We start from the raw sequence: 115,343 nt of genomic DNA, 5'->3' as shown, positions 1-115,343 counted from the left end.
CCCACAGCGCCAGCCCGAAGGTCACCGCAAGGATGCACAGGTTCAGGATGCGCGTTAAGTCCGGCCGCAGCCGGTGCAGGACGTACGCTGCGGCGAGGATGACCGCCAACTGAATGCATGAGGTGACGGTGCGCAGGTCCGGGCTTGTGGCCGGGGCGCGCCCGGCCAGCGGTTCGGCATGCACGGGTAGGAATACGGTGATGATGGCGAGGCCGAGGGCCAACGAAGCGCACAGCCGTGCCATGCGGTCCATGCCGAGTGGGATTGCGGCGAGGCGCATGACCACGAAGGCCACAAGGCTTGCGGCGAGGCCGACGCTGATGATCGTGTCTCGCGTGGCGAGCACGTCGTTCAGGTTGGTGATGTAGACACCAAGGGGAAGCAGCAGGAAGAGGACGCAGCCCGGTGCGGCCAACTCCACCAGATGCCAGACGGGATTCCTGTCCATGCCGATGCTCCGGTTGTCGCGACGTTGGGGCGGGCGCAGGGCATCCCGCCATCATGTCATGTTGGGACAATCGGGGCACGGGGTCAACCGTGGCGATGGGAAAGGCCGGGAGACACGCGCACCCGGATGGTCTGTGGCTGCCGGGTGCGCGTGCGGTGGCCCGCTAGCGGGCGCGGAATTTGGAACTGATGTCGCCGGAGAGTTCGCCGTTCTGGAAGTCGAGGGTCTTGACGGAGCCGCCCTCGGAGAAGTCGAGAGCGTCGAAGCTGATCCAGCTGAGCTTGCGATTGTGAAGGGTGCGGACGTAGACGGTTTTGCCCTTCATGTCGGTGACAATATCCCACAGCGTGCAGCCGTGCTCGAAGACCGGGGGCACTGTAAGCGTCTGGAGTGCGGCGGTGGCGAAGTCCACGGCCTCTGCGCGGGTTTCGGCCTTGGGCAGGTGCTTGGCGTAGTAGGCACCGCGGACGAAGCGGTCCATGGGTTCTTGTCCACCGGGGATGGGCCGCTTGCCGCCGAAGTCCTCGAAGGCCGCCAGATCGCGCACGCTCTGCGCGTAGGGCGTGTTGGTCAGCACCGGGATGTCGGTGGCGGGCGTCACCACGATGTTCCCGTCGAGGAATTCGATGATCGCGCTTGCGCCGGTGGCGTCGTGCACGAAGAGGTGGAGCATGAGTTCGAGCCTGGTGGTGGGCAGCGCGGTGACCCGGTACGCGCCGGAGCGCAGATCGGCGGTCAGTTCGTCGATGGTGGCGAAGCGGTCCAGCGCGTACTGGATGAGCGAGGTGATGCACAGCACGGTGCCGCCGGAGCCTTTCGGCATCACGGATTCGGGCAGGTAGTAGGTGCCGACCTTGAGGCCCGCCTCGTTCATGCCGTCCACGCCGGTCATGGTCTGACGTTCGCCGGGCAGCGGCATGGCCACGTTGAAGACCACGCTGCCGTATGTGCTGGTCCACGCGAGGGCTGTTTCGTCCGGCTTGACGAAGTTGGTGGTGCGCGTCACCCCACGGGGGCTCTTAACGGCCTCGCCCTCGCCGAACATGAAGTCGAAGGTGCGGGCGGAAACGGGGTGCTCTCCGCCGACGAAGATTTCGGAACAGGCCATGGCCGAGGTGGTGCCCGCGATGGCGAGCGCCAGAACGAACGCGAGGATGCCTGCATGGCGCATGCGGTTGCGCATGAATTGTCTCCTTGGTTGCGCGGAGATGCTCCGCGTTGGGTGAAAGACGTGTATCTATATGATTTTGGGATGAAATGTCAGTTGTTTTGCATACGGTTGCCGAGGTTGCAGTCGCGCACGCAAATAACGTTTGGTGGGTTTAGTGCAGCAGCATCAGCGAAAGCTGTGGAAGGTAGGTGATGGCCAGTACCGTGGCAAGCAGGATGAAAAAGAACGGCAGCGTGGCGCGATAGATGGTGAGGATGGGTGAATCGAAGCGGTAGCTGGCTATGAACAGGTTCATGCCTACGGGCGGCGTCATGTAGCCTATCTGCATGTTGGCGAGGAAGATGATGCCCAGATGTATAGGGTCCACGCCGTAGCCTACGGCCACGGGCAGGATGATGGGCACCACGAGGACCAGCGCGGAGAAGATGTCGAGCACCGCTCCGAGCGCCAGTAGGAAGACGTTGAGCAGCACGAGGAAGGTCATCCGGTCCGAGATGTGGGCGCGGATGAAGTCGAAGAGTCGGGTGGGCACGTCGGCGTCGATCATGGTGTTGGTGGAGGCGAGCGACATGCCAACGATGATGAGGATGCCGCCAACGAGGAGCATGGACTTGCGCATCAGACCCCGCAGGGTTGGCAGGTCGATCTCGCGCAGGACGAGGACCTCGGCTACGACAACGTACAGGGCTGTCACCGCCGCGGCTTCGGAGATGGCGAAGATGCCGCCGTAGATGCCGCCGAGCACGATGATGGGCAGCGGAATCTCCCACGCGGCCTCGCGGCAGGCGGCGCGGATTTCAGTCCACGAGAACTGCGCCAGTGGCGTGCGATTGTGGCGGTTTGCCCACAGGCACCACAGCGACAGTGCAACCAGCATCAGAAGCCCCGGCAGAATTCCGGCCAGAAAGATGTCGTCGATGGATATGCCTGCGGCGGATGCGCTCTGCTGGGCCACGATGCCGTAGAGGATGAGCGGGAGCGACGGCGCGAAGAGAAGCCCCAGACTGCCGGACGTCGCGACGAGGCCGAGGCTGAAGCGTTCGGCGTAGCCCGCCTGTTTCAGCGCCGGGTACAGCAGCGCGCCAAGGGCGATGATCGTCACGCCGGAGGCCCCGGTAAAGGCCGTAAATAGGGCGCTTGCCGCCAGCGCCACCACGGCGAGTCCCCCCGGCATCCAGCCGATGAACGCCTGTGTGAGCCGTACCAGCCGCCCGGGTGCGCCGGATTCGCTGAGCACGTAGCCCGCGAAGGTGAAGAGTGGAATGGCGAGAAGCACCGGAGTTTCCGCGATGCGGTAGAACTCGATGGACAGTGCGGCGAGGTCGATGTCGCTGTGATGGTAGCCAAGCATGGCCCCGGCGGCGATGACGGCGAAGAGCGGCGCGCCGAGAAGCGCCAGAAGGGCGAGGGCGAGACCTGTGGCGATCATTCGGGCGCTCCATGCCGTACAAGGCCGGAAATGAGCGCGCGCAGGTGCTGGGCGAAGAACGTTGCATAGCGCCACGCGATACATCCGAAGCCGAGCGGAATGGCCGTCTGGAATATCCACGCGGGCGCGCCGCCGAGGGCGAGGGTGCCGAATTCGGCTTCCATGAGCGTGAAGCGTGCGCCGTGCCATGCGGCCACGGCGCAGACGACGACGGTGAAGAGGTCCGTGATGACGCGCACCGCCAATCGGGCGCGAAGCGGCAGAATCCGGGCCAGCGCGTCGATGGTGATGTGGTTGTCGTCACGGCTGGCGGCTACGGCTCCGGCCATGGTCATGAGTAGAACGAGGATTCGCAGCAGTTCATCCAGCCAGATGGCACCCGTCAGACCGACGTTGCGTAGGGCGATCGGCGCAGCGCTGAGCGCGAGAAGTACCGAAAGCAGTGCGATGATGCATCCGTTTTCAATTGCGCAGCCGATTCGGTGCAGACGGTGGCTCATCACGCTTCGGGCAGTCATGGCGTTGCCGGGGCACGCAGGGCGTCGAGCAGGGACTGGATTTCGAGATAGTGTGTCCTGTCGAACAGTCCTTCGTCGGCCAGCCTGTCGGTGACGGAACGCGCGACACCGCGTGCCCATTCGAGGTCTTCGGCGTTCGGCTCCACGAATGTCAGCCCCTGTGCGACGAGCGCATTAGCCGCATCCTGATTGTCCTTGCGGTTGGAGATGTCGAAGTTTCGCATGACCGTGCCGAACACGTCCTCCAGCGTTTTCTGGTCCGCCTCGTTCAGTTTCGAGAAGATGCGGGCATCGATGGCCATGGTGCCGAAGGTGAAGGTGATGGGCGTGTTGGTGATGGCGCGCACGCGCGTGTGCCATTGCAGGATGATCGCCCCGGAGGGCGGCGCGGCTACGATGTCCAAGAGACCAGCCTGAAGGCCGGTAAGCACGTCCGTGATGGGCAGGGTGACGGGCGCGATGCCGAGGGCTTCCATGACGGCGTAGCCCATGCGGTCGCCTTCAGGAATCCAGACCTTGCGCCCCTTAATGGCCTCGAAGTGCGTGATGGGCGCGTCCCCCATGAGCATGGCCGCGCCGCCGCTGGCGAAGCCGAAGCTCACGAAGCCCGCGTCGGCAAGGGCCTTGAGCAGTACAGCGTCGAACTTCGCGCGGACATGGTCGATTTCGTCGTCCGAGCGGTAGGTCAGCGGCAGGCCGTAGAGGTTCAGGTCCGGGCAGACGTCCGCAAGTTGGCCGAGGGTGAACATCCCGCCCTGCAATTGGCCGATGCGAATTTTGCGCAGCACGCTTTTCTCGTTGCCCATGACTCCGCCGCCGTAGAACTTGAAGGCGACGCGTCCGTCGGTCTGGCGGGTGATCGCCTCGGCTGCCGCGCGCATGGTGTTCATCCATTCGGAGCCTTCGGGCGCGGCCGTGGCGATCTTGATCGTCTGGGCCGCGTGCGTCGCGCTGGCGCAGGCGATCATCACGAAGAGAGCGAGCAGGGCGAGTACAGGACGTGAGCTTCGCATCGGGCATCTCCGTCAGGTTGGCGAGGGATCAGAAATGGCTGTCCGCAGTGGCTGCGAGCTGCCTGGCGCGTCGGATGGCCATCGTGTTCAGGAGCGTGAGGCCTTTTTCGCGCGGGTCGGCTGCGAGCACCTCGGCGATGAGCCGGTCGTGCAGTTCCCTGTCGTACATGAGGCGCGCGTAACCTGCCGCAAAGGCGACCTTTGCGCCGAGGTCCCGCCCCTTCGAGATTTCAATGGCGCGTTCGAAATGCTTGCGCCCGAGTTCTGGATGCCCGCCGAGCGACGGGGGGCGCAGTGTGTGCAGGATGCCGAGATAGACGTGGGGCGAGCCGTTGTCGTAGCGCTCGTTGAGCGCGACGATGCGCTCCAGCGCGCTCTGGAGGCGGGGAAGATCGGCAAGGGCGTTCCAGTCGCCGCGCCGGGCCTGAATCCACGCCAGATTTCCTACGACGAAAGCATTGAGCGCCGGTACGGCGTTCACTTCCGCCTTGGCGAGCTGTCTTTCGAATTCCTCGTGGTGCATCGCCGAAAGGTCGCACAGTGTGGGCAGGCTGGCGCAGAGTGCCCGGTTGCCATACTGGCGGGCGCGCTCGGCAAGGCGCGTGGCCCGGTCCGCCGAGGGAGCGAAGAGGGCCGAGTAGACGGCGTAGAGCTTGGCCCCCGCCGCCAGCATGGACGGATCGCGAGGAGAGGCCTCGATGAAGCTGTCCGCCAGCAGCAGGAAGGCAGGAGCGCCATCTCGAACGGTTTCCGGGTCGTCCTGATTGAGGATGGCGAGGGAGAGCGCGTTGCCCATGCGGGCCGAGGAGTAGGGCACGCACCCGCAGACGATGACGAGTGCCGCGCACAGAAGCGCAAGCGCGCAGCCGGAGGCCGCTTTTGGCTGGGGGCGGGATGTATCGGTCACGGGTATGAACCTTCCGATGCATGGGGTGTCATCCGGTATACGTCATTGATAGAATAGCGGAAAGATGGGCCAGCGGGCAAGGGTGTGCGGCGGCTCGGGAGGACATTCGTCGGCGGGCGCCTGCGGATGAGCCCTGAATGGGCGCGGAGTGGGGAAGCAGGATCGGGCTGGGCACGCGCCTGCATCAAGGGTGGAAGGCTGTTTGGTAAAACAAAGATGCGTTTTTCTGTGTGGTGGCATTTGTGAAAAATGCGATAACATCGGCCATATTGCAGTTGCGGGGCATCGTTTTAGCCCCTGCTGCAATGCCCAATTGCGATTGGTGCAAAAAAACCTGTTGACGGAATTCTTGGGTCGTATATAAAGGGTCAATTCCGACGTGAATGGCGCCCGTTCCATCGTGGCGAACATCGTGCCATTCGCCCCGCAAAACCCTACGTGTTGTTCAGGGATGGCGGGGAAGTCAAACTTCTTTTTTTTGGAGTAATTAACTTGTCCAAGAACATCTATGTCGGCAATCTGACCTGGGGCGCTACTGATGCGGACCTTCGTTCCCTGTTCTCCCAGTACGGCGAAGTGACCTCCGCCCGTGTCATCGAAGATCGCGAGACCGGCCGCTCCCGTGGCTTCGGCTTCGTTGAGATGGAAGACAACGGCGCGCTGCAGGCCATCCAGGAGCTGAACGGAACCAAGTTCCAGGGCCGTGACCTCAAGGTCAACGAAGCCCAGCCCCGCGAGAGCCGTCCCCGCCGCTTCTAGTCGGCGATAGAGCACGACGATCATCAAGCCCTCTGGAGAAATCCGGAGGGCTTTTTGGTTTTGTGGCGTGAGCCGGTCGAGGGCGCGAGGAGCCGAGACGGGGAAGCTCGTATGACATTGGGGCGGGCTGAACTTTGGCCGTTGGCTCCGATGGAAGATCTTTATTCTCGATGGAAGCGCTGGGGCTTGAACAATCCTGCCGTGTCGCAAAACGCTTTTTTCGGGGGGAGACCCGATAGCCTTTGTCTTCATGGCGGACGACTTCTGTCTCGGGCACGACGTGCCCACGGTCAACAAGCATCACAACAAAAAAACGCGGAGGACCCGATCGGGTGCCTCCGCGTTTGCGGTTTTTGGTGGAAGATTGTTATCAGTCCGTGCAGCAGCAGGTGCCCTTGGCGCTGGCGGCGCGGGTGGCGAAGTAGGCGCGGGTTTCCGCGACCACAACACCCGACAGGCCGAGCAGGCCGATGAGGTTCGGGATGGCCATGAGGCCGTTCACGATGTCGGCGAGCAGCCAGATGGCTTCGAGCTTCAGGAACGCGCCCGATGCCACGAGCAGGATGTACACGATTTTGAACGGGCGGATGCCCTTGACGCCCACGAGGTATTCCGTGCAGCGCTCGCCGTAGTAGTTCCAGCCGAGGATGGTGGTGAAGGCGAAGAACATGAGGCCGATGGTGACCACGTACTGGCCGAGCTGCGTGCCGAGGCCGATGTTGAAGGCGGCGTTGGTCATGTCCGCTCCGGCGAGATTCGGGTCGTTCCACGTGCCGGTCATCACGAGCACCACGCCCGTCATCGTGCAGATGACGATGGTGTCGAAGAAGGTGCCGGTCATGGAGATGAGTCCCTGACGCACGCAGGAGTCGGTACGCGCCGCCGCTGCGGCGATGGGTGCGCTGCCGAGGCCGGATTCGTTGGAGAACACGCCTCGGGCAACGCCGTTTCGCATGGCGAGGAGCATGGTCACGCCCACCGCTCCGCCGAAGGCCGCTTCCGGCGCGAAGGCGGATTCGATGATGAGCGCAACGGTCGCGGGCAGCTTGTCGAGGTTCAGCACGAGAATGGTGAGCGAGGCCAGAATGTAGAAGATGGCCATGAACGGCACGATGCGTCTGGCCGTCTCGGAGATGCGGCGGATGCCACCGAGGGTGACCATTGCCACCAGCGTGGTCAGCACTGCGGCGGTGACGAGCTTCGGAATGCCGAAGGCTCCGGCCGAGGCGTCGGTGATGGCGTTCACCTGCGGGAAGGTGCCGATGCCGAGGAAGGCCACGCCGATGCCGAACACCGCGAACATGCGGGCGAGGAAGCGGTTACCGAGTCCTCGCTCCAGATAGTACATGGGGCCGCCGGACATCTGGCCGTTCTCGTCGGTGACGCGGTACTTCACGGCCAGCAAAGCTTCGGCGTACTTGGTGGCCATGCCGAAGAACGCGGCCAGCCACATCCAGAACAGCGCGCCCGGGCCGCCAGCCTTGAGGGCCGTGGCCACGCCGACGATGTTGCCCGTGCCGATGGTCGCGGACAGAGCCGTGCACAGCGCGGCGAAGGGGGATACGTCGCCGGGGTGAGCCGTGTCCTTCTCGCGGGTGAAGACGTACTTGAGCGCCAATGGCAGCTTGAATACCTGCAACAGTCCGAGGCGGACGGTGAGGTAGGCTCCGGTGCCCACGAGCAGGAAGAGAAGCGGGGGGCCCCAGACGAACGAGTCGATGCGGTCAAGTAGCTGCAACAATTCCATTTCTGATGTTACCTCATGTTTTTCATGGTTGAACAATCAGGAAATGAATGATGCGGCCAGTGGAGGAATGGGAAACGTGCGGAAAAATACGCGCAGCCACGCCCGGGCGGGCGCGACTGTTGAATTTTCCCTCTGTCCTTTTGCCTGAGAGTTTCACCGGTTTTCCGGCTTTCTCCTTCGGCGCTCCCGTTGCGGGAGTCTCTCCAGAGGCTCGTCGAACAGCAGTCCTTTTGCCTGAAAGATTTACTTCTTCGGCGCCTCCCGGGGGAGGTCTCTCCTGCTGTCGTCATCCGATTTCCAACGCGGAGGAGGGATATATCGCCTTCGTCGTCGGATTGCAAGCTCCTGCGCAAGCGTCCGCCCGCAGGGCGCGATTCCCTCGTCCACCCGGCGGTTACGGTTCGATAATGCGTCATTTGCCGGGATGTGTCCCGCTGTTTCGTTCCGGGGGTGTTCCATGGGGCGGTTGCGGACCTGGAAACGTGCGTCCGTAACGCGCATTGTGCATTCCTATGCTCGCCCATACATGATGCTCAGGTGAAAATCGGCTGTTCATCGAGATGAAATCCATATCCCGCTGGACATTGCGGACCGGGTTGCACTACTGAAAAAGTTATGAGCGGCAGGCATTTCGCGTGACCGCACAGGGATATCCGTCGGGACCGGCCTCGGCCCTTCTGGTGCCGTCGCAACGGGCGTGGTCCCGTCGTCACGTCAAACAGGGAATGTGGGGGGCCAGATGCGTTTCAATTTCAACAGGAAGCTCCTTGCGGGGGTTCTTGCGGTCATCGTGGTGCTCGCCTGTACGTTGACCGGGGTGAATCTGTACAAGGCGAAATCGGCACTCGGATTCTTCGGTGGAGAGTTCCTCGGCAACACGGGGCAGATGCTCCGGGACGTCGCGCAGATGCAGGACGCGAATCTGCGGCAGGTTCTCGGCAACGAAATCGAACGGTTCCGCAAGGACGTGGACCTGCAGATGGGCTTCTGGCTGAACCGCAATACGTTGCGCAAGGAAGCCGTCATCGATCAGGAAAGCGGAAAGTCCGAGCAGATGGAGTTTCCAGAATTGAACCTTGGCGATCAGGTGCTGTTTGGCAGCACGCGCCTTGTGGACGGCATTCGCGAGTCCTCCGGACTGCACGCCACGGTCTTTCAGGTCCTTCCCGGCAGGCTTCTGCGCGTATCGACCAGCATCCGCAAGGATGACGGCTCGCGTGCGATCGGAACCAGCATTCCCGCCTCCAGTCCCGTCTACACCACAGTCATGAAGGGCGAGACCTTCTTCGGCCGCGCCCGCGTGCTCGGGCGCGACTTCCTGACGGCCTATGCCCCTTCCAAGGATTTCGACGGAAATATCGTCGCCGTCATCTTCGTCGGCGTGGAAGTGCTCAATTCCAATCTCGAAAAGCTGATCGGCGAGGTCAACGTCGCCGGGCGTGGCTATGCCTTCGTCTGCAATTCGCAGGGGAAGCTCCTCGTGCATCCGAAGCATGACGGCGAGGACATGACCTCGCTTGCCCCCGGACTGTGGGACGCTGTGAGGGCCGGGAAGACCGGACTCGTCAAGTACGATGACATGGGGCACGAACGCGTGGCCTACGTCGAATACTTCGAGCCGTGGGACTGGTTCATCGTGGTCAGCATCGGACGGGACGAGATGATGCTCGGCGCGGATCGCGAACTTGTCGTGGCGAGTGCCGTGGTGGTTGTTGTCGGCATGCTGCTGGCCGCGCTGGTGCTCGTGTTCGTGCTGCGGCGGTTGCTGCGGCCGCTGGATGATCTGTCGGCCGTGACGCGGCGCATCGCTGAGGGCGATCTCGACGCCAGCTGTAGCTATGACGGTGCGGACGCCATCGGGCGCACCGTGCAGTCCGTGAACGCCATGGTCGGCGAACTGAAGCATCGGCTTGGCTTCGCCCAGGGCGTGCTGGAGGGCATTACCCTGCCCTGTTCCGTGGTCAGCGCCGATAACCGGATGGTGTTCATCAATAGGCAGAAGATGGAGATCATGGAGCGCCCCGGCGCACCGGAGGACTACTACGGCGCCACGTCTGGAGCCTTCTATTTCCATGACGATGCCAAGGTCACGCTGGCTATGCGGTCCATGCAGGAGGGACGGAAACTGTCGGCCGACGTGCCGCTGACGACCGTCTCCGGCAAGGACTTCCTCATCAATTCAACCTGTACGCCCATTCATGATCTGGACGGCAAGCCCATCGGTGCGCTGGTCATCTGGTTCGACCTTACGGACATGAAGCTCAAGGAGCGCCAGATCGGCGAGCAACGCGACCGCATCGCCGAGGCCGCACGTCTCGCGGACCGCGTGGCGGAGCAGGTTTCGTCCGCATCCGAGGAACTCGCGGCCCAGATTGAGGAGGCCAGCCGAGGTATGGACGAGCAGCGCAAGCGTACGTCCGAGGCCGCCTCGGCCATGGAGCAGATGAATTCCTCTGTGCTGGATGTGGCCCGCAATGCGGGCGGTGCGGCGGAACTCTCCGAGGGTGCCCGAGGTCGGGCGCAGGGCGGAGCCGCAGCCGTGGAGGAGATGGTGACCATCATCGACACGGTTTCCGCGCGGACCGACGAACTGCGCGAGCGCATGGCGGAACTCGTGGGGCAGGCCGACGGTATCGGCGACATCATGGGCGTGATTTCGGACATTGCGGACCAGACCAATCTGCTCGCGCTCAATGCGGCCATCGAGGCGGCTCGCGCTGGAGACGCCGGACGCGGTTTTGCCGTGGTGGCCGACGAGGTGCGCAAGCTGGCCGAGAAGACCATGAACGCTACGCGCGAGGTCGCCTCCCATATCGAGACGATCCAGACGAGCGCCCGCCAGAGTATGCAGAGCACGGAGCAGGCCGCGCAGGCCGTGCGCGAGACCACCGCCCGTGCGGACAAGTCCGGCGAATCGCTGCGCGAGATTGTGCGCATGGTGGAGACCAGCTCCGATCAGGTGCGGGCCATTGCCACCGCTGCGGAGCAGCAGTCCGCGGCGAGTGAGCAGATCAATCGCTCCACGGACGAGATCAACATGATCGCCTCGGAATGTGCCGAATCCATGGCGCAGTCCGCGCAGGCCGTGTCGGATCTGGCGGCGTTGGCCGTGGAGCTTCGCGAGATAACCATGCAGATGCGCGACTGACCGCCTGCGGCGCTTGGCCGCAGCGGGTGCGCAATTCAGGCGGAGGTGCCCCGTGGGGTGCCTCCGCCTTTTTCATGAGATTTCAGGCGGAAGGTGAGCGTCGTCCCGCTGTGGGATGGGAAGCCGGATGCTGAAGGTCGCCCCCTTGCCGGGTGCGCTCTCGACGGTGAATTGACCACCGTGGTTCGTGGTGATGATGAAGTACGAAACGGAAAGCCCGAGGCCCGTTCCGATGCCGACGGCCTTGGTGGTGAAGAAGGGTTTGAAGACCTGCAGTCTGGTGTGCTCGTCCATGCCCGGACCGTTGTCCGTGATGTCCACGCGGGCCATGCCGTTGTGCAGCAGTGTCCGGATGGTGATGGTCGGCGGTCCGGACGAGCCATGGAACGTCATGGCCTGCGCCGCGTTTTTGAGAATGTTCAGGAATACCTGTTCGAGTTCCGAGGCGATGCAGGGAACGGCGGGCACGTCCGGCGAGTAGTCGCGGACGATGGTGACGTGTCTGAAGTCGTAGCTCTTCTTCAGATCGTAGTCCTTGGCGGCGAGATCGAGTGTGCGGTCCAGCAGTTCGCCCATGTCGTGGAAGGTCTTCTTCGATTCGCTACGGCGGCTGAATTCCAGCATGTTGGCGACGATCCTTGCGGCGCGTTCCCCGGATTCGCGGATTCCGTCGAGCATGTCGAGAATCTTGCGTTTGCGCATGTACTCCAGCATGTGGTCGAGCGGACAGGCCACCTCTTCGGCGACGCGTCGGTTCGCCTCCAGTTCCGTTGAGAGGCGGCGGCGTATGTTCTGCGTGGCCTGAAGTATGCCGCCGAGGGGGTTGTTGATCTCGTGGGCCATTCCTGCCGCAAGTCCGCCGACGGACATCATCTTCTCCGTCTGGATCATCATCTCTTCCATGCGCACGCGCTCGGTCACGTCGTCCTCACGGATGACGGCCTCCTTCTTTCCTTCCGCAGACATGGGATAGATCATTATTTCGATGTAGCGCAGCGATTCATCGCGCAGGCGAGGGATTTTCTCCAGCCGCTGTGGCGTGCCCGTCTCCAGCGCGGTGCGTAGGGCAGGCGTCTGCGGTTCGAAGACGGCATACACGTCGCCGATGTAGCGGTTGAGGGCGCTGTCGCTTGCGAGCCCAGTTGCGGATTCAGCGGCGAGATTCCAGTGTGTGACGCGTAGCTCCTCGTCCACGGAGATCATGATTGATGGCATGGAGTCGATGATGCTTTTTACATAGCGGCTGGCGCGCAGGATTTCGGCCTCGGCCTGTTTGCGTTTGGAGATGTCCTTGAGGGTTCCGTCGATGTGGGCTGGTGCGCCGGTTTCGTCGCGCACGAGGCGGGCGTGGATTTCGACCCATCGGCGGCTACCGTCCTTTCTGCGTATCTGATGCTCGTGTCCGGCCACGAAACCGTTTTTTGTGAGTTGGGCAATGAGATCCTGCCGATCAAGTGGCGAGGCGTAGACCTGCGTGCCGATGTCGGTGATTGAGGCGACGAGATCCTCCGGCGTGTCGTAGCCGAGTATGCGCGCCATGGACGGATTGGCGCTCATGAATCTGCCGTCCGGGGTGGACTGGAACATGCCTTCCACGCCATTTTCGAAGATGGAGCGGTATTTTTCCTCGGCGGCGCGCAGTTGCCGGTTGGCCTGTGCGAGTTCGTCCGCGTGGGCCGTGAGTAGAGCCTCGCGTTCCTGATGGAAATTGATGCGCCTGCGCAATTCGTTCGGCGGGACGTGCAGTTCCGTCAGAATGTTTGCATACATCTGCGCGAGTTGCCTTTGCTCCCCTTCGTCGAAGAGCGGTTCGCGGTGCAGGGCGCGCCGGGCCATGGCCGCACCGAGGCTTCCGGTGAGTGTGCGCTCCACATGGTCGCGGATGCGCATGAGTTCCTCGATGGTAATGACGTCCCTTTCATCGTCAATCACGGCGCGTATGCTCGTCTGCGTGTGCGCATGCGCCTGTTCCGGGGAGTAGTAGTCGTGGAACAGGCGTTCGATGCGTTGCGCACGTTCGGCAAGTGGGATGTTGCGTTGGAGGTGTTCCGTCAGCGGCAGGGAGAGTTCGCGAGCTGTACTGTCGTCCATGAACAATTCATGATCGGGCGCATCGCTTCGCACGGGTGTGGAGGCGAGGGAGACGGTGATATAGCAGCTAATGTTGACGAGCATGGACCAGAACACGCCATGGGCGATGGAGTCCATGGCTGTCAGCCCGAGGAGCCGTTCCGGAACGAGTAGGGCGATACCGAAGGGGCCCTCGCTCAGAATGCTGGCGGAAAGCCAGCCGCTGCGAATGAAGGCGGGCAACAGCAGCGTGTGGCACCAGACGGCGAAGCCAGCGCCGAGTCCTGACAGCGCACCTGCGCGGCTTGCCCGTGACCAGTAGAGTCCGCCGATGGCCGCTGGGGCGAATTGCAGCACGGCAGCGAAGGAAATGCTGCCCATGCGCACCAGCATATAGCTTTCGCCGACCATGGCATTGAAGCCGTAGCCGAGAAGGATGAACATGGCGACCACGGCCCATCGACACTGGAGAAGCCTGCGCCGAAGTCCGCCAAGTGGTGGAATGATTTCCACCATGGGCAGCAGGAGATGGTTGGTTATCATGTTCGCCATGGTCATGGTCGTGATCATGACCATGCTCAGCCCGGCGGAGAAGCCGCCGAAGAAGGCCAGCCCGGCCAGCCACGGCATGTTGTTGGCGTGTGGGATGCTTAGGACGAAGGTATCCGCCTGATCGATGGGCATTCCCGCGAGCAGCCCACTGAGCGCCAGCGGGAAGGCGAAGAAGGAAAACAGCAGCATGTAGAGCGGCAATATCCATATGGCGTGGCGGATATGGCGTTCGTCCGAGTTTTCCACCACGGCCACGTGGAATTGCCGGGGCAGGAAGAGGATGGCGTTCATGGCGAGGATCATGCCCGTCATCCACGAGGCATAGGATGATTCTCGTTCCATGGAGAGGCCGGTCAGTTCTGCCCACGGAGAGGCTGCGGCTCGCCGGAAGAGGTCCCCGAAACCGTCGTTCAGGGAATAGGTCACCACAATGCCGACGGTGACGAAGGCCACGAGCTTGACTATGGACTCCGCGGCCACGGCGGCGACCATGCCTTGATGTCGCTCCGTTGGGTCGATTCGCCGTACTCCTGCGAGAATGGTGAATAGGATCATGATCGTGACGAGGATGGGGCCGTGCAGGGCGTGGGCGGTGCCTTCGGCTTCCGTCATGATGGTCAACGAAGCGAGTATCCCTTTGATTTGCAGGGAGACGTAAGGGAGTGAGCCGATCACGGCGATGATGGTGACGAGCATGGCAACGCCCTGTGATCGGCCGTAGCTGATGGACAGGAAGTCAGCCACACTGGTGATGCGCTGGCGCCGCTTGATGCGAATGATGCGGCGGAGCACGGACGGCCACAGGCAGATGCCGAGTGTCGAGCCGATGTGGGTGGTCAGATACGCGAGTCCGGACGTGGCTGCCTGACCCGTGATGCCGTAGAAGCTCCACACGGTGTGGTACACGGCGAGCGATAGCGCGTAGACAAGCGGGCTGTCGGAGACGCGCTTGCGCAGGCTGGGCGAGCGCTCGACGGCGAGAGCGATTGTGAGCAGTGCCGCCAGATAGATGCCGAACACCGCATAGATGATGGTTTGCTTGGGCATGTTCAGTCGCCCTTTCCGGGGTCGTCCGGAGGTTCTTCCTCGGGGAATCCCGCCCAGCCCATGGCGCACAGGAGGATGACGAGTAGCGCCCAGAATCCGTAGAGATAGATGTAGAGATGCGGGCCGCCGGGAACGTCCGCAAGCGTGACGAGCGGCCAACTGAAGACGAGACAGGCGAGCGCGAAGACCAGAATGTGGAATTCCGTTCCAGCCAGTATGCGCCGCAGCTTGTTCACAGAGCATCTCCATGGATTGCGCCGTTTTGATCGACAGACTTCGGTCCACCGTCCTATACTATAACCGTCTGTGCCGAAATGAGGCAACATGTCGATGGCTCAAGGCTCGTCAATTGCGCACCGTCCTGTCGCAACGTCTGTACAGTCCGGAGGTTGGCATGGTCGAGAAGGTTGTCATCATGGGGGCCGCTGGCCGGGATTTCCACAATTTCAACGTCTACTTCCGTGACAATCCGCGTTACGAGGTGGTGGCCTTCACCGCAGCCCAGATCGAGGGCATAGAGGGACGGGCCTATCCCGCCGAGTTGGCCGGTGGCGGCTATCCGCAGGGCATTCCCATCCGGCCCGAAAGCGAACTGCGCGACATCATCCGTAAGCATCGCGTGGACCTCGTGGCGTTTTCCTATTCCGACGTGCCGCACATGCAGGTGATGCATACGGCCTCGCAGGTCATGGCCGAGGGTGCGGATTTCATGCTGATCGGGGCGACGTACACCATGCTCGAAGCGTCGTGCCCTGTTGTCTCGGTGTGCGCGGTGCGCACCGGATGCGGCAAGTCGCCCACCACGCGCAAGGTGTGCGACATATTGCGCGCCCGTGGCCGGCGGGTCGTGGTGGTGCGCCACCCCATGCCCTATGGCGACCTTTCGCGGCAGATTGTCCAGCGCTACGAGACAGTTGATGATTTCGATCAGCATCGCTGCACTATCGAGGAGCGCGAGGAGTACGAGCCGCTGGTGGAATGCGGGCTGGTGGTCTACGCAGGTGTGGACTACGCCGCCATCCTGCGCGAGGCCGAACGCGAGGCCGACGTCATCGTCTGGGACGGTGGCAACAACGATACGCCATTCTTCCGCTCCACGGTACACATCACGGTTTTCGACCCGCACCGCGCCGGGCACGAACTCACCTACTATCCCGGCGAGACGAATATGCTTATGGCCGACATCGCCGTCATCAACAAGGTGGATACCGCGCCCTCAAGCCGCGTGCGGGAGGTCATGGACAACATCGCGGCGGCCAATCCCTCGGCCGAAGTGGTGCTGGCCAAATCTCCGGTGACGGTGGACGACCCTGCGGCCATCGCGGGGCGGCGGGTGCTGGTGGTGGAGGATGGCCCGACGCTGACCCACGGGGGCATGGCCTATGGCGCGGGGACCGTCGCGGCCCGGACCTTCGGCGCGGCGGAGCTGGTGGACCCGCGTCCCTTCGCGTGCGGCTCCATCGCGGGCGTGTTCGAGCGCTACACGCACATCGGACCGGTGCTCCCGGCCATGGGCTACCATGCGCACCAGTTGACGGACCTTGAGCGGACTATCAATGCCGTGGACTGCGATCTTGTGCTCTTCGGCACGCCAGCCCGCCTTGGGCGCTTCCTGCGCATCGAGCATCCGACCATGCGTGTGCGCTACGACTATGCGGACGGCGGTCCGGCGCGTCTGGAGGACGCGCTGCTGCGGCTGCTCGACGAGCGGGGCGCGGGATGAGCGCCGGGCGGGATGCGGCACGGACGCTTCTCGTGGCTCTTGGCGGCAACGCGCTGGTGCGCAAGGGGCAGACCGGCACCATCGCCGAGCAGTTCGAGAATCTTCGGCTCCCGCTGTCGCAGGTGGCGCGGCTTTCGCGTGACTGGCGCATCATCCTCACCCATGGCAATGGTCCGCAGGTGGGGGAGTTGCTGCTGCGGCAGGAGTGCTGCCCGCATTCCGTGCGTCTGCCGCTGGAAATCCTCGTGGCGCAGACGCAGGGACAGATCGGCTACATGATGGAATCCACGCTGGACGCAGAACTCATGCAGCTTGAGGCTGGCGGGCAGAAGCCTTTGGTCAGCCTCATCAGCTACGTGGTGGTCGATGCCGATGATCCGGCCTTTGCCGCCCCCACCAAGCCCATTGGCCCGGTGTTGAGCGAGGAGCAGGCCGCCTCGGCGGGCTATCCCGTGCGCCGGACTGCCAAGGGCCTGCGGCGGGTGGTGGCCTCTCCACGCCCGCTGACTATCGTGGAGAAGCGCGAAATCGCCACGCTGGTGGCGGATGGCTTCATTGTCATCTGCTGCGGTGGCGGCGGCATCCCTGTGGTGCGGGAGGGGCGGCGATTTTGCGGGGTGGACGCGGTCATCGACAAGGACCTCGCCAGCGCTCGGCTGGCGCAGGAGGTGGGCGTGGATGTGTTCGTCATCGTCACGGACGTGGCTGGTGCGTATCTCGATTACGGTACGCCCGCAGAGCGGCTCGTGGAGCGCCTTCGCATCGACGAGGCCATGGAGCACCTGCGTGGCGGGCAGTTTCCGCCCGGTAGCATGGGGCCGAAGATCGAGGCCTGTGCGGAATTCCTGCGCGGTGGCGGTTCGCGGGCCGTCATCTGCGGCATGGACGCCATAGAGGACGCCGTGGCCGGACGCGGCGGCACCGAAATCGTGCGCTGAATGGCCGCTTCGTCATCCGTTCAGTGCTGCCGCTTGCGCAATCCGCGTTCGGTGGTGACGAGGAAGTCCTGCACGTTGGTCAGGATGGAGCGCGCCGAGAGGGAGCCTCGGTTGGCCAGCTTGTCGACGACGAATTCGCTCATATCTACAGAGTAGAAGTAGACCGGGCGGATGCTGCCGCCGGTCACGGTGTAGGACGGCGTCATGTTGCCCGTGGCGATGGAGTGCAGTTGCGTGGCCATGGCCATGACCGTGGTGGCCTGCCGGACCACGTTGCGCATGGCGTCCTGCGCCTTGTAGCAATCGGCCACGACCTCGGGCATGGGACCGTCGTCGCGGATGGACCCGGCCAGCACGAAGGGGATGTTTCGCTCGTGGATGGCGCGCATCACGCCGTTTTTGACCAGCCCGTGCTCCATGGCCGCGCGCATGGAGCCGAGGCGGCGCACCTCGTTCAGGGCATCGAGGTGGTGATAGTGGCCAAGGGCGGCTGTGCGCCGGGTGTAGATTTCCTGCCCGAGAGCAGTGGAATGCATGGCCGCCTCAAGATCGTGCGTGGCCAGCGCGTTTCCGGCTAGCAGCCCGTGTACGTATCCCGCCTCCACCAGCCGGGTGAGCGCCTCACGCGAGTCGTGGTCGAAGATCACCGCCGGGCCGAGCACCCAGACGATAAATCCGTTTTCGCGCTCGAATTCCAGCAGGTCGTAGAGTTCGTCGTAGTCGATGGAGAAGGAGCTTTCGCGCGTCATGCGTGTGCGGAAGGCGAACTTTTCCCGCGCGTTTTCGATGCTTCCGAAGGGATCGGTATGCACGTAGATGCCGTCCTCCCCGTTCTCCCTGCGGCCGACGCAGACCATGTCGCCGGGGGCGAGCCTGCGGAATTCCACCACGTCCAGCTCGTCTCCACGGCGGACGACCACGCAGTCCATGCGCGATTGGGCGGGCATAATCCAGCGCTGCGGGGCCAGTTGGAAGTATTCCGGGAAGATGGTGGTGGCGTGATAGCCGTCCGGGGCGACACCGGGGGTGATGACCGCCTCGAAGCGGGCAAGAGGCGCGCCGGACAGGGCTGCGAAATCGGGTTCGTTGTAGGCGGGCAGCGCAAAGGGCATGGAGAACCTCCTCGTGTCGCCAGATGTTCCGGTGGGTTTGACGGATGATCCCGATTCTTGAGAGTCGGATATTTCCGGTGAAAGAGCAAGGACGCATGCGGGCGCATGTTTGCCTATCTGCGGGATTTGGAGTAGCTCTGCCCTGCCATGACACAGGATAATTTCTGGAAGGAATACGTAGCGGCGGAGCTTTCGCGGATGCGGGAACAGTCGCTTTTGCGCGAGATGCCTCTCGTGGACCGGGGGGTGGACCGCTTCATCGACCATGCCGGTCAGCGGCTCCTGAACCTCGCCTCCAACAACTATCTTGGGCTTGCTGGGCATCCCGCCCTGCGCGAGGCCGCCGCCGACGCCGCGCGGGACCTCGGCGCGGGTAGCGGGGCGTCGCGCATCGTCACGGGCACCTTTGCCCTGTACGACGCCCTTGAGCGGGAACTCGCCGAGTTCAAGGGGACGCAGGCCGCGTTGACGGTCGGTTCCGGCTATGCGGCCAACGTGGCCATCATGACCGCGCTGGCCGACCGCAACACCGTGGTCTTTTCGGACCGGCTGAATCACGCAAGCATTATCGACGGCATCACCCTGTCCCGCGCGGAGCATGTGCGCTATCGCCATGGCGATATGGACCACCTTGCGGTGATGATGGCTCGCCACGCCGACACGCGGCGCAAAATCCTCGTCACGGACACCGTGTTCAGCATGGACGGCGACAGAGCGGACCTGCCCGCCATCGTCCGCCTGTGCCGCGACAACGGTGTGCTCATCGTGGTGGACGAGGCGCATGCCGCGGGCATCCTCGGCAACGGGCGCGGCCTTGCCCACGAGATGGGCCTCGCTGATGAGATCGACGTGCACATGGGCACCTTCAGCAAGGCCTTCGGCTCGTACGGGGCCTATGTCGCCGCGAGCGCGGACCTTGTGGCCCTCGTGCGCAACCGGGGGCGGTCCTTCGTCTTTTCCACGTCCTTGCCGCCGTCGGTCATGGCGGCCAATCTGGCGGCCCTCGGGCTGGTGCGTTCGGATGACGGACGCGCCGAGCGCCTGCTGACCATGGCTGCGGACCTGCGTACCCATCTTGCCGCCCTCGGCTTCGACACCGGCGATTCCACCACGCAGATCGTGCCCGTGATCATCGGCGGCAACGACGAGGCCGTGGCTGCGCGCGAATTTCTCATGGCTCGGGGCCTGTGTGTTCCGGCCATACGTCCGCCGACGGTTCCGGCGGGTACGGCGCGCCTTCGCGTGTCGCTGCGGGCCGATCTTACGGATACCGACATGGCCGGAGTGCGCGAGGCTTTCGCCGCTCTGGCAGGAGAGATGCATTCATGAGCGATTTCACCTTCGTTTCTGGCTGGGCCGGACGCGCGGACCTGTATCCAGAGTTCGCCGAACGCGGCGAGTTCCTCGTGCCCTTTGTGGACCATGCCCCGCAGGACATCGCCGAACGTCTGCTTTGCGGTGGCGGCACCCTCGTTGGCTGGTCCACCGGGGCGCACATTATCCTGCGCGACATCGCGCGCCTTGCTCCGCTATACGAGCAGATCACGCTGGTCGCGCCGTTCTACATTTTCACCCGCTGTCTGCTGACGGGCACGGTGGAGAAGATGATCGCGAACATGGAGCGCTTTCCGGAGCGTACGGTGCGCGGCTTCTATCGCAATTGCGGCATTCGCGACGCTAACGCCTCGTGGGCCGAGGGCGCGGTGGAGCCGCTCCTCGATGGCCTGCGTTTCCTTTTGGAGTCCAGAGCGCAGCTCCCGGCCGAGGGGCATTTCGGCAATGTGTTGGTGATCGGCGGACTGTCCGACAAGATCGTCCCGCTGTCCGAGGCTGTCGGCATTGCTGGCAAGCTGGAGGGCGCGCTTTATCGTTCCGTTTCCGAGGGGCATTTCATGCCTGCGCGGACTATTGCCGGGGTGGTGCATGAAGCGACTGGTCGCCGCATTCTTTAGCCGCGCCGGGGCGAGCTATTGCGAGGCGGCGCGCGTGCAGCGCGAGGCCGCGCGCGACTGCGTGAGCGCCGTGCCCGGCGGTCACCATGGCGTGGTCGTGGAGATCGGCACCGGGCAGGGCATGGCCACGGCCATGCTGCGGGCGTCCATCTCCTTCGAGCGCTATGTTGGCCTCGACATCGCGCCGGGAATGCTGGCGGCAATGACCGAACGCGGCCCGCGCGAACTCCATGTCGTGGCCGACGGCGAATGTCCGCCGCTGACCGAGGGCTGTGCCGATCTGCTCGTCAGTTCCTCGACCATGCAATGGTATCGCGACCCCGCCCGGTCCATTCCCGCCAATCTGCGGTTGCTGCGGCCCGGCGGCGCTTTTTCGTTCTCAATCTTCGTTGAGGGGACGCTGTCGGAATTGGCGCAGGCCAGCCGTTTGAGCGGATTCGGGGATGTGGTCCACTTGCGCAGTGCGCAGGAATACGAGTGGATTGTGGACGGGGTGCCCGGTGTGGAGTGTGAGAGCCGTCTGTGGGAGGTTCGGGAGCGTTACGCCACCGTGCGCGACCTGCTGCGGACCCTCAAGCGCAGCGGCGTGACCGGTGCCGGAGCCGGACGGGCCTTTTCCCGGCGATGCTACGAGAATTTCGAGACGACATACCGACGGCTGCACGGCGATGCGGATGGCGTCGCCGCTACGTGGCGGGTGCTCTATTTGTGGGGCCGCAGGGTGGCCTAGCTCCGTCGCCCCCCGCGACCCCGGAATGTGTCAGCCCTGCGCAAAGACGCGGGCGAAGGTCTCGCGCAGGGTGGCGGGGGAAAGCTGCGGCAGCGGTTCCACCTCGGCCAGCACGCGCACCTTTCCGTACTCTTCCACAGCGTCCCGATTCGCGGGATTGCGGGGACCGTTCAGCACCACGCCGCAGACTTCGATCCCCGCCTGCCGCAGGGCCGCAAGGGAGAGCAGGGTGTGGTTGATGGTTCCCAGCCCTGAGCGGGCCACCAGCACCACCGGCAGACCCAGCCGAGCCATGAGATCGATCATCAGCGCATTTTCGTTTAGCGGGACCATTATGCCCCCCGCGCCTTCGACCACCAGCCGCGCATCGGCCGGGAGGTTGGGCATGCGGATGGCGTCGAGGTCGATGCGCACGCCGTCGATGAGCGCGGCGGCATGGGGCGAAAGCGGTTCCATGAGGCGGTAGGCCTCGGGCAGGAAGCGCTCTGCGGGCAGGCCCGTGAGGCGGCGCACCGTTTCGGTGTCGGTGCCCTCGCGAACGCCGCTCTGCACGGGCTTCCAGTAGTGGGCGTCGAGCCCGGCGGTGAGCAGGGCGCTGATGACGGTCTTTCCGGCGTCGGTGTCCGTGCCGGTGACGAAGAGGCGAGAGGGAAGATTTCCGGTCATGAGAAGAGCCTCGGATCGCGTGCGGCGTCGCGCACCGCGTGGGTGAGAAGGGACAGATCGTCCGGTTCGGTGACGAAGGGCGGCATGATGTACACCAGTCGTCCAAAGGGGCGGACCCACACGCCGCGCTCCACGAAGAAGCGCTGCATGGCGGCCATGTTTACGGGGCGGACGGTTTCGACCACACCGATGGCCCCAAGTGCCCGCACGTCGGCCACGGTATCCGCGTCGGCGCAGGGGGCCAGCTCCTCGCGAAGCTGCGTTTCGATGGCGCTCACGCGCTCGCGCCACGGCGAAGATTCAAGCAGGTCGATGCTGGCGCAGGCCACGGCGCAGGCCAGCGGATTGGCCATGAACGTCGGCCCGTGCATGAGCACGGAGAGTTCCCCGCGCGAGATGCCTTCGGCCACCTCTGCCGTGGCGAGGGTGGCGGCGAGGGTCATCATGCCGCCAGTCAGCGCCTTGCCCACACACATGATGTCCGGGGCGATGCCCGCGTGCTCGCAGGCGAAGAGTGTGCCGGTGCGGCCGAAGCCGGTGGCGATTTCGTCGGCGATGAGCAGGATGCCCGTTTCGTCGCACAGCCCGCGTACGCGGCGCAGGTACTCCGGCGAGTAGAAGCGCATGCCGCCCGCGCCCTGCACCACGGGTTCGAGGATGACGGCGGCGATGTCGCCCTCGTTGGCGCGCAGGAGAGTTTCGAAGGCCTCGAAGTGTGCGTCGTTCCACGCGTCACCGAAGGCGGGCGAGGGAACCGGCGCGAAGAGATGCTGGGGCAGCACGCCGGAGAACATGCCGTGCATGCCGTTTTCCGGGTCGCACACGCTCATGGTCTCGAAGGTGTCGCCATGGTAGCCGCCGCGTACGGTGAGGAGCTTCGTGCGGCGGCGTTCGCCCTTGGACAGCCAGTACTGGAAAGCCATCTTGATGGCGACCTCCACGGCCACGGAGCCGGAGTCGCTGAAGAAGACGCGTTCGAGCGGTGCGGGCGTCATGCGCACGAGGCGGCTTGCCAACTCCACGGCGGGGCGATGGGTGATGCCACCAAACATGACGTGCGACATGGTCTGTGCCTGCCGGGCCAGCGCATCCACGAGTACGGGGTGCGAATAGCCGTGAATGGCGGCCCACCACGAACTCATGCCGTCCACGAGCACGCGGCCGTCGGCCAGATGCAGGCGCACGCCCTCGGCGCGCTCCACCGGGTACACCGGAAGCGGGTCGATCATGGACGTGTAGGGATGCCAGATGTGCGTCCTGTCGAATTCGAGAATATCTTTCGTTTGCATGGTCTTCGAGATTCCTCCCGGGCTGTGCCCGCAACGGTTGTGGGCGATGGCGCGGCGGATGTCAAACCCCGCGGCGCTTGGTCAGCGGGAAGTTCGTGGCGCGAAACGCGGCGCATGGCGCGTTCGTGGAGAGATTCAATGGATATCGTCATCATCGACAACAACGACAGCTTCACGCGTAACCTCGAACATCTGATCGTCGTGACCACTGGGGCGCGGGTGACTGTGCGGCCCGTGGCCGAACTTGCGGGCGTGGACCCCGCGCGGTGGGACATGGTCGTCATTTCACCCGGACCGGGGCACCCCGGCGAGTATCCCGGCTACGGGCGGATTATCGACTCCGGCGTGCCGGTCCTTGGCGTGTGCCTCGGGTTGCAGATTCTCAATGCGCATTTCGGCGGCGAGACGTCCCGCCTGCCGGGCTGCGTGCATGGCAAGGCCGACGTCATCGACTTCGCGGGCCGTCGGTTCGAGGTCGCCCGCTATCACTCGCTGCATCTGTCCCGCGTGGGGCAGGGGCTTTCGGTGCGCGCCGCCAATGCCGACGGCGTGCCCATGATCGTGGTTCATCCCGAGCGGCCGCTCATCGGCCTGCAATTTCATCCCGAATCATTTCTGACCGCCGATGGCGGATTCTTCATCAATCATGCACTCGCACATTGCGGACTTCGCTGATTCCCAATCCCTTGTCGCGCTTGTGGAGGGGCTTGCCGTCCGGCCCGACGCAGACCTCTTCCTGTCCGCCCCGGAGCGTGCCGGGGCCGGTCCCTGCCGCATCGGCCTTGCGCCGTGTGCGGAGATTCTCGTGGAACCGGGCACGCCGCGTGAGGCCATTGCCGAGTTCCTGTTTGCGACGCCCGGCACGTCCCTCGGTTGCCTGACCTACGACTACGGCCTGTCCCTGCGTGGGGTGGTGTCCGACAAGATGCCGTGGTGCCCGCCGGGGCGCTTTCGTCGCTACCGGGCGCTTGTGGTCTTTGATCCGGCCACGGGTGAACTGCGGGCCGAGGGCGACACGGATTATGCCCGTGCTGCGGTGGCAGAGGCCTTGCGCCCCACATTGGCCGCCGCGCCGTCCGCACCCAGCGGGACCGGCGGGACAGGCACGCAACGCGCGTCCCTTGGGCGCGAGGGCTACATGCGCGGCGTGGAGGAGGTGCTGGAACGCATTCGGGGCGGCTATACCTACCAGTTGTGCCTGTCCTCGGAATTCGCGGTTCACGCGCCGGACCTCGACCCCGCGGGGCTTTTCGTGCGGTTGTGGCGGGAGTGCCCCGCGCCGTTCTACGCGCTGTTTCGCCTTGGCCCGGTGACGGTGATCAGCACATCGCCGGAGCGCTTCCTGCGTGTTGCCGATGGAGAGGTGCTCTCCCAGCCCATCAAGGGCACGCTGGCCTTCGACGAGTACCGGCCAGAGCTGGCCGAGCGCGTGACATCCTCGCCCAAGGAGAGCGCGGAACTGTCGATGATCGTGGACCTTATCCGTAACGATATCTCCGCGAACTGCGAGTACGGCTCCGTGCGCGTGGACGGGCACAAGTCCACCTTCGTGGTGGACAATCTTATCCAGATGTACACCAACGTGCGCGGACGCCTGCGTGCGGACCGAACTTGCCTCGACCTGCTGCTGGACGCCTTTCCGGGCGGGTCGGTGACCGGTTGCCCCAAGCTCGCGTCCATGGGCATTATCGAGGAGCTTGAACCGCACACCCGTGGCGTGTACTGCGGAAGCATGGTCGTGGTGGAGGACGCACGCAACATGGAGTCGAGCATCGCCATTCGCACGGCGGTGCATGACTCGCGCGACGGCGTGTTTCGTCATCACGCGGGAAGCGGCATCGTGGTGGACTCCGACCCGGAGTCCGAATATCTCGAAACGCTGGCCAAGGCCGGAAAATTCGCGAGGTTGGCAGGGCTGTGATCCTTCACGACGGCTACGGGTTCCGAGAGGACAGCATCGAGTTGAATGCGGCTGGCCCGGCGTTTCGCTTCGGCTTTTCCTTCTTCGAGACGCTGTTGTGGAACGGCAGTGCGCCGTGTCGGCTGGGGGCGCACCTGCGGCGCATTCATGCGAGCCTCGACGCCTTCGGCTTGCGTCACGAGACCTCGGACCTCGGCCCGGTTATCGCACAGGTCGCGGCGCGAAACGGCCTTATCGGGCGCACGGCGCGCGTGAATATCATCTACCATGTGGACGTTGCTCCAGATGCGGCCTTGGATGCGTCTTCGGATGCGTCTGACGCGCGACCTCTGCACCCGGTGGTACTCATCGCGCCATACGCCGTGCCGTCGCCGGACAGGGCGCTGGCGCTCGGCATCTGTCCCCGCCCCCTGCATTCGTGGCTTGGCGCGCACAAATCGGCGAACCATCTGCCGTACTGGTTGGCCGGACGCGAGGCTGCCGCGCAGGGCCTTGACGGCGCAGTCCTGACCACGCCGGACGGTCATGTCCTTGAGGCCTCGAATGCCGCGCTCATCCTGCGGGAACATGAGCGCGATGGCGGGCGCTATGTCGCCCCCGCCGCGCCGGGCGAGGGTGCGGGGCGGGCGGGAATCCTGCCGTCCACGGCTCTTGCCGCCGCGCGGGAGGTGTTGCCCATCGAGTCCCGTCCTGTGTGCGTTGAGGAACTGTCGCGTTTTGAGGCCATCTACTCACTCAATTCACTTATAGGCATGCTGCCCGTGACGGCGATCGGCGAAGCCCATTTCGCTGCGGACCCCACGCCCTGCGCCATGGTGCGGTCGCGGGTGCATGCGGTGGATGGCGAATAGAATAGTACGTATTTGATGGTTGACATCGCATGCCTTCTATGTAGGTTGTATACAACAAGAAGGGAGGATGCGCAGCCATGTTCAGTTTCATTGCCTTTATAGCCGCCGCCCTCATTCTTCCACTCATCCCTGCGGTGGTCATCTACTATCTGTTTCCCAATACGAAGGTTGGTCTCAAGGGACCATTGGCCGATTTTACGCTGAACGCTACGGGTGCGTTCGCCGCGTATGTCGTCATTCTCATCGTGTTCATGGCTCTTTCGCAGCAATATGCGAAGCACGAGGAAGTGTTTTCCGGACGTCAGCGCGGCTGGAAGGTCGTCGCGAACATCCGGTTGCTTGATCGTCATGCCAGACCGATTACCGACCATAGCGAACTGTGCAGCGTGAGGGAGCGGCTGCGCGTGGCCCTGAATCCCGACGGTATGGTCGCCAGCGACGATCAGGTGTCGTTTTGGATTCCGCCGCTCAAGGTTGTGCGCGTGGATTTCGAAATGGACGGCTATGCCGGTCAGTCCCTGCTTATTCGGCCCGGAGTGGAATCGGCGACATGTACGCAGGACGAGAACAGTAACGAGATTTCCATCAGCGAGGTGCGGCTGGTCAAGGTCGAGCAGCAGTATTCGCCGCTCATGACGCAACCGGTCGTGCCTATTCCCGGTGGACCGCCCGTGCCCGAAGAGGGACGTGTTTTACCACATATGCCGGATGTGCCCGCGCCAGACATGGGTGACGGGAATGCGGGAGCGAATTCTTCGCGGGAGGCCGAATGATGCGTAGTCCATTCCCCATCGGCTTGCGATCGGAGCGTCATGGTGCCGCATGGCGTATCTTTCTGGCTGCTTTGCTGATCGTTTTCGCCATGATGATTTCCGATGCGTCCGCGCAGAATTCCGGAACCAGTATCCGGGGACTCGTTACGAGCAGACACCCGTATACCGGGCAGATGTTTCCTTCGCCCGGTGTGATGATCGAACTGTACAGGCATGACATGATGACCGGGCAGTGGATGCACATGGGCGGAACGCGAACGAACGGGCAGGGATTCTACTTCTTCTGGAATCTCCAGCCGGGGCCGTATGTGCTTCAGGTCAACGGCATGCAGAATTTTCCTGTGCAGGTCGTGCCTGTCGATCCACGGTTCTATCAGTTTCAGGACATACCGCCTCTGATGTTCTAGTCATGTTGCCATTTCCGCCTCGGAGTCGCGCTCCGGCGCTGGCCTTTCCTCTTTCATCCGTGCTAGATTTTTGCGTGCGATTGCGTGACGATGGCGTGGGCCATTTGTCATGGAAACGTGGAATATCAAGGCGGAAGCGATGAACGGAAAAGGGCGGAAGACGGTTTTCGGACGGCTTGGCGCGTGGGCGCTTGCTGTTGTGGCCGTGGCCTATATGTTGGGTGGTTTTTTCGTGGTGCCCCGCGTGGCGCGGGGGCTTGCCGAGGAGGAACTCGGGCGGGCGCTGTCGCGGCCCGTGACCATCGAATCGGTGAGCTTCAATCCGCTGACGCTTCGGGCCGAGATCGACGGAGTGACGGTGATGGAGCCGGACGGCTCGCAGGTCTTCGCGTCCTTCGATGCCCTGAGTGTCGATGTCGCGTGGACGAGCATCCCGCGCCTGTCGCTGGTGGTGGAGGAGGTTCGGCTATCCGGACCATACCTGCGCCTCGTGCTGGCTGGGACCGAAAGTAACTTTGCCGATCTCGCCTCGTCGGACGAAGCCACGCAGGAGACCGAGGCCGTGGCGGAGGATATCGCCAACCCGCTGGCCGCAGGGCTGCCCGTGCCTGTGGTGGTGGAAGGGGTGGAGCTCGATGGCGGCCGGGTCGTCATTGAGGACACCTTACGTGGCAAGACACACACCATTGAGAAGCTGACGGCGTCCGTTCCGCTGCTTTCCAGCCTACCCAAGCACAGGGAGCATTTCGTCCGTCCGCATCTTTCCGCCGTGGTCAACGGCAAGCCCTTCATCATCGACGGCGGAACCCGCCCCTTCGAGGAGCGGCTCAATTCGCGCTTCGTGTTTACCCTGCGCGATGCCGACCTTCCCTTCTATTGGGCCTATTTGCCCGTAAAGACGGACCTTTCGCTCGCCAGTGGACTCCTGGATTGCAGCATTGCGCTCGATTTCGAGCTGGAGGGCGGGCATGCGCCGCGCGTTGCCGTCAGTGGCGACGCGACACTGCGCGAGGTCTCCCTTGTCGCGTCCGGCGGGGCCGAGGTGCTGGGTGTGGACGAGGTGGCTGTCCGGCTTGAAAAGTTGGACCTGGGTGACCGCATGCTGCGGATCGGCCCGTGCCGAATCGTGGGGCCGAGGGTGGGCATCGTGCGCAAGGCCGACGGACGCATCGACGCTGCGGGATGGTTCGCGAGTTCTGCCTCTGCGCCTGCGGATACGCCCACCGTCGCGAAGGGCGCTGGTGATTCCGGGAGCGACGCGGCCTTTCGCGCCGTGCTCGAACGGCTGGACATCACCGGCGGTCGCGTGGCCTTCACCGATGCGGCGGCTGGCGGCTTCCGCAAGACCGTTGGCAATATTTCGGCCACGCTCGAAAAGCTCGACACCGCGCCCGAGCACGAAGGGACATTCGCGTTGTCCTTCGGCTCGGAAGGCGGCGAGCGCGTGGCCCTGTCCGGCAGCGTGGATATCGCCGCGCGGACCCATCGCGGAAAGCTCGACGTGCAGGGTGTGAACGCTGCTGATTATGCCGCGTACCATCGCGAACTGCTGCCGGTGCGGCTCGTTTCCGGCGTGCTGGGGCTGTCCCTTGCGTGGAATGGTGGGGAAGCGCCGGAGAGCGTCGTCGTGGATGGACTGGCCGTGGATGTGCGCGAACTGGGGCTTGAGCGTCCGGACGGGCGGAAGGCCGTCGGCGTGCATGGCATCGCGCTTTCCGGCGGGCATGTCGATGTGGGTGCGCGGTCCGTCGATCTTGCGCGGCTTGATGTGCACGGACTGGACGTGCACGTGGAGCGGACGCGCGAGGGCATCGATCTGCTTCGCCTTGCAGCGCCGCCCGCTCCGACGGAGCATCGGGGGGGCGACGTGGCGGCCCCCGCGCGTGGCGCGGTGAAGCCGAAGGCCGAGGAGCCGCGCTGGACCGTACGTCTTGGCGCGCTGACACTGGATGATGCGTCCTTTGCGCTGGATGACAACGCCCTTGCCGTTCCTGCCGCGCTTCGGCTGGCGGGGCTTGATGTCGAACTGGAGGGACTGTCGAGTGATCTGGCCGCACCGATCAGCCTGCGTTTGTCCGGAACGGCCTTGGGCAGTGGGGCGATTGCCCTTGACGCGCAGGGGGCGCTGGACCCGTTGGCTCTGTCGGGAAGCGTCCGGCTGGATGCGCTCCCGCTGTCGGCCATGCGCGGCTACCTGCGCGAGGGGACGGATGTCGATCTTGCCGACGGGCGCGTGAATCTTGGCGGAACGTGGCGCGTGTCCAAGGGAGATCCCGTGGGTGTGGCGTTCAATGGCTCCCTCGTTGTCGACGGCGTGTCGCTTCGTGATGCCAAGAGCGGGGCGAGTGTCGCTACGCTTGGGCGCTTTGCCGTGCGCAAGGCCGCCGTGGTCAGCGAGCCGCTTTCCGTGAATGTGAAGACCGTGGAGGTCGTTGATCCGAAGCTGCGGCTGGTGGTCGAGCGGGATGGACGCCTGAATCTTGCGCGGCTGATGCGCCGTGCGGCTCCCGATGGGCAGAACGCCACCGCGAGCGAGGCTCCGGCGACCGAGGCACAGACTTCGGCCGAGCAACCGCAGGCCGCAGAGACCGCGCAGGTTGCGCAAGCGGATACAGCGCAATCCCGGCCCGATATCCGTATCGGCGAGTTCGTGATGAGCGGGGGCGATGTGCGTTTCCTGGACGAGACGACTTCGCCGTTTTTCAAGACTTCGGTCGAGGCCGCGCAGTGCCGCATCTCCGGCTTCTCCCTTGATGAGGGCGCACGGGCGGATGTGGCCATGAATGCGACCATAGGCGGGCATGCTCCGCTTCGTGTCGAGGGCAACATCGTTCCCTTCGGCCGCACATTGGACACGAATCTCGATGTGGCACTGAGTAATGCGGAACTGCCGCCCCTGTCGCCTTACACCGTGCGCCACATCGCCTATCCGCTGGCAACGGGCAAGATGCTTGCCGACGTGAAGCTGCACCTGCAGGGCCGTGAATTGGCCGTGGACAACAACTTCCTGCTGAAGAACCTCGCGCTGGGGCAGCGGGTGAACAATCCAGACGCTCCGAATCTGCCCATAGGTCTCGCCATTGCCCTGCTGAGTGATTCGCAGGGCAACATTCAGCTCGACATTCCTGTGCGTGGCAACCTCGACGATCCGAAGTTCCGCGTAGGCAAGGTGGTGATGAAAGCCATCGTCAATCTGCTGGTGAAGATCGTGGCCTCGCCGTTTTCGCTCATTGGGTCGGTCTTCGGCGGTGGCGAGGACGTGAATCTGCTGGTGTTCGACCCCGGTGTTTCCGCGCCGACGGACGAGACGCTCGCGAAGCTGAAGGCCGTGGCCGAGGCCTTGGCCAAGCGCCCTCGGCTGCGGCTGGAGATTGCCGGATTCGCCGATGCCGAGGCTGACGGCCCGGCCCTTGGCGAGCGGTTTCTACAGCGCTCGGTGCGCATGCGGAAGATGATGGAGTTGGAGCGCCGGGGCGAAGCCCCCGCGTCCGTGAGGGACGTGACGGTGGACCCGGCAGAGTATCCGCAGTTGCTGACCCGCGCCTACGAGGCCGCTCCCTTCGACAAGCCCACGAATATCATCGGCATGGTAAAGGAGCAGCCCGTGGAGGTGATGGAAGACCTGATGCGCCGGAGCGTGGCCGAGGACCCCGAGGCACTTCGTGCGCTGGCGGCGCGGCGGGCCAAGGCCGTTATGGACTGGCTGATTGCGCAGGGCGTCGATCCCGCACGGGTGTTCCTGCGCGAGGCGGCCGCTGGCGAGACACCGCCCGCGAGCGATCATGGACGTCGGCTGGTGGTTCTGGGCCTGCGCTGATGCGTGGCCCATGCGTGGGCACGCGGTAAGCCTTTACGCTGGGTGTAAAAGAAAGAGGGGGGACGGTTTGCCGTCTCCCCTCTCTTGTTTTGGTGGTGCGTTTCGTCTACCGGATGCTCAATCCTCTTGCATGTCCTCGATGATGGTCTTGAGTTCCTGCGCTAGCCCGGTCAGGTTGGACACGGCCTCGGCGGACTGGTTCATGGCGTCGGCGGTCTCCGATGCGATGGTGTTGATCTCGTCCGCTGCGCGGGTGATCTGCTCGGACGCTGCGGATTGCTCCTCGGCGGCGGTGGCGATGTTTTGAACCTCGGCGGCGGTGCTTTCCACCAGCTTGACGATGGCCTGAAGGGCCGTTCCCGCATCGTTGACCAGTTCCGTGCTCTTCTCGACGAGGTTGGCGGCTTCGTCCATTTCCTGAATGCTGGTGCGGGTGCCCGTCTGGATGGTGGAGATGGCGTTGCCGACTTCCTGCGTTGCGTTCATGGTCTTTTCCGCCAGCTTGCGCACCTCGTCTGCCACCACGGCGAAGCCGCGTCCGGCGTCCCCAGCGCGCGCGGCCTCGATGGCGGCGTTGAGTGCGAGGAGATTGGTCTGGTCCGCGATGTCGGTGATGACCGTCATGACCTGACTGATGCCCTCGGCATGCGTGCCCAGATCCGCCATGCTCTCCTTCAGTTCGAGGCTTTTTTTCTGAACCATGTTGATGGAGGCGATGACCTTCTGCATCAGTTCGCCCCCGGCCATGGCCCTCTCCTTGGCTCCTTTGGCGCTATCCGATGCGGTCCCCGCATTCTTGGCCACTTCCATGATGGTGGCGTTCATCTCTTCAATGGCGGTTGCCGTCTCGGTGGTGCGTTGGCGCTGGACTTCTGTTCCGCGGCTCGATTGCTCGATCTGCGCCGCGAGTTGCTCGGCGGACGACGTCACCTGTTCGGAAACGACGTTTGCCTTGTCTGCGGCCTTGGCGATGCGGTCGTGCTGCTCGCGGATGCGTTGCTCCTGCGCACGGATGTCCGTGAGATCGAACCAGATGACGAGGGAGCCGATGAGTTTCCCGTCCAGATCGTTGATCGGCGTGCAGGTGGAGTTGATGAGGTAATCCTTGCCGGTTTCGCTCTTGATGGGAACTTCGGCCGTAAGTTGCTTGCCTTCCTTGAGCGAGCGCACGGCCAGTGTTTCGCGGCCTGCGTCGTTGTAGAAGAACTTGCCGGACGATATGCCCTCGAAGTCCTTGGGCTTACCCTTCTTGCCCAGCACGTCGAGCTTCTGGCGGTTGATGAAGATGAGCTTGTCATCGGCACTGACCACGGAGCAGGGCAGGGTGATGCCGTTTAGCACACCCTGCGCGAATCCGAGCTTGTTCTTGAGTTCTGCCACCATCTTCTTGATGTCCTCGGCCAGCATTCGAAGCTCTCCGCCGAACTCGCCCGTGAGCTTTGAATGCAGATCGCCCTGGGCGACCTTGTTGGCGAATGCCTGGATGGCAATGACAGGGCTGGTGATGGACCCCGCAAAGAAGATGGCGATGCCACCGATGAGAATGGCGGCGATGATCGCGATGATAGTGATGGTCATCTGGAGCGAACGCACCGGCTCCATGATTTCGTGCTCGTCGATCTCCGCGACCATGGCCCAGCGCTCGCGGCTGAAGTTGATGGGCCCGTAGGACGAGAGCACGCTGTTTCCGGTGTAGTCGGTAATGATATTGTGATCGGTCTTGCCTTCGAGGGCTTCCTTGACGGCCACGGTGTCCACGCCGTTTTTCTCGACGCTTCCGGCGAAGGATGCCTTCACGGAGTGCGTGTCCGGCTGGAGGAAGGAGTCGGAACGCATTCGCTTGTCCGGGCCGACGAGATAGATTTCGCCAGACTTTCCGAGGCCGGTGCGCTCCTGCATGATGAAATTGATGGCATCGATTGAGAGCTGGACCGCAAGCACGGCGACGGTCTTGCCCTGCACGTGGATGGGGGCGGCGACGAAGGCTGCGGGCGCTCCGCCGCTAGGGGCATAAGGTTCGAAGTCCTCATAGCGGGTGCTGTCCGTCTCGATAACCTTGCGCCATACGGAGGCAAGACCGGAATCTTTGAGCTTGCCGGCGGAAAGATTTTCGCCGAGGTCGGTCTCGCGCGCGGCGGTGAACATTACATGGCCGTGGTCTGCGGAGATTACGAATATGTCGTAGTACTGATAGACCTGCATGTACTTCGTGAAGAAGCCGGAGTTCTCCTGCCAGATGCGTTGGTATTCCCCTGACTTGACGTCGTAGTTGCCGTCGGGCTGGGTATTCGTGTCCTCTCGGTATGTGTTGAGGATGGAGAAGAGTTGAGCCGCGTCGCGCGACATGGCGAGGGAGGACACGTCATCGCCGCGTCTGGCGAAATAGGTCTCGATCTGGTTTCGCTTGATCTGGGCGATGGCGTCCAGTTCGTCGAAGGATTTGTGGACGAGGGCTGTCTTGGCGACTTCGGCGCTCAAAAGTCCAAGGACGATCAGGGGCACAAGACTACAGCCCAGCAGTGTTGCCAAAAGCTTCGTGCGAAGCTTCATGTCGCGAAGGGACGCCATGGCGGTTTACTCCTTTTTGCGGACAGTGTTGCCCATGAGTATAGCATGCCGTGTCGGGAAATGAAGCCTTAACGGTAGAATTTGGCGGTTAGTGGTATCTGTGGGGAATGTCTAGAGGTTGTGAACGGGGAACTGGCGATGGCGCGCGGTGAGCGATCATGAAGAGAACGCCTTGCGATGCGAGTGCAACGAAAACGGCCCCCGTTCCGGTGCGGAGCGGGGGCCGTTGCTGTCAGTGAAGCTAGACTTCGAAGAGCATTTCGAGGTCGTCCCGGGTGAGGGACTTCCAGGTATCCTTGCCGGGGATGATGGCGTCGGCGATGCCGCGCTTCTGGTCCTGCAAGGTGAGGATCTTCTCCTCGACGGTGTTCTGGCAGATCATCTTGTACGAGAAGACCTGTCGGGTCTGGCCGATACGGTGGGTACGGTCCGTCGCCTGTGCTTCCACGGCGGGGTTCCACCACGGGTCGTAGTGGATGACGTAGTCCGCCGAGGTCAGGTTGAGGCCCGTTCCGCCAGCCTTGAGCGAGATGAGGAAGATCGGAATCTCGGGTGTGTTGTTGAACTTGTCCACCTGCTCGAAACGGTCCTTGCTGGAGCCGTCGAGGTAGCAGAATGGGATGTCGTTGATCTGCAGCCACGAGCGGATGATGTGCAGCATCTGCACGAACTGCGAGAACACGAGCACCTTGTGGCCTTCCTCGATGATGTCCGTGACCATATCCTTGAACGCGTCGAACTTGCCGGAGGGCAGGTTGGTGGACACGCCGGGGATGTCGAGCTTGAGCAGGCGCGGATGGCAGCAGATTTGCCGAAGCTTGAGCAGCGCGTCGAGGATGGACATCTGGCTCTTGGCGATGCCCTTTTCGTCCACGTCGGCCAGCACCTGCTCCTTGAGCTTCTTCGCGAGCATGGCGTACAGCTCCATCTGCTCGTCGGCCAGCGCGCAGTACTGCACGTTCTCGATCTTGGGCGGAAGGTCCTTGGCCACGGCACTCTTGGTGCGGCGCAGAATGAAGGGCTTCACGCGGCTGCGCAGGTATTCGAGCGTCTCCTCGTCTCCGTCCTTGATGGGCTTCACGATGCCGCGCTGGAACGAATGCTGCGAACCGAGGAAGCCCGGCATCAGGAATTCGAACAGCGACCACAGCTCGAAGAGGTTGTTCTCGATGGGCGTACCCGAGAGGCACACGCGAAGCTCCGAGTCGATCTTGCGCACGGAACGCGCGGTGATCGTGTTCGGATTTTTGATGTTCTGGGCTTCGTCGAGCACCAGCGCGTTGAATTCGTGCTTCTGCAATTCTTCGAGATCACGACGCAGCAGAGCGTAGGTGGTGAGCACAATCTGCGAATCGGAAATCTTGCGGAAGAGGTGGTCGCGGCGTGCGCCGTAGATGACCAGCCGCTTCAACTGCGGAACGAACTTGCTTGCCTCGCGCTCCCAGTTGGGCAGAACCGACGTGGGAACCACGATGAGGTTCGGTTTGTCGTTGCCCTTCTCGATGAGGTACAGCAGGAACGACAGCGTCTGGATGGTCTTGCCGAGACCCATTTCGTCCGCAAGAATGCCGCCGAACCCGTATTCCTTGAGGAAGTTGAGGAACGACAGGCCCTGCAACTGGTAGGGGCGCAGCGTCGCGTTGAGCGTGTGCGGCTGGGTGACCGGCGTGATGCGCTCGAAGCTGTGGATCTTGTGCTTGAGGTCCTCCCAGAAGCCGTCGGTGACGGCCTCGGGCAGGTCTTCGAGGATGCGGTCCAGAACTGGCGCTTCGAACTGCTGGAATTCCGACTTGGGCGGCTTTTCCGGATCGAGACCCATGGCCTTGAGCTTGTGCCCGAGCTTTTCCAGCCAGCTTTCGGGCAGGCTGGTGTAGGTGCCGTCCTTGAGCTGCACGTAGCGCTTGCCGCTGGTCCACGCCTCCCAGATCTTGTCGATGGGCACGCGCTGGCCATCGTAGTCCACGGCGAGGTCGAGGGTGAACCAGCTTGTGTTCTCCTTGTTCTCCTCGTCCTCGGCGCTTTTCACCTCGGCCACGATGGTCGGCGAGGTCAGGCGAACTTTGTAGCGGGTGAGATTCTTCTCGCCGAATACCCGGTACTTCTCGATGAGCTTGGGATAGGCGTCCAGCAGGAAGTTGATGGCTTCCTCGGGTTCGAGGAACCAGTTGTCGTTGTCGCGCGGCTGGAAGCCCATGGAAATGAGCGTGGCGGTCAGTTCGGCTTCCTTTTCCTGCTGGCGCAGGAGCAGGAAGGATTTTCCGCCATAGGTGTAGCTGCCGGTCTGCAGGTCCGGGTTGGGACCGGGCAGGGCGGCTTCGCCGTGTTCCGTCTCGTAGGCGTTGTGCACGCGCAGGGTGAGCAGGCTGCCTTCCTCGTCGAGGAAGAGCTTCGGCGCGTATTCGGCCGGGACGAAGAAGGGGCTCATCTTGTCGATGAACTTTTCCTGTCCGTGTAGGTCCGAGGCCGGGAGCTTGGTCCACACCCTGTCGAGGAATTCGGAAATGTCGTTGTTGGAGATGGCGGGCGGGGCCACGGTCATCTCCTGGATGAGCACCGGGGACAGGCCGGTCTGCACGGGGTAGAACGCCTGCTTGTGGTACACCCAGATCGGAAGCTGGCCGTAGAAGTAGACGTGTTCGCCCTTGATGGAGAACGGCACTTTGCCTTCGCGGTCTAGCAGAACGTCGAAGGTCAGGCCGTCCTCGGAGATGATCGGCGAGAGCTTGAGGCGCATGGTCTTCGGCTCGATGCGCAGATGCTGTTCCGTGTCGCGGTAGAAGAGGTAGTACTCGTCCTTGATGGCCCAGAAGAACCACGACATGAGGCCGTCCGGAACGTCCACGCGGTGCCCGGCATAATCCAGATAGCGGCTGATTTGTTCCGCCACCTGCGGCAGGCGGGGCGAAAGTTCGGACCAGTCCGGATTGGCGATGATCTGTTCGAGGGTGACTTCGTTTTGCACCGTGGACAGGCCGGACTTGTTCTGGCGCGCACGGAAGAAGGCGACCTGCAAGCGACCGTGCTCCGGATAGAAGCGGAAGATCAGGTAATGCCGACCGGCTTCGGGTTCCGGTTCCGTGGCGAAGTAGGCGCGAAAAATCTGCCGCCAGTCGGTCTGCGACGGGACGACCTGCTCCTCGCTTTTCACCTCGAAGGTCTGGAAGAGTTTCAGCGCCGTTGCTGCGACGTGCTTGCAGACTCCCGAAAAGGAGTCCGGGCAGTTGCAGTAGAAGTTGATGGTGCCTTCCTTGATGTTCAGGCCGATCTCGGCACTGTACGCCTGAAAGTCCTCGCCTTCGATCTGGCCTTCCACATCCCAGTAGCCTTCCCGTTTGTTCAGGGAGAGCTTCTGGACGCCGTTGTTGGCCAGAATCTGCTTCGCTCCGTCCACGATGTATTCGGGGACGGTAAAATTCGTGAATTCCTGGAGAAGGCTTTCTACAACCTTCTCTTCAGCATTATCCATGATGTCGGTAGCCTCTCACTTCTCGCTGGAATTGGCCCTGTGGAATGTCCCGCCGGGGACGACAGTTTTCGGCGAAGACCCGCTGAGCCTGCGCGATTATATCCATATGCCCCAGATTTTCAAGAGTCCCTTGGCATTTGGCGGACTCTGATTCATACTCTGCGCCCGGGTGGTCGATTTGTCACACGAAAGATGCCATCGGCTTCGAACCGGAAACCGCAACGGGGGCTTCATGTCGATCAGAAATATAGCGCTTCTTCTCTGTATTGCCCTGTGCGGCCTTGTCGGCTGTGGGCAGGATTCGTCCGACTCCGCAGCGCCTGCGGCCGGGACGAAAGCCACCGCCACCGCCTCGCCCGGTACGCCGCAGCGCGGCGATCTGCTGGTGCTTGGCTCCATTGCCGAGCCGTCGAACCTCATTCCCGCCCTTGCGTCGGACAGCGCATCCCACGATGTGATTGCGCTGCTCTACGTTTCCCTCGTGCGTTACAATCGCAACATCGAGCTGGAGCCGTACGCCGCCGAAAGCTACGAAGTGCTCGATGGCGGGCGTCTTCTGCGTTTCAAGCTGCGCGAGGATATCCGTTGGACGGATGGCGTGGAGCTCACGGCCGATGATGTCGAGTTCACCTACAGGGTCATGATCGACCCCGGAACGCCGACAGCGTATTCGGAGAATTACAAGCTCGTAAAGCAGTTTACGAAAACCGGCAAGTATTCGTTCGAAGTGACCTACGATAAGCCCTATGCGAAGGCTCTTGTTTCGTGGGCCATGGAGATTCTCCCGAAGCACATTCTCGAGGGCGAGAATCTCATGAATACCCGCTACAGCCGTGAGCCCGTGGGTGCAGGCCCCTTCAAGCTCAAGTCGTGGGAAGCGGGGCGGCGCATCGTACTTGAGGCCAACGACGACTATTTTCTTGGGCGGCCTCATCTGGATGGCGTGGTGTTTCGCGTCATCCCCGACATGTCCACCATGTTCCTCGAACTCAAGGCCGGAAACCTCGATTTCATGGGGCTGACGCCCCAGCAGTACCTGTTTCAGACCAAGGGGCCGGAGTGGGAGGCGAATTTCAACCGCTTCGAGTACCTTTCCTTCGGCTACAATTTCATTGGCTGGAACCTGCGGCTGCCCATGTTCGCCGACAAGCGCGTCCGGCAGGCGCTGGCCCATGCCGTGGATAAGCAGGCCCTCATCAAGGGTGTGCTCATGGGCCTTGGCGAGCCGACCATCGGTCCCTACAAGCCCGGTACGTGGATGTTCAACGACAAGCTCACGGACTACGACTTTAATCCGCAGAAGACCCGTGACATGCTGGCCGAGGTCGGCTGGCGCGACAGCGACGGCGACGGCTGGCTCGATAGGGACGGCAAGCGCTTCAGCTTCACGCTGCTGACCAATCAGGGCAACGAGCAGCGCATCAAGATAGCCACCATCGCGCAGGCGAACCTGAAGGACGTCGGCATAGAGGTGAAGGTGCGCACCGTGGAATGGGCCGCGTTCCTCAAGGAATTCATCGACAAGGGCAACTTCGACGCCGTCGTCATGGGTTGGACCATTCCGCAGGACCCCGACCTCTTCAACGTGTGGCATTCGTCCAAGGCCGTTCCCGGCGGACTCAATTTCATAGACTACAGGAATCCCGAGCTGGACGAACTGCTCGTGAAGGGACGCAGCCTGATCGACCCCGCGGAGCGCAAGCCCGTGTATGATCGGGTGCAGGAAATCCTCCACGACGACCAGCCCTATCTCTTTCTTACCGTGCCGCTGGCCCTGCCTGTCGTTTCCTCACGTTTCATGGACGTGGAGGCGGCACCCGCGGGCGTTTCCCACAACATGGAATGGTGGTGGGTGCCCGAAAACCGTCAACGATACACCGCCGTGCCATGAGCGCGGCCATATTCGGTAGCAGTCTGAAATGATTCGAATTCACGAGATTCTTGAAAAGACCAAGGGATACCTCTCCGACAAGGAACGGGAGCTTATCCAGAAGGCGTACGTCTATTCCGCCACCGCGCATGCGGGGCAGATACGCCGTTCCGGAGAGCCGTACCTGTCGCATCCGCTTGAGGTGGCCAACCTGCTGGCTGACATGCGCATCGACGGCTACACCATTGTCGCCGGTCTGCTGCACGATACCGTGGAGGACACCAAGGCTTCCATTGAGGATATCGACAGCCTCTTCGGAGAGGAAGTCGCGGACATCGTGGATGGCGTGACGAAGATCAGCCAGATGCAGATGACCTTCGACACCAAGGAGGAAGCGCAGGCCGAGAACATCCGCAAGATGGTGTTGGCCATGAGCGAGGACATTCGCGTGCTGCTGGTCAAGCTGTGCGACCGGCTGCACAATATGCGCACCCTCGAATACATGAAGCCGCACAAGCAGCGGGCCATCGCGCAGGAGACGATGGACATCTACGCTCCGCTGTCCAACCGCCTTGGTCTGCACCGCATCAAGGTGGAGCTGGAGGACCTGAGCCTCAAGTATCTGAAGCCGGACATCTACGGGCAACTCCAGAAGGGATTGCACGAGCGCTCGACGCGCGGTCAGGCCTATATCGACAAGGTCATCGAGCTCATCGAGGAGAAGCTGCGCGAGAACAACATCAAGGGCCGCGTCACCGGCCGCATCAAGCACATCTTCAGCACGTTCCACAAGATGGAGCAGCAGGGGCTGGACCTCGATCAGGTCCATGACCTCATCGCATTCCGCGTCATCGTCCCCGGCATCAAGGACTGCTACGCGGTACTCGGCCTTGCGCATGCGGATTGGAAGCCCGTTCCCGGGCGTTTCAAGGACTACATCTCCATGCCCAAGGCCAACATGTACCAGAGCCTGCACACGACAGTGATTGGGCCTGAGGGCGAGCGCATCGAAATTCAAATACGAACTGAAGAGATGCACCGCATCGCCGAGTACGGCGTGGCCTCCCACTGGAGCTACAAGGAGGGCATGGGAAAGAAGCGCGCCAAGGACATGGACCGCTTCTCGTGGTTGCGCCAGATCATGGATTGGCAGAAGGAGGAGTCCGATCCTCGCGAGTTCATGAAGTCCTTGCGCTTCGACCTGTTCAAGGACGAGGTGTATGTCTTCACCCCGCGTGGCGACGTGAAGGAACTGCCCGAGGGTGCCACGCCCGTCGACTTTGCCTATCTCATCCACTCGCAAGTGGGCGACCATTGCGCGGGAGCGAGGGTCAACGGTCGCCTCGTGCCGCTGTCGCGCAAGCTGCGCAACGGCGACTCCATCGAAATCATCACCGATCTCAACCGCAGGCCCAGCCGCGATTGGCTCAAGTTCGTCAAGACGGCCAAGGCGCGCACGCGGGTCAAGCATTTCATCCGTACCGAAGAGCGGGAACGCTCCATCGCGCTTGCCCGCGAGATGCTTGAGAAGGAAGGCCGCAAGATGGGCATCAACGTGCAGAAGGTCATCAAGGCCGGACAGCTCGACCCCATCGCGGCGGAGTTTTCGTTCAAATCCGTGGACGATTTGTATTCTGCCATCGGCTATGCGCGTCTCACCCCGCGTCAGGTGCTCAACAAGCTCTATCCGAAGCTGGACGAGCGCGACGTGGTCCACGAGGAGCGCCCCCGCGAGCAACCCGCACCGGAGAAGGATAAAGGCGCGGACAAGGTGCGCATCCACGGTGTGGACGACGTGCTCATCCGTTTCGCCAAGTGTTGCAATCCGCTGCCCGGCGAACCGATCATCGGCTACATCAGCCGTGGCAAGGGCGTTACCGTGCATACCACGGACTGTCCGAACATGGGCAGCATGGAGCCTGAACGCCTGCTCAACATCTGGTGGGAGAGTGACCAGCAAAAGCCCTATCCGGCGAAGATTCGCATCGTGTGCCGGAATAAGCGCGGCATGCTCTCGACCATATCCGCCAAGCTTACCGAGCAGGACGTGAACATAGATTCCGGACGCTTCAAGTCCAACGTGGACGGCAATTCCGAACTCATCTTTACCGTGGAGGTGCGGGATTCCGCGCACCTCTATCGCGCGCTCGACAATTTGAGTGCTGTGCAGGATGTCGTGGAGGCCGTGCGACTGGCCACCCGTGGCGAGGACTGATCTTCGCAGGGATTGTGCAATGCAATGAGGACGGCCCGGAGCGCAAGCTCCGGGCCGTTTTGTTGTGTTCGGCGCAGTCGGGCCGGGAGGGGGTATTGAGGGGTTCTCCAGACCGACCGCGCCGAAATGTGATGACTGTGCGATGTGCGCTAGGCCGCGCAGATTCCGAAGGCTGGAAGGACATGATGCAGGACGTGGAAGCGGTGCGCGTGTAGCGCATCGTGGAACAGCTTCCAGTCGCTGGCGAGAAAATCGGGCTGGAAGTGGTAGATGATTCCATCCGCGTTGGCTCGGGCAGGTCGGCCAAGTGCGAGGCTCTTCCATGAACGGGGGCCGCTTGTCGCATAGCTGGGGGCACGCTCGTAGCCGAAGTCGTCCACGAGGGACGTGAGCCACAGCCTGTGACGCCGATCCCCGTCTTCCTCCTCGAATTTCCGGAAGTTTGCGAGAATCTGAACCTTGCGGTGCTCGGGCAGGCCGTCCAGTTCCTCGAAGTTTTCGCCGCCGAGGCGGAATCCACGCGCCGCGCGGCAGAGCATGTCTGCCGCGTGGAGGAAATCGCTTGGGTTGTTGCGGGGGACGGTGGCGCCATCATGGGTGACGTAGGTCCATTCGAGGTACGGCAGATCCGGAAGGCAGAGCGCCGCGCCGTGGCCCAGCGGTAGCGTGTCACCGACGAAATGACCCGCCGCACGGCTGAAGAGCGTGCCGAAGTAGTGGGACATCTTGGCCTTCCAGTCCTGCGTGTGCCGCGAGGAGTGGGTGATGTCCCCTATGTCGTTGACCTCGTGATTGATACCGGCGAAGCCCTGATGCGCCCATGTGTCCGCATAGACGTGGAGTGTGACGCCAAGACGCATGAGGCCGTATTCGGCGTTGCGGTCACGGATGCAGGAGCGGACCATCTCGCGGGCGACGGGACTGTCCGGCCGACAGACAAGCCGCTCGGCAAAGGACGTTCCCGTGTCGTTTCCGGGCAGGAAGTGGAAGGGAATCCAGACCCTGTGGTTGGCGAGGTCGCGCAGGTTGCGATAATCCACCATTTTGTGGGCCGAGGCGATGCGGGCATACATCTCGCCGCCATCGAAGCGGACGAGGTGCTCGTTGGCGGCGTCATCAACGAACTGCGCAGCGTACGCGACGCGTGACGCGTCCTCGTGGCTGAAGCCAGCTTCCCTGACGGCGGCATAGGTTACCGCATGGTGGAAGTCGATTTGCATACGCCATGCCCCCAAAGCGAGGTGTGATATTTCCCCAACTATATCGGGAATCAGACATGGGTCAAGGTGAATTTTCAGGAATGTACGGGGGTTGCGAGCTCGTGGGGGGACTGGGAATTGCGCGCGAGGTGGGTGTTTTCGGGGATGAAACTGTGGGGCGGCGTGGGGTGTCTGGGGGAATGGATGATATATTTGGGGGAAAGCCCTACCGCCGTTGACGGCGGTAGGGCTGGAATGTCGAAATGATGAAGATCAGGAGCGTGCGTCGATGAGCGCGGCTGCCAGTTCGGCGAAGCCGTATCCGCCCTCGCCGTCGGTGATCCATGCGGGCAGGGCTTCCATCTCCTGCGCCAGCGCGCGGACGTTGGCCACGCCCACGGCATTGGGGAAGAAGGCGAACATGGGGCAGTCGTTCGGCGAATCGCCGGAAAAGACGATCTGCTCGCGGATGGCGTCGATGTCCTCGCCGAAGACCTCAGCCAGCAGGGTGCGGGTCATGGACAGCTTGTCGTAGCCGCCGAACCAGCCGTTGACATGGATGGAACTGATCTTGGCCTCCGCGCCGGACTCCGTGAATATGCGGGCGATGGTGCGCACGTCGTCCATGGGCAGGGCTGGCACGTCCTCGCAGAAGTCAACGGCGAGGTCGGCCTCGCGGTAGGCCTGGTCCGAAGCAATGGCAGCTCCGGGCACGGCGGAGAGGATTTTCTTGGCCAGCAGGTCGAGGCGGTGGCGGTCCTCGGTGCGTTCCTCGTCGGTCTTGAAGTAGCGACGGATCATTTTGCGTTCGGCTTCGTCGTAGCGGAAGTAGAAGGCGCCATTCTCGCCGACGAGGCCGTCCACGGGCCACATGCGGGCGATGTGGTCGCACCAGCCGGCGGGGCGACCGGTGATGGGGATGACGCGGATGCCTGCTTCGTGCAGGGCTTCGAGTGCGGCGTACGCGGGGGCGGGCAGACGGCCAGAGTTGGTAAGTGTGTCGTCGATGTCGGTGAGGACGTAGCGCACGGCGGCGCGGGCTTCACGCGGGAAATCTTTGAGTGGGCGCATGGTGGTGTCCTTGTCTAGTCTGTTTGGGCATCGACGGTGTCGCGCAGTTCGCCGCGCTTGTACCGCGCGATGATGCGCTGGTCGCGGCTCCAGCCGAGCACCTTGTCGATGTAGAGTTCAAGCGTGGTGTATTCCCGTATTTCGAAGTCCGGATCGGTGTCGACGGTGCGCACGTCTCCCTCGGGCGTGACGTTGAGCCAGTGCCATGCTCCGTCGATCCACGCCTGTGTCTGTGCGTGGGGGCGTCCCTTGCGGTAGCCACGGGCTATGCGCACCTTGTAGGCGTCGCCCGCAATGAGGCCGCAGTACACGGCCCGGTGGCGGCAGGCGTTGTTCGCGTCGATGGTCATGCCGACAGGAGATGCGGCGTTCGCAGTGGATGGCGCAACGAGCGTGAGGCTGGCGGTCAGCGCGAAAAGCAGGTGGCGAAGTCGGTGCACGAGATTCCGTATCCGTCGGGGTGGTTGAAAAAGGCCTCCGGCGGCGATGAACGGGCCGGTCCAGCCGGAGTTCATAGCCGCCCGAGGCCTTGGGCGCAAGTGGATGGTGGCGCGGCGTTGTGCGCTACTTGATGCCCGCGCGCATGAAGCTCTGCACGAACTGCCGCTGGAACAGCAGGAACGAGACGAGCAGCGGAGCCACGGCGATGAGCGTGCCTGCGGCGATGACCGGGAAGTCCACGCCGGACTCTGGCGCGCCGAAGATCGCCAGTCCCACGGTGAGCGGGCGGGTGGTCACGGAGTTGGTGATGACGATGGGCCACAGGAAGTTGTTCCAGTGGTGGCTCACGGACACCAGACCGTAGGCGAGGTAGGTCGGGCGCGCCAGCGGCACGTAGACCTTGAGCAGTACGCCGAGCCAGCTGGCCCCTTCCACGCGTGCGGCCTCTTCCAGCTCCAGCGGAATCTGCTTGAAGGTCTGCCGCAGCAGGAAGATGCCGAAGGCGGAGGCGATGTAGGGCAGGCCCATGGCCGGAATCGTGTCCACGAGGTTGAGCGAGCTCATGATCTCGTAGTTCTTCACGATGAGCTGCTCGGGCATGATCATCATCTGCACGAGCACGAGCATGAAGGCGATGTTTTTGCCGGGAAACTCAAAGCGCGCGAAGGCGAAGGCCGCCAGCGTACAGATGATGAACTGCGCCACGAGGGTCATGCTCACGTACATGAACGTGTTGAGGAAGTAGCGGGCGAACGGCGCGGTATTCCAAGCCTCGCGGAAGTTTTCGAGCGTCAGCGGGGCCGTGAGATCGAAGTGGGTGGTGAACTCGCCCGGATGGATGGCGCCCCATATGGCGTAGAGCAGCGGAGCCGCCCACAGCGCGGCCAGAAGCCACGCTGCGGTCCATTCGAGGTAGTGCCAGAAGCCTTTCTGCATTGTCGACCTATTGGTAGTGCACTTTGCGTTCGATGAACACGAACTGGGTTATGGCCAGTACCGCCAGCAGCGCGAGCAGCACGATGGTCAGGGTGGACGCGTAGGCTGTGTCCCAGAAGCTGAATGCGACCTCGTAGATGTAGTAGAGCAACAGCGAGGATGCGTTGTCCGGGCCGCCCTTGGTCATGATGAACAGGTGGTCCACCAGCTTGAAGGAGTTGATCGTGGCGTTGATGAACACGAACAGCGTGGTCGGCATCAGCAGCGGTAGCGTGACGCGACGGAAGAAGTACCAGCGTCCCGCGCCCTCGACGCGCGCGGCTTCCTGCAATTCTGGAGGGATGGCCTGAAGCGCCGCGAGGTAGAAGATCATGAAAAAGCCCGCCTCTTTCCAGATGGTCATGATGATGAGGCAGGGGAGCACCGTCGCCGGGTCGCCGAGCCAGTTGTGGCTGGCTCCGCCGAGGGCTGTGACGATTTTGTCTACGAGTCCGATCTGCGGCGTGTAGAAGAACAGCCAGATGTTGGCCACGGCGATCATGGGCAGGATGGTGGGCGTGAAGTACGCCGCGCGAACCCAACTCTTGGCCGGGAGCTTGCCGTTGACCCACAGCGCCATGATCAGCGCCAGCGCCACGCTCACCGGGATGGTGCCGAGGGAGAAGATGGCGTTGTTGCAGAGCACCTGCCAGAACACGTCGTCTTCGAGGAGCATGGAGTAGTTCTCGAGCCCTACGAAGGCCGCTTCACGCAGGCCGCGCGGGGTGGTGAAGAAGCTGGACTTCAGCGTCTCCAGCACCGGGTAGTGCGTGAAGAGGACGAGCAGGCAGGCCGCGGGCAGAAGCAGCAGGCACCCGTAGACCTGTGTGGAAATCTTTGTATTGAGCTTCATGTCTGATGAGCGCGCCCGATTCCGCATGGAACCGGGCGCGCTGGTGTTTCGTGGTTAGCGGTAGCGCTTAAGGATGCGCTCGGCACCCTTCTGCGCGGCGGCCATAGCGGCTTCGGGCTTGTCCTGTCCGGACAGCACGGCCTGAATGGCGTCGTCGAGCAGCTTCTTCACGCGGGCATTCTCGTAGGTGGAGAGTTCCGCGGTGGCGTAGTCGAGCTGGTCGCGCGCAACGGCCGCAGCGGGGAAGTCGTTGCAGTAGGTGGTCAGGGCCTCGGTGGCGTAGGCGTCATGGCTGGTGCCGATGTAGCCGGTGGCCATGGACCACTTCGCGGAGCGCTCGGGAGCGGTCATCCACTTGACGAAGGTCAGGCAGGCGGTGCGCTCCTCGGGGGTGGTTTTCTTGAAGATGTAGAAGTTGCCACCGCCGGTGGGCGAGCCGGGGCGCTTCTTGGCGGGCAGCATGGCCACGCCGAAGTCGAAGGGCGCGCTTTCGCGCACGGGGGTCAGGTTGCCGGTGGAGTGCCACATCATGGCCGTGGAGCCTTCGAGGAACTTCTGGCGCAGGGTGCCCCAGTTAATGGTGCCCTCGGGCATGATGCCGTACTTGCCGCCAAGGTCGCGCCAGAAGGTCATGGCCTCGACCACGGCGGGATTGTCGAAGTAGGTGGTGTTGCCGTCGCCGTTCATGAGCACCTGATCGTTCTGCATGCACAGCGCGCCGAACATCCAGTAGGGATAGCCGGTGGAGGGAATGTGCAGGCCCCAGCGGACGACCTTGCCGGACGCGTCGCGCTTGGTCAGCTTCTTGCCCATCTCGACCATCTCGTCCCAGGTCTGGGGCGGGGTGTTAGGATCGAGACCGGCTTCGCGGAAGGCGTCCTTGTTGTAGTACATGACGATGGTGGAACGCTGGAAGGGCACGCCCCAGACCTTGCCGCTGGCGGAGCTGTTCTCCATGAGAGCGGGGTAGAAGCTCTGGAGCCACTGCTGGTCGGCATCGGAGGTGACGACATCGTCGAAGGGCACGACCACGTCCTGATCCATGAGCTCGAACAGGTCGATGGAGAAGAGCACGGAAAGCTGCACCGGTTCGCCCGCGCGAAGCGCGGCCAGCGCCTTGACGCGGGTGTCGTCGTAGTTTCCGGCGTAGATGGCCTTGACGTGAATGTCCGGATTTTCCTTTTCGAAATCGGCGATCATGCCGTCGATGACCTTGGTGATGGGTCCGCCGACGGAGACGGGATAGTACATGGTCAGATCCACGGCGAACGCCGGCCCGGCCATGAGCGCCACGGTGGCAAGGGCAAGCACCAGTTTCCTCACGCTTCGCATCATCTCGGGAATCCTCCTTCCTGTGGTCCGGTTATCGATGCGCGGCTTTGCACTTCCCGCGCGACGTCGCACCGGAAGTCACGAAGCCGAAATGCCTTCTATCCCTCGCGGCGCATGCCGGTGGCGGCGTCGAAGAGATGAATGTCCGAGGGGCTGAAGTCCAGATGCACGGCGTCGCCCATCGCGGGGGCGACCTCGCCGGAAAGCCTCACCAGTGCGTCGCTTTCGCCGACGCGGCAGGAGAGGATGTGGTCCGCGCCGAGGTATTCCACGCCCGTTACCTGTGCGGGAATGCCACTGGCGGCGAGGCGGATGTTCTCCGGACGGATGCCGAGCAGATTGCCCTCGCCCGCGCAGGTCGCGGGGATGCCGGGAATTGGCGTGTCCACTCCGCGCACGCGGACAGCTCCCACGCCGCCGGTGAGCGGCAGGATGTTCATGGGCGGGGTGCCGATGAACTGCGCGGCGAAAACGGTGGCCGGGCGGCGATAGAGTTCCTCCGGCGTGGCGTGCTGCTCCTTGTGGCCGTCCTTCATGAGCACGACCTTGTCGGCCATGGTCATGGCCTCGACCTGATCATGGGTGACATAGACCATGGTGATGCCCAGCCGCTGTTGCAGCGCGCGGATTTCGCGGCGCATCTCGTTGCGCAGCTTGGCGTCGAGGTTGGAGAGCGGCTCGTCCATGAGGCACACGGGCTTCTTGGAGACGATGGCACGGCCAAGGGCCACGCGCTGCTGCTGGCCGCCGGAAAGCTCCGAAGGCTTGCGGTCGAGGTAGGGCGTCAGCCCGAGGATTTCGGCGGCTTCCTTGAGCCGCTGGTCGCGCACGTCCTTGGGGCGGTTGCGCACCTTGAGGCCGAAGACGATGTTCTCTGCCACGGTCAGGTGCGGGAACAGCGCGTAGGACTGGAAGACCATGGAAATTCTGCGCTTGGAAGGCGGAAGCGAGGTGACGTCCGTCTCGCCGATCCTGATGGTGCCGCCGGTCACGTCCTCCAGTCCGGCGATGAGGCGGAGCATGGTGGACTTGCCGCAGCCGGACGGGCCGAGGATGACGAGAAGTTGTCCCGATTCTGCGGAAAAGCTGACATTGTCTACCGCTTTGATCGAGTTCCAGTGTCTGGAGATGTTTTCGAGGGTAATCTGCATTGTCGGGAGTGCCGCTGTCTGAGGTTTGGCCCTTGTGCCTTGCGGCTGAGGACATGGATTCGTCGGGTGCCGTCGCCATGCGGATGGCAGTGGGAAGGAGTTCCCGGCCGTCGATGTGCGGACGGTGGCAGAGGCGAAATGAACTATTGTGAATGCAAATCAAATGGTTCGCTTTGCAGCGGTTACTTCAATTGGACGTTCATTGCAAGTGTACTGATTGTGTTTGGTCGGTCAAACAACTGCGGATGCCGGTGGATCAAGGCCTTCCCCGTTCTGACAAATGGTGATCATGTTCGTGACGAATGTGGCGGACATTCGGAATCCGCGCCGCAACGTCGGCATCCGGACGGCGTTGCACGTCAGCGTGTTGGGCTGAAGCGGGGAATAGACTTCGGACATGACGAAGGCATTTCGCCACTGTGACGGTCCGGTGAAGACGCGGAGGTTGGCGCGGATTTCGGAGGGGGCAAGCAAAGGAAAAGGGCGCGCAACGCCGTAGCGTTGCGCGCCCTTGAAGTGCGACCGTGTCGGCAGTTTATTTGCCGAGTTCGATGCTGCGTTCGTACGCCTTGCGCACGGCCTCCACGATGGACGCGCGTACGGCGCTGGCGTCCATGTGGTTTGTCGCGGCGATGGTCGTTCCCGCAGGGGAGCACACCATTTCGCGGAGCACGGAGATGTGCCTGTCGCTTTCCTCGGCCAGCTTGCACGAGCCGGAGAAGAGCGCCTTGGTCATGTCCGTGGCCTGTGTGCGCGTCAGGCCCATGGTGACGCCCGCCTCAATGACGGCTTCCATGAAGTAGAAGACGTAGGCGGGGCCGGAGCCCGCAAGAGCGGTGAAGGCGTCGAACTGACGTTCGCCGAGCACATGCACCTGCCCGAGTGAGCCGAGCGCGTCGGTGATGAAGGCCTTCTGCCCGTCGGTGAGGTTCTCGTCCTCGAGGCAGACGGCGAATACGCCCGCGCCGACCATGGCCGGCGTGTTGGGCATGATTCGCACCACGGGCACGCTGGTCCCGGCGTATTTGCGTAGCTTGTCCGTCATGATGCCCGCGGCGATGGAGAGTACGCACTTTCCGCCCTGCGCGAGGGCGGGGGCGGTCTCCTTGAGCAGGGGCTTCACGTGCTGCGGCTTCACGGCCACCAGTACGTAGTCCGCGCGTTCGACAGCTTCCACGGCGCTGGCCGCGGGTTCGAGACCGCAGCCTTCGGCGAGTTCCCGCATGCGGGATTCGTTGTGATCGTAGCCCACGAGGGTCACGTCGTCGCGGCCGGAAAGACCGCGGACGATGGCCCCGCCCATGTTGCCGAGTCCGATGACACCGATGACGGACTTCATGGCCGTACCGTTAGCCCACGATCTCGAGCTGATTGAAGAAGTAGGAGATCTCGACGGCAGCGGTCTCGGGAGCGTCGGAGCCGTGAACGGCGTTGGCTTCGATGTTCTGGGCGAAGCGCTTGCGGATGGTGCCCTCGGCGGCCTGCTCGGGGTTGGTGGCACCCATCAGCTCGCGGTAACGCTTGATGGCGTTCTCGCCCTCAAGCACGGACACGACGCAGGGGCCGGAGCACATGTACTCGGTGAGGCTGTTGAAGAAGGGGCGCTCGCTGTGGACGGCGTAGAAGCCCTCGGCCTGGGCCTTGGTCATGTGAATCTTCTTGGTGGCGACGATGCGCAGGCCAGCTTCCTCGATCATCTGGAAGATGGAACCGATGAGGTTGCGTTCGACGGCGTCGGGCTTGATGATAGAAAAAGTGCGTTCCATGGGATTCCTCCGTGTTCGTTCTCGTTTGCGATGTAGCGGTGCCAACGCGGGGGGCGTGCCCCCGCCCTGTAATGTCTAGGTGAGCAGCATCCTGTCGGATGAGAACTCCTCTCCCTTGACTGCATAGAACTGGGCCAGCAGGTCGTTCACGGACAGCGAGCTTTTAGCTTCGCCGGAGACGTCCATGATGATCTCGCCCTGATGGAGCATGATGAGCCTGTTGCCCAGCTTTATTGCCTGATTCATGTTGTGCGTGACCATGAGCGTGGTCAGATTCATTTCGGATACCAGATGCTCCGTGAGCAGCAAAACGGAGTTCGCCGTCTTGGGGTCGAGCGCCGCGGTGTGCTCGTCGAGGAGCAGGATGTCCGGTCGAACCATGATCGCCATGAGCAGCGTCAGCGCCTGCCTCTGTCCGCCGGAGAGCAGTCCGATGCGGTCGTCGAGCCTGCTTTCGAGGCCGAGCCCGATCTTGTGAACCTCGGAGCGGAAGAAGTTCCTGTCGTCCTGTGTGACGCCCATGCGCAGGGAGCGGGTGCTTCCCCGGCGACGGGCCAGCGCAAGATTCTGTGCGATGGTCAGGGATGCGCAGGTGCCGAGTAGTGGGTCCTGAAAAACACGACCCATGTGTCGGGCGCGCTTGTACTCCGGCCAGCGCGTAATGTCATCACCTTTCAGCGTGATGGAGCCGCCGTCGGGCTTGAAGGTGCCCGCCAGCGTGTTGAGCAGGGTGGATTTTCCCGCGCCGTTAGAACCGATGACGGTGATGAAGTCGCCATCCTTGATGTCGAGCGAGATGCGGTTGAGCGCGCGCACCTCGTTGACGCTGCCCTTGTGGAAATGGAGGGTGACGTCCTTGAGTGTCAGCATCGCGCGAACCTCTTCTTGAGTTTGGGCATGGTGAGCGCCACGACGACGAGCACGGCCGTGATGAGGTTCAGGTCGCTCGGGGTGAAGGAGAAGTCACCGATGTGCAGGCCAAGGGCGAGGGCGATGGTCACGCGGTAGAGCACGGAGCCGATGAGCGCCGCCGCGATGGCGCGGGGCAGCGAATTGCAGCCGAGGAGCGTCTCGCCGACGATGACGGACGCCAGACCGGCCACGATGGTGCCCACGCCCATGTTTACGTCCGCCGCGCCCTGATTCTGGGCGATGAGCGCCCCGGACAGGGCGACCATGGCGTTGGAGAGGCCCACGCCGTAGATGATGACCTTGTCCGTGTCCACGCCCTGGCTGGTGATCATCTGAAGATTGTCGCCGGTGGCGAGCATGGTCTGGCCAAGTTCCGTGTACAGGAACCACACCAGCGCCACGGCCACCACGATCGCCACAGCGCCGAACATGACGGGCGAGGCGAAGTAGCCGGGAATGCCGAGGCCGATGGCGGAATCGAGCACCGTGTCCACGCCCAGAAGCGAGACGTTCGGGCCGCCCATGATCCTGATGTTGATGGAATACAGGGCGGTCATGGTCAGGATGGAGGCGAGCAGGTGCAAAATTTTGAGTTTCGTGTTGAGTATGCCGGTGGCCATTCCGGCGAGGAAACCAGCGCCCATGGCCAGAAGGAGCGACAGGTAGGGATTCACGCCATTGGTGATGGCGACGGCGGAGACGGCCGCGCCGAGCGGGAGGCTGCCATCCACGGTGAGGTCCGGGAAGTCGAGGATCCTGAACGTGAGGTACACGCCGAGAACCATGATTCCGTAGACGAGGCCCTGTTCGAGGGCACCCAGAAACGCGAAGAGAGTCATGATGTCTTCCGGGAATATGTACCGGGGGCGCGGCATTTCCGCCGCGCCCCCGTTGGATTGATCTGGTGTCTGGTGGTTACTCGATGATCTTGTCGGCCCGGGCCTTGAGCGCTTCCGGAATCTCGACGCCCTGCGCCTTGGCGGCGGGGAGGTTCAGGTGCAGGGTCATGCCCTCCTGAAATTCCACAGGGGTCGCGGCGGGAGTCTGGCCGCCAACGAGGATGCGTTCGGCCATGGCTCCGGCCTGTCTGCCGTGCAGGTAGTAGTCGAAGCCCAGTGCGGCGACTGCGCCACGGGGCACGGAACCCACGTCGGCGGCGAAGAGCGGCATGGAGTTCTGCTGGCAGACCTTCACCATGGATTCGATGGCGGCCACCACGGTGTTGTCCGTGGGCGCGTAGACGGCCTGAACGCGGCCGCCGAGGCTCTTGGTGGCCTGATAGACGTCAGCGGTCTTGGACGCGGTGGCCTCGACGAGGGTCACGCCCTTGGCGGTGCAGGCCTTGCGCAGCATGTCCACGAGGGTCTTGGAGTTGGCCTCGCCGGAGTTGTAGACCACGCCCAGCTCCTTGAGGCTCGGGATGAACTCCATGATCATGTCGACGTGCTTGTCCACGGGCGTCATGTCGGACACGCCGGTCACGTTGGCGCCGGGCGCGGCGATGTCGCGCACGAGGCCCGCACCGGCGGGGTCGGTAACGGCCGCGAAGATGAGCGGCACCTCGGCCATGTGCGGAGCCTTCTTGACGATCTGCGCGCAGGTCTGCGCGCTTGGCGTGGCGATGGCGTACACGAGGTCCGGGCGCTCGCCAGCGATGGCCTGTGCGATCTGGTTGGCGGTGGCCATGTTGGCCTGCGCGTTGTGGACCTTGTACTCCACGTCCACGCCGCGCTCCTTCAGGTAGTCCTGGAATCCCTTGAGCGCCGCGTCGAGGGCGGGGTGTTCCACGAACTGGTTGACGGAGACGGTGAACGTTTTGGCCATGGCCGCCGTTGGCGGCAGCGCCGCGAGCAGCAGCGCGGCCAGTGCGAGAATGGTGAATCGCTTCATGGTATCCCTTCCTCAGCGAGTCGGTTCGAGGGCGGACAGGCGCACCATGCGAACGGTGCGGTTGCTTCTGTCTGCCCAGTCCTGCAGCGCCTTGAGCGTTTCCGGGTAGGGATGGCCGATGGCCACCGACTGCCCCGTGGACGCCGCGACGCGCTGCGCCTTTTCCAGTTGTCGCCGGATCGCGCGGACATCCCGGACGTTGTCCAGGAAGATGTTGCGTTTGTACATCGCGATTCCGGCGGCGCGTCCTTCCGCGTCGGCCACGCTGGCGGGCGTGGTCAGACTGTCGAGGAAGAACAGACCCCTATGTTTGAGTTCGCCCATTACCACGGACATGCCGCGGCTGTCTTGGGTGAACTTCGACCCCATGTGATTGTTGACGCCTTGCACCCCGGGAAGCTGTTCGAGGTCGTCTTGTAGCGTGGCGAGAATCTGCTCGTTGCTCATGGATGTGAACAGCGCGCCCGGACCGGGGCGTACGCCCGGATAGCCGCGTGGCTCCATGGGCAGGTGCAGCAGCGCGTCGAGTCCCTTGTCGCGCGCCAGTGTGCCCACGCCGTGCGCATGGCGCGTGTGCGGGAGGATGGAGAATGTGACGGGATAGGGCAGCGCGGCGAGCTTTCGCGCGAAGCGCTGGTCATCCCCCATGTCGTCGATGACGATGGCCATGCGGCCCTGACCGGCATCGGCGGACGGCTGGTCCTCATCCTCGGTGAGCGTGATCTCGTGCGTGGGGATGCCCATGACGCCGACCACGAGGGAATGCTCGGATTCGCGCGTGAGGGTGGCCTCGGGCACCCACTTGCCGAGTGCGTGCTCGAAGGAGTTCACGAAGCGACGGGGCTGCCCGTCGAGTTCGATGCTGATCTTCTGGTGATGGTACGCCTCGCCGTGGAAGCGACGCAGGGTGATTTCGGTGAAGGTGAGGTGGCCGGGACCGTAGCCCGTGAGCACGAGGCTTTCGGTGATTGCGTAGTCCACCTGTCGCACGAGGCGCTCGATGGGTACGCCGAGGTTTTCCTCGAAGTGCGGGTAGTCGCCGTCCTGTGCGGCGGCGTCCGTCCCGTTCGGTTGGACGTCGGTGGCGTTGTCCGTCGCGTTGGTTGCGGCCTCGGTCTGGGTCGGGGGGAGTGCCTGCTGGGCTGTGGCATTCTCCGGGGCCACGCTCTGGCGGACCTCGGATCTGCACCCCTGCTGTTTGGCAAGAATGATGGTGAGAATCACAGCCACGAGAAGGGCTGCGGCAATGGCGGCGATGTGGGCCGGACGCAGGTGCAGGGGCTTCTTTGGCCCGTTGGTGTCGTTCATGCGCTCATATGGCAGCGCCGGGCACGAGGCCCGGCGCTGTGAGTTTTCCTTCGCACCAGAGGTGCTACTTGATTTCCTTGAGTTGCGGCAGCTTCTTGACGAGCTGCAGCGCCAGTCGGAGCTGGTTGTCCCTGTCGAGCATTTCGGCGGCGGTGTCGTTCATCGGGTTGTTTTCGCCGTTGTGCTCCTCGGTGGCGTTCTCGATGTGGCCTTCGAGATCCTTTTCGCGCATCACGCGGCGCGGGGTGCCGGCGTTGTCGCGCGGGGCCTCGAAGGGATGCACGATGTCCGGCACGATGCCCTCGGCCTGAATGGAGCGCCCGCTGGGCGTGTAGTACAGGGCGGTGGTCAGCTTGATGCCGGAGCCGTCCGCCAGCGGAATGACGCTCTGCACGGTGGCCTTGCCGAAGGTGCGTTCGCCGACGAGCAGGGCGCGGTTATGATCCTGCAGCGCGCCGGCCACGATTTCGGAGGCAGAGGCAGAACCGGCGTTGATGAGCACCACCATCGGCTGATCGAGGTCACCGGAGGACTTGCGTGCGTTGAAGTCCTTGCGGCTCTTGGGGTCGCGGCCCTGAATGTAGACGATGTTGCCTTCGGTGAGGAAGGTGTCCGCCACGGAGACCGCCTGATCGAGCAGGCCGCCGGGGTTGTTGCGCAGGTCGAGGATGATGCCCTTGATCTCGTGATCGGCGGAGTGCTTCTTGATGAGCGCGCGCATTTCCTTGGTGGTGTGCTCGTGGAAGCGGGTCAGGCGCAGGTACAGGTAGCCCTTTTCCAGCTCCTCGCCCTTGGCACCGATGATCGGGATGGTGTCGCGGCGCATGGTGACCGTGACCGGCACGGTTTCGCCCTTGTGAAGGACGGTCAGTTCGATCTCGGAACCCTTGGGTCCGCGAATGCGCTGGACGGCTTCCATGAGGGTGATGTCCTGCGTGGATTCGCCGTCGATTTCGAGGATGGCGTCACCAGCCTTGAGCCCGGCCTTGTCCGCCGGGGTGTCCTCGATGGGGGAAATGACGGTGAGTCTGCCGTTGCGCAGGGAAATTTCGATGCCGATGCCACTGAATTCGCCGGAGGTGCCGATGCGCATCTCCTTGAACTCTTCAGGGGTCATGAAGGCGGAATGGGGGTCGAGATCCTGCAGCATGCCCCTGATGGCGCCATTGATCAGTTCATCGCGCGGGACATCCCGCACGTACTGGCGTTCGATCATGTCCATGGCTTGGCTGAACCGCTTGAGGGGACCATAGAGGTCCTCTCCGGCAGGCTGCGTGCTGCCCGTGGAAACGGACATTGCCAGGAGCAGGATTGCAGTGAAGATCCAGACGGTAAAACGCATGTAAGCCTCCGGCTTGAGTATAATGGAGCGGCCCTGCCTCGGGCCGGAACCTGACGGGGCGGTACGGGGCGGTCGCGTTGCGGCCGTCATCTTGGGGCTGTCAGCCACTCATCAGGATTAATTGCTTTTTGCCCAAAACGCAATTCAAAATAGAGTCCGGAACCGCCCGCTGCGGGGTAGGGTCCGGTCCAGCCGAGGGTTTGTCCTTCGGCCACGTCCTGCCCGGCCGAAACGGAGCATTCCGACAGGAAGGCGTAGAGCGTGTAGTACTGGTTGCCATGCGAGACGATGACCACGCGCCCGAAGCCGCGCAGGATGTCGCTGTGGGCCACGCGCCCCGCGAAGACGGCATTGACCGGCGCGCCGTTGACGGTGTGGTAGCTCGCGCCGTTGCGACCCGGCGCTGCGGCGAGGCGTCCGCCGCTACCGTCGGGGCGGAAGCGCTTGCCCGCCACGGGTTGGGGCAGGCTGCCCTTGCGGGTTTTGAACGTGCCGCCGGACATGGTCTTCAGGCGGTAGTTCATCTGGTCGATGGCCGCGATAATCTGCGAGAGGGCCTGCTCCTCGTTCATGCGTTCCGCGCGCACCTCGCGGATGGAGCGTACGAAGTCGATCCGCTTGGCGAGCAGGCGGTCCTTGGCCGCGTTGATGTCGTCCACGCTCTTTTCCGCCTCGGCACGCAGGCGCTCCTGCTCGGCGAGGACGGCTTGGAGTTCCCGGTCGCGTTCGGCGAGTTCGGCCAGCGTGCGGCGGACGTCGTCGTAGACGCTGGCACCCCATGCGAAGTGCCGATCCGTTGCCGCCCAGTCCGGGTCCGCGTTGGTGCGGCCCTGCATGGCCTGTACGCGCAGGGGCCACAGCGCGGCGACGAGTCCGCGCAGGGTGTCGCGGGTGCGGTCCTGCCGATGTTCGAGGGCCTCGCGGCGCTGTCGCGTCTGTTCCAGCTTGCGGTCCAACTGGGCGAGGCGGTTTTCCCTGTCGCGAATGTCGTCGCGCAGGGAACCTAGCGAATCCTCGATTCCAGCGAGGTCGCCGTGAAGCTCGCGCTCGCGGTCGGTCAGTGTTTCGACGCGGCTTCGGCCCTCTTCGGCGCGCTGGGTTTCGATGCTGATGGATTGCCGTAGCGCGTAGGGGTCGCGCGCGGCCTTGCGGGCCGAGGCGGGCGAGGCCTGCGCCACGAGGCAGAGGGTCAGCACTGTCGCGGCGAGGACGGCGCGGTATGGGGTCGATCCGGTCACGGTCTGGCGATTCCTTCGGCGGTTATGGAAGATATGGCGCAAGCGGGCATTTGTCGCACAGCGGTTCACCCTTGCGGCACCAGTCCTTTGCAACGCGAACGAGAAGGGCGTGGAATTCGTTGAACATGGATGCGTCCGGTTCCAGAACGTCCATGAAGAAGTCCCGCATTTCGTCGTATGGTGCATCTTCCGGAATAAGTGCGTGACGCGACAGTATGCGTCTGGTATATGAATCGACTACAAAGGTAGGCATTCCGAGCGCATAGAGCAGTATGCTGTCCGCAGTCTCGGGGCCTATGCCGCGTACGGCCAAAAGGCTTTCGCGCGTGGCGTCGGGGTCCGCGTCCATGAGCGCCTCGATGTCCAGCCCGCATTCGGCGTCGAGGAATGCCGTGAAGTCCTTGAGACGCTGGGCCTTCATGCGGAAATAGCCCGAGGGGCGGATCAGTTCCGCCAGCTCCGGCAGCGGCATGTCGCGAATGGCGAGCGCGCTGAGCGCGTCGGCCCGCTTCAGGTTGTCGATGGCCTTTTCCACGTTCGCCCAGTTGGTGTTCTGGGTCAGGATGGCGCCCACGGCGATTTCGAAGGGCGTATCTCCCGGCCACCAGTGGCTGGGGCCCATGGATTCGAGCATGGAGGCGTACATTGCGCCGAGCAGGGCTTCACGTTTCATTGGCTGGATGTGTCCTTGGATTGCGCCCCATGGTCCTCGTGGCCGGTGGGCGCGAATCCGGGGAGTCTAATGTTCCCGGGTTCTTTGTGCAACCATCACCAGAAGCGGTGGAACGATGACTCGCGACATGGCGGATGAAGCGGCAACGGGTTCCGGCTGGAGCAGGGCCAAGGCGCTTGGCGTTCTGGCGGCCTTCGCGGCGTCCTATGCCGTCGCCGTCACGCTGCACATGGCGGAGGTCCCCGCGTGGCTCGGTTCCGGCCTTACAGTGGATGGCGAATTCATCATGGCCACGCACGATGCCTACGCGTGGATGGCCGGGGCCATGGGCACGGGACGCCTCGCCATGCAGCCCATGAGCCGTCTGCTGGAAGCCCTTGCCGCCGTTTCCGGTGCGGCCATGGGTAATGTCGCCTTCTGGATTCCGCCCTTTGCCGCCGCCCTTGCCGCATTGCCCGCGTGTCTCATCGCGGCGCGGCTTATTGGGCCGTCCGCCGGAGTGCCCACGGGTATCGCTGCGGCGGCCATGCCCGGATTCTACATGCGCACCCGCGTGGGCTTTTGCGATACGGATATCCTCACGCTGTTCCTGCCGCTGTGCGTGGCGGCCGGGCTTCTGACGCTCCTTGCGCCGCTCGTGCGGGAGACGTGGAGGCCCGCCGATACCTCCGAATCCCTACCGGCTGATGCGTCGCGCCTGCCTGCGGGCGGGCTGGCCGTTGGCGTCGGTCTGTGGCTCTACACGTGGTTCTACGGCTCCGGATTCGCCGTGGGCATGGCGCTGTGCGGATTCTGCGGCCTTGCGGGGCTGGTTCTGGCCCGGCCCGGAATGCGTTGGCATGTCGTGCTTGCCGTTGGCGGTGCGGTGGGTTCGTGGCTTCTTGGGCCATGGTCGTGGCCTCTGTTTGCGTGCGGTGCCGCCGTCGTATGGATGCGGCCGGAACTGATTCATGGACGGGTGCGGATGGCCGCACTCGTTGGTCTTTTGCTGGCGGTGACGGGGATGCTCGTCACCCGGCGGGCCGAGGTGGCGGAGATCGCGACCATCGCCGCGAAGTATCTGGGCATGGGACCGGTGGACGAGGCTGTGCGCAGGGCATGGGGCGGACTGAACCTGCCCTCGGTTATCGTCAGCGTCCGCGAGGCGACGCGCCCCGAACCGGCGCGACTGCTCATGTACATGGCCGGGCACTGGAGCGTGGCGCTGGCCGGTGTGGCTGGGTATCTGTGGTTGGTCCTGCGCAGGCCCGTCGCGATCATGCTTTTGCCGTTTCTTGGCATGGGCTTGTCCGGATACTGGCTCGGCACGCGGTTCACCATGTATTCCGGTGTGGCCCTCGGGCTTGGCCTCGGCTGGCTGGCGGACGTCGCCGCACGTGCCTACCGTGACCGCCGGGCGACGCGCTGGGTGTTTCAGGCTGGGATTTCCTGCCTCGCCGTGCTGCCGTTGGCCTGGAATCTTGGCGGCTATCGCCCCATTCCGGTGCTCAGCCCCGCCTACGCGCAGACGTTGCGGGACATCGGGCGTATGGCAAAGCCCGACGCCGAACTGTGGCAGTGGTGGGACTTCGGCTATGCGGCGCAGTATTATGCAGGTCGCGAAACCTTTGGCGACGGAGCGCGGCAGGAAGGGGACTTCCTGTATCCGCTGGCGAAGGTGCACACCACGCCCTCGCCATTGCAGGCGTGGCAGATTATGCGCTTCATGGCCGCCGGGCGCGCCGCGCAGGCGCAGCGTGCCCGTGCGGCGGGCGTCGTCGCGTTGCCGGGCGTTCGGCCGGAACTCTATCCCTACAATCCCGTCGAGGAACTGGCCGCGATGGGGCCGCGTGGGGCGGAGGATTTCGTCCGCAGCCTTGCCGTGCGTCGTAGGCCATGGCCGGACAAGCTGCCCGAGCAGTATTTCGTGGTGTCGTGGGAGAACCTGCGCATCGCCTCGTGGATCACGCGTTTCGGGCTGTGGAACCTGGCGTCTGGTCCGGCGGGCGCGGGGCGCAGCCGGCGCGTGGGCGAGGGCGTGCGTTTTGACCTGCAACGCGGCATAGCCTTCACGGATTCCGGCTCCGAGGTTCATTTGACCTCGCTGGATATGGTGGACGAAAGGGGGCGGCTGCGCCGCCACTCGTGGCCCACGGGCAGGCAGGGACATGTGGTGGCGGACGAGCGGACCGGCGAGATGCTCTACATGGACGGCACGGCGTACGGTGCGCTCATGACGCGGATGCTGCTTGGCGACCCGGCGGATTTCGAGCCGTATTTCACCCTCGTGGTGGATCGCGGACCGATGGTGCGGGCCTATCGGCTGAACGCCGACATTGGCGATGTGGACTAGCCCCTGTGGGGGAATCGGACGAAAGAAAGCGGGGCGGCTCTCCCAAGGAGTGCCGCCCCGCGTGCGTTCGTTGACTGGATGAATCCGGACCGGGCTAGCGGTTCACGCCGCGCCAGATGAGCACGATCCATTCCTTGCTGGAATGGCGCTCCGGCTCGCCGAGTCCGTTGGCCATGTAGACCTCGGCCACGGCGTCGCCCTGCTCCACGAGGATGCCGGACAGCACGAGGCAGCCGCCGGGGCGGACCCTGTCGATGATCTGCGGGGCCATGGCCTTGAGCGGGTTGGCGAGGATGTTGGCCACCATGAGGTCGAAGCGCTCGCCAGCAGCCGGGCCGTCCACGGAGCCGGTGCCGAGGCTGAAGGCCTCTTCGGCCACGCCGTTGATGGCGCGGTTTTCCTCGGCGTTCTCGATGGCCAGCGGATCAATGTCGTAGCCCAGACCGGTGAGGCCGAGCTTGCAGCAGCCGATGCCGAGGATGCCGGAACCGGTGCCGAGGTCGAAGAAGCTGGAGCCAGCGGTCAGCGTGCCTTCACCGGCCAGATTGGAGATGGCTTCGAGGCACAGCGCCGTGGTGCCGTGGTGGCCGGTGCCGAAGGCGGTCTTCGGCTCGATGATGATCGGGATGCGGTCCTCGGGGGCCTCGTCTGCGCGCCACGGGGGCAGCACGATGAAGCGTCCGGCCTCGACGGGAGTGAAGAATTCCTTCCACGCCGTCGCCCAGTCCTGCTGTTCGATGGTGGCGCGGTTCACGACGAGGTCCGGCCATGCGGCGCACAGGCCCTGAATGACGCCCTGCGCGGCGGCGGTGTCCTCGAAGTGGACGCGGAAGATGACTTCCTCGCGGTCCACCACGAGTTCTTCCTGCCAGCCGTGGGGGGCGTTCTCGGTCAGGTAGACGGTGACGTCGTCAACGCGGGAATCCGGGACGGCGAATTCGATCTGTAGCAGATTCTTCATTGTTCGGCTCTCGGGGACGGGAATTCGCCTGTGTGAGCGCGCGGTTGTGGCGGCTTGGCGCATGGTTCCGTCCGGCTGTGGTTTCGTGCCGCGAAGGGGCGGCGTTTATCGGGCTATGCCTCGGACTTCGGCAGCCCCGCCGCGGCCAGCAGGCCGTCGAGCGTCTGCGCGAAGCGGGCGATGTCGTCCTTTTCGATGATGAGCGGGGGCAGCAGGCGCAGGATGTTGCCCTGCGTGAGGTTGCAGACGAAGCCCGCGTCGATCAGCGCGTTCCAGATGTCCTTTCCGGGCATGGTCAGCTCGATGCCGATGATGAGGCCGAGGCCGCGCACTTCGGCGACCTTGTCCGGATGGGCGGCCTTGAGGCCCTCGAAGAGGCCCATGGCATAGCGTCCGGTGTCGGCCGCGCGTTCGCAGATGGCGTCGCGCTTCATGATGTCGAGCACGCGCGAGGCCACGGCGCTGACCAGCGCGCCGCCACCGAAGGTGGTGCCGTGCGTGCCGGGGGTGAAGGCCGCAGCCATTTCCTCGCGGGCGAACATCGCGCCCATGGGCAGGCCGTTGGCCAGTGGCTTGGCGGTGGTGAACACGTCGGGCGTGATGCCGTAGTGCTGGTGCGCCCAGTATTTGCCCGTGCGGCCAAGGCCGGTCTGCACCTCGTCAACGATGAGCAGAATATCATGCTCGCGGCACAGGGCCACGAGGCCGTCCACGAATTCCTGCGACAGCGGACGCACGCCGCGTTCGCCCTGAATCAGTTCGACCATGACGGCGGCGGTCTTGTCCGTGATCGCCTCGCGCACGGCGTCGAGGTCCATGAAGGGCACGGTCTTGAAGCCTTCGGGCAGCGGATCGAAGCCGTCCTTGACCTTGGCCTGACCGGTGGCGGTCAGCGTGGCGAGCGTGCGGCCGTGGAAGGAGCCGTCGAGGGTGATGACCTCGTACGCGTCGCGCTTGCGCACGACATGCATGTACCGGCGGGCGATCTTGATGGCGGCCTCGTTGGCCTCCGCGCCGGAGTTGCAGAAGAAGACCTTGTCCGCGCCGCAGGTGGCGAGCAGCTTTTCGGCAAGCTCCACCTGTTCCTGCTGGTGGAAGAGATTGCTCGAATGGACGAGCTTGGTCCACTGGCGGGTGACGGTTTCGAGAAGTTCGGGATTTCCGTGGCCGAGGTTGCAGACGGCGATTCCGGCAAGCAGATCCACGTATTCCCTGCCGTCCACGTCGAACAGGCGCGTGCCGCTGGCGTGGTCGATGGCGAGGGGATAGCGGGCGTAGGTGTTGCAGATGGAGTCGTGGTCCCTTTTCGTGAGCGCTTCGAATGCATCGGACATGGCAATATCTCCCTGTGCCTGAGGCAGATTACATTTTCCCTGTGTGACCGAACCCTCCGCTTCCGCGGGAGGTTTCCGAGAGAGCCTCCACCTGCCGCAGACGGGCCTGGTGGATGGGCTGGAACACGAGCTGCGCAATGCGCTGTCCTCGTCGGACGGTTCGTGGCGCGTCGGATGTGTTGAGCAGGGAAACGATGATCTCGCCGCGGTAATCGGGGTCGATGACGCCGACGCCCTGACTCACGGTGAGGCCTTCCTTCGTGCCGAGGCCACTGCGCGAATAGACGAATCCCGCCATCGAGGGGGTGCGGATGTCTATGGCGAGGCCGGTTGCGAAGGCATGGCGTCCACCCGGGGGAATGGTGACGTCGTCCGCGTCCATGCAGGCGCGCAGGTCGATGCCTGCGGAACCTTGCGTGGAGTACCCGGGCTGGTTTTCCTCCAGCACGGGATGCAGGATTCTGATGTCGACGTCGATGGTCCCGGCGATGGGACCGAGGTTGTCGCTGTACATTTTGAAGCTCCGGGATGGGGCTGCCCTAGGGCAGGCGGTTTCGTAAACGTGGGGCAAAGAAGTAGTCCACAGCGGTGTGGAAGTCAAAGACCAAGGCATGATTCGACGAGAAGGGGCAAGAGAGGGCTTGCCATTTTCCGGGTGGGTTGGCAGTTTAGAACGTGCCGGAGAACTTTTTCGGAAGGGTGCGGCAGGCCCGCGCCCCCAAGGAGTGCGCCATGCAGCCTATCCAGGTTTTCAGCGTGGTCCCGCGGCTTCCGGAGAATCTGAAGCCGCTTTGGGATCTTGCCTACAATCTCCTCTTCTCCTGGAACGGAAACATTGTCGATCTCTTTTCCCGCATCGACGCCCGTCTGTGGCGCATGAGCGAGAACAATCCCGTGCGCTTCATCAACAGCCTCGGGCAGGAGACGCTGGAAGAGCTTTCCGGCGACGAATTGTTCCTCTCCCGCATGCATGAGACGGTCGATGAACTTCGGGCCTACCTTTCGCGCACGACGTCCGTCGTGGACTTTCCCGGCGCGACGCCCGGCCAGCCCGTGGTGGCCTATTTCAGCTTCGAATTCGGCCTAAGCCCCTGCCTGCCCATCTATTCCGGCGGACTCGGCATTCTGGCCGGTGATCACCTTAAATCCGCAAGCGACCTCAATGTCCCCCTCGTCGGAATTGGCCTGTGCTATCAGCAGGGCTACTTCCGGCAGCGCCTCACGCCGGACGGTTGGCAGCACGAGCGCTATCCCGTCTACGATTTCGAGCAGATGCCCATCACCCTTGTCAAGGACGCCGACGCGCGGCCCGTGACCTTCACCATAGACCTGCAGGATAGAAAGCTCATCGTCCAGATTTGGAAGGCGGCGGTGGGGCGGGTGAACCTCTACCTCATGGATACCAACATTCCGGAGAATCCGCCGGAGTTTCGCCAATTGACGACGCGCCTGTATGGCGGCGACTGGGAGATGCGCCTCCAGCAGGAAATCCTGCTCGGCATCGGCGGCATCAAGGCGTTGGCCGCCCTTGGGCTGGAGCCGCGCATCATCCACATGAACGAGGGCCATTCGGCCTTCGCGGGCCTTGAGCGCATTCGGCTGTTCATGAAGGACTGCGGCATGAGCTATGAGGCTGCGGTGGAGCTTGCGGCGTCGAGCTGCGTGTTCACCACGCATACCCCGGTCCCGGCGGGTAATGACCGCTTTCCTCCGGACCTCATGCAGCGTTACCTTGAACCCTACGCCCGCGAGTTGGGCCTTGCCTTCAAGGTCTTTCTCGCCCTCGGACGCGAGGATCCGCGCGACGACGCGGAGCCGTTCTGCATGACGGTGCTGGCGCTTCGGCTGTCGCGTTTCAACAACGGCGTGAGCGAATTGCACGGACATGTCTCGCGCAACATGTGGAAACGCGTGTGGCCGCAGTTCCCCACCGAGGACGTGCCCATCGGCTCCATCACCAACGGCGTGCATCATCCGTCATGGGTGGCGGATGATCTGGCCGTGCTCTACGACCGCTACCTCGGCGGGAACTGGCGTGAGGACCCGGACTGCGTGCGCGTGTGGCGCAATGCCGAGGCCATCCCGGACGCCGAACTCTGGCGGACGCACGAGCGTCTGCGCGAGCGGCTTGTGGATTTCGTGCGCCATCGTCTGCGGCAGGAGCTGTTGCAGAAGGGCGCGCGGCGAAGCGAGGTGGAGGCCGCCGAGGACGTGCTCGATCCGCAGGCGCTGACCATCGGCTTTGCGCGGCGTTTTGCCACCTACAAGCGCGCGAACCTCATCCTGCAGGATCGCGACCGGCTGATGAAGCTTATCGGCGACAGTCAGCGCGCCGTGCAGTTCATCTTCGCGGGCAAGGCCCATCCGCAGGACAACGAGGGCAAGAAGATCATCCAGCAGATCGTCCAGTTCTGTCGCGAGGGCAATTGCCGTCCGCGCATGGTGTTTCTGCAGGACTACGACATGGAGGTGGCCGAATACATGCTTCAGGGCTGCGACGTGTGGCTCAACAATCCGCGCGTTCCTCTCGAAGCCTGCGGCACCAGCGGCATGAAGGCCATGGCCAACGGCGTCATCAATTTGAGCACCCTCGACGGCTGGTGGGCCGAGGCCTACCGGGATGACAACAGCGTTGGCTGGTCCATCGGACGTGGCGAAATCTACGACGACCCGCGCCATCAGGACTTCGTGGAATCCCAGATTCTGTACACGCTGCTTGAAACCGAGGTCGTGCCTGACTTCTACGACCGGGGGCATGGCAACCTGCCGCGGCACTGGGTCCGGCGCATGAAGAACGCGCTGGTGGAACTGGGGCCGATGTTCAATTCGCACCGCATGGTGGAGGATTATGCGCGTATCGCCTACATCCCCGCCTACCAGAACTTCGTGGCGCTCACGCAACAGGGCTTCCAGGCCGCCAAGGATCTCGCTCAGTGGCGGATGGACATGATGACCAAGTGGCATGGGCTGGGCATCCGGCACGTCACCGCGCAGGAATTCGGCGAGATTCATGTGGGCGAGCCTGTCAGTGTGGCGGCGGAGGTCCGTCTCAACGGCATCGCTCCAGAGAATGTCCTTGTGGAAATCTACTCCGGCGCACTCGATCAGGATGGGCAGTTCTCCCAGCGCGAGGCCGTGGAGATGAAGCCGGGCGAATTCGTGGAGGATGGATGGTGCCGGTATTCCGGCGCGTTCAAGCCTGTTGCTCCAGGGCGCTTCGGCTTCACCGTGCGCGTGCTACCGCGCCACAGACACCTTCTGGACCCCCATTCGCTCGGACTCATCCGCTGGGCGGAATAGGTCTACAAGCGACGCGATGATACAAACGAAAAGCCCCCGGCATGCCGGGGGCTTTTCGTTTGTGGCTAATGCGGGGCCAAGCCCTAGCGGTCGTCCTTTTCCCGAGCTTCGGCGGCTTCGTGGAAGTCGAAAGAGACCTTGCCGCACAACTGGTAGAAGCTGGCCAGAGCTTCGGCAATCGCTTCGGCCTTTTCCTTCAGTTTCGGGGTGCCCATCACGGCTGGGTGCTGCATCAGTATCTGATCGTACATGGTGTTGATCACGTAGGCACGGTCGAGGGCCTCGTGCATGTGTTCAGCGGTGAGTTTCACGTTTTCTTCCACGGCGTTCTCCTTGTCGGTCGATGAATGGTGGGTGGCGCGAGGTTGAAAGGTGATGTGCGTGGCGGGTCAGTCTCCCCCTTACGCCGGCGGATTGAAGCCCCGGAACATGAAGTAGGCCGCGCCGGCGAGGCAGCAGCCTGCCCACAGGAAATCCCACGTCAGGCGTTCCTTCATGTAGAAGGTGCAGAAGCCCGCGAAGACGCACATGGTTATGACCTCTTGCATCACCTTGAGCTGGCCGAGGCTGTAGATGCCGCTGCCCATGCGGTTGGCGGGCACTTGCAGGCAGTATTCGAAGAAGGCCACACCCCAGCTCAGCACGATGACGACCAAAAGCGGCTTGCTTCTGAAGTCCTTCAGGTGGCCGTACCATGCGTAGGTCATGAACATGTTCGACAGGATGAGGAACAGAACGGGCAGAAGCTTATGCATGCGTTGTACCTCGACGGTGGAGGGCGGTTTGCGGCGGGCGCGGGCAGGCGTGTCATCGCTCGTTAAGGTGAAGAGCGGGTGAGTGCGTGGCGTCCGTGCGGGGGAATCCCCGGATGCGTGATGTGCATCCGTTCCGAGGGGAATGTCAATCGGAGTGTGGAGACGGGGCGGGAGCGTGTGCGGGATGATAGGGACGTTGCCGTTTTGCGCGGCGTCGCGCGGTAGTTTACGTGAGAGACGATGCGGCGGCTACAGGTCGCGCATGGCCTCTTCGAGGTGGTCGAGCCACAGCTTCGGAAAGTCGCCGTATTCGGCGGTGCCGCGCAGCACGCAGCGCGGCTCTATGCCCGCCGCTGCGAGGATGTTGACCCACGACTCGGGACCGGAGCCGCACATGTCCTTCTGTACGTGACGGCCGGGCACGGCCAGAAGCGGCACCAGCCACGCGCGACCGATGCGGCGTTCCACAAGCTCGCGCGTGATGTCGCCGATAACGAGGCGGCCCTCCATGGTGGCGACGAGCACGTTTTCGTCCCGGCTGCGCAATTCGTCGTAGAGCGCGTCGTACATGCAGTCTCCGGCGTGCCATGTGCCGTGGCCCATGAGTACCACGGCCTCGTCCGGCGTGCGCTCGGGCGGTAGTGCGGCCATCACCGCGTCGGCCGCGGCGGGGACGTCCTCCGGCCCGGCGATGAGCGGACGGCCGAGGACGATGCTTTCGAACCCTCTGTCGCCGCCACGGAAACGGTCGGCATCCTGCACGAGGTCGTGAAATTCGTCGCCGGGGATGACGTGCAGCGACTGCACGGCCACATGCGTGAATTTCTCGAACCACATCTTTTCCAGCGCCTTGGTTACGGAATCCGTCTTCTTGCCCTTGTCCGCGAGCTTGCCGCGTACGACGCCGGACGTGAAGGCCCAGCGGGCGGGGATTTTGGGGAAGCGTAGGCGCACGGCATCGTCGAACCTCCTGAGGGAGAGGTGCGCTGCTTCGCGGCTGGAGCCGAATGCGACGAGCAGAATGCCTTTTTTCATGCGTTTCGGGGATGGGATGTGAATGGAACGTGCCGTACGGCACAACTCACGTACATATCAGACAATCGTCCGATTGCGAAGCCCCGCGAGGGCGCATTTCCGGAATGGGGTGCCCCGTGTGGGCCCGTGGGCCGGGGTTATTCGCCGTGGGTGTGGGGCGTGGTGCCGTGCACGTGGGCGTGGATGTGCTGGTGCGCGTGCGTTTCGCCGTCGAAGGTGACGCGTCCGTTGCGCATGGCGTAGATGTCGTGCGTGGTGCGGGCGAGGAAGTCCCAGTCGTGGGAGATGATGATCAGCGCCTTGTCGAGTCCGTTCAGGATGGACACGAGGCGCTCGCGGGTGTCGACGTCCAGCGCGTTGGTGGGTTCGTCGAGGAACAGGGCCTCCGGGTCCATGGCCAGCACGGAGGCGAGGGACACGAGTTTCTTTTCGCCGCCGGAGAGCTTGTGCGTGACGCGGTGCTCGAAGCCGCTTAGCCCGAGGGACGCCAGTGTGCGCAGGGCGATGTCCTTGGCTTCGGATGCGGATTTCCCGGCGTTGAGCGGCCCGAATGCCACATCCTCGATGACGGTGGGGAAGATGAGCTGATCCTCGGCGTTCTGGAACAGGAGTCCCACAGCCTTGCGTAGGGCCACGAATCCGTCCTCGGATTCCACGGCTTTTCCCCGGAACAGGATGCGCCCGGAAGTGGGCTTCACGAGTCCCATGAGGATGTGGGCCATGGTGGTCTTGCCCGCGCCGTTGGGACCGATAATGCCGACGCGCGCGCCGCGTGGCAGGGCGAAGTCGAGTTCGTTGAGAATGTTGGCCCGGCCGGGGTAGCCGAAGCTGACGCCGCGAAGTTCGAAAATGGGGGTCGAATCGGTCATGGAAGTATGATTTCTCCGGCGGCCAGAGCGCATGTGACGGCAAGCATGGACGCGAGGAAGAGGATGTCTCGGGTTGAGTGGGCGAAGCCGTTGAGCGAGTGGAACGTGCCGTTGAAGCCTCGGCAGAGCATGGCCTGATACACGCGTTCCGAGCGGTCCCAACTGCGCACGAGGACCATGCCGATGAGAGAGGCGTAGGAGCGGTAGGTGTGCAGGTCGGTGCGGGGGCGGAATCCACGGACTTTCATTGCCGCGTTCAGGCGCTGGTATTCCTGCGCGATGAGGAAGATGTGGCGGTAGGTGAAGATGAGCAGCCACCCCAGCTTGTCCGGGACGTGCAGCTTGCGCAGCGCATGCCCGAGGTCGGGAACCGGCGTCGTCGCGATGAGTGCGGTGAAGGCGATGACGATGGCGTTGGACTTGAGCGTGATCAGCCCCGCGAGTTCGAGTCCCTCGCGCGAGGCGACGAGCTTCCACACGGAAAGCACGGCCTCGCCGGGCACGGAGAACGGGATGAACAGCCACAGGAAAGCGATGAACGCGTTGACGCCCAGCAGTCTGCGCAGCACGGGGCGGGCGTCCAGCCGGGCCGCCGCGAGGAGCGCGACGGAGACGGCCAGCGCCGCGTAGAGCGTGTGCGGATGCTGCGATACGGCAACTACGACGGAAAACGCCGTTGCCGCCGTGATCTTCACTCGCGGGTCCAGCGCGTGAACGGGCGAGGTGCCGTAGGCGAAGTGTTCATCGAGCATGGCGCGCCGTTTCGTGTCCTATGGGTTGCGGCGGCTGCGGACCAGCGCGGCGACGCCGAACAGGCCAAAGATGTAGCCGATGCCACCGAAGATTTCCACGGCACCGGGGCCTGCGGTCTCCTCTTCGGCGAGCTTGCGGGCGATGGGCGCGAGCTTGCGGTCCACCGCGTGCTCCACGATGCGCGTGAGTGTCGCCTCGTCGATGCCGGACAGGGTCTGCGCGCCCGCTGCGGGGGCCACGGGTGCGGGCTGCGGCGTAGCGTCGGCGGACTGGGCGGTGGCGGTGCCGACAGCGGTTTCGGCCTCGCCGAGGTATTCGTCGGCGGCGATGATCCACTGCCCCGCATGGCCGACGCCTGCGTACAGGTCGATCTTGAGGTCCATGCGTGCGGCCTTGGCTTCGGCGGGGATGGGGAAAGTGAACAGGCCGTTGTCGTCCGTGGTGCCGGTCAGAATTTCCTTGCCGGATGCGGCGTCGGACACCACGACCTTGCTGTCGCGGGCCTTCTTTCCGCCGCTGAAGGTGCTCTCGGTATGGATGGCTCCGTCTTCCTCCCAGGCGAAGATGGTCACCCGATGGGCATGGGCGGTCTGGGCGAGAAGAAGCGTCGCGAAGAGGGCGGCGAGGACTGTCCGGAGCGTGAAGGCATATGCGGTGCGGATCAAGACGACCTCCGTGAAATGGGGTGCACAGGGGGAATCCCCGTGTGTCTTGGCGTTCCTCGTAATATATTTTTGCGGAAAGTGCCACAGTCAATGCAATGGATTTCACGGCGTGTCTGTTGAGCGGTCAATCAATGAGCGAACGTATGATTGTATAGAGGAATGGAAGGCTGGGGGTGGATGGGCCTCGTCGAAGCGTCGGAAAAGATTTGTACGGCAAGTCGATGGGTTGCGAATCGTTTTGTGCGGGATTTCGGGTGGGCCTGGCGAGTGGATGGGGAAGGGGTACCATTTTTTTCGCATGGGATTGCGGGCCGAAGTCGCGTGTCACGCGCGGGGGAGGCATGGTGATGGGCGCGGTGGTGTGCACGTTCGGCGAGCGTTCGGGCTGGGGCTTTCGTTTGTCCAAATGAAAAGGCGGCGTGCGGAACAATCCGCACGCCGCCATATCGGTGAGGTTCGCGCAGAAGCGCGGGCGTCTTTAGTCCTCGGTCCCGGAGGTCAGGTCGGGATGGCGGGCGAGGATCTTCATGAATTGCTCGCTGCGGTGGTCCAGACGGATCTTGAGCAGCATGTACAGGCGGTTCATGAGGCGGTAGCCGAAGTCGTGGTCCTCGTCCATCAGCATGCGCAGGCCATCACCGGGGATGACGATGATCTCGGAGCTCTCGGTGGCGCGGGCTCGCATGGTGTGGTTCGAGTTGGGCAGCAGCGCGTACCAGCCGAACAGGTAGCCCGGCTTCAGCGCCGCCAGCGACACGGTGACGTCCTCGTTCAGGTCGCCTTCGAGCAGTGCCTTGCCGGAACGGACGATGTAGAAGTTCTCGGCATGGGAATTGGTTTCGTAGATGATCTGATCCTCGGCGTAGGTCTCGATGTGGGCGAGGGGCAGCATCTTCTTGAGTGCCTCGTCGCCGAGGCCTTGCAGCATGGGAACGCTTTTCAGATCGTTGAGCGTGATCATATTCGTAACCTCGATCGATGTTGTCGGGTTGCTAGCGGTTCATCGTGAAGACGATGATCCCGAACAGGTACAGCAGGGACACGGCTACCGAGAGTCCGATGGGGGACACTCCGGCCTTGAACTGCTTTGCCAGTCTGTCGCGCTGCGCGCCGTTCAGCACGGGGTTCAGCACCAGCTGGGTCAGCCTGAGCGGGGCATTCACGAAGAATGCGTTGACCAGTCCCGCCAGTCCCTTGACGAAGACCGCATCACATATGGCGTTCAGGCCATTCAGGGTCTTGTCCATGAACCAGCTGAACGCGCGGCCGCCGAAGCGCCAGAAGATGTCCGTATCCAGCGCGATGGTGTCCGTACGCTTGAGCAGCTTGAGGAACACGAAGAACGCCAGAGCCGAGAGCATCAGCAGCTGGAACTGCTTGACCACGCCGCCGAAGGTGTAGGGCACGTGGGCGGGCATGTCGAACGGCAGGATCGCATAGAGCGGATCGGGGTACACGCCAAGGAAGATGCACAGGAAGGCCATGAGGCCCATGGCGATGAGCATGGTCTTGTGCGGCGGTTCGCCGGGGCGTAGCCCCCTGTCCTGATTGAAGAACACGAAGTAGGGGAACTTGATGCCCGCGTGCAGGAACACGCCCGCCGAGGCGATTTCGAGAACCAGCCATGCCCAGGTCCAGTGCTCGTGCACGGCGGCCTCGATGATGAGAGGCTTGGACGTGTAGCCGCTGGTGAAGGGCACGGACGAGATGGCGAGTGCGCCTATTGTTCCGAATATCATTGTCCACGGCATGGTCTTGTACAGACCGCCGAGTTCGGTGCACTTGCTCTTGCCGGTCATGTACAGCACGCTACCAGCGCTCATCCACAACAGGGACTTGTAGATGATGTGGCAGAAGGCGTGCGCCGCCGCGCCGTTGAGGGACATGGCGGTGCCGATGCCCACGCCGCAGACCATGAAGCCCACCTGGTTGATGATGGAGTAGGCCAGAATGCGGCGCATGTCGTTTTCGAGCAGCGCGTACATGATGCCGTAGAGGGCCATCACGCAGCCGATGACGATGAGGACCTCATAGCCTGCATACCCACGGATGAGCGTGTAGACCGAAGTCTTCGTCGTGTAGGCGGACAGGATGATGCCGCCGGTGACGGTGGCCTCCGGGTACGAGTCGGACAGCCATGCGTGGAAGGGCGGAGCCGCCGCGTTCACGAGGATGCCGAACAGGATGAGGTAGGAGGCCAGGCCGCGGGTGGCGAAGTGCTCGAAGGTCACGGAGCCGGAGGACTGCACGTGCAGCACGATGCCCGCCAGCAGCACGAGGCCGCCGAAGAGATGCATCAGCACGTAGCGGTAGCCTGCGCCGTAGGCCTTCTTGGTCTTGCGGGCGAGGATGAGGAAGGTGGAGGTCACGGCCATCCACTCCCAGAAGAAGTAGAGAGTGACCAGATCGCCCGCGAAGACGACGCCGAGCGCGCCGCCCATGTATCCCAGCGCGGCCATGTGCTGCTGGTTGTCCTTCAGGTAGAAGGCATACAGGAAGGCCGCGAAGCCGTTGAGCGTGAAGATGTATCCGAAGATTTTGGACAGCTTGTCCACGCGCAGTAGCGTCAGGTCGTAGCCGAAGAAGTGCACGCCGAGATGCTCGCCGTAGGGCAACTGGGTGATGACCCAGAAAGCCAGAGCGGGCAGCATGCACACGTAGATGCTTTTCATCCTGTCCCGGAAGAACGGCACCAGTGCCGCGCCGAGGATGAGGATGGCGAACGGTGGAATGTTAGCGATCATAGAAGTCCTCCCGCACCTTCAGCACATAGCCCATAAGCTTTGCGAGAATGATGAGCACGGCACAGGAGCCGAAGCCCAGAAGCGCCGAGAACCCGAAGAAGTCGTCCCAGCCGAAGTGGCCGTGGACGTGGGCGAACGGCTCAAGGGCCAGCGTCAGGGCGCAGGTGCCGAACAAGAGCTTCCACAGGAGCTTCCTGTTCTTGTCGTGATCGAACCAGTCGAATTCTTTCTTTTGGCTCATGTCGTCCTTCTCCTTAGGGGGTCACGCCCACGGCCAGCGCGGCCAGATTCATGAACACGTCGGGGTAGAAGAAAAGCCCGACGGAGCAGGCCGCGGTGATGACCAGCGGCGCCACGCACTGGATGGGCGCTTCCTTGACACCATCATTGAACATGCATTCCTCCGGAGTGCAGAAGAACGCCTTGTACACGATGGGCAGGAAGTAGGCGGCGTTGAGGATGGAGCTGACCAGCAGCACCACCATGAAGGGCCACTGTCCGGCTTCGATGGTGCCAAGCAGCAGGTACCACTTGGAGAAGAAGCCGCCCGTGGGCGGAATGCCGATGACCGAGAGCGAACCGATGAGGAACGCGGTCATGGTCACGGGCATGCGCCTGCCGATGCCGACCATCTCGCTGATGTACTTTTTGCCGGTGGCCACGAAGATGGCACCGGCGCACATGAACAGCGTGATCTTGCCGAAGGCGTGCATGGCGATGTGCATGCTGCCGCCCATGACGGCTTTCGGAGCCAGCAGGCCGAGGCCCAGCACGATGTAGGAGAGCTGGCCGATAGTCGAGAAGGCCAGCCTGCGTTTGAGTCCGTCCTGCGATAGCGCGATGAGCGAGGCCGTGATGATGGTCACACTCGCCGCCGTGCAGATGAACCATGACAGATTCATCTGGGCCAGTAGGTCCACGCCGAACACGCCGGTGATGACGCGCAGGATGGAGAACGCGCCGACCTTGACGACCGCAACTGCGTGCAGCAGTGCGGAGACCGGGGTGGGCGCGACCATGGCTGCGGGCAGCCATGAGTGGACGGGCATGATGCCGACCTTGGCGAAGCCGAACAGGAACATCACCAGCAGCGTGGTGGCCATGGTCGGGGTCACGTGGCCGGTGAGGAAGCCGTTGGGACCGAAGTCCAGCGTGCCCGCCTGGAAGTAGGCGATGAGCATGGCCGGCAGCGCGAGGCCGATGGACGTGCCCATGATGTAGAGCAGGTACTTGCGGCCGGATGCGCGGGCTTCGCGGTCCTGATGATGGGTGACCAGCGGGTACGTGCTCAGGGAGAGAATCTCGTAGAACATGTACATGGTCAGCAGGTTTGCGGAGAACGCCACGCCGATGGTGGACGACAGCGCCAGAGCGAAGAACGCGAAGTAGCGCGTCTGGCTGTGTTCGTGCTCGGCGCGCATGTAGCCGATGGAGTAGATGGAGGTCAGGATCCACAGGGACGACGAGACGATCGCGAAGAGCAGGCCGAACGCGTCGACCTTGAATGCGAGCGGGACGCCGGGGATGACCTCGAACATGGTGTATGTGAACTGGATGCCGTCAAGGACCGCGGGGATCATGGAGGCGATGATGGCCAGCTTGATCGCGGCGGCGATGAAGGTCCATGCCTCACGCGCGTTGGGGGATTTACCGCACGACGCGATGATCGGCATGACCGCCAGCGAGACCAGGACGGCGATAAGCGGTCTGATGGATTCTACGGTTTCGATGTGCATGCGAGTCCCCTAGACGATGTTGGCCGGTATGGCGAAGTCGATGACGCGGGTCACGATGTCGCCGGAGAAGACGCCCAGCACGATGAGGCCGGCCGCCACGAGAAGCAGCGGCACCACCATGCTCCACGGTGCGTCGTTGATGGGTTCGGGCGCGGGACCATGCCCGTGCTCGTGACCGTGTCCCTCAGCGAAGGGTTCGAAGTAGGCGATCTCGAATATCCTGAAGAACAGGACGATGTTGATGAGGCTCGAGAGCACCAGCGCGGCGACGAACCCGAAATGACCGGCCTGAAGGCCGCCGAGGATGAGGTACCACTTGGAGAAGAAGCCGCAGGTCGGCGGGACGCCGATCATGGCCAGCGCACCGATGACGAGAGCCGCCATGGTGAAGGGCTGTCTGCGGAAGAGTCCCTTGAGGTCCTCGAAGCGGGTGCTCCGGTTGCGGTAGGCGATGCAGCCCACGCACAGGAACACGCACAGGGTCATCACGGCGTCGTTGACGATGTGCAGGATGGAACCCGTCATGCCAACGCGGTTGCCGAGCCATGCGCCGCCGACCATGTAGCCAACCTCGGAGATGAGGATGAAGGTCAGCATGCGCTTGAGATCGCGCGAGGCGAGGGCGAAGAACGCGCCGGCCAGCATGGCCGCCACGGCTGCCCACACCACACCCTCGCAGAATACGGGGGAGGAGAAGACGAAGTCCGGCGTATAGACCGTGAGCATCATGCGGATCATCGCGTAGACCATGACCTTGGTGGTCATGGGCGCGATGAGGCTCGACGCCGGGGAACCGGCATCACCGTATGCGCCCGGCAGCCAAGCATGCACCGGGAAGAAGGCCATCTTGACGAACACACCCGCCAGCACGAGGCCGAAGGAGGCCATGATGGCCGGGTTGCCGTAGAGCCCGGGGAGAATGGACGCGAGGTCCTGCATGTTGAGCGAGCCGGTCATGATGTACATGTAGCCCACGCCAAGCAGGTAGAAGGACGCGCCAACGGTGCCCATGAACAGGTAGCGCAGGGTGGAGAGCGCGGATCTCGCGCTGCCCATGGCCAGAAGCGCATAGCCCGACAGGGCGGCGATTTCGAGCAGAACGTAGAGGTTGAACGCGTCGCCCGTGACCACGATGCCGAGGTGACCGGCCACGGAGAGCAGGTACAGGGTGTAGAACACCGGGACCTTGCCTTCGTAGCAGCGCTCGACGTCGGGGCGCGTGGCGATGAGGTTGACGAAGCCCAGACCGGAGACGAGTACGAGGACTAGCGCGTTCAGGTAGTCGATGTAGTACTCGATGCCGAAGGGCGGGGCCCAGCCACCGAGGCGGTAGCTGAAGGGGCCGTCGGCGAGGACTTCGAGCAGAAGCCCTATGGCGGACAGGACGGACACGCCCAGCGCGGCGACGGCCACGGGGAAGTGGATCCGCCGGCCGAACCATCCGCCGATGGCGACGGCAAAGGCCGACAACAACGGTGCGATGAGTATAAGCGCAGGATATTGGTTCATTATTCGCTGAGGTGTTTTAAGATTTCATCTTCTTCCAGCGTCTTGTGCTCTTTGTAAATGTTGAGCAGAAGCGCCAGCGCCACACCGAGGGTCGCGACGGACACGACGATGGCCGTCAGCATGAGCACGTGGGGCAGCGGGTTGATGTAGTCCGCCGCGTGAACGGCGTGACTTTCCGCGCCGTGCGCATGCATCAGGATCGGAATCGTTCCGCCCTTCTTGGAGCCGATGGAGACGTAGAAGAGGATGATCGAGGTCTGGAAGATGTTCATGCCGACCACCTTCTTGACCAGGTTGTTCTTTCCGATCATCGCCCACACGCCGATCATCATCAGCACCGTATAGGCCCAGTAGTTGTATTTTGCCGCGAGTACGGTCTCGAACAGTTCGTACATGGCTACAGACCCTCGTCGTAACGGCCGACAGAGGCGACGTTGTTATAGATGATGACCATGGTCGACATGACGGTGGTGCCAACGCCGATTTCGACGATCATGATGCCGAGGGAGCGGGCGTAGATGGGATCGACGCCGAGCAGCCCGGCCAGCGCCGAGTAGTCGAGGAAGTTGCCGCCATAGAGCAGGGCCAGTGCGCCGTAGCCTGCGTAGATCACCACGCCGATGGCGGACATGATGCCGAGCACCCGGTGGGAGATACGTTCGGTGAGGGTGCGCAGGTTGTGCGACAGGGCCAAGAGCAGGAAGCCTGCCGCAAGGATGACGCCGCCCTGGAAGCCGCCGCCCGGGCTATGATGGCCGTGGGCGATGACGTAGAGACCATAGATCTGGATGAAGGGAATCATCAGCTTGCACACGCGCGAGACAATGAAGTCATAAGGCGTCCACGTGGGGTCGATGCGCTCGAAGGCTCCGCCCTGGCGCGGGCCCTTGGCCCCGTTCCTGAATTGCAGGACCACGCCGGTGGCCGTGTGGCGGTAGTAGCGGATGGCGGGTTCCTCGCGCTTGTACGCGCCAAGCAGGAAGAAGCAGGCCATGCCCGCACAGAAGACGACCGTGGTCTCGAACATGGTGTCGAATCCGCGGTAGTCGCCGAGCACGGCGGTGACGATGTTCGGCACGTCCGTCTCGGGCAGCGAGTTTTCAATGTAATGATTGGAGACGTGCAGGCTCGCCGGGGAGTTGGGGTCGCCCCACGTCGGGAAACTTTCCGTCACGTAGATCATGAGCAGGCCGGTCAGGACGACCGTTGCCAGTGCGATGTGCTTCATCATCAGTCCTTCGACCCCCTTGAGGTTCGGAACACGGCCGCTATGAAGAGGACCGTGCTCACGCCCGCGCCGACGGCCGCCTCGGTAAAGGCGACGTCCACCGCGCCCATGGATGTCCACAGAAGGCACATCATGAAGCTGAACGCTCCGAACACGATGCCCGCGCCGAGCAGATCGCGAATCTGCAGGGCGGCCACCGCGCATACCATGACCAGTACGAGGATTGCTTGATCAATCTGCCAGATCATGCGCTATCTCCTCTCCTGACCCTTCTGCCAGGGCTTGAGGCCAGCCCTGAAGCCGGCGTCCACGAGGGCGTGGGTGGCGGTGGGGCTGGCGATGAACACGAAGACCAGAATGAGCATGATCTTGAGGCTGGTCAGCAGATTCGCCACATCGAAGTGATGCAGGTTGTACAGGGCGAGACCCAGCAGCATAAATCCGGAGGCCAGCGTGTCCATCTTGCCCGCGGGATGCAGGCGCGAATAGAAGTCCGGGAATCTCAGGATTCCGAGGGCCGCCCCCGCGAAGACCACGACGCCCAGAAGCAGCAGCGTCATGACGATGATGTCGAGTATCATGTCTTGCTCTCCTTTGTTGGGGCTAGCTGCCCTGGGACTCGTCGTGCAGTCCCTTTCGTTTCTGGAAGTAGCGGCTGGCGGCAATGACGGCGATGAAGTTCAGCATGCCGTACGCCAGTGCAATGTCCACGAACATGTCCACGCGTTGGAAACTGAAGCCCAGAAGGACCAGCAGAACCACCGTCTTGGACCCGATGGCGTTGACGCCCAAAAGCCTGTCGAGAACCGTGGGACCGACCACCGTGCGGTACAGGGTGATGATCATGACGGCCACGAGGCACAGGGCGGAGAACAGGAAGAATGAATCCATGGGTTACTCTCCGAAGGTCTTGGCTACCTTCTCCTCCATCTCGCCGGGCAGACCCGCCGCCGACTTGTCGTCGATGGCGTGCACGGTGTAGCGGCCGTCAACGTCCACATAGACGGTGATGGTGCCGGGCGTGAGCGTGATGGAATTGGCGAAGGTAAGGCGTGACATGGTCTTGCGCAGGCGTGTGTCGAACTTGATGATCTTGGGATCGATCAGGTCCATCATGCGCGGATGGAAGACCAGGTACAGAAGCCACAGATTGGCCTTGAAGATCTCGACCAGAAGCCAAGGGATGTAGAGACAGAAGCGAATCCACGTACCATCGGGCCCGCTGGATTCCCGTGGCGGGAAGAGCAGGTCACTGGAGAACCAGGCAACGATGGAACAGGATATGACCCCTAGACTCAGGTGGAAGGGATCGAACTGCCCCGAAAGAACAACCCATGTGATCGCCATGATGACGAACGTGACAACCATGGGTCCGATGCGCCGCTTCTGCGGCTCGGCGGACGCACCTGTCCCAGCGGCGGGTCCGTACCGCCGCTCAAGACGGTCATTGGAAATGGCCATGAGCGAATCCTTGTTTGTAACAGTAACGAATTATATGGGTAAGTTTCCTCTCCTTCTCTTTTTGGGGGCACCTCCTCCCAAAAAGTCCCCGTCTGCTTACCCTATTTGAAACAATATTTGAATACCATTCGGGCGGAAAAAACCTGAATCGGTGCGTGTTTCTCCATTTTTCCCGAGTGAGCGCTCGGCTGCACCGGGCAGGGATGCGGTTTCTCGCCGCTGCACCTGTGCGTTGCGCTGCGCAATTCCGCCCCGGATCGTGCCGAAATGCCCCCTGTGCATGTGAGTTTGCCGTGATTGCATCCGCCATAATAGTCGTGTTGCTGACATGTCGCGATGGCCACTAGAGAGACGAGAGGCCGGAATGTCGATTGCGCTGCACGTGGTTGTGGGGGAGCGAGTGGGGGGTGACCAGTGGAATCCGCACGATGATAGCACAGCGGGCGGGCGATGCCACGAAAATCGCCGCGTCGGGAAAAAGACGGGCCGCAGGATGCTCCTGCGGCCCGTTCTGTTGTGGCGTGTGTTGGCTGATCAGTCTTCGATGGGCGCGAAATAGTCCACGGACGTCGGGTTGATCTCAAGGGCCGGGTAGAGTCCCTCAAGGTCACCGGACGGGTAGGGCTGCATGATGTTGAAGGCCATTTCCTGATTCTTCTGGGCGTGACCAGCGTTGTTTCCGGTCGGGGTGTAGAACGCGCCGTTTTCCTCAAGGATGTGCCGGATGCGGTCGCGGAAGACGTTGGCAAAAATCTTGCCGTTGCCGCTGAAACGCATGGCACCCATTTCGAGGCCGTCGGTGATGTCTTCCAGTTCCTTTAGGGATATGGAGTTCTGTTCGAGGTCCGCGGCGGTGCGGATGTAGCCCCAGACCAGCGTTTCGGCGGGAATTTCGAGTGGCTCGTCCGCGTCGATGATGGTGTGCGGCATGATGATGGAGTTTTCGCCCACTTGGAGCGGATTCTCCGGCGTGCCGTGCAGGAATGCGTTGAAGCCCACGAAGATGTGTCTGCCGAGGTGGGCGTGGATGATCTTGCCGCCGTGCGCGGTGACGTCCTCGGCTTCGAGGCTGGAGTGGACGATGTAGCAGTTTTCCTGCGCGTTGGAGCCTTCGCCCAGCCATGCCTCCTCAAGGTAGGCGCGCTGCGCCACGAGCACGTTGCGGTCCACGCGGGTCTGCCCTTTGACCACGGCGTAGGGCGAGAGGGACGCCCCGGGGGGCACGGGTACCGGGTGCTCCTGCACGAAGCTGTAGATGGGCAGGAAGTCGGCCTTGCGGTCCTCCACGTAGTCCATGAGGATTCCCTTGGGCGGCTTTCCGGTCTCGTAGGCCACGTACTGGTGGAGGACGTCCTCGTCGAACTGGTAGTTGAATTCAAATTCGCCTTCGGACTTGATCCACACGCGACCGGGCTTCACGTAGGTGTTCGAGATGTCGCCGACCTGCGTGTAGGAGTAGGAGCCAAACACGCAGTTGTGCGCGCTGGTGAGGTCGACCGTGGCGAAGGGGCCGAGGAAGCAGCCTTCCATGGGCGAACCGTGGATGTTGGACCAGTGCAGGGCCACGGTGTTGCGGATGGCGAACTTCTCAAGGTTTTCCAGATCGTGCGAATGGTTGTGCACGAGGGTTTTTACGAGATAGCTGTCGCGGATGGAGATGAATTCGTCGCTGAGCAGGCGCACCTTCAGGCCGCCGACAGTCACCACGTCGCCGCGGCGCTTGAGCTCGTCGCCGCGGATGTCGCTTTTGTAGATGATAGAGCGACTTGTATCGCATTTCCCGAGGAAATATGTGCCGGACAAGCAGGATTCCACGAACTTGAAATAGAGCGGATGGTGTTGTGTCAGTCCGTAGAATGCGTAGAAGCCGGACAGTCGCTTGCGGTCTACAAGATTGCGGATGTGCGGACCCACGTCGGTGAATTCGCGCAGGTTGACGTTGACGCGGGTGACGATGCTTTCCAGCAGTTTCTGGAGCTGGTTCATGCGTTTGCTTCCCTCCATCGATAACCGGTTCAGGCTGTACGGCCCCGAAGGCGGGCAATGAACCTTCGGGGCCGTATTGTATTCTAGCTGTTCATGAGCGCCTCGCCTAGCCGCCTACCGGCAGGGTGATGGGCATACCCATGATGGGCCACAGGATAAGTACCGCAAATGCGGTGACAGCCAGCAGCAGAATGCTGGCAGGCACACCGTACTTGAAGAATTCGCCGCTGGTGAACTGCCCGGAGTTGTAGGCGATGGCGTTTGGCGCAGCGCCGACGAGCAGCAGGAAGGGCATGCCTGCCACGATCAGGGAGGCGAACAGGATCACTTCGCCGGTGACACCCAGATAGGGGGCGATGACCAGCGCAACGGGCAGCGATATGGCAATCGCCGCGACGTTCATGATGAAGTTCGTCATGACCATGACGAAGAAGGCGATGCCCATCACGAAGACGAACCAGTGGGCGGTTTCGAAGAGTACGAGCCAGTTCACGGCGAGCCACTTGGCCGCGCCGGTTTCCCACAGGCAGAAACCGATGCTCATGGCACCCGCGAAGAGCAGGATGATGTTCCACGGCACCTCTTCGAGGTCCTTCAGGTCAAGAATCTTGAAGACGTAGAAGAGGACGGTGGAACACAGGATGATGGCCGTCTTGTCCACGGGCTTGAGCACTGGGATGAACGACCTGAGGCTCATGATCAGGATGGCTGCGCCAACGATGGTCGCGGCCATGATTTCCTTGCGGGTAATGGGACCGAGCTGTGCGTTGAGCTTTGCCGCCTTTTCGCGCAGGCCGGGGATGGTCTTGCGCTCGGGGGGCAGCACCAGCATGAAAAATCCCCACAGCAGGAAGGTCATAAGCCAGCCGATGGGAGCCATGTAGTAGGTCAGGGTGAAGAAGCTGATCTCCTGCCCCATGATATCCTTGAAGAAGCCGAGTGCCACGGCGCCGCGAGCCGCGCCGAGCAGGGTGATGATGGAACCTGCGCCTGCCACGTAGGCCATGCCGATGAACAGGGCCTTGCCGAACTTGGTGGGTTCGGTTTCATCTGTGTACAGGCTGTATATGGCCACCAGCAGCGGATACAGGGTCGCCGCGACCGCCGTGTGGGCCATGATGTGGGTGAGTGCCGCGCAGACGACGAACGTGCCGAGCAGAATCATCGACGTGCGTTCGCCGACGATGGCGAGCATCTTGTAGGCAAGTCGCTTGGTGAGGCCGGTCTTGGTGAAGACCGCGCCGATGACCAGCGAGGCGAAGATGAACATCACGGACGGGTCCATGAAGTCCTTGAACGCGACCTTGGCCGGACGGATCAGGAACAGGGCCTGAAGGATGCCGATCATGAGAGAGGTCACGCCGATGGGGACTACTTCGAAGACCCACCAGGTGCCTGCCAGCAGAAATACGGCAAGGGCACCCTTTCCTTCACGAGTAAGCACGAAGTGCTTGCCAGCCGGGTCGATGGCGTCGGCCCACATGGGGGACCAGTACACCACGACGAAGAGAAGGACACCGGTAAGCATGGCGATGAGCCGCGTCTTATCGAACATCACTTCCTCAACGGCGGCCTTTGCTTTTTCAACCATCAAGATCCTCCGTCAGACAACAAGCGTTAGAGGGGTGGTGGGCAAGCAAACAGTCGTCGTTTGCCCGTCCAACTGTGTCACACCTCAAGACCCCCACATTGTCGGGAAGATATTGGGCACCCTTCCGTCGATGCGATGGCTTGTGCATGCCGCGTGACCAAGGCGGGGAAACCGTTTCGGCGGGCTACGCAGGGTTCGGGCGGTGTGGGCCGATGGCCCTCGAACCATGCAGGTTAGACCACGTGTGCAAGTTGGCGGTATGCACGGTGGTCGCAAGCCTTTGATCGGAGCATTGTCTCGCGAAGCTGGGCAAGCTGCGTGGTACTCCGTTCGCCTTGGCGGTGGACGATCCGAACACGTCTGTCCGTTTCGCCTTTTCCGCTTGGCCTTCAGCACGTTCGTCATGTCCGGGAGGGGCACCTTCCAGGCGAAACGAAAGCACAGGTCTTGAGAAAAAAAGAACAATTGGCGGTGAAAGTCTTTTGTCAGCTAATCCCGAAAAAATCAATCCAATTGTGCCGCTTTTTTTCCGTAATGCAGTGATTGCCTTGCTTTTGACGGCATCCTGACAGTTGTGAAAAGTTGCGCAAGGTGTGACGTGGTGCCGCTTGTAGGACGATCGGCAGAAACATCCGTGCTTGGCCGTTTTTTCCGGAAAGAAGTGTGTTCTCTGTAGGGAACGTTCTGCTGCGGGAGCGTGTCGGCCTGTCGAGCGGTGTGGTGATGGATGCCCGCTTGGCATTGGCGTGCTTCATGTCTCATGGTTGGCGACAGAGCTGGTTGCGTTTCCGGCGATTTTCATTTTCGAGGAAAAAGTGTACGAATCGCACCGAACATGAGGATGGCCGCTGGCCGCGCACCCCAACAGCGAGGAGCAGGATGAGGAAATTCGCACAGTGCCGTACCCCGGAACGCAGGGACAGGATGCGCTCGGTTCTTGAGCGCAGGCAGAACGATCTATCGCTCATACTCGCCAATATATGGGATCCTCACAATGTTTCCGCCATCCTGCGCAGTTGCGACGCCTTCGGGGTTCCGCGCGTGCACCTCTACTATACGGACACGGCCTTTCCGAACATTGGGCGCAAGGCGTCCGGCTCCGCCAAGAAATGGGTGGAGTGCCAGCGGCATACCAATGCCGAGGCGCTCATTGGCGGCCTGCGCGCCGAGGGCTATCAGATATTGTCCACCGGCTTTTCCGAGACGGCGCGTCCGCTCATGGACTGCGACCTCACGCTGCCCACGGTCATCATGCTCGGCAACGAGCACCGCGGGGTGGATGCCGAACTGGACAGGTTGGCCGCGGATCAGGTCTACATTCCCATGCAGGGCATGGTGCAGAGCCTGAATGTTTCCGTGGCTGCGGCGGTTACCCTGTACGAGGCCTATCGTCAGCGCATGGCCAAGGGCATGTATGACCAGCCTACGTACGATTCCGAAACATTGGACAAGATGGTTGACGAGTGGTGCACGAGATGAATTCCGCCATGGAGCGCGCCTGTCGGGTGATTCTCGACGGGGGCGTGCTGGTCTATCCCACCGAGACGCTCTATGCGATCGGTTGCGACGGTCTGGATGCCGCCGCTGCGGCGCGGGTCTATGCCCTCAAGGGGCGTGATCCGTCCAAGCCGCTTCCCCTGCTGGTGGCCGATGCCGCCCAGCTTTCCCTGGTGACGGACTGGTCCCCGCAGGAGATTTCCGTCCTCGCCGAACATTTCTGGCCCGGTCCGCTGTCCGTGCTGGTTCCCGCGCGTGCGGGCCTTCCCGCCCAGATTCAGGACCGCCGTGGCCTGACCTCCGTGCGTGTCACGCCGCACCCCGTTGCGGCCGAACTGTCGCGTCGGACCGGACGGCCTATCGTGGCGACGAGCGCCAACATCAGCGGTCAGCCCGCCGTGTGCGTGCCCGGTCAGCTCGATGCCGGACTTTGCGCGGGTGCGGACTTCGTGCTCGATGAGCGCCCGTGGCCTGCGGGTGGCCTGCCGTCCACCGTGGTTGGCGTCGAGGGCGAGGGGCGGCTCGCGGTCTATCGCGAGGGGGCTGTCTCCGTGGAGCGGCTGGAGGCCGTGGGCTTCACCGTCCGGCGCGTGATCTGATCCTTTTGCCCGAGTGGCAGTCCTTTCATGAAGCAGGCCCCCGTGCGTATGTGCGGGGGCCTTGTCGTATCGTTTCGCGGAAGCGGGCTTCCCCGCCCGACGCGAATCGGCGCCGAAATTACCCCGTTGCGAAAGGCGTTTGGGGCGACGGTTCAAAAAGTTTGACCGGAAATGGGGTAAACGCTGGGGATTCTCGGAGCGGTTCAAGTTTTTTGACCAGTTTGGGCGGAGAAGCCAGCGAGTCCTGAAAATGTTGAGTTGTGTAACACGTTGTATTTCAACGTATAAATTGAAAAATGAAGGCCGTGGTCTGGTTTGGCCCGCATGTTGCTAATACCAAAACATCCTTCTTTGTTTTGCAGAAGCCGGCTTCTTCGGGTTGCGCCCCCCGGGAAGCCGGTTTTTGTTTTTTGTGGCGTTTGGCGCATCGGGCTTTCGCCCTGTGTGGCGGGTGGTTCAAAAGCTTTGACCGGAAACGGGGCAAATGGCGGGGATTCGGGGGAACGGTTCAAGTTTTTTGACCAGTTTTGGCGGAGAAACCAGCGAGTTCTGAAAATGTTGAGTTGTGCAACACGTTGTATTTCAAGGTATAAATTGAAAAATGAAGGCCGTGGTCTGGTTTGGCCCGCATGTTGCTAATACCCAATCATCCTTCTTTGTTTTGCAAAAGCCAGCTTCTTCGGGTTGCGCCCCCGGGAAGCTGGCTTTTGTCGTTATGGCGTTCGGAACTTTGGGGTTTCGTTCAACACGTCGAGGAATTCCCGCCAGACGTTCTCGACGTCCAGCGCCTGCATGCAGGGAGCCTCGTGGCGGCAGGGGATGTGGCGGGTCGTGAGGGTGCAGGGGCGGCAGGGAATCGTGGCTGCAAGCGAGCGCACCGGATGGGCGGGAGCCCATGTGTGGCGCGGTACGGGGCCGAACAGGGCCACTCCCGGCAGGCCGAGCATTCCGGCAAGGTGCATGGGGCCGCAGTCGTTGCCGATGACCACGCGGGCGGTGCGCATCAGGGCGTGCAGTTCACCCGGCGTGGATGGCGTGACGCTTCGGAATCCGGCGGCGTCGAGCCCTTGCTCGCGCTCGGCAGGTCCGAGGACGAAAATCGGCTCCAACCCGAAGTGTTTTATCCTTTTGCCCAGTTCAAAAAATTTGACGAGGCTCCATCGCTTGGCTGGATGCCCAGCCCCCGGAAAGACGAGGGCGTGCAGTTTTTCTGCCGGAGAGCATTCGTTGGTCGCAAACAGCTCGCGGAAGGCCTCGGCCCAGTCGTGCCGAGGGGCGATGCCGAGATCGGCGATGGCGCGCAGATATGCTTCGCGTACGTGGATGTGTCCGACGGGGTCGATGCCGGGGATAAATTCCGTGTGGTGATCGACGGGCATGGCGGTTTGCGGCGTCTCCAGTCCGAACCGGAGGATGCGCGTTGGCGTGGGGAGCGTGTTGTGTCCGGCGTGCAGGCGCATCACCGCGTCGGCGAGCGCCATGCCGGGCTTGGCAATGCCAAGTGGCGCAAGCCATTCCGCATGCTCCGATTTCCCGGCGTGGATGATGCTTTGTGGCGCATAATGTAGGGCGATCGAGCGTATGGCGGGCCATGCGCATAGAAAATCGCCCATGCCTCCGCATCCGAGCAGAATGACCTTGAGTTGCCGTTGCATATGGCTTACATCTTTGTATACTTGCTTGGTTCCCATTGCTGCTGGAGACCTTTTGTGGCGGCTGCGCGGTGTGCGCGCAACGTAACAGAGAAGACAGGAAAATTTCGAAGAACGCAAGATATGCTCAAAATCGCGTCTTGTCCTCATTGTGGCGGGGTCATTGAGGAATACTGCAATCCGGTCCCCACGGTTGACGTTGTCATTCATGAGCCCGGTCTTGGGATCGTCCTGGTGGAGCGGAAGAATCCGCCGTCTGGATGGGCCTTGCCGGGCGGTTTCGTGGACTGCGGCGAAACGGTCGAACAGGCGGCCGTTCGCGAGGCGTACGAGGAAACCGGGCTGCATGTCGAACTGACGGGGTTGCTTGGTGTCTATTCCGATCCTGCGCGCGACCCCCGCATGCATACCTTGAGCGTGGTCTTCACCGGACGCACGGCGGATCCCGATGCGCTCTGCGCGGGCGATGACGCCGGTGCGGCCAGCTTTTTCCCGCTCGAATCCCTTCCTACGCCTTTGGCCTTCGACCATGCGCGGATAATCGAGGATTTCCGGGCACGGCTCGTCGGCCGGCGTTGACGCACTGCTTCGGAGACTTCCCGGCGGAGGCCGGGTACGGGTGATTGATGTCTGATCGGCCGCTGGTGCTGCATGTGACGTCCGAGATCTACCCATTTTCCAAGACAGGTGGTCTGGCGGACGTTCTGGGTGCGCTTCCTCCCACGCTGGCGCGCAAGGGGGTGGATGTGGCCGTGGTGACGCCTTTTTATGGGCGGCTTGCCACGGGGGGCTATCCCATCCATCTTCTGCATTCCGATGTTCCGGTAGGCTTTCCGTGGCCGCCCATCACCGCCGAGGTCTACAGCGCGGAGTATCAGGGCGTTCCGGTCTACTTCATCGGGCGCGGCGAGTATTTCGATCGCCGTTTCTATTACAACACGCACAAAGGCGACTATTTCGACAACTGCGAGCGCTTCGTGTTCTTTTGTCGGGCCGCCCTCGAATGGTGCAAGTATCTCGACAGGCCCCCGGCCATCGTCCATGCACACGATTGGCAGGCCGCCATGACCGTGGCCTATCTCCATTTCTGGCGACAGATGGACCCCTTCTGGAAGGACGTGAAGACCGTCCTCACCATCCATAATCTGGCCTTTCAGGGGCGCTATTCTTCGCGCCTGTTCTGGGAGTCCGGCCTACCTACGGATGCGTGGAACATGGACGGCGCGGAATTCTGGGGTGATTTCAACATGCTCAAGGCGGGCATCGCCTATGCCGACAGTGTGACCACCGTCAGCCCGTCGTATGCCCTTGAGATACAGACGCCGGAATTCGGTTGCGGGCTGGACGGCATCCTCCGCCACCGTTCGGAGCGGCTGACGGGCATCATCAACGGTGCGGACTACGACGTGTGGGACCCGTCGTCCGACAAGTTTTTGCCCCATGTCTATGATTCGGCGAACATGAAGGGAAAGCGCATCTGCAAGGAGCATCTGCTGCGCGAGTACTGCATGGACCCGGTGGTGGCGCAGCGGCCCCTTCTGGGCTTCATTGGACGTCTGCGGCGGCAGAAGGGCATCGACCTGCTCATCGAGATTCTGCCCGCGCTCATGAAGATCGGCGTTGGCGTGGTGGTGCTTGGCGAGGGAAACCTCGAGTTCGAGGCGCAACTCATGGAGCTCATGGAGCGCTATCCCGGCCGTCTTGCCGCACGCATCGGGTACACCGAGGAGTTGGCGCATTACATTCAGGCTGGGACCGACATTTTTCTCATGCCCTCGCGCTACGAGCCGTGTGGGCTGACGCAGATGTATTCCCTGCGTTTCGGCACCGTGCCGGTGGCCAGCTCCGTCGGCGGGCTTCGCGACACCATCGTTCCGCATCCGCGTTTCGGGTCCACGGGCTTCACCTTCACGGCGGGCGATCCCAGTTCGTTTCTGCGGTCCATTATGGAGGCGCTGGCCATCTGGGAGAAGCCGGGTGTGTGGAATCGCATCCGTTCACGGGCCATGCAGGCCAGCTTTTCGTGGGAGGATTCCGCGCGGGGGTATATGGATGTGTACCGCGAGTTGGGCGTGAGCATGCCTGACGCTTGAACCTCACCCCAAAAATGATGTAATGTACGGGGTGATGCCCAAGGAGGAATGATATGTCCCTGAAAAAGATGTATTTGAGAAGCAAACCCGTATGCAAGGTCACGTTTCGCGTTCCGAAGGAATCCGCCGATGGGGCGAAACACGTTTCCCTCGTCGGCGAGTTCAACAATTGGAGCGAGAAGTCTACGCCGATGAAGCGACTGAAGAACGGCGACTATACGCTGACGCTCGAACTCGAAACTGGGCGTTCGTTCCAGTATCGCTATCTCATCGACAAGACCCGTTGGGAGAACGACGGGGAAGCCGATGCCTACGTGCGCAGCACGTTCGGCAATTGCGACAACTCCGTGGTGACGACCTGACGCGGCGGGTCGGCTCTGTGGCGACAGGTTGCGGGCGTGGCGCGCTGCGCTTTCGCCCGTCGTGAAGGACGCGGATTTTCCTCGGACCAGGCACTCTTTCATACCCCGCAGTCGGCGCGGTCTTCGGCGCTGGACTGCGGGGTTTGCCTTGCGTATGCTCCCCCGTCATGACTGAACAAACGCTTCTGCTCACACTTGGCGATCCTAATGGACTGGGACCGGAGTTGGTCTGTCGCCTGCTCGGTTCCGGCGAGTTGCCGTCCTCGCGGCTCGTGCTCATCGGGCCAGAGACGGCGCTTGCGCATCATGCGCGGCGGCTTGGCATCGCGCCGTTCTGGACGCGGGTGTCCGATCCCGGCGAATGCCCGGACAAGCCCGTGGTGCTCGTGGTTCCCGAAGGTCTTGAGGACTTCGTCATGCAACCGGGCCAGCCCCATCCCGAGGGCGGAAGGGCCGCCGGGTTGACGCTCGAAGCCGCCTGCGGATTCCTTCTGGCGGGCAAGGCGCATGGCGTGGTCACCTGTCCGCTGAACAAGGCCATGCTTCAGGACGCGGGTTTCGATTTTCCCGGCCATACGGAATTTTTCGCCGAACGCCTTGGCGTTGGGCGCGACAATGTGTGTATGCATCTGGGCGGACCGCGTCTGCGTGTCAGCCTCGTCACCACACATCCCCGGCTGGCGGATGTTCCCGCGCTCATCACGCGCGAGCGCGTCCTGCGGTGCCTGCGGCTGACGCGCGAGCTTGTGCGCGCCCTTGGCGTGGACGATGCGCCCATCGCCGTATGTGGGCTCAATCCCCACGCTGGCGAATCCGGCAAGATCGGCCGCGAGGAGATCGAGATCATCGGTCCCGCCGTGGACGAGGCCCGTGCCGAGGGGATTGACGTCGCGGGGCCGCTGCCCGGCGACACGGTGTTCCACTTCGCCGCGCAGGGGCGCTACAGCGCCGTTCTGGCCATGTACCACGATCAGGGCCTCGCGCCCCTGAAGCTCCTGCATTTCTATGAGGCGGTGAACGTGACCCTCGGTCTGCCCGTGGTGCGCACCTCCGTCGATCATGGCACCGGATACGACATCACCGGGCACGACGTGGCCGACCTCGGCAGTCTGCGCGCCGCCATTGACTGGGCCGAACGCCTCGTACGGGGGCGTTTTGGCGCGGAGAAATCGCGCTCCTGATCGTTTTTCCATTGTGACGCACGGCTTTTCAACGCCGGGGTGGTGATGACCGCCCCGGCGTTTTTTTATGCCTTTTGGCACGTTCGTCTCTGCGTCGTGTCGCCTGTCCGCCTTGATCACTGAATTTTTTTTATTGCGCATCAGCGTATCAAATTGCCCGAAAATTGACGGCTGGTGGGGACCATTGCTGTTTTTTGCCGCATTGGACGTGGATGATTCATGTAGCGGATTGAAATGATTGGCGAGCATGCAATGGGTACGCTTTATGCTCATTGTCGCTGATATGAAAACGTACAGTAAATCGGTGAGTTGGTGGTGTGTGATGTAGTGCGTTGATATAAGGGGAAATTGATGCGCCACGTTGAAATGACACACACAATTTGCTACATGCAATACAGTGGTGTCAGATGCGACATTTGCGCTTCAATCTGTACTCTTCAACCTCGTTCGGTAGGTAATTCGCATGTTTAGAGCATTCGTTCAGGCACGCATGAGTTCAAGCAGGTTTCCGGGCAAGGTTCTGGCTCCGTTTCGAGGCTTTCCCCTTCTTCATCATGTGATCGAACGCGTGGCGCGGGTCATCCCCCGTTCGCGCATCACCGTGGCCACTAGCACCGAATTCACCGACGACCCGTTGGCCGGGTATGCGGCCACGCTTGGCGTGCGCGTGCATCGCGGTCCGCTCGACAACGTCTTCGAGCGGTTCCGGGGCTGCCTTGCCGAGTATCCGTGCGACTGGTTCTACCGCGTGTGCGCGGACAGCCCTCTCATCCGTCCAGACCTTCTTGGCTCGCTGGCTCACCATGCGGACCCGGCGCAGGCCGACATCGTGACCAATGTCTTCCCCCGCACATTCCCGCGCGGCCTCTCGGCGGAGCTGGTGCGTTCTGCGGCGTTCATGGCTGTTGATGGCAGGGTGCTCACGCCTGCCGAGCGCGAGCATGTAACGCTGCATTTCTACAATCATCCCGACCACTATAGGATCGTTAACGTTCCCAACCCGGAGCGCATTCCCGACGGGGGCGATAGCTACACCGTGGATACGCTCGCCGACATTCATCGGCTTGAGGACGCGGTGGCCGCAGCTGGGGAGAACAGGTGTGGCTGATGGACGACCTGTCGCGGCGGTGGCCGGGCTTGGGGTGGGAGCGCGCCATGCGGACACGTTGCGCTCCTGCGGCTGCGAGTTGCGGCTGTTGTGCGACCCGGACGTCGACAGGGCGCGGTCCCTGGCCAAGGAACTCGGTGCAGGGGGCCATGCGCGGGATTTCGACGCCATCCTCGCCGATCCCGAGGTGGAGCTGGTGGTGGTGGCCAGCCCGGACGATGCGCACTTCGCGCAGGCGCTGGCCGCGCTGGAGGCCGGACGGCACGTGTTCGTCGAGAAACCCATGTGTCGCACCATCGCCGAGCTGCATGCCCTGCGCGTCGCGTGGGCGGCGCACGGCGGGCGGGTGAAATTGGCGTCGAACCTCGTGCTACGGGCCGCGCCGCTGTATCGCCGCGTGCGCGACGACGTGCAGGCCGGGGCCTACGGGACTCCTTACGCGGTGGACGCCGAGTATCTCTATGGCCGTCTGGAGAAGATCACGGGCGGGTGGCGCGGCGGAATTCGGGACTATTCGGTCATGCTTGGCGGCGGGGTGCACATGGCGGACCTCATGCTGTGGGTGCTTGGCGAGCGTCCGCACACGGTTCGTGCCACGGGCAACAGGATTTGCACGGCCTCGCGCGCGATGGGCTTCGACGACTTCAGCGCGGCGGAACTGCGCTTCCCGTCCGGAGTTGTGGGGCGGCTGACGGCGAACTTCGGATGCGTGCAGCCGCATCAGCACGTGTTTCGCGTCTACGGGACGGGCGGCACCTTCCATTTCGACGACGCGGGGGCGCGGATGTACGCAAGCCGCAGTCCGGATCGACCGCCGGTGCGACTGCACGAGTCCTCCCGCCCCGAGGACGCATCGGCCCTTGTGCCGTGGTTCGTGGATGCCGTGCGCACGGACGCCGACATCGGCAAGCATACGGATGACATGTTCGCCGCCGTGAGCGTGTGCGTGGCATGCGACCAGGCGGTGGCGACCAACAGCGAAACGGAGATCGAATACGCATGACGCAACGCAGGGAGATTCCATTCGGCAGGCCGTGGATGACGCATCGCGAGCGCGAAGCCGTGGCCACGGTGCTCGACGGGCCCATCCTGACGCATGGTCCGCACTGTTCGGCCTTCGAGAAGCGGTTCGCATCCTTCATGGGCGACGGGGCGCATTGCGTGAGCATGAGCTCGTGCATGGCCGCGCTGCACATGGCGTGGTTCCACCTTGGCGTGGGACCGGGGGACGAGGTGATCTGCCCGGCCATGACGCATGTGGCCACTGCCCATGCCATCGAGCTGACTGGAGCGCGTCCCGTGTTCGTCGATTGCGATGCGAGCGGAAATATCGACCCCGTCGCGGTGGAGGCGGCCATCACGCCGAACACGCGCGGCATTACGCTGGTCCATTTCCTCGGCGTGCCGTGTGACATGGCGGCCATCATGGACATTGCGCGGCGGCACGACCTGCGCGTGGTGGAGGACTGCGCCCTTGCCGTGGGAACGCGCCTCGACGGCGTGCATGCGGGCCTGTTCGGCGATGCGGGATGTTTTTCGTTCTATCCGGTGAAGCATCTGACGACGGCCGAGGGCGGCATGCTTGTGACACGGGATGCCGATGCCGCCGTCACCGTGGCGCGAAAGCGGGCCTTTGGCGTGGACAGGACCCACGCCGACCGCAGCATGCCCGGCGTGTACGACGTGGACATGCTGGGCATGAACTGCCGCATGAGCGAGTTGCAGGCCGCCCTTGGGCTGGCCCAGTTGGAGCGGGTGGACGAGATGCTCGCGCGGCGGCGGGAGAATTTCCGGGTGCTGTCGGAGGGGCTGGGAAGCCTTGAGAATGTGCGCGTCCTCGGCGGCGTGTCCGGGGAAACATCAGGCGGCGTGTCCGGTGGCACGTCCGGCGGCGTGTCCGGCGGCACATTTGGCGGCGAAGCCGGGGCCGCAATCGGGGCGGGCGCGCAGTCGAGCCACTACTGCCTGAGCGTGGTGCTTGAGGGGCCACTGTCGGCGCGTCGGCCCGATCTGGCCGCGTCGCTTCGGCAGGCGGGCATCGGATTCAGCGTCTACTACCCGCATCCGGTGCCCCGGTTGACCTACTACAGGGAGAAATACGGCTGGCGGGACGGAGAGTTTCCCAACGCCCGCGCCGTAAGCGATTCGTCCGTGGCGCTGCCCGTGGGGCCGCATCTCGGCGTCGGCGACATGGAATACGTTGCCGAAACGTTCAGCAATGCTGTCAAGGAGTTGTAACGTCATGACCCTCATTCCCTTCAAAGGCAGGCGCATCGCCCTCATCGGCGGCGCCGGGTTCATTGGCCACAATCTCGCCCTGCGGCTTCGGGCGCTGGGTGCTGAGGTGTCGATCATCGACAGCCTCATGATCAACAACCTCCTGACCTTCGCCTCCACCGCCACGGATGTCCCAAACCGCGACATCTACCTCGATATGCTCAACGCCCGCCTTATCCTGCTGCGACAGGCGGGGATTCCACTCTTCGTGCAGGACTGCCGCGACTACAACGCGCTCTCCAAGCTCATCGCCCGCATCGACCCGCAGGTGGTGGTGCAACTGGCGGCGGTGGCCCATGCCAACAAGTCCAACAAGGACCCCTACAGCACCTTCGACCACAGCTTCCGCACGCTGGAAAACGCGCTGGACTGCTCGCGCGATAGGGTGGAGCACTTCATCTATTTCTCGTCCAGCATGGTTTACGGGCATTTCCGCACCGGCACGGTGATGGAGGACACCCAGTGCGAGCCGCTCGGCATCTACGGCGCGCTCAAGTTCGGCGGGGAGAAGCTCGTCATCGCCTACAATCAGGCGTTTGGGCTGCCATACACCATCATCAGGCCCTCGGCGCTCTATGGCGAGCGCTGCGTGAGCCGCCGGGTGGGGCAGATATTCATCGAGAGCGCTCTGCGCGGCGACGAGATTCGCGTGCTTGGCGACGGATCGGACCGCCTCGACTTCACCTACATCGACGACTTCGTGAACGGCATGCTGTGTGTGCTGGAGAACGAGAATTCCCGCAATCAGATATTCAACATCACCTATGGCGAATCGCGTTCGCTGGGGAACATGGCCGACCTCGTCCGCGAGCACTTCCCCGGCGCGCGGGTGCGCTATGTGCCCAAGGACAACCTGACGCCCGACCGGGGAACGCTGTGCGTGGACAAGGCCCGCGAACTGATCGGCTATCGCCCCGAATGGCCGCTTGAGCGGGGATTCGTGAAGTATATCCAGTGGTACAAGCATATGTACGCCGATGGAAATGGCGGTTCGCGCCTCACCTCGGCAACGGTGCTGCCGGGAATGCTGCCGCCGGAGGCGCGGCAATGAGCCTGCGGGACGATCTGGTCTGCAACGCCGCCGACCTTGTCCGCCGTGACGAGTGGCTGGCGCGGCGGCTGGGCAGACCGGCGTTCGTGGTGGATGGCTGCCTGCTTTCGGGGCTTGACGCGGTGGCCATCCGTAGCGCTCTTGGCGCGCTTTTGAGCATGAAGTCCGTGTTCGCATGGACGCGCATTCTGGCCGATGCGGCCGGCACCGCGTGCGTGCTGCGGCATCTGGGCTTTCTGCCCGTGGTCACGGCGGTGACCATGGAGCGTCGCCTGGATGAGGACTTTCCTGCGGGTAGTGGCGCAATATCCGTGCGCATGGCCCGTGGGGAGGATGAGGAGGCCGTGCGGCGCATCGCCCGCGAGAGCTTCACATGGTCGCGCTTCCACCGGGACCCCTTCATCCCGCGCGCGGCGGCGGATGCCCTCAAGGAGGAGTGGGCCGCGAACTTCTTCGTGGGCAGCCGGGGGGATGCCATGGTCGTTGCCGAGGATGGCGGGGCGGTGGTTGGTTTCGCCCTGTTCTTCTGTCGCGGGAGTGACCTCGTTCTCGACCTCGTGGCCGTGGCGGCGCAGGCCCGAGGGGCTGGCGTCGCGGGGGCGATGATGGCCCATGCCAGCCGCGAACTGGGGCGCTTTTCCATTCTGCGCACGGTCACGCAGGCCGAGAACGCACCGGCCATGGCCTGCTATCGCAAGGCGGGATTCCGTTCCGTCGCCGTGGAACGCGTGTTCCATTATCACGGCGGCGTGTCGGTTCCGAAGGAGGGGGACGAATGCTGATCGGCGGGGCCGACACGGCGGACCGCGTCTTCATCATCGCCGAGATCGGCAACAATCACGAGGGCGACGTGGCGCTTGCCGAGGAGATGATCGGTCTTGCCGCCGCTGCGGGGGCGGACGCCGTGAAGTTCCAGACCATCGTGCCCGAGCGGCTGGTGAGTGGCGTGCAGACGGCGCGCATCGCGCAGCTTTCGCGCTTTGCCCTCGGGTACGACGACTTCCGCAGGCTGGCCCGCGCCGCGCAGGCGGAGGGCGTGGCGTTTCTGTCCACGCCCTTCGACATCGAAAGCGCGATGTTTCTCGATGAACTGGTGCCCGCGTTCAAGATTGCCTCGGGCGACAATGGCTTCGTGCCCCTGCTGCGGGCCGTGGCGCGCACGGGCAAGCCGGTGCTTCTGTCCACGGGGCTTGCCGACCTCGCGGCCGTGCGCCGCAGCATCGGCATCATCCGGCAGGAGCGCAGCTGTGACGGAGGCATCGCCGCGTTGCACTGCGTGAGCGCCTATCCCACGCCGCCGGAGCAGGCCAACCTGCGGGCGGTGACGACGCTGGCCGGGCTTGGGGTCACGCCGGGATATTCCGACCACACGCTTGGAATCGCCGCCGCGATTCTTGCCGTGGCCTGCGGAGCGCGCATCGTGGAGAAGCATTTCACCATCGACCGCAACTTCTCGGACTTTCGCGATCACGCCCTGTCTGCGGACCCGGCGGATTTCGCGCGAATGGTGGGGCGCATCCGCGAGGCGGAAATCATGCTCGGCACGGGGCTGAAGGAGCTTCAGCATTGCGAGGCCGGCAACCTGGACGCCTTCACGCGCTCCGTGGTGGCGGCCTGCGATCTGGAGGCGGGCAGCCGCATCGGGTGGGAGCATATCGACTGGGTGCGGCCCGGAGGCGGAGTGCGCCCCGGCGACGAGGACGTGGTGCTTGGGCGGGTGCTGGCGCGGGCCGTGCGGCGGGGCGAAATGCTTTTGCCAGCGGACATGGAGTGGGAAGCCTAGGAGGGCACATGTGCGGCATTGCGGGATACCACGGAACGCGGGTCATCGGCGACGAAGCCGTGCGGACATGCCTTGAGCGCATGCGCCGTCGCGGTCCGGACGCCGCCGGTGTGTACCGCGCCGCCGTCTCGCCGCGCATGAACCTGTGCCTGTTGCATTCGCGGCTGGCGATCATCGACCTCGACGAGCGCGCCAATCAGCCGTTTTCCGTGGATGGGCTGGTGCTCGCCGTGAATGGGGAAATCTACAACTACCTTGAGGTGCGCGCCGCTTTGGAGGCCGAGGGCCGCGCCTTCCGTACGCGAAGCGACACCGAGGTGCTTGCGCGGGCGCTTGGCGCGTGGGGCCTTGACGCGCTGGACAGGCTGGAAGGCATGTGGGCCTTTGCCGTGCTCGATAGGCGTGACGGCACCCTCGTCCTCTCGCGCGACAGGTTCGGCGAAAAGCCGCTCTACCTCTGCCGCGACGACACCGGGCTGTATTTCGCGTCCGAGGTGAAATTCCTCGAAGCGCTGTGCGGCAGGCGTTTTCCCGTGAATCGCGAGCACCTGCGGCGTTTCCTCGTCAACGGCTACAAGTCCCTCTACAAGACTCCGGCCGGGTTCTTCCTCGGCGTGGAGGAGTTGCCCGCCGCCGGGCTTCTGACGCGCTACGCAGACGGGCGCGAGGAACGTGCCCGCTACTGGATGCCACGCATCGAGCCGGACGAAGGCATGAGCCGCGCAGAGGCCGTGACCGGTGCGCGCGATGCGCTTTTGGAGGCGGTGCGCCTACGGTTGCGGGCCGATGTGCCGCTGGCCTTCTGCATGAGCGGGGGTGTGGATTCGAATAGCCTCATCTCCATCGCCCGCACGGTGTTCGACTACGACGTGCACGGCTTCACCATCGTCAACACCGACGAGCGCTACGCGGAGTGGGATTCCGTGAGCCGGGCCGTGGATGAGCTGGGCATCCGGCATACCGCCGTGCCCGTGCGCACGGACGACTTCCTGCCGCTTCTGCGCGAACTGGTGCGTCAGCACGACGCGCCGGTCTACACCATCACATACTACGCCCATTGGCTGCTCATGAGCGCCGTGGCCGCGAACGGCTACCGCATCGCCGTTAGCGGCACCGGGGCGGACGAGTTGTTTTCCGGCTACTACGACCACCACGCCCTGTACCTGCACGCCGTGCGCGACGACCCCGCGCTGTTCGCCGAATCCCTGCGCAACTGGCGGCGGCATGTGGAGCCGATCGTCCGCAATCCCGTGCTGCGCGATCCCGAGGTGTTCGTGAAGAACCCCGGCGAGCGCGGGCACATCTATCTGGATGCGGCCAATTTTTCGGCGCGCCTGCGCGAGCCGTTCGAGGAACCCTTCACCGAGGTTTCGCACGATACGGACCTGCTGCGCATGCGCATGCTGAACGAGTTGTTCCACGAGGCTGTGCCCGTCATCCTGCACGAGGACGACCTGAACGCCATGTATTTCTCCATCGAGAACCGTTCGCCATTCCTCGACCGGGGGCTTTTCGAGATGTGCGGGCGCATTCCCACCCGCCACCTCATTCGCGACGGGTTCAACAAGTCCGTGCTGCGCGATGCCATGCGCGGCATCGTGCCGGATCACATCCTCGACGACAGGCGCAAGGTGGGCTTCAACGCGCCGGTGTTTTCATTCCTTGACCGCGACGACCCGGAGGTCCGGGCCGAATTGCTCGCGGATGGCCCGGTGTTCGACGTGGTGCGGCGCGAGGCCGTGGCGGAGCTGCTGGATCGTCCGGGGGCGTTGCCCAACAGCGAGAGCAAGTTCCTGTTCGCCTTTCTGGGGGTGAAGATGTTCCTTGAGGAGTATGCGTCATGAGGTGGTGTGCGCGGTGTGTGCTGCCGGATACCCGGCCCGGCATCGTCATCGGCGATGACGGCGTGTGCAACGCCTGCCGCACCCATGGCCTGCGGCCCGAAGTGGACTGGGCCGAGCGGGCGCGGGCCTTCGGGCGGCTGTGCGAATCCGTGCGGTCCGATGGCCCCGGCTATGACGCGCTTATCCCCGTGAGCGGCGGCAAGGATAGCCACTGGCAGGTGCTGACCTGTCTGGAACACGGCCTGAAACCGCTGTGTGTGACATGGCGTCCGCCGGGGCGCACGGCCCTTGGGCAGGCCAATCTGGACAACCTCGTCCGCCTTGGCGTGGACCACATCGACTTTACCGTGAATCCGGACGTGGAAAGCCGGTTTATGCTCGCGGCGTTTCGGCGCTTCGGGACGCCGGGGCTGCCGATGCACATGGCCATCTTCGGCATTCCGCTGGCCATGGCGCTGCGTATGTCCATCCCCCTCGTGGTGTGGGGAGAGAACTCCGCGCTGGAGTACGGCTCGCCCGATGGGCTGCACATGGGCGAGCGGCTGACCTCCGGCTGGCTGGCGCGCCACGGCGTCATGCACGGGACCACCGCCGAGGACTGGATAGGCAGCGAAGGGCTGAGCGCCCGCGACCTGACGCCGTACTTCGGGCCGTCGCCGGATGATTTGGAGGCGAAGGGGCTGCGGGCCGTGTTCCTCGGCTGGTATTTCCCGTGGGACCCGGAGGCGGTGCGCCGGGTGGCGAGCGGGAGCGGATTTTCCGCAAGCGCGGACGGAGCGCGCACAGGGTTCTACGATTACGCCGATGTGGATGACGAATTCATCGCCGTCCATCACTGGCTCAAGTGGTACAAGTTCGGCTTTACCCGGACCTTCGACAATCTTTCGCTGGAAATCCGCAATGGCCGCATGACGCGGGGCGAGGCCCTGGCCGAGATAGCCCGGCGGGGCGACGAGATGCCCCGCGAGGACATCGAGGCGGCTTCGGCCTTCATGCGCATATCGCCCGAGGAGTTTTTTCGGATTGCGGAGCGCTTTCGCAATCCGGACGTGTGGACACGCCACGACGGGCGCTGGACCATCCCGGACTTCATCGTGCCGGATTGGGAGTGGACATGAAGATCGAACGCAGGGACCCCCCGCGCCGGTTCCGAACCGGCATCCGCGACGACGTGACCATGAGCGATTGCGCGAACATCGCCCTTGGCCCGGACGAGCAGGTGACCTTCGTCACCGAGTCCGGGGCGGAATACGACGTGGCGCGCAAGTCGTGGGGCTTCTACGCCACGCCGTCGCTCAACGGCAGGCTGGCCGGTTTCGGGCTGCGGCCCGTGCTGGTGGTCAACACCCTCGGGCGGCATTTTGTCCTCTTGGTGGAGGATGGGAGCGAGGACGATTTCGCGGCGTATCTGCATTCGGAATCGCTCCGGGTGGTGTGTCGTCTCGACGATCCCGAGGCGTTGGCTACGCTCGGAAGGGAGGGAAAGCCGTGACCGGAGTGGGCCATGGGTTGAAATGCCTGTGCGGCGGCGAGCGCTTCCGTCGGGAGTTCCTCTTCGACGCACCGCCAGACGGCGAAACGCGTTTTCACTTCGAGGGCGAGTATCTGCGGGAAATGTGGCGTTGCGGGTATTGCGGACATTTCCTCGCGCGGATGCGCATGGACATTTCGGACCTCTACGAGCGCGACTACGTGGACATGACCTACGGCGGCGAAAAGGGACTGGAGGAGGCGTTCACGCGCATCGTGTCCCTGCCGCCGGAGCGGTCCGACAACGTGTGGCGGGTGGCGCGCATCATTTCCTTTGCGGAGGCACGTTATCGCAGCAGCGACCCCTCGGGCGCGGCCTTGAGGCTTTTGGATGTCGGCTCCGGCCTTGGCGTGTTTCCCCATGCCATGCGGCAGGCAGGCTGGAACTGCATGGCCCTCGACACGGACGAGCGGCTGGTGGCCCATGCCCGAAAGGCGGCCGGGGTGCTGGCCGTGTGCGGAGATTTTCTGACGCTACCGGGGCTTGAGGGCTTCGATGCCATTACCTTCAACAAGGTGCTGGAACATGTGGCGGACCCGGTGGCGATGCTCGCCGCGGCAGGGGAGAAGCTCGCACCCGGTGGCTTCGTGTACCTCGAAGTGCCGGACGGCGTGTCGGCGCTGGCCGACGGCCCATGGCGCGAGGAGTTTTTCGTGGAGCATCTGCATGTCTTCTCGTGCGCGTCCGTGGCCATCATGGCCGAACGGGCCGGTTTCGCGCCGCTCGCCATCGAGCGCGTCAACGAGCCGAGTGGCAAGTACACCCTTCGCGCGTTTCTGGAGCCGGACCGCCTTGGCCCCGCGTGGTGGGCGGTCTGAGCGTTGCATTTCTGGCACATGGCACGGGGTTACACTGTAGGATTGTTGTGCTCGTCATATAACACATGACAATTGCGCCTGTTTGGAAAGGGGGAATGTAAGTTGCTTGCGTTGTGAGAGGTGTCGCCTGTGTCGAGGCGTATCGCCTGTGGCAAATAACGTGAATTGTTTCGGTGAGGTGGAGGATGTTATGGCCTTCAAGATAGATCCGAACATCAGCTATGCCGGGACGTTGCGCAGCGAGATGCACTATGCGCTGACGCAGCGCAGGCCCGCCGGATATCTCATGCATCGTCTGCGCTGGAGGTGGCTACCGCGCCTTGGTCGGGTGTCGCGCTTTCCGGAGCATGTGGATATCGAGACGTGCTCCGTGTGCCAGCTTGCGTGCCCCATGTGCTTCCAGACCGTGCGCAAGGACATTTCCCACGGTTTCATGGATTTTCCGCTCTTCGAGAGAGTCATGGCCGAGGTGGCGGGGCGCAGGCCTTATTCGATCCGCCTGTCGTGGCGGGGCGAATGCCTGCTGCACCCGGAGTTCGCCCGCATGCTCCACCACGCCCGTTCGGTCTACGACGGGAGCATATCCTTCCTGACCAATAGCCTGCTGCTGGACGAGCGGCTCATGGAGCTGCTGGTTCGCACCCGTACCGATTACATCGTCATTTCCGCCGACGGCGTGGGCAGCACCTACGACAGCGTGCGCCGTCCCGGCGTGTTCGACGAGCTCGTCTCCCGCCTCGGACTGCTGGCGCAGATCAAGCGCCGCAATGGGGCCAGCTACCCCAAGGTGCGCATCAACGCCGTGGGCACATGGTTCACCCCGGAGGAGCGCGCGGAGTTCCTGCGCATCTTCGGTCCGTTGTCGGATCGCATCCTCATTGGCGAGATGCTGTCCAATTTCGCGGAGCATGTCCCCGCTCACGACGCCTCGGCCTTCTGCGCCTCGCCGTGGCAGCGGCTCCTGGTGGGGTGGGACGGTTCCGTGCACCCGTGCTGTTGCGACTACGCTGGGCTGTATCCCATGGGCAACGTCCGCGAGACGAGCCTCTACGACATCTGGCACGGCAAGCGTGCCCATGTTTTGCGAAAGCTCGTCGGCGAGGGGCGAAGGCTCGACCTGCGCCTGTGCCGCGAGACGGATTGCGGCGTGGACGAGAACGACAATGAGTGCTCCGAGGTGTTCATGGGGCTTCTTCGCGCGCAGGTGGTGCGTCAGCACGGGCTGAACAGCCCGCTCCTGCGCTATCTGGACTGCCGGGGCGGCGAGGTCTGCCCCCGAACCGGGAAGATGGTGGCGGCATGAGCTTCAAAATAGCGGCCATCCTCAACAAGCCGGAACGTGAGGCCCCGACCATGGACGCCATCCGCACCCACCTCGAACGCGAGGCCCCGGATTGCGAGATGCGGACATTCGCCTACAACGATGCGGACTACATGCGCCGTATGATCGCCTATGCGCCGAACGCGTTGGTGTCCTTCCCGTACACGGCGCGGACCACGTCCGTGCGCTCCTATGTGCTCAAGCATATCTTCGGGTGCTTCAACCTGTGCCTGCGCACGGAGGGGCAGCTCGACTACCGCAACGCCAACAAGAACACGTGGCTGGTGGGCATGGAGAACTACGGCCCGGACTTCGTGGACTATGAGATGTTCTGGAGCCGCAAGATTGCCGAGCTGACGGGGCAGGAGCTTGTGCGAACGGATAGGCTGTCCTCGTCGGAGCGTATCCGCGTGTTCGGCTATCCGCCCTACGAGGTCCATTTCCGCCCGTGGGACAGAGCGGAGGATACGCTTCCCGCGCATCATGCCGCGCGGCTCGATGCGCGGCCCCGCAGCCACGTGGCGCTGTTCATCACCAACTTCTGTTTTGCGGACTACAGCGCGCAGGACATCGTCAACGCGGGCGACCTGATCGATGTGAACGCCCCGGACGCTGGTGAGGAGCTGGCGGCGGGCATCGAGGGCGCGCGGCGCTGCGGAGTGTTCCGGCAGATGTGGATCGACGCCATTCTTCGCGCGGCCTACCGCAACCCGCACGCGCTCATCGTGGTCAAGAGTCACCCGGTGGAGCACATCATCTTCGGGCGCAAGGGGCACAATCCCTATGCCGAGGCTTTTTCGCGCATGGGGAACATCGTCTACGTCAGCGAGCCGGTGCGCATCGTCGATCTGCTCGTGCGGGCCGGGCTGTTTTTGCATTACGGGTCAACCTGCCTTGCGGAAGCCTGCCTGCAGGGGGTGCCCTCGGTGTTCGTTACGTCCGAGGAACTCTATGGCGAGGGGCGAAATCCCGCCAACCCGAATTTCTACTTTCACGACTCGGGCTGGGAATCGACCCTGCGTGCGGACATCGCAGAAATCCCGGAACTCATTTCCCGGCACATCGCACAGCCGATGCCTTTCGTGATGACGGAGCGCATGCGCACGGTGCTGCTCGACGTGTTCAACATCGAGACCGGGCATCTGGATGGCACGCGGCCCTATGTGCCCTCGGCGGACATCGCGCGGTTTCTGGCCGGGCTTCAGGGCGAGCGTCCCCAGCGACTGGCCTATGACGATCCGCATCTGCGCTCGGCGCTGGCCAGCGGGCGGTTCGTGGCGTTGGACGCGCTTGTCCATGCCGGGGTGGCCCACATCGAGGCGGGCGAGCATAAGGCCGCGCTGGATATCCTCAATCGGGCGGTCATTCTGGCCGGTCCCCTTGGGGTGGAGGTGCCCGCACTCGAAGAGCTTCGCGCCGTGTGCATGAACGGATTGGGACTCGGCGCGCAGGCGGCGCGTCTTCTGGCCGCGAAACGGGCGGGCGGCGGTGTGCCCCGCAATGCGAAGAATCCTTTGCCGGGAGGACGATCATGAGCGAACTGGCCTACAGCCATCACGAACCCACCGATCAGGTGCGCCTTATCGCCTACAAGGACATCGACGCCATCTTTCGCGCCCAGTTCGGGCAGGCGTACGACGACTACCGCCGCGACTGGTACGCCGCGCAGGATGGACGGCGCATTCCCGAGTTTCCCTTGAGCCTCGATTTCGAGACCAACAACTTCTGTAACCTGCGCTGCCGCATGTGCCTGTTCTCCACGAACTTACATCCGGATTCCGGCGGCAGGCACGGCTTTCTGAAGCCGGACCTCTTCCGGCGGCTGGTGGACGAGGGGCACGAGCACGGGCTGCCCGCCATGACTTTTGGCTTCGAGAGCGAATCCCTGCTTAATCCGGACCTCGTGGACATGATCACCTACGCCCGGCAGCACAGCGTGATGGATATCCGCGTGGGCACCAACGGCATGCTGCTCGATGACGACATGGCGCGCCAGCTCATCGACTCGGGACTGACGCGCCTTGAGGTCTCCGTGGACGCCATCCGGCCCGAGACCTATGCCGCCGTGCGAAAGGGCGGGAATTACTATCGCCTGCTGCGTAACATTTTCGGCTTTCTGGAACGGCGCGAGGCCGCAGGCTCCGTGTTTCCCCTGCTGCGCGTGAGCTTTCTCAAGCTGGACGCCAACCGCGACGAACTGGCGGATTTCATCGGTTTCTGGCGGCACGTTGCGGACTACTTTTCCATTCAGAACCTGCTCGATTACGAGATCATGGACTTTGAAAACAGCCTGCCCACACAGGGCGAACAGGCGGCGCAGCGTGACTTCCGGTGCGCCAAGATCAACCAGCGAATGTACGTGCGCTACAACGGGCAGGCCCTGCCCTGCGGTTACGTATTCGGCTGGGAGGGGCTGAACCTTGGCGACCTGAATGCCGTCAGTGTTCGCGAGGCGTGGAATTCCCCGAAGTTCTCGGAACTTCGCCGGATGCATATGGCCCATCGCTATATGGACAACGAATACTGCCTGCGCTGCGTGTCGCATACCACCACGGGCGGGCTCATGGTCGAAGACGAACTTGGAAGGAACGAATGAGCGAACCACGCAAGCTCTGGTTCGTGGGGGATTCCTCGGCGTCGGGCATCGGCCTTGGGCGTGAGGTCTTTCCCCGGCGGCTGGTCGGGCTGCTCCGCGACGCGGGGCGCGGCCCGGTCGAGGCCGTGAATTGCGCCGTCCCCGGCTTCACCAGCACGGACGCCGCCGCGCTGATTCATGACCTCTCCGGTGCCGGGGAGATAGGTCCCGGTGCGGCCGTGGTGTTTTACCTCGGCAACAACGAACTGGCGGCGTCGGCGTACAAGGGACGCTACGGCGGGCTGCGGCGCTGGGGGCGGGCCTTGCGCTCGCTGGTGCCGAATTCCGGCGGGCTGCGCAGGCCCGCTGGAATGTGCGAACTGCATTTCGAGGATGTGCCGCAAACGCCGAGCGTGGCCAATACGCTGGACGATTTCCGCTGCAACATGGACCGTGCCCTGCGCGAGGTGCGCCGGACCGGTGCGCGCGCGGTGGTGGTCGTGCCCGTGGCGAATCCGGACTTTCCCCACGGCGTGGGGCTGGCCAATGCCGCATGGTTCAAGACCGTGGGCGTGCGGGACCGCATCTCGGAGTTCCTGGGGCGATGGTACGAGCCGCAGGGCGAGCATCAGGCGTGGCTCTTCGGCGGGGTCGTGGCCATGGAGAAGGGACGTTGGGCCCTCGCCCGCGAGCATTTCGCGCAGGCTGCGCACTCGGAGCAGGCTTGCGTGCGCTCTGCCGCGCTGAACAATCTGGGCACGGCCCTTGCCGGGCTTGGGCAACTGTCGGACGCGCGGTTCGAACTGGAGCGCGGACTGGCCGAGCATCCGGAGTACGCGCCGCTCTATCTCGCCAACATCGCGCGGGTGTGCAGGATGACGAATCGCGACGGGGAGGCCTGCGAACTGAACGCGCAGGCCTACGAGTCCGACGCCTCGCTGTACCGGGTGCGCGAATCCGTACGCCGGGCGGCGCTGGACGTCGCGGTCCGCAACGGGGCCGGAATCGTGGATGTGGCGGAATATGCCGACGCCGCGTCGTTCGTCGATTACTGCCATCCCACGCCGGAGTTGCACGAGCGTCTCGCCGGGGCGGTCCTTGCCGAGTTGCACGGTTTCGCGCCGGAGGGCGGACTCTGCGCCTACCGGACGTGGTTCGTCAGCCCGGACGCCTATTCCGGCCGCTGCGGAACGCTGCTCGACTACTACCTGATCGACCGCGACGAGGCGGACCCCGGCCAGTGCTTCGCGGAGTTCATGGAGACGGCGGCGGTGGACGTGCCGGGCGGGGACATGCTGGCCGAGGCCTTCACGGGCTTCACCCGCAGCGCGTTGGCCCATCCGCTCTTCGGGCATGGGGCGGATTTGCTCACCGTTGCGCCGGAATACTGGTTCGAGGTCTTGAGCTTCCCCGAGTTTCACACCTACCGAGTCATGAGCGCCTATATGGACGCGCTGGAGCAGGCGGGGGAGGGCGGCATCCTCGGGCAGTATGGCAATTTCGATTTTTCCTCGGCGGCCTACGCCTCGCTGGTGCTCATGAAGCGCCCACGCGCCCTGCCGCGCGAGGTAGACATGAGCCTGCCCTACGCCGCGCGCCTCGTGGACAATGTCCGAAATGCCCTGCGCGAACTGGGCCGGGCAGCCGTCGATCCGGAAGTGCGGCGGCGGACGGTGATCTACTGGTACACGCGGGAGTCCTTCCGCTACGGCACGCACTCGCGCCCATCCATGCTGATCGACGCGTGGGGCTACGAGCGGGCCATGGAGGCGCTTCTGGCTGCGCTGGCCATCTGGCGTACGGCGGATGCGGGCGCTCTATTCGATGCGGGGCGTGTCGCCCTCGACGGGCTGGCCGCGCACGTGGAGGGGCTGTCGCACGATTTGTGGATGGGCGGCGGCGTCGGGGATGCCAATGTGCGCAATATGGCCTTTCTGGCGGGCTTTGATCTCGAATTGCAGGCGCTGTCGCATTTGGCGAACGGAGGCGCGCGGTGAGCGGATATCTCCTCGCCGGGGCCGTGATTGGCGGCGCGTGCGTGGTGGAACTTGCCGCGCGTGCACTGTGGCGTGTCGTGGTGCCCCGTCGCAGGCGGATGTTCATCGACTACCTGCTGACCGGACGTGCCGGGGAATTGGCGGAGGAGGACCGTGAACTGTCGCGTCCTTCGCTCATGCGCTATCGCGGCCACCCCTTCACGGCCTTCGAGCCGGATCCGGATTTCGTGGCTGCGGGCGGAGTGCGCATCCACAACAACTGCTCGTTTCGCGACAGTGTCGACTACACCCGCGAGTATGTCGATTCCTTTGATCTGCGCGTGTATCTCGCCGGGGGAAGCACCGTTTACGACACCTGCGTGGACGACAACGCGCAGACCTTCGCGGCGCTCCTGCAGGACGAGCTGACCCGGCGCACGGGCCGCAGGGTGAAGGTGTTCAACGCCGGGGTCGGCAATTTCACGAGCTTCCAGTCCTTTACGCGGCTGGCGGCATGGGCCGACTTCCTGCGGCCGCATGTGGTGGTGGTCTATCAGGGCATAAACGACATCACGCCGTTTCTGTACACGGACGTTCCGCCCAAGGGGGTGCGGCCGGACCTCGCGCATTCCATCCGCCCGCTGTGCGTGGCCGAGGTGCGCGACAGGCTGCCGCGCTCGGCGCGCTGGTCCGGACTGGTGCGGCTTTTCGCGGCGCTCGCCGTGTCGGACGAGGATTTCAACATCCGCTTCCACACGCTTGGCGGCTCACACAAGGTCCACCACATCGGCGATGACACGCAGTTCGCGCTGGACCACATCGCCCAGCGCATCGACTACGGCATCATCCGCTCGCACTACGAGAATATCGTCGCGCTATGCCGCTTCCGGGACATTCCCGCGCTCTTCCTCACCGAGCGGCTCATGGAGGGCGGGGAATGGTATCGCCCGTTCCTCGATCGCATAAACGACATTGTCCGCGAACTCGATCGGCACGAGGGCTGCCACGTGCTGGATTTCGACCGGCTGTTTCCGGCCGATGCTGAGAACTTCGTGGATGCCATGCACTTTTCCGCCCGAGGCAACGAGAGCCGCGCCGGATTTGTGGGCGCGCATCTCGCCGGGCTCTTCACCGCAGGCAAGGAGGCGGCGACATGCTCGCAAGACTGAAGGCCATGGCGAAGCGCATCATCAACGCGCTGTTCCGGCGGAATAGGCCGAAGGACGGCGATATCTACCCCCTGTATTGAAATGGTGGATTACGATCTCTTCGCGCAGGCCATGGGGCTGGACATTGGCGTGAGTCGCCGCGAGAACGCGCGGCTGTTCGAGCTGCTCTCGCGGCGGGTGCCCCTTGTCGTGCATCGTTTCCCGAGTGGGGCGGAGCACAACGGCTGGGTGGTCCCGCACGACTGGCGCGTCCAGCGGGCGCAGATACGCCACGGCGGGCGCACGGTGTTCGACGGCACCTGCCATCCGTTGGCGGTGGCGGGGTATTCCTCGTCCTTCGCGGGGACGATTCCCAAGGCCGAACTCGATGCGCACGTCTTCCACCGCAAGGATTTCCCGGACGCCTACGCCTTCCACTCCATGTACAACTACCGCCCGTGGCAGCGGCATTGGGGATTCTGCGTGCCGTATGCCGAGTATGCCACTTGGCCGGACGGTGACTACGAAGTGCGCCTCGAAACTGAATTGGCCGAGGGCGAGATGCTGGTGGGCGAGGCCTTTCTGCCCGGCGAGAGCGACCGGACGGTGGTCTTCAACGCCCACACCTGCCACCCCCGGCAGGCCAACGACGACATGGCCGGGGTCTTCGCGTTGGTCGATCTCTTCGAGAGGCTCTCGCGGCGCAGACGGCACTGGTCCTATCTGTTCGTGTTCGCGCCGGAGCATGTGGGGACGGTGTTCTATACCGCCTCACTGTCCGAAGAGCGGTTGCGGTCCATACGCCTTGGCGTGTTTGCGGAGATGCTTGGGACCGCCGGGCCGCTGGTGCTGCAACGCAGCTTCCACGGCGATTCCCTCGTGGACCGCGTGGCGCGCCACGTCCTCGGCGCGCTGGAACCTGACTTCGGCGAGGGCGAATTCCGAAGCGTGGTCGGCAACGACGAAACGGTGTGGGAGGCTCCGGGCATTGAGATACCGATGATTTCCCTCTCGCGGTGGCCGTATCCGGAATACCACACCAGCCGCGACAGTCTGGACATCATCCGGCGCGACAGGCTGGATGCGGCGGTGGATGCGCTGGAGGCCATGGTGGACGTGCTGGAGGAGGACCGCGTGGTGACGCGGCGCTTTACCGGTCTGGTGGCGCTGTCCAACCCGCGCTACGGCCTGTACGTGGAGCGCCCGGACCCGGTGGTGGACAAGGGCCTGTCGCCGGAGGAACTGCGTTTTGGGGCCATGCAGGACCGCCTGCCGCGATATTTCGACGGATCAAGGACCATTTTCGACATCGCCGAGGAGTTCGACGTGGACTTTTCGAGGCTTCACGACTATTTGGGCCGCTTCGAGGACAAGGGACTGGTGGCGCTGACGCGTCCGTCCGTCCTCGACCGCGCGCCCGTGCCCCCTCGCGGGGCGGGGAGGACTGATGCGTTCGCCTGAGGATGCGGTGAAGGCCTGCTACGCCACGTGGAGCGACAGTTACTACGAGGACTACTATTCCGGCGCGGCCGCGTATCCGCCCGTGCACCGGGACATCCTGCGCTCGCTTCTGGCCGGGGGCGGGGGGCGCACGCTACTCGACGCGGGCTGCGGCCCGGCATCGTTCCTGCGTGACGTCACCGACATGGGCATGGACCTCTACGGCTTCGACCTCACGCCGGAGATGGTCGCCGAGGCGCGGCGCGTGCTCGCGCGCGACGGGGTGCCCGTCCGCAATCTCTGGCAGGGCAGTGTGCTCGACGCCGCAGCCTTCCGCGCTCCGGACGGGGGGCCGCGTGCCTTCGACGCCGCCGTGTGCGTGGGCGTCTTGCCGCATATCCCCGAAGGCACGGAGGATGCGGTGTTCGCCAATCTGTGCGATGCGCTGCGGCCCGGCGGATTGGCCGTGGTGGAGGCGCGAAACGAGCTTTTCGCTCTGTTCACCCTCAATCGCTACAGCCGGGATTTCTTCATGGACCGGCTCATCCGCCGTGACGAGACCCTGCGCGAGGCTGGGGCCGAGAGCGGGGCGCTGTGCGCGGCGTTTGACGCTCTGGAGTCAATGTTTCGTACGGACCTGCCGCCGGTACGCACGGGGCGCGGGGGCGAGCCGGGCTATGACGAAGTGCTCTCGCGCACGCACAACCCATTGGAACTGCGGATGCGTTTCGAGCAAGCGGGCTTCGCGGACGTGCGCACGCTGTTCTACCATTTCCACTGCCTGCCGCCCATGCTGGCCGAGGTCGCGCCGGAGTTCTTTCGGGAGCGCAGTCTGTCCATGGAGAATCCCGAGGACTGGCGCGGGTACTTCATGGCATCGGCCTTCATGCTCGTCGGGAGGCGCACGTGATTCGCGACGACGGCTACCGGGCCTACTGCACATGGGAGCACAGCGCGGCGCTGCGCGAACTCTATGCGGCGCGTAGCCGGGGTGAGGCCGAGGAGATGACCTGCCACGCGCAGGCTGCGGAACTGCTGGCCGCACACGTGCGGGCTGGGGACAGCGTGCTGGACGCCGGTTGCGGTAGCGGGGCGTTCTGGCATTCGCTGGTCCGGCGCGGGCTGGACGTGCGCTACGTCGGCATAGACGCCGCATCCTCGCTGGTGGCCATTGGCCGCGAGATCATGCCGGAGTTCGGCCTTGCGGCGGAGAATCTTCGCGTGCTGCGCATCGAGGATATGGCCGGGGAGGTCGATCACGTGGTGTGCCTCAACGTGTTGAGCAATATCGACAACTACCACCGGCCTCTCGAACGGTTGCTGCGGGTGGCGCGGCGCACGCTCATCCTGCGGGAATCGGCGTGGGACGGGCTTGCCGTTTATGCCTACGTCCGCGACAGGCATCTCGATTCCGGCGTGAAGCTCAATGTGCATGTGAACACCTACAACGCGGCGGAACTTATGGACTTTATGCGCGGATACGGCTTCGAGGTCGCGCGGATTCAGGATCGGCGCACGCAGGGACGGGCGGAGACGGTTATCGGCCACCCGCACTACTGGACCTTCTTCGTGGCGGTGCGCACGGATACAAAGGGGGCGAAATGAGCAGAATCTGCGGCATCGTCCATCCCGGCGACGCGTCCACGCGGCATGAATTGCTGCGCGGGATGTTGGATAACGTGCGGGTTCCCGCGCACAGACGCGAGCGCGTGCTTAACGGCGCACGTGCGGCGTTCGGGTGGACCGGCGTGGAGACTCCAAATGCCGCCGAACGCGGTGGGGTTCTCGCCGTCGTGGACGGTATGGTCGTGAACCGCGAGGAGCTTGGGGCCAAGGGGAACGACGCGGCGCTCGTCATCGACCTTTACGCCCGCCATGGCTTCACCGCTGCGCTTGAGCGCCTGAACGGGGATTTCGCTATCGCGCTGTTCGACGTTCCGCGTGGCGTGCTGTGGCTCGGGCGGGACCGCTTCGGTGTGCGGCCCCTGTATTGGACGCGAAGCGCAGGGCTGTTCGCCTTCGCGTCGCGTCCCGGTGCGCTGGCGCATTTGCCCGGCGTGCCGACTGACGTGAACTGGACCTATGCCGCGCTCTTTGCGGCGTCGCACTATCGGACCTTCGACAACGATCCCTCTGCGTCGCCCTATGCGGCGGTGCACCAGTTGCCGCCTGCATGCGCGCTACGTGCGCAGGCCGGGGGCGAGCGCGAATGCCGCTGGTGGACGCTGCCCGACGCGCCGGAATTCACCCACAGCGAACAGACGCTGGCGCAGCGCTACCGCGACCTGTTCCTTGATGCCGTGCGTCTGCGCGTGCGCGAGGCGCAAAGCCCAGCTTTCACACTGTCCGGCGGCATGGATTCCTCGTCGGTCCTCGCGGCGGCAGTGCATGGGGACGGTCGGCAGCGGCATGCCTTCTCCGCCGTATATGCGGACCCGACATTCGATGAATCGGCGGATATTGCGCCGCTGGCCTCGGCGCTGGCCTCGCGCTGGCACCGTGTGCCGGTCGATGCGCCGGACGTGTTCGCGCTGGTGCGGGAGATGATCGCGGCGGGGGACGAGCCGGTGGCCACGGCTACGTGGCTCTCGCATTGGCTCCTGTGTCGGGAGGTGTCCCGCCACGGGTTCCGGTCGCTGTTTGGCGGTCTTGGCGGGGACGAGCTGAATGCCGGGGAATACGAGTATTTCATTTATCACTTTGCGGACCTGCGCGCCGCCGGACGGCGCATGGATATGGCCCGCGAGATAGCGGGCTGGGTGCGTCATCACGATCACCCCGTGTATCGCAAGGGCAGCGCCATTGCCGACGAAGCCATGGAGCGCCTGACCGACCCGGCCCGTCCGGGCCTGTGCCGTCCGGATCGTGCGCGTATGGAGCGCTACGCCCGTGCGTTGGCACCGGGCTTCTTTGATCTCGCCGCGTTCGAGCCGGTCATGGACCATCCACTGCCGACATGCCTCGGCAATCGGACATGGCAGGACATGACGCGGGAAACGCTGCCCTGCTGCCTGCGGGCCGGGGACCGGAACTGTGCGGCCATGGGACTGGTGAACGTGCATCCCTTCCTCGATCATCGGCTGGTGGAGTTCATGTTCCGCGTGCCGGGCGATCTGAAGATTCGCGATGGCGTGACCAAGGTCCTGCTACGTGAGGCCATGCGCACGATCCTGCCGGAGCCGACGCGTACCCGTGTGACCAAGACTGGTTGGAACGCCCCGGCCCACGTGTGGTTCGCCGGGCGGGATGGGGAGAAGCTCATGGACATGGTGCGCGGGCGGGCATTTCGTGAGCGCGGCATCTACAATCCCGCAGAGGTGGAGCGCATCGTGCAGGAGCACCGGGCCATCGTGGCGAGCGGCGCACCCGGCGAGAATCACATGATGTTCCTGTGGCAGGTGCTCAATCTTGAAACATGGCTTGACTCCCTTGGCTCGTCCGTCCTGCCGCAGGGTAGCGCGGCCTTCGGAACGCAAGGGGAAACTAATGCCTGATATGCTGCCCACTACCTTCGCCGTGGAGACCGTGCTCGGCTGCAACCTGCGCTGTCGCGAATGCGCGGTGGGGTCCGGGCTGGTCCGGCGGCGGCACGGGATGATGAGCTACGGCGACTACGAGCGCATCGCCGAACGCATCCGCCCGTTCAGCCGGTATCTCTATCTGCACCTGTGGGGCGAGCCGATGCTCAACCCGGACATCATCGCCATGATTCGCCACGCCTCGGCCTACACGGCCACGAACATCAGTACCAACGGCAACACGCTCGACGCCCGCAAGGCGCGGGAACTTATTACCTCGGGCGTCACGGACATCATCGTGTCCATAGATGGCGTGTCGCAGGAGGTGTACTCGGCCTACCGCGTGAAGGGCGAGGTGGAGCGGGCGCTGGCGTCGCTGGTGATGCTCCAGCGCTTCAACGCGGAACTGGGGACCGGGGTGTCCATTACCCCGCAGTTCATCGCCTTCGAGCACAATAGACACGAGATGGCGCTCTTTGCGGCCTTCTGTCGGGATATCGGGCTGGAGCCGATGTTCAAGGCCCCCTACATCCGCGAGGGGTCGAGCCTGAAGCCCTCGGGAATACAGGGATTGGAGCGCAGGCGTAGCGCTACGCCACGCGGGCGCATCCGGGCCATGAGCGCCTGTCCCAACGCGCGCAACGTGTTCACCATCCTGCTCGATGGCTCCGTGGTTGCCTGCTGCTACGACCACGACGGCGTGACAACCTTTGGCAACATTTTCGAAAGCGATGTGATGGATATCTGGAATGCCCCGCACTACCGGGAATTTCGCGAACGCATTATCAACGGCGACGCCCCGGACTTCTGCGTGGGCGAGTGCCTGATGTATTGACGAGGTACCCCATGCGCGAGTCCGAACTTCTCAAGGTCAACCTCTGCTGCGGTCCGGTGCTGCTCGACGGCTGGGTGAATGTGGACGTCAATCCCGGCGCGGACGTGACCCTCGACCTCGAACGTGCGCTTCTGCCTTTCGCCGACGGCAGCGTGGGCGTTCTGGCGTGCATTTCCGCCATTAACTACTTCGACCGCCAGCGCGCGCAGGAGATCATAAACGACGTGCACCGCGTGTTGGCTCCCGGCGGCATCGCGCGCTTCGCCACGCAGGACCTCAACGTGCTGGCCCGCCACTATCTGGAGCGCGACACCACGTTCTGGTTCCAGGCTGGGGCCAACGGGGAGCAGCGCTTTCCCGGCGAGACCTTCGGCGAGAAGCTCAATGAGTTCTTCTACGGCTTCTTTTCCGGAGCCAAGCACTGCAAGCAGGTCTACGACTACGAGTCCCTGCGGCTCCTGTTCGAGAGGGCCGGGTTCACGTGCATAGAGCAGCGCGACTATCGCGACAGCCGCATTCCTGAGGTGGACCGCATCGACAACCGCCCGGAGCAGATGTTCTTCCTTGAGGCCGTGAAGGGCGGAGGAACTTCGGCCTGCGCGGGGAAGGGCGAATCGGCCCGGCACTTCGCGGACCGTGGCGCGGCGCGTATGGCCTCGGGCGAGGCGGAGCAGGGCTGGCAGGACATTCTGCATGCTCTCGACATCGACATCACCGACCGCGCCGCCGCGCTGACGGCGCTCAATATCATTCGCAGGGATGGTCGCCCCGAGGACGCACTGTGCCTCATTCATGAATTCCTTGCCGAGGCCCCGGACGACAGGGTCTTCCAGCGCATGCGGGCCAGTTTCGAGGAGGTCGCCGAGTCCGAGGGGCCGGGCGCGCAGGCACTCGGCAATGCTCGCCGTCGGCTGGATGCGCTGAACGAGCGCGAGAACCGCATCCTCTCGCACCGTCAGCACCTCGACGCATGCATGAACTGGCTACGCCGGGCCTACGGGGCCACCGCTGATGATGGCGTGAGCGCCGCATATTTTATGGACCGCAAGGAATGGGATGTCTCCTACCCCGAGACGACGGGGTACATTATTCCGAATTTCCTCGCCTATGCGCGAATTACGGGCGATCGGACATGGTTCGATATGGCCGTGGATATGGGCGACTGGGAGGCTGCCATCCAGTCGCCGACCGGCGGCGCGGGCGAGCCGATCGGCGTGTTCCATAGACGGCCTCGCGTCTTCAACACCGGGCAGGTCATGCTTGGGTGGATGGCCCTGCACGCCGCCACCGGGGAGGCGCGATTCCTCGAATGCGCCGTGCGGGCCGGGGATTTCGTGGTGCGCAACCTTGAACGCGACGGGCGCTGGATCAACTATACCTACGCAGGACCGAAGACCTACAAATCCCGCGTGGCATGGGCGCTTTTGGAACTGCACGAGCTGACCGGCGACGATGCGCCGCTACGCGCGGCGGTTCGCTCCGTGGAGTGGATTGTTTCGCGTTTCAGGCCCGGCGGCTGGCTGGAAGATTGCAGCCTGCACGATCCGCATATGCCACTGACGCATCTCATCGGTTACGCGCTTGGCGGGCTACTTGAAATCGTGCTCAAGGAGCCGCGCGGCATCGAGGCTGGCGTGGTGCTGCCACATCTGCTTGCAGCGGCGGACCGCTTGGCGGGCATTGTGCTGCGGGGACGAGGCGAGCGTACGGGCTCGCGCTTTGGCGTTTCCGCCACCTTCGACCCACAGTGGCGGCCCGGTGTGCCGTGGTCGTGCGTGACAGGGAACGCGCAGTTGGCGTGGTTCTTGTATAAGATGTCGGTAGTGACGGGAAACTCCGGATTCCGTGCGGCGGCGGATAGCCTGCTGGACGACGTGAAGCGGCTGCACCTCGTGGACGGGGTGGACGATGCGCAGCTTCGCGGTGGACTTCCCGGGGCGGACCCCGTGGGTGCGCCATACTGCCCCTATTCCATTCCGAACTGGGGCGTGAAGTTCTTCGCGGACAGCCTGCTGCAACGCCTCCTGCCCGAGGCTCAGCTTAAGTATCTTGGATGAGGTGAACCATATGCGTGACATGCCCTTCGTGCGGCATCGGCTCAGCTTCGACATTGACGATCTTTCCGAAGGGCTGCGGGTGGCGGGGGCGCTGTTCTCGCGCGGGCGCAGACTTGAGGCCTTCGACCTGTTCGAGCAGCTTCTGGAGATATGGCCCGATTCACATGTCGAAATTCTGGCAACCTGTCATGACTGCTACTGCGCCATGAAGGACAGGAGCCGCTTCGCGCTCTACCAGTCGCGACATTTCGATTTTCCCATCACGCCCGGTGACGCGGTGCTCGACATTGGCAGCGGGCACATTCCGTTTCCGTTGGCAACGCATCTGGCGGACCTGAGCCTGTCGGACGGCTCCGTGGGGCGTGGAGGCAGGGCCTTTGCGCGGCGCGAGGGCCTGCCCGTGGCGGAGTGCCCGGTGGAGAAGATGCCCTTCGCCGACGGGCAGTTCGATTTCGCCTACTGCTCGCACGTGCTGGAACACGCCACGGACCCGCAGCGCGCCTGCCGCGAACTTATGCGCGTGGCGCGGCGCGGATACATTGAGACGCCCTCGCGTGGGAAGGACCTTTTCCTGAATAGCGCGGGTGTGTCGAACCACCTGTGGGCGGTGGAGAACGTGCATGGCACGCTGGTCTTCACCGAATATGCCGACGCGGACCGCGAGGGCATGCGCTCCGATATCCTGATGGACATGCACGTCTCGCCGCGAACGCCAAGGGAAAAGGCCTTTTCCGCGCTCATCTATCTGCGTGCCCCATTGGTCAACACCATGTTCATGTGGGACGGCGGTTTCGATGTGGAGGTGCGGCGGCGTAAGGTGCATGCGGTGGCCGAGAAGGTCGCCCCCGGCCCGTCGCGGACCGCGCCTGCCAGCGCACACCCCGCAACGCCGCGAGTGAGCGGGAAAAGCGCCCCGGCGCAGGTGGCGGAAGGGCGCAGGGAGAGCGGCGACGCATCGCGTCCGTTGGTCATCGCGCAGGTGCATACCTTCTATCCCACCTATCTGGAGTGGTTCTACTCCCGTGCGCCTGCGCTGGCCCGAGCGAGCCACGCTGCGCAGATTCGCGCGCTGGTGGATGACGGATTCAGCGGTATCCACATGCTTGCCCCGCATCTGGGGGAACTCGGCTACGAGGGACATCTCTTCGTGGCCAACGATC

At 63.4% G+C, this 115,343-nt stretch carries 99 protein-coding genes and 2 riboswitches (2 of these 101 only partly in view); of the genes, 45 read left to right on the top strand and 54 right to left on the bottom strand.

What is annotated here, in order from left to right; all coding sequences use genetic code 11:
- The 6 genes from GGQ74_RS04105 to GGQ74_RS04080 form a co-directional block, all read right to left on the bottom strand.
- A protein-coding gene (locus tag GGQ74_RS04105) for a hypothetical protein (RefSeq protein WP_167940254.1) crosses the window boundary here: on the bottom strand, positions 1–448 show its start. Its footprint begins 1,241 nt before the window's first position; the window shows 448 of its 1,689 coding nt (coding positions 1–448); the start codon lies at positions 446–448; its stop codon lies beyond the left edge, outside the window.
- Between the two features lie 163 nt (positions 449–611).
- Positions 612–1,631: a linear amide C-N hydrolase gene (locus tag GGQ74_RS04100; protein WP_167940253.1), complete on the bottom strand. Its 1,020-nt coding sequence runs from the start codon at positions 1,629–1,631 to the stop codon at positions 612–614.
- 139 nt (positions 1,632–1,770) lie between these two features.
- Positions 1,771–3,048 (bottom strand): TRAP transporter large permease, encoded by a 1,278-nt coding sequence (locus GGQ74_RS04095; RefSeq protein ID WP_167940252.1) that lies wholly within the window; start codon positions 3,046–3,048, stop codon positions 1,771–1,773.
- Positions 3,045–3,566: a TRAP transporter small permease gene (locus GGQ74_RS04090; protein WP_167940251.1), complete on the bottom strand. Its 522-nt coding sequence runs from the start codon at positions 3,564–3,566 to the stop codon at positions 3,045–3,047. Before GGQ74_RS04090 ends, GGQ74_RS04095 begins: the two co-directional genes overlap by 4 nt.
- Positions 3,563–4,579 (bottom strand): TRAP transporter substrate-binding protein DctP, encoded by a 1,017-nt coding sequence (dctP, locus tag GGQ74_RS04085; RefSeq protein WP_167940250.1) that lies wholly within the window; start codon positions 4,577–4,579, stop codon positions 3,563–3,565. Before dctP ends, GGQ74_RS04090 begins: the two co-directional genes overlap by 4 nt.
- 28 nt (positions 4,580–4,607) lie before the next feature.
- Positions 4,608–5,486: a TRAP transporter TatT component family protein gene (locus GGQ74_RS04080; protein WP_167940249.1), complete on the bottom strand. Its 879-nt coding sequence runs from the start codon at positions 5,484–5,486 to the stop codon at positions 4,608–4,610.
- Between the two features lie 492 nt (positions 5,487–5,978).
- On the opposite strand from GGQ74_RS04080, the gene GGQ74_RS04075 reads away from it, so the two are divergent.
- Positions 5,979–6,245, top strand: coding sequence for an RNA recognition motif domain-containing protein (locus tag GGQ74_RS04075; protein ID WP_167940248.1), 267 nt, complete (start codon positions 5,979–5,981; stop codon positions 6,243–6,245).
- Between the two features lie 370 nt (positions 6,246–6,615).
- Here the strand turns inward: GGQ74_RS04075 and GGQ74_RS04070 are convergent, their stop codons facing one another.
- Positions 6,616–7,992 (bottom strand): alanine/glycine:cation symporter family protein, encoded by a 1,377-nt coding sequence (locus GGQ74_RS04070; RefSeq protein WP_167940247.1) that lies wholly within the window; start codon positions 7,990–7,992, stop codon positions 6,616–6,618.
- A 129-nt stretch (positions 7,993–8,121) separates the two neighbouring features.
- Positions 8,122–8,202: riboswitch (glycine riboswitch) on the bottom strand.
- A 2-nt stretch (positions 8,203–8,204) separates the two neighbouring features.
- Positions 8,205–8,282: riboswitch (glycine riboswitch) on the bottom strand.
- A gap of 449 nt (positions 8,283–8,731) precedes the next feature.
- On the opposite strand from GGQ74_RS04070, the gene GGQ74_RS04065 reads away from it, so the two are divergent.
- The gene (locus tag GGQ74_RS04065; RefSeq protein WP_167940246.1) at positions 8,732–11,140 is read left to right on the top strand and encodes a methyl-accepting chemotaxis protein; all 2,409 of its coding nucleotides are present in this window, start codon (positions 8,732–8,734) and stop codon (positions 11,138–11,140) included.
- Positions 11,141–11,212: 72 nt separating this feature from the next.
- On the opposite strand, the gene GGQ74_RS04060 is transcribed toward GGQ74_RS04065, so the two are convergent.
- Both GGQ74_RS04060 and GGQ74_RS04055 read right to left on the bottom strand, forming a co-directional pair.
- The gene (locus tag GGQ74_RS04060; RefSeq protein WP_167940245.1) at positions 11,213–14,809 is read right to left on the bottom strand and encodes a PAS domain S-box protein; all 3,597 of its coding nucleotides are present in this window, start codon (positions 14,807–14,809) and stop codon (positions 11,213–11,215) included.
- A gap of 2 nt (positions 14,810–14,811) precedes the next feature.
- Entirely contained in the window at positions 14,812–15,045 is a 234-nt protein-coding gene (locus tag GGQ74_RS04055; protein WP_167940244.1) for a hypothetical protein, read from the bottom strand.
- 158 nt (positions 15,046–15,203) lie between these two features.
- Between GGQ74_RS04055 and GGQ74_RS04050 the strand changes: the two genes are divergently transcribed.
- Positions 15,204–16,532: a cyclic 2,3-diphosphoglycerate synthase gene (locus GGQ74_RS04050; protein WP_167940243.1), complete on the top strand. Its 1,329-nt coding sequence runs from the start codon at positions 15,204–15,206 to the stop codon at positions 16,530–16,532.
- Positions 16,529–17,470 (top strand): carbamate kinase, encoded by a 942-nt coding sequence (locus GGQ74_RS04045; RefSeq protein ID WP_167940242.1) that lies wholly within the window; start codon positions 16,529–16,531, stop codon positions 17,468–17,470. Before GGQ74_RS04050 ends, GGQ74_RS04045 begins: the two co-directional genes overlap by 4 nt.
- A gap of 20 nt (positions 17,471–17,490) precedes the next feature.
- Here GGQ74_RS04045 and GGQ74_RS04040 read toward each other — a convergent pair whose 3' ends face one another.
- Positions 17,491–18,582 carry a putative NPN-dependent ornithine cyclodeaminase gene (locus GGQ74_RS04040; protein ID WP_167940241.1) on the bottom strand — a complete coding sequence of 364 codons (1,092 nt, stop codon included), beginning with the start codon at positions 18,580–18,582 and terminating at the stop codon, positions 17,491–17,493.
- Positions 18,583–18,729: 147 nt separating this feature from the next.
- Here GGQ74_RS04040 and GGQ74_RS04035 point away from each other — a divergent pair, with 147 nt between their 5' ends.
- From GGQ74_RS04035 to GGQ74_RS04025, 3 genes are read left to right on the top strand one after another with little or no spacing between them, the layout of a single operon-like run.
- Positions 18,730–19,911, top strand: a complete 1,182-nt coding sequence (locus GGQ74_RS04035; RefSeq protein WP_167940240.1) for an aminotransferase class I/II-fold pyridoxal phosphate-dependent enzyme — start codon at positions 18,730–18,732, stop codon at positions 19,909–19,911.
- A complete protein-coding gene (locus GGQ74_RS04030) occupies positions 19,908–20,534 on the top strand; it encodes a hypothetical protein (protein WP_167940239.1) in 627 nt (208 codons plus the stop codon). Before GGQ74_RS04035 ends, GGQ74_RS04030 begins: the two co-directional genes overlap by 4 nt.
- Positions 20,506–21,264: a methyltransferase domain-containing protein gene (locus GGQ74_RS04025; RefSeq protein ID WP_167940238.1), complete on the top strand. Its 759-nt coding sequence runs from the start codon at positions 20,506–20,508 to the stop codon at positions 21,262–21,264. Before GGQ74_RS04030 ends, GGQ74_RS04025 begins: the two co-directional genes overlap by 29 nt.
- A 30-nt stretch (positions 21,265–21,294) precedes the next feature.
- On the opposite strand, the gene bioD is transcribed toward GGQ74_RS04025, so the two are convergent.
- Positions 21,295–21,930 carry a dethiobiotin synthase gene (gene bioD / locus GGQ74_RS04020; RefSeq protein ID WP_167940237.1) on the bottom strand — a complete coding sequence of 212 codons (636 nt, stop codon included), beginning with the start codon at positions 21,928–21,930 and terminating at the stop codon, positions 21,295–21,297.
- Entirely contained in the window at positions 21,927–23,219 is a 1,293-nt protein-coding gene (bioA, locus tag GGQ74_RS04015; RefSeq protein WP_167940236.1) for an adenosylmethionine--8-amino-7-oxononanoate transaminase, read from the bottom strand. The genes bioD and bioA overlap by 4 nt, the downstream gene beginning before the upstream one ends.
- Positions 23,220–23,357: 138 nt before the next feature.
- On the opposite strand from bioA, the gene GGQ74_RS04010 reads away from it, so the two are divergent.
- The 6 genes from GGQ74_RS04010 to GGQ74_RS03985 all read left to right on the top strand — a co-directional run bounded on the left by GGQ74_RS04010 (position 23,358) and on the right by GGQ74_RS03985 (position 30,988).
- Positions 23,358–23,894, top strand: a complete 537-nt coding sequence (locus GGQ74_RS04010; RefSeq protein ID WP_167940235.1) for an aminodeoxychorismate/anthranilate synthase component II — start codon at positions 23,358–23,360, stop codon at positions 23,892–23,894.
- Positions 23,866–25,140 carry a chorismate-binding protein gene (locus GGQ74_RS04005; RefSeq protein WP_167940234.1) on the top strand — a complete coding sequence of 425 codons (1,275 nt, stop codon included), beginning with the start codon at positions 23,866–23,868 and terminating at the stop codon, positions 25,138–25,140. Before GGQ74_RS04010 ends, GGQ74_RS04005 begins: the two co-directional genes overlap by 29 nt.
- Positions 25,137–25,991, top strand: a complete 855-nt coding sequence (locus GGQ74_RS04000) for an aminotransferase class IV (protein ID WP_167940233.1) — start codon at positions 25,137–25,139, stop codon at positions 25,989–25,991. The genes GGQ74_RS04005 and GGQ74_RS04000 overlap by 4 nt, the downstream gene beginning before the upstream one ends.
- Positions 25,992–26,068: 77 nt before the next feature.
- Positions 26,069–26,764: a hypothetical protein gene (locus GGQ74_RS03995; protein ID WP_167940232.1), complete on the top strand. Its 696-nt coding sequence runs from the start codon at positions 26,069–26,071 to the stop codon at positions 26,762–26,764.
- Positions 26,761–27,171 (top strand): carboxypeptidase-like regulatory domain-containing protein, encoded by a 411-nt coding sequence (locus GGQ74_RS03990; protein WP_167940231.1) that lies wholly within the window; start codon positions 26,761–26,763, stop codon positions 27,169–27,171. The genes GGQ74_RS03995 and GGQ74_RS03990 overlap by 4 nt, the downstream gene beginning before the upstream one ends.
- Before the next feature lie 139 nt (positions 27,172–27,310).
- Positions 27,311–30,988, top strand: a complete 3,678-nt coding sequence (locus tag GGQ74_RS03985) for a DUF748 domain-containing protein (protein ID WP_167940230.1) — start codon at positions 27,311–27,313, stop codon at positions 30,986–30,988.
- Positions 30,989–31,105: 117 nt separating this feature from the next.
- Here GGQ74_RS03985 and GGQ74_RS16385 read toward each other — a convergent pair whose 3' ends face one another.
- Both GGQ74_RS16385 and GGQ74_RS03975 read right to left on the bottom strand, forming a co-directional pair.
- Entirely contained in the window at positions 31,106–33,556 is a 2,451-nt protein-coding gene (locus GGQ74_RS16385) for a methyl-accepting chemotaxis protein (RefSeq protein ID WP_167940229.1), read from the bottom strand.
- 241 nt (positions 33,557–33,797) lie between these two features.
- Positions 33,798–37,022 (bottom strand): DEAD/DEAH box helicase, encoded by a 3,225-nt coding sequence (locus tag GGQ74_RS03975; protein ID WP_167940228.1) that lies wholly within the window; start codon positions 37,020–37,022, stop codon positions 33,798–33,800.
- Positions 37,023–37,254: 232 nt separating this feature from the next.
- Between GGQ74_RS03975 and GGQ74_RS03970 the strand changes: the two genes are divergently transcribed.
- Positions 37,255–38,913 carry a peptide-binding protein gene (locus GGQ74_RS03970; RefSeq protein WP_167940227.1) on the top strand — a complete coding sequence of 553 codons (1,659 nt, stop codon included), beginning with the start codon at positions 37,255–37,257 and terminating at the stop codon, positions 38,911–38,913.
- Between the two features lie 28 nt (positions 38,914–38,941).
- Entirely contained in the window at positions 38,942–41,107 is a 2,166-nt protein-coding gene (locus tag GGQ74_RS03965; protein WP_167940226.1) for a RelA/SpoT family protein, read from the top strand.
- Positions 41,108–41,256: 149 nt separating this feature from the next.
- On the opposite strand, the gene GGQ74_RS03960 is transcribed toward GGQ74_RS03965, so the two are convergent.
- The 16 genes from GGQ74_RS03960 to GGQ74_RS03885 all read right to left on the bottom strand — a co-directional run bounded on the left by GGQ74_RS03960 (position 41,257) and on the right by GGQ74_RS03885 (position 57,258).
- Entirely contained in the window at positions 41,257–42,327 is a 1,071-nt protein-coding gene (locus GGQ74_RS03960) for a DUF6765 family protein (RefSeq protein ID WP_167940225.1), read from the bottom strand.
- 252 nt (positions 42,328–42,579) lie between these two features.
- Positions 42,580–43,377, bottom strand: coding sequence for an HAD-IIB family hydrolase (locus GGQ74_RS03955; RefSeq protein ID WP_167940224.1), 798 nt, complete (start codon positions 43,375–43,377; stop codon positions 42,580–42,582).
- A 14-nt stretch (positions 43,378–43,391) separates the two neighbouring features.
- A complete protein-coding gene (locus GGQ74_RS03950) occupies positions 43,392–43,817 on the bottom strand; it encodes a hypothetical protein (protein WP_167940223.1) in 426 nt (141 codons plus the stop codon).
- A 124-nt stretch (positions 43,818–43,941) separates the two neighbouring features.
- Positions 43,942–44,754 carry a carbohydrate ABC transporter permease gene (locus GGQ74_RS03945; protein ID WP_167940222.1) on the bottom strand — a complete coding sequence of 271 codons (813 nt, stop codon included), beginning with the start codon at positions 44,752–44,754 and terminating at the stop codon, positions 43,942–43,944.
- Between the two features lie 7 nt (positions 44,755–44,761).
- On the bottom strand, positions 44,762–45,646 hold the full coding sequence (locus tag GGQ74_RS03940) for a carbohydrate ABC transporter permease (protein WP_167940221.1): 885 nt from the start codon (positions 45,644–45,646) through the stop codon (positions 44,762–44,764).
- A gap of 54 nt (positions 45,647–45,700) precedes the next feature.
- A complete protein-coding gene (locus GGQ74_RS03935; RefSeq protein ID WP_167940220.1) occupies positions 45,701–46,981 on the bottom strand; it encodes an ABC transporter substrate-binding protein in 1,281 nt (426 codons plus the stop codon).
- Positions 46,982–47,076: 95 nt separating this feature from the next.
- Positions 47,077–48,129: an ABC transporter ATP-binding protein gene (locus tag GGQ74_RS03930; RefSeq protein WP_167940219.1), complete on the bottom strand. Its 1,053-nt coding sequence runs from the start codon at positions 48,127–48,129 to the stop codon at positions 47,077–47,079.
- 535 nt (positions 48,130–48,664) lie between these two features.
- Positions 48,665–49,468 carry a pyrroline-5-carboxylate reductase gene (gene proC, locus GGQ74_RS03925; protein WP_167940218.1) on the bottom strand — a complete coding sequence of 268 codons (804 nt, stop codon included), beginning with the start codon at positions 49,466–49,468 and terminating at the stop codon, positions 48,665–48,667.
- Positions 49,469–49,478: 10 nt separating this feature from the next.
- Positions 49,479–49,895, bottom strand: coding sequence for a nucleoside-diphosphate kinase (gene ndk, locus GGQ74_RS03920; protein WP_167940217.1), 417 nt, complete (start codon positions 49,893–49,895; stop codon positions 49,479–49,481).
- A 75-nt stretch (positions 49,896–49,970) separates the two neighbouring features.
- Positions 49,971–50,765 (bottom strand): ABC transporter ATP-binding protein, encoded by a 795-nt coding sequence (locus GGQ74_RS03915; RefSeq protein ID WP_167940216.1) that lies wholly within the window; start codon positions 50,763–50,765, stop codon positions 49,971–49,973.
- Positions 50,759–51,646, bottom strand: a complete 888-nt coding sequence (locus tag GGQ74_RS03910) for an ABC transporter permease (protein WP_167940215.1) — start codon at positions 51,644–51,646, stop codon at positions 50,759–50,761. Before GGQ74_RS03910 ends, GGQ74_RS03915 begins: the two co-directional genes overlap by 7 nt.
- Positions 51,647–51,722: 76 nt before the next feature.
- Positions 51,723–52,697, bottom strand: coding sequence for an ABC transporter substrate-binding protein (locus GGQ74_RS03905; protein ID WP_167940214.1), 975 nt, complete (start codon positions 52,695–52,697; stop codon positions 51,723–51,725).
- Between the two features lie 12 nt (positions 52,698–52,709).
- On the bottom strand, positions 52,710–54,005 hold the full coding sequence (locus tag GGQ74_RS03900) for a divergent polysaccharide deacetylase family protein (RefSeq protein ID WP_167940213.1): 1,296 nt from the start codon (positions 54,003–54,005) through the stop codon (positions 52,710–52,712).
- A 64-nt stretch (positions 54,006–54,069) separates the two neighbouring features.
- Positions 54,070–55,347, bottom strand: a complete 1,278-nt coding sequence (locus tag GGQ74_RS03895; RefSeq protein WP_167940212.1) for a S41 family peptidase — start codon at positions 55,345–55,347, stop codon at positions 54,070–54,072.
- A gap of 86 nt (positions 55,348–55,433) precedes the next feature.
- Positions 55,434–56,585: a peptidoglycan DD-metalloendopeptidase family protein gene (locus GGQ74_RS16455; protein ID WP_167940211.1), complete on the bottom strand. Its 1,152-nt coding sequence runs from the start codon at positions 56,583–56,585 to the stop codon at positions 55,434–55,436.
- A gap of 22 nt (positions 56,586–56,607) precedes the next feature.
- The gene (locus GGQ74_RS03885; RefSeq protein WP_167940210.1) at positions 56,608–57,258 is read right to left on the bottom strand and encodes an endonuclease III domain-containing protein; all 651 of its coding nucleotides are present in this window, start codon (positions 57,256–57,258) and stop codon (positions 56,608–56,610) included.
- Between the two features lie 115 nt (positions 57,259–57,373).
- On the opposite strand from GGQ74_RS03885, the gene GGQ74_RS03880 reads away from it, so the two are divergent.
- Positions 57,374–59,590, top strand: coding sequence for an STT3 domain-containing protein (locus GGQ74_RS03880; protein ID WP_167940209.1), 2,217 nt, complete (start codon positions 57,374–57,376; stop codon positions 59,588–59,590).
- A 94-nt stretch (positions 59,591–59,684) separates the two neighbouring features.
- On the opposite strand, the gene GGQ74_RS03875 is transcribed toward GGQ74_RS03880, so the two are convergent.
- The 3 genes from GGQ74_RS03875 to dut all read right to left on the bottom strand — a co-directional run bounded on the left by GGQ74_RS03875 (position 59,685) and on the right by dut (position 62,399).
- Positions 59,685–60,551: a 50S ribosomal protein L11 methyltransferase gene (locus GGQ74_RS03875; protein WP_167940208.1), complete on the bottom strand. Its 867-nt coding sequence runs from the start codon at positions 60,549–60,551 to the stop codon at positions 59,685–59,687.
- A gap of 113 nt (positions 60,552–60,664) precedes the next feature.
- A complete protein-coding gene (locus GGQ74_RS03870) occupies positions 60,665–61,885 on the bottom strand; it encodes an aspartate aminotransferase family protein (RefSeq protein ID WP_167940207.1) in 1,221 nt (406 codons plus the stop codon).
- A gap of 28 nt (positions 61,886–61,913) precedes the next feature.
- Positions 61,914–62,399 (bottom strand): dUTP diphosphatase, encoded by a 486-nt coding sequence (gene dut / locus GGQ74_RS03865; RefSeq protein ID WP_167940206.1) that lies wholly within the window; start codon positions 62,397–62,399, stop codon positions 61,914–61,916.
- Between the two features lie 218 nt (positions 62,400–62,617).
- Between dut and glgP the strand changes: the two genes are divergently transcribed.
- On the top strand, positions 62,618–65,185 hold the full coding sequence (gene glgP / locus GGQ74_RS03860) for an alpha-glucan family phosphorylase (protein WP_167940205.1): 2,568 nt from the start codon (positions 62,618–62,620) through the stop codon (positions 65,183–65,185).
- Positions 65,186–65,268: 83 nt separating this feature from the next.
- Here the strand turns inward: glgP and GGQ74_RS03855 are convergent, their stop codons facing one another.
- The 19 genes from GGQ74_RS03855 to GGQ74_RS03765 form a co-directional block, all read right to left on the bottom strand.
- On the bottom strand, positions 65,269–65,508 hold the full coding sequence (locus tag GGQ74_RS03855; protein WP_167940204.1) for a hypothetical protein: 240 nt from the start codon (positions 65,506–65,508) through the stop codon (positions 65,269–65,271).
- Between the two features lie 78 nt (positions 65,509–65,586).
- Positions 65,587–65,940, bottom strand: a complete 354-nt coding sequence (locus GGQ74_RS03850) for a DMT family protein (RefSeq protein WP_167940203.1) — start codon at positions 65,938–65,940, stop codon at positions 65,587–65,589.
- A gap of 249 nt (positions 65,941–66,189) precedes the next feature.
- Entirely contained in the window at positions 66,190–66,975 is a 786-nt protein-coding gene (locus GGQ74_RS03845) for a sirohydrochlorin cobaltochelatase (protein WP_167940202.1), read from the bottom strand.
- A 137-nt stretch (positions 66,976–67,112) separates the two neighbouring features.
- Complete coding sequence (locus GGQ74_RS03840; RefSeq protein WP_167940201.1) at positions 67,113–67,844, bottom strand: energy-coupling factor ABC transporter ATP-binding protein; 732 nt, start codon at positions 67,842–67,844, stop codon at positions 67,113–67,115.
- A complete protein-coding gene (cbiQ, locus tag GGQ74_RS03835; protein ID WP_167940200.1) occupies positions 67,841–68,596 on the bottom strand; it encodes a cobalt ECF transporter T component CbiQ in 756 nt (251 codons plus the stop codon). Before cbiQ ends, GGQ74_RS03840 begins: the two co-directional genes overlap by 4 nt.
- An 18-nt stretch (positions 68,597–68,614) precedes the next feature.
- The gene (locus GGQ74_RS03830) at positions 68,615–69,262 is read right to left on the bottom strand and encodes a hypothetical protein (RefSeq protein ID WP_167940199.1); all 648 of its coding nucleotides are present in this window, start codon (positions 69,260–69,262) and stop codon (positions 68,615–68,617) included.
- Between the two features lie 478 nt (positions 69,263–69,740).
- A complete protein-coding gene (locus tag GGQ74_RS03825) occupies positions 69,741–70,223 on the bottom strand; it encodes a Crp/Fnr family transcriptional regulator (protein ID WP_167940198.1) in 483 nt (160 codons plus the stop codon).
- A 31-nt stretch (positions 70,224–70,254) separates the two neighbouring features.
- Positions 70,255–72,006, bottom strand: a complete 1,752-nt coding sequence (locus GGQ74_RS03820; RefSeq protein ID WP_167940197.1) for a Na(+)/H(+) antiporter subunit D — start codon at positions 72,004–72,006, stop codon at positions 70,255–70,257.
- Complete coding sequence (locus GGQ74_RS03815) at positions 71,996–72,247, bottom strand: hypothetical protein (RefSeq protein WP_167940196.1); 252 nt, start codon at positions 72,245–72,247, stop codon at positions 71,996–71,998. Before GGQ74_RS03815 ends, GGQ74_RS03820 begins: the two co-directional genes overlap by 11 nt.
- Positions 72,248–72,260: 13 nt before the next feature.
- Positions 72,261–73,742 carry a monovalent cation/H+ antiporter subunit D family protein gene (locus GGQ74_RS03810; protein WP_209280061.1) on the bottom strand — a complete coding sequence of 494 codons (1,482 nt, stop codon included), beginning with the start codon at positions 73,740–73,742 and terminating at the stop codon, positions 72,261–72,263.
- 9 nt (positions 73,743–73,751) lie between these two features.
- Entirely contained in the window at positions 73,752–75,251 is a 1,500-nt protein-coding gene (locus GGQ74_RS03805; RefSeq protein WP_167940195.1) for a proton-conducting transporter transmembrane domain-containing protein, read from the bottom strand.
- Positions 75,251–75,646: a cation:proton antiporter subunit C gene (locus GGQ74_RS03800; RefSeq protein WP_167940194.1), complete on the bottom strand. Its 396-nt coding sequence runs from the start codon at positions 75,644–75,646 to the stop codon at positions 75,251–75,253. The genes GGQ74_RS03805 and GGQ74_RS03800 overlap by 1 nt, the downstream gene beginning before the upstream one ends.
- Before the next feature lie 2 nt (positions 75,647–75,648).
- Entirely contained in the window at positions 75,649–76,482 is an 834-nt protein-coding gene (locus GGQ74_RS03795) for a Na(+)/H(+) antiporter subunit B (protein ID WP_245168114.1), read from the bottom strand.
- Positions 76,482–76,727 carry a hydrogenase subunit MbhD domain-containing protein gene (locus tag GGQ74_RS03790; protein WP_167940193.1) on the bottom strand — a complete coding sequence of 82 codons (246 nt, stop codon included), beginning with the start codon at positions 76,725–76,727 and terminating at the stop codon, positions 76,482–76,484. Before GGQ74_RS03790 ends, GGQ74_RS03795 begins: the two co-directional genes overlap by 1 nt.
- 3 nt (positions 76,728–76,730) lie before the next feature.
- On the bottom strand, positions 76,731–77,060 hold the full coding sequence (gene mnhG, locus GGQ74_RS03785) for a monovalent cation/H(+) antiporter subunit G (RefSeq protein WP_167940192.1): 330 nt from the start codon (positions 77,058–77,060) through the stop codon (positions 76,731–76,733).
- A gap of 22 nt (positions 77,061–77,082) precedes the next feature.
- Positions 77,083–77,370: an MrpF/PhaF family protein gene (locus GGQ74_RS03780; protein ID WP_167940191.1), complete on the bottom strand. Its 288-nt coding sequence runs from the start codon at positions 77,368–77,370 to the stop codon at positions 77,083–77,085.
- Positions 77,371–77,373: 3 nt separating this feature from the next.
- A complete protein-coding gene (locus GGQ74_RS03775) occupies positions 77,374–77,940 on the bottom strand; it encodes a Na+/H+ antiporter subunit E (protein WP_209280060.1) in 567 nt (188 codons plus the stop codon).
- Positions 77,941–78,474: 534 nt separating this feature from the next.
- Complete coding sequence (locus GGQ74_RS03770; RefSeq protein WP_167940190.1) at positions 78,475–79,926, bottom strand: transferase; 1,452 nt, start codon at positions 79,924–79,926, stop codon at positions 78,475–78,477.
- Between the two features lie 106 nt (positions 79,927–80,032).
- Positions 80,033–81,517, bottom strand: coding sequence for an SLC13 family permease (locus tag GGQ74_RS03765; RefSeq protein WP_167940189.1), 1,485 nt, complete (start codon positions 81,515–81,517; stop codon positions 80,033–80,035).
- Positions 81,518–82,396: 879 nt separating this feature from the next.
- Between GGQ74_RS03765 and GGQ74_RS03760 the strand changes: the two genes are divergently transcribed.
- Both GGQ74_RS03760 and GGQ74_RS03755 read left to right on the top strand, forming a co-directional pair.
- Entirely contained in the window at positions 82,397–82,996 is a 600-nt protein-coding gene (locus tag GGQ74_RS03760) for a TrmH family RNA methyltransferase (protein ID WP_167940188.1), read from the top strand.
- On the top strand, positions 82,993–83,613 hold the full coding sequence (locus tag GGQ74_RS03755) for an L-threonylcarbamoyladenylate synthase (protein WP_245168113.1): 621 nt from the start codon (positions 82,993–82,995) through the stop codon (positions 83,611–83,613). The genes GGQ74_RS03760 and GGQ74_RS03755 overlap by 4 nt, the downstream gene beginning before the upstream one ends.
- Positions 83,614–83,816: 203 nt before the next feature.
- On the opposite strand, the gene GGQ74_RS03750 is transcribed toward GGQ74_RS03755, so the two are convergent.
- Both GGQ74_RS03750 and GGQ74_RS03745 read right to left on the bottom strand, forming a co-directional pair.
- On the bottom strand, positions 83,817–84,125 hold the full coding sequence (locus tag GGQ74_RS03750; RefSeq protein ID WP_167940187.1) for a hypothetical protein: 309 nt from the start codon (positions 84,123–84,125) through the stop codon (positions 83,817–83,819).
- A gap of 201 nt (positions 84,126–84,326) precedes the next feature.
- Complete coding sequence (locus GGQ74_RS03745; protein WP_167940186.1) at positions 84,327–85,226, bottom strand: glycosyltransferase family 9 protein; 900 nt, start codon at positions 85,224–85,226, stop codon at positions 84,327–84,329.
- A gap of 162 nt (positions 85,227–85,388) precedes the next feature.
- On the opposite strand from GGQ74_RS03745, the gene GGQ74_RS03740 reads away from it, so the two are divergent.
- The 26 genes from GGQ74_RS03740 to GGQ74_RS03615 form a co-directional block, all read left to right on the top strand.
- The gene (locus tag GGQ74_RS03740; protein WP_167940185.1) at positions 85,389–85,844 is read left to right on the top strand and encodes an NUDIX domain-containing protein; all 456 of its coding nucleotides are present in this window, start codon (positions 85,389–85,391) and stop codon (positions 85,842–85,844) included.
- 47 nt (positions 85,845–85,891) lie between these two features.
- The gene (gene glgA, locus GGQ74_RS03735) at positions 85,892–87,358 is read left to right on the top strand and encodes a glycogen synthase GlgA (protein ID WP_167940184.1); all 1,467 of its coding nucleotides are present in this window, start codon (positions 85,892–85,894) and stop codon (positions 87,356–87,358) included.
- Positions 87,359–87,411: 53 nt separating this feature from the next.
- Positions 87,412–87,720, top strand: a complete 309-nt coding sequence (locus tag GGQ74_RS03730; RefSeq protein ID WP_167940183.1) for an isoamylase early set domain-containing protein — start codon at positions 87,412–87,414, stop codon at positions 87,718–87,720.
- A gap of 167 nt (positions 87,721–87,887) precedes the next feature.
- Positions 87,888–88,901 (top strand): 4-hydroxythreonine-4-phosphate dehydrogenase PdxA, encoded by a 1,014-nt coding sequence (gene pdxA, locus GGQ74_RS03725; RefSeq protein ID WP_167940182.1) that lies wholly within the window; start codon positions 87,888–87,890, stop codon positions 88,899–88,901.
- A gap of 463 nt (positions 88,902–89,364) precedes the next feature.
- On the top strand, positions 89,365–90,009 hold the full coding sequence (locus GGQ74_RS03720) for a cytidylyltransferase domain-containing protein (protein WP_167940181.1): 645 nt from the start codon (positions 89,365–89,367) through the stop codon (positions 90,007–90,009).
- Entirely contained in the window at positions 90,002–91,012 is a 1,011-nt protein-coding gene (locus GGQ74_RS03715) for a Gfo/Idh/MocA family protein (RefSeq protein WP_167940180.1), read from the top strand. Before GGQ74_RS03720 ends, GGQ74_RS03715 begins: the two co-directional genes overlap by 8 nt.
- Positions 91,009–92,247, top strand: a complete 1,239-nt coding sequence (locus GGQ74_RS03710) for a DegT/DnrJ/EryC1/StrS family aminotransferase (RefSeq protein ID WP_167940179.1) — start codon at positions 91,009–91,011, stop codon at positions 92,245–92,247. Before GGQ74_RS03715 ends, GGQ74_RS03710 begins: the two co-directional genes overlap by 4 nt.
- 4 nt (positions 92,248–92,251) lie before the next feature.
- A complete protein-coding gene (locus GGQ74_RS03705; protein WP_167940178.1) occupies positions 92,252–93,337 on the top strand; it encodes an NAD-dependent epimerase/dehydratase family protein in 1,086 nt (361 codons plus the stop codon).
- Entirely contained in the window at positions 93,334–94,119 is a 786-nt protein-coding gene (locus GGQ74_RS03700) for a GNAT family N-acetyltransferase (RefSeq protein WP_167940177.1), read from the top strand. The genes GGQ74_RS03705 and GGQ74_RS03700 overlap by 4 nt, the downstream gene beginning before the upstream one ends.
- Positions 94,113–95,120 (top strand): N-acetylneuraminate synthase family protein, encoded by a 1,008-nt coding sequence (locus GGQ74_RS03695; protein ID WP_167940176.1) that lies wholly within the window; start codon positions 94,113–94,115, stop codon positions 95,118–95,120. Before GGQ74_RS03700 ends, GGQ74_RS03695 begins: the two co-directional genes overlap by 7 nt.
- An 8-nt stretch (positions 95,121–95,128) precedes the next feature.
- Entirely contained in the window at positions 95,129–96,964 is a 1,836-nt protein-coding gene (gene asnB / locus GGQ74_RS03690) for an asparagine synthase (glutamine-hydrolyzing) (RefSeq protein ID WP_167940175.1), read from the top strand.
- Positions 96,961–98,082: an N-acetyl sugar amidotransferase gene (locus tag GGQ74_RS03685; RefSeq protein ID WP_167940174.1), complete on the top strand. Its 1,122-nt coding sequence runs from the start codon at positions 96,961–96,963 to the stop codon at positions 98,080–98,082. Before asnB ends, GGQ74_RS03685 begins: the two co-directional genes overlap by 4 nt.
- The gene (locus GGQ74_RS03680) at positions 98,079–98,456 is read left to right on the top strand and encodes a hypothetical protein (protein ID WP_167940173.1); all 378 of its coding nucleotides are present in this window, start codon (positions 98,079–98,081) and stop codon (positions 98,454–98,456) included. The genes GGQ74_RS03685 and GGQ74_RS03680 overlap by 4 nt, the downstream gene beginning before the upstream one ends.
- Positions 98,453–99,313, top strand: a complete 861-nt coding sequence (locus GGQ74_RS03675; RefSeq protein ID WP_209280059.1) for a methyltransferase domain-containing protein — start codon at positions 98,453–98,455, stop codon at positions 99,311–99,313. Before GGQ74_RS03680 ends, GGQ74_RS03675 begins: the two co-directional genes overlap by 4 nt.
- Positions 99,314–99,503: 190 nt before the next feature.
- The gene (locus GGQ74_RS03670; RefSeq protein ID WP_167940172.1) at positions 99,504–100,616 is read left to right on the top strand and encodes a radical SAM/SPASM domain-containing protein; all 1,113 of its coding nucleotides are present in this window, start codon (positions 99,504–99,506) and stop codon (positions 100,614–100,616) included.
- Positions 100,613–102,169 (top strand): glycosyltransferase family protein, encoded by a 1,557-nt coding sequence (locus GGQ74_RS03665; protein WP_167940171.1) that lies wholly within the window; start codon positions 100,613–100,615, stop codon positions 102,167–102,169. The genes GGQ74_RS03670 and GGQ74_RS03665 overlap by 4 nt, the downstream gene beginning before the upstream one ends.
- Positions 102,166–103,230, top strand: a complete 1,065-nt coding sequence (locus tag GGQ74_RS03660; protein ID WP_167940170.1) for a radical SAM/SPASM domain-containing protein — start codon at positions 102,166–102,168, stop codon at positions 103,228–103,230. Before GGQ74_RS03665 ends, GGQ74_RS03660 begins: the two co-directional genes overlap by 4 nt.
- Positions 103,227–105,206, top strand: a complete 1,980-nt coding sequence (locus GGQ74_RS03655; RefSeq protein WP_167940169.1) for an SGNH/GDSL hydrolase family protein — start codon at positions 103,227–103,229, stop codon at positions 105,204–105,206. The genes GGQ74_RS03660 and GGQ74_RS03655 overlap by 4 nt, the downstream gene beginning before the upstream one ends.
- A complete protein-coding gene (locus GGQ74_RS03650; protein WP_167940168.1) occupies positions 105,203–106,354 on the top strand; it encodes a GDSL-type esterase/lipase family protein in 1,152 nt (383 codons plus the stop codon). The genes GGQ74_RS03655 and GGQ74_RS03650 overlap by 4 nt, the downstream gene beginning before the upstream one ends.
- An 81-nt stretch (positions 106,355–106,435) precedes the next feature.
- A complete protein-coding gene (locus tag GGQ74_RS03645) occupies positions 106,436–107,794 on the top strand; it encodes a DUF4910 domain-containing protein (protein ID WP_167940167.1) in 1,359 nt (452 codons plus the stop codon).
- Positions 107,781–108,683, top strand: a complete 903-nt coding sequence (locus tag GGQ74_RS03640; protein ID WP_167940166.1) for a class I SAM-dependent methyltransferase — start codon at positions 107,781–107,783, stop codon at positions 108,681–108,683. The genes GGQ74_RS03645 and GGQ74_RS03640 overlap by 14 nt, the downstream gene beginning before the upstream one ends.
- The gene (locus tag GGQ74_RS03635) at positions 108,680–109,378 is read left to right on the top strand and encodes a methyltransferase domain-containing protein (protein WP_167940165.1); all 699 of its coding nucleotides are present in this window, start codon (positions 108,680–108,682) and stop codon (positions 109,376–109,378) included. The genes GGQ74_RS03640 and GGQ74_RS03635 overlap by 4 nt, the downstream gene beginning before the upstream one ends.
- Positions 109,375–111,267 carry an asparagine synthetase B family protein gene (locus GGQ74_RS03630; protein WP_167940164.1) on the top strand — a complete coding sequence of 631 codons (1,893 nt, stop codon included), beginning with the start codon at positions 109,375–109,377 and terminating at the stop codon, positions 111,265–111,267. The genes GGQ74_RS03635 and GGQ74_RS03630 overlap by 4 nt, the downstream gene beginning before the upstream one ends.
- Positions 111,260–112,126 (top strand): radical SAM protein, encoded by an 867-nt coding sequence (locus GGQ74_RS03625; RefSeq protein ID WP_167940163.1) that lies wholly within the window; start codon positions 111,260–111,262, stop codon positions 112,124–112,126. Before GGQ74_RS03630 ends, GGQ74_RS03625 begins: the two co-directional genes overlap by 8 nt.
- 11 nt (positions 112,127–112,137) lie before the next feature.
- Positions 112,138–114,183 (top strand): methyltransferase domain-containing protein, encoded by a 2,046-nt coding sequence (locus tag GGQ74_RS03620; protein WP_167940162.1) that lies wholly within the window; start codon positions 112,138–112,140, stop codon positions 114,181–114,183.
- A gap of 10 nt (positions 114,184–114,193) precedes the next feature.
- Positions 114,194–115,343, top strand: the start of a protein-coding gene (locus tag GGQ74_RS03615; RefSeq protein ID WP_167940161.1) for a TylF/MycF/NovP-related O-methyltransferase. Its footprint extends 2,060 nt past the window's final position; only the first 1,150 of its 3,210 coding nucleotides appear in the window; it begins with the start codon at positions 114,194–114,196; its stop codon lies off the right edge, out of view.

The organism is Desulfobaculum xiamenense, from assembly GCF_011927665.1.
In the GTDB taxonomy this organism is placed as follows: Bacteria; Desulfobacterota; Desulfovibrionia; order Desulfovibrionales; family Desulfovibrionaceae; genus Desulfobaculum; species Desulfobaculum xiamenense.
The sequence above is the reverse complement of the archived record's forward strand: the minus strand, read 5'-3'. Positions and strand labels throughout refer to the sequence as shown.

Bases quoted from the DNA above. Each gene is read 5' to 3' on its own strand.
- GGQ74_RS04100 (WP_167940253.1), bottom strand. From the start codon at position 1,631: ATGCGCAACCGCATGCGCCATGCAGGCATCCTCGCGTTCGTTCTGGCG.
- GGQ74_RS04095 (WP_167940252.1), bottom strand. From the start codon at position 3,048: ATGATCGCCACAGGTCTCGCCCTCGCCCTTCTGGCGCTTCTCGGCGCG.
- GGQ74_RS04090 (WP_167940251.1), bottom strand. From the start codon at position 3,566: ATGACTGCCCGAAGCGTGATGAGCCACCGTCTGCACCGAATCGGCTGC.
- dctP (WP_167940250.1), bottom strand. From the start codon at position 4,579: ATGCGAAGCTCACGTCCTGTACTCGCCCTGCTCGCTCTCTTCGTGATG.
- GGQ74_RS04070 (WP_167940247.1), bottom strand. From the start codon at position 7,992: ATGGAATTGTTGCAGCTACTTGACCGCATCGACTCGTTCGTCTGGGGC.
- GGQ74_RS04065 (WP_167940246.1), top strand. From the start codon at position 8,732: ATGCGTTTCAATTTCAACAGGAAGCTCCTTGCGGGGGTTCTTGCGGTC.
- GGQ74_RS04060 (WP_167940245.1), bottom strand. From the start codon at position 14,809: ATGCCCAAGCAAACCATCATCTATGCGGTGTTCGGCATCTATCTGGCG.
- GGQ74_RS04050 (WP_167940243.1), top strand. From the start codon at position 15,204: ATGGTCGAGAAGGTTGTCATCATGGGGGCCGCTGGCCGGGATTTCCAC.
- GGQ74_RS04045 (WP_167940242.1), top strand. From the start codon at position 16,529: ATGAGCGCCGGGCGGGATGCGGCACGGACGCTTCTCGTGGCTCTTGGC.
- GGQ74_RS04040 (WP_167940241.1), bottom strand. From the start codon at position 18,582: ATGCCCTTTGCGCTGCCCGCCTACAACGAACCCGATTTCGCAGCCCTG.
- GGQ74_RS04035 (WP_167940240.1), top strand. From the start codon at position 18,730: ATGACACAGGATAATTTCTGGAAGGAATACGTAGCGGCGGAGCTTTCG.
- GGQ74_RS04030 (WP_167940239.1), top strand. From the start codon at position 19,908: ATGAGCGATTTCACCTTCGTTTCTGGCTGGGCCGGACGCGCGGACCTG.
- GGQ74_RS04025 (WP_167940238.1), top strand. From the start codon at position 20,506: ATGAAGCGACTGGTCGCCGCATTCTTTAGCCGCGCCGGGGCGAGCTAT.
- bioD (WP_167940237.1), bottom strand. From the start codon at position 21,930: ATGACCGGAAATCTTCCCTCTCGCCTCTTCGTCACCGGCACGGACACC.
- bioA (WP_167940236.1), bottom strand. From the start codon at position 23,219: ATGCAAACGAAAGATATTCTCGAATTCGACAGGACGCACATCTGGCAT.
- GGQ74_RS04010 (WP_167940235.1), top strand. From the start codon at position 23,358: ATGGATATCGTCATCATCGACAACAACGACAGCTTCACGCGTAACCTC.
- GGQ74_RS04005 (WP_167940234.1), top strand. From the start codon at position 23,866: ATGCACTCGCACATTGCGGACTTCGCTGATTCCCAATCCCTTGTCGCG.
- GGQ74_RS03995 (WP_167940232.1), top strand. From the start codon at position 26,069: ATGTTCAGTTTCATTGCCTTTATAGCCGCCGCCCTCATTCTTCCACTC.
- GGQ74_RS03990 (WP_167940231.1), top strand. From the start codon at position 26,761: ATGATGCGTAGTCCATTCCCCATCGGCTTGCGATCGGAGCGTCATGGT.
- GGQ74_RS03985 (WP_167940230.1), top strand. From the start codon at position 27,311: ATGAACGGAAAAGGGCGGAAGACGGTTTTCGGACGGCTTGGCGCGTGG.
- GGQ74_RS16385 (WP_167940229.1), bottom strand. From the start codon at position 33,556: ATGGCGTCCCTTCGCGACATGAAGCTTCGCACGAAGCTTTTGGCAACA.
- GGQ74_RS03975 (WP_167940228.1), bottom strand. From the start codon at position 37,022: ATGGATAATGCTGAAGAGAAGGTTGTAGAAAGCCTTCTCCAGGAATTC.
- GGQ74_RS03970 (WP_167940227.1), top strand. From the start codon at position 37,255: ATGTCGATCAGAAATATAGCGCTTCTTCTCTGTATTGCCCTGTGCGGC.
- GGQ74_RS03965 (WP_167940226.1), top strand. From the start codon at position 38,942: ATGATTCGAATTCACGAGATTCTTGAAAAGACCAAGGGATACCTCTCC.
- GGQ74_RS03960 (WP_167940225.1), bottom strand. From the start codon at position 42,327: ATGCAAATCGACTTCCACCATGCGGTAACCTATGCCGCCGTCAGGGAA.
- GGQ74_RS03955 (WP_167940224.1), bottom strand. From the start codon at position 43,377: ATGCGCCCACTCAAAGATTTCCCGCGTGAAGCCCGCGCCGCCGTGCGC.
- GGQ74_RS03945 (WP_167940222.1), bottom strand. From the start codon at position 44,754: ATGCAGAAAGGCTTCTGGCACTACCTCGAATGGACCGCAGCGTGGCTT.
- GGQ74_RS03940 (WP_167940221.1), bottom strand. From the start codon at position 45,646: ATGAAGCTCAATACAAAGATTTCCACACAGGTCTACGGGTGCCTGCTG.
- GGQ74_RS03935 (WP_167940220.1), bottom strand. From the start codon at position 46,981: ATGATGCGAAGCGTGAGGAAACTGGTGCTTGCCCTTGCCACCGTGGCG.
- GGQ74_RS03930 (WP_167940219.1), bottom strand. From the start codon at position 48,129: ATGCAGATTACCCTCGAAAACATCTCCAGACACTGGAACTCGATCAAA.
- proC (WP_167940218.1), bottom strand. From the start codon at position 49,468: ATGAAGTCCGTCATCGGTGTCATCGGACTCGGCAACATGGGCGGGGCC.
- ndk (WP_167940217.1), bottom strand. From the start codon at position 49,895: ATGGAACGCACTTTTTCTATCATCAAGCCCGACGCCGTCGAACGCAAC.
- GGQ74_RS03915 (WP_167940216.1), bottom strand. From the start codon at position 50,765: ATGCTGACACTCAAGGACGTCACCCTCCATTTCCACAAGGGCAGCGTC.
- GGQ74_RS03910 (WP_167940215.1), bottom strand. From the start codon at position 51,646: ATGACTCTCTTCGCGTTTCTGGGTGCCCTCGAACAGGGCCTCGTCTAC.
- GGQ74_RS03905 (WP_167940214.1), bottom strand. From the start codon at position 52,697: ATGAAGCGATTCACCATTCTCGCACTGGCCGCGCTGCTGCTCGCGGCG.
- GGQ74_RS03900 (WP_167940213.1), bottom strand. From the start codon at position 54,005: ATGAACGACACCAACGGGCCAAAGAAGCCCCTGCACCTGCGTCCGGCC.
- GGQ74_RS03895 (WP_167940212.1), bottom strand. From the start codon at position 55,347: ATGCGTTTTACCGTCTGGATCTTCACTGCAATCCTGCTCCTGGCAATG.
- GGQ74_RS03885 (WP_167940210.1), bottom strand. From the start codon at position 57,258: ATGAAACGTGAAGCCCTGCTCGGCGCAATGTACGCCTCCATGCTCGAA.
- GGQ74_RS03880 (WP_167940209.1), top strand. From the start codon at position 57,374: ATGACTCGCGACATGGCGGATGAAGCGGCAACGGGTTCCGGCTGGAGC.
- GGQ74_RS03875 (WP_167940208.1), bottom strand. From the start codon at position 60,551: ATGAAGAATCTGCTACAGATCGAATTCGCCGTCCCGGATTCCCGCGTT.
- GGQ74_RS03870 (WP_167940207.1), bottom strand. From the start codon at position 61,885: ATGTCCGATGCATTCGAAGCGCTCACGAAAAGGGACCACGACTCCATC.
- dut (WP_167940206.1), bottom strand. From the start codon at position 62,399: ATGTACAGCGACAACCTCGGTCCCATCGCCGGGACCATCGACGTCGAC.
- glgP (WP_167940205.1), top strand. From the start codon at position 62,618: ATGCAGCCTATCCAGGTTTTCAGCGTGGTCCCGCGGCTTCCGGAGAAT.
- GGQ74_RS03850 (WP_167940203.1), bottom strand. From the start codon at position 65,940: ATGCATAAGCTTCTGCCCGTTCTGTTCCTCATCCTGTCGAACATGTTC.
- GGQ74_RS03845 (WP_167940202.1), bottom strand. From the start codon at position 66,975: ATGAAAAAAGGCATTCTGCTCGTCGCATTCGGCTCCAGCCGCGAAGCA.
- GGQ74_RS03840 (WP_167940201.1), bottom strand. From the start codon at position 67,844: ATGACCGATTCGACCCCCATTTTCGAACTTCGCGGCGTCAGCTTCGGC.
- cbiQ (WP_167940200.1), bottom strand. From the start codon at position 68,596: ATGCTCGATGAACACTTCGCCTACGGCACCTCGCCCGTTCACGCGCTG.
- GGQ74_RS03825 (WP_167940198.1), bottom strand. From the start codon at position 70,223: ATGATCACGCTCAACGATCTGAAAAGCGTTCCCATGCTGCAAGGCCTC.
- GGQ74_RS03820 (WP_167940197.1), bottom strand. From the start codon at position 72,006: ATGATCGCTAACATTCCACCGTTCGCCATCCTCATCCTCGGCGCGGCA.
- GGQ74_RS03815 (WP_167940196.1), bottom strand. From the start codon at position 72,247: ATGAGCCAAAAGAAAGAATTCGACTGGTTCGATCACGACAAGAACAGG.
- GGQ74_RS03810 (WP_209280061.1), bottom strand. From the start codon at position 73,742: ATGCACATCGAAACCGTAGAATCCATCAGACCGCTTATCGCCGTCCTG.
- GGQ74_RS03805 (WP_167940195.1), bottom strand. From the start codon at position 75,251: ATGAACCAATATCCTGCGCTTATACTCATCGCACCGTTGTTGTCGGCC.
- GGQ74_RS03800 (WP_167940194.1), bottom strand. From the start codon at position 75,646: ATGTACGAACTGTTCGAGACCGTACTCGCGGCAAAATACAACTACTGG.
- GGQ74_RS03795 (WP_245168114.1), bottom strand. From the start codon at position 76,482: ATGATGAAGCACATCGCACTGGCAACGGTCGTCCTGACCGGCCTGCTC.
- GGQ74_RS03790 (WP_167940193.1), bottom strand. From the start codon at position 76,727: ATGATCTGGCAGATTGATCAAGCAATCCTCGTACTGGTCATGGTATGC.
- mnhG (WP_167940192.1), bottom strand. From the start codon at position 77,060: ATGATACTCGACATCATCGTCATGACGCTGCTGCTTCTGGGCGTCGTG.
- GGQ74_RS03780 (WP_167940191.1), bottom strand. From the start codon at position 77,370: ATGGATTCATTCTTCCTGTTCTCCGCCCTGTGCCTCGTGGCCGTCATG.
- GGQ74_RS03775 (WP_209280060.1), bottom strand. From the start codon at position 77,940: ATGGCCATTTCCAATGACCGTCTTGAGCGGCGGTACGGACCCGCCGCT.
- GGQ74_RS03770 (WP_167940190.1), bottom strand. From the start codon at position 79,926: ATGAACCAGCTCCAGAAACTGCTGGAAAGCATCGTCACCCGCGTCAAC.
- GGQ74_RS03765 (WP_167940189.1), bottom strand. From the start codon at position 81,517: ATGGTTGAAAAAGCAAAGGCCGCCGTTGAGGAAGTGATGTTCGATAAG.
- GGQ74_RS03760 (WP_167940188.1), top strand. From the start codon at position 82,397: ATGAGGAAATTCGCACAGTGCCGTACCCCGGAACGCAGGGACAGGATG.
- GGQ74_RS03755 (WP_245168113.1), top strand. From the start codon at position 82,993: ATGAATTCCGCCATGGAGCGCGCCTGTCGGGTGATTCTCGACGGGGGC.
- GGQ74_RS03745 (WP_167940186.1), bottom strand. From the start codon at position 85,226: ATGGGCGATTTTCTATGCGCATGGCCCGCCATACGCTCGATCGCCCTA.
- GGQ74_RS03740 (WP_167940185.1), top strand. From the start codon at position 85,389: ATGCTCAAAATCGCGTCTTGTCCTCATTGTGGCGGGGTCATTGAGGAA.
- glgA (WP_167940184.1), top strand. From the start codon at position 85,892: ATGTCTGATCGGCCGCTGGTGCTGCATGTGACGTCCGAGATCTACCCA.
- GGQ74_RS03730 (WP_167940183.1), top strand. From the start codon at position 87,412: ATGTCCCTGAAAAAGATGTATTTGAGAAGCAAACCCGTATGCAAGGTC.
- pdxA (WP_167940182.1), top strand. From the start codon at position 87,888: ATGACTGAACAAACGCTTCTGCTCACACTTGGCGATCCTAATGGACTG.
- GGQ74_RS03720 (WP_167940181.1), top strand. From the start codon at position 89,365: ATGTTTAGAGCATTCGTTCAGGCACGCATGAGTTCAAGCAGGTTTCCG.
- GGQ74_RS03710 (WP_167940179.1), top strand. From the start codon at position 91,009: ATGACGCAACGCAGGGAGATTCCATTCGGCAGGCCGTGGATGACGCAT.
- GGQ74_RS03705 (WP_167940178.1), top strand. From the start codon at position 92,252: ATGACCCTCATTCCCTTCAAAGGCAGGCGCATCGCCCTCATCGGCGGC.
- GGQ74_RS03700 (WP_167940177.1), top strand. From the start codon at position 93,334: ATGAGCCTGCGGGACGATCTGGTCTGCAACGCCGCCGACCTTGTCCGC.
- GGQ74_RS03695 (WP_167940176.1), top strand. From the start codon at position 94,113: ATGCTGATCGGCGGGGCCGACACGGCGGACCGCGTCTTCATCATCGCC.
- asnB (WP_167940175.1), top strand. From the start codon at position 95,129: ATGTGCGGCATTGCGGGATACCACGGAACGCGGGTCATCGGCGACGAA.
- GGQ74_RS03685 (WP_167940174.1), top strand. From the start codon at position 96,961: ATGAGGTGGTGTGCGCGGTGTGTGCTGCCGGATACCCGGCCCGGCATC.
- GGQ74_RS03680 (WP_167940173.1), top strand. From the start codon at position 98,079: ATGAAGATCGAACGCAGGGACCCCCCGCGCCGGTTCCGAACCGGCATC.
- GGQ74_RS03670 (WP_167940172.1), top strand. From the start codon at position 99,504: ATGGCCTTCAAGATAGATCCGAACATCAGCTATGCCGGGACGTTGCGC.
- GGQ74_RS03665 (WP_167940171.1), top strand. From the start codon at position 100,613: ATGAGCTTCAAAATAGCGGCCATCCTCAACAAGCCGGAACGTGAGGCC.
- GGQ74_RS03660 (WP_167940170.1), top strand. From the start codon at position 102,166: ATGAGCGAACTGGCCTACAGCCATCACGAACCCACCGATCAGGTGCGC.
- GGQ74_RS03655 (WP_167940169.1), top strand. From the start codon at position 103,227: ATGAGCGAACCACGCAAGCTCTGGTTCGTGGGGGATTCCTCGGCGTCG.
- GGQ74_RS03645 (WP_167940167.1), top strand. From the start codon at position 106,436: ATGGTGGATTACGATCTCTTCGCGCAGGCCATGGGGCTGGACATTGGC.
- GGQ74_RS03640 (WP_167940166.1), top strand. From the start codon at position 107,781: ATGCGTTCGCCTGAGGATGCGGTGAAGGCCTGCTACGCCACGTGGAGC.
- GGQ74_RS03630 (WP_167940164.1), top strand. From the start codon at position 109,375: ATGAGCAGAATCTGCGGCATCGTCCATCCCGGCGACGCGTCCACGCGG.
- GGQ74_RS03625 (WP_167940163.1), top strand. From the start codon at position 111,260: ATGCCTGATATGCTGCCCACTACCTTCGCCGTGGAGACCGTGCTCGGC.
- GGQ74_RS03620 (WP_167940162.1), top strand. From the start codon at position 112,138: ATGCGCGAGTCCGAACTTCTCAAGGTCAACCTCTGCTGCGGTCCGGTG.